This is a genomic window from Corynebacterium sp. ACRPF (assembly GCF_022347395.1).
Taxonomy (GTDB): domain Bacteria; phylum Actinomycetota; class Actinomycetes; order Mycobacteriales; family Mycobacteriaceae; genus Corynebacterium; species Corynebacterium tuberculostearicum_D.
The window spans coordinates 57,672-151,367 of sequence record NZ_JAKRNB010000003.1; the positions used below are offsets into that span (position 1 = coordinate 57,672).

The 93,696-nt window shown below is 59.3% G+C and carries 87 protein-coding genes and 7 tRNA genes (1 of these 94 cut by a window edge); 24 read left to right on the forward strand and 70 right to left on the reverse strand.

Features of this window, described 5'->3' with window-relative positions:
- The 15 genes from MHX61_RS02045 to pyrR form a co-directional block, all read right to left on the reverse strand.
- Positions 1-1,487, reverse strand: the 5' portion of a protein-coding gene (locus MHX61_RS02045; RefSeq protein WP_239191987.1) for an RsmB/NOP family class I SAM-dependent RNA methyltransferase. The gene continues 64 nt to the left of window position 1, outside the view; 1,487 of the gene's 1,551 nt are visible here — the first part of the coding sequence; it begins with the start codon at positions 1,485-1,487; its stop codon lies beyond the left edge, outside the window.
- Positions 1,484-2,431: a methionyl-tRNA formyltransferase gene (gene fmt, locus MHX61_RS02050; protein WP_204608952.1), complete on the reverse strand. Its 948-nt coding sequence runs from the start codon at positions 2,429-2,431 to the stop codon at positions 1,484-1,486. Before fmt ends, MHX61_RS02045 begins: the two co-directional genes overlap by 4 nt.
- Positions 2,432-2,507: 76 nt before the next feature.
- Entirely contained in the window at positions 2,508-3,020 is a 513-nt protein-coding gene (gene def, locus MHX61_RS02055) for a peptide deformylase (protein ID WP_204608950.1), read from the reverse strand.
- Between the two features lie 99 nt (positions 3,021-3,119).
- Positions 3,120-5,159: a primosomal protein N' gene (locus MHX61_RS02060; protein WP_239192007.1), complete on the reverse strand. Its 2,040-nt coding sequence runs from the start codon at positions 5,157-5,159 to the stop codon at positions 3,120-3,122.
- Between the two features lie 11 nt (positions 5,160-5,170).
- Complete coding sequence (gene metK / locus MHX61_RS02065; RefSeq protein ID WP_049360757.1) at positions 5,171-6,403, reverse strand: methionine adenosyltransferase; 1,233 nt, start codon at positions 6,401-6,403, stop codon at positions 5,171-5,173.
- Between the two features lie 109 nt (positions 6,404-6,512).
- On the reverse strand, positions 6,513-7,760 hold the full coding sequence (gene coaBC / locus MHX61_RS02070; protein WP_239192012.1) for a bifunctional phosphopantothenoylcysteine decarboxylase/phosphopantothenate--cysteine ligase CoaBC: 1,248 nt from the start codon (positions 7,758-7,760) through the stop codon (positions 6,513-6,515).
- A 130-nt stretch (positions 7,761-7,890) separates the two neighbouring features.
- On the reverse strand, positions 7,891-8,193 hold the full coding sequence (rpoZ, locus tag MHX61_RS02075) for a DNA-directed RNA polymerase subunit omega (RefSeq protein WP_005324891.1): 303 nt from the start codon (positions 8,191-8,193) through the stop codon (positions 7,891-7,893).
- Between the two features lie 40 nt (positions 8,194-8,233).
- Positions 8,234-8,803: a guanylate kinase gene (gene gmk / locus MHX61_RS02080; RefSeq protein WP_005324892.1), complete on the reverse strand. Its 570-nt coding sequence runs from the start codon at positions 8,801-8,803 to the stop codon at positions 8,234-8,236.
- Between the two features lie 8 nt (positions 8,804-8,811).
- Positions 8,812-9,132, reverse strand: a complete 321-nt coding sequence (mihF, locus tag MHX61_RS02085) for an integration host factor, actinobacterial type (protein ID WP_005328460.1) — start codon at positions 9,130-9,132, stop codon at positions 8,812-8,814.
- A 259-nt stretch (positions 9,133-9,391) separates the two neighbouring features.
- On the reverse strand, positions 9,392-10,231 hold the full coding sequence (pyrF, locus tag MHX61_RS02090; RefSeq protein ID WP_005324894.1) for an orotidine-5'-phosphate decarboxylase: 840 nt from the start codon (positions 10,229-10,231) through the stop codon (positions 9,392-9,394).
- Complete coding sequence (gene carB, locus MHX61_RS02095) at positions 10,215-13,556, reverse strand: carbamoyl-phosphate synthase large subunit (protein ID WP_239192034.1); 3,342 nt, start codon at positions 13,554-13,556, stop codon at positions 10,215-10,217. The genes pyrF and carB overlap by 17 nt, the downstream gene beginning before the upstream one ends.
- A 25-nt stretch (positions 13,557-13,581) precedes the next feature.
- Positions 13,582-14,763, reverse strand: coding sequence for a glutamine-hydrolyzing carbamoyl-phosphate synthase small subunit (gene carA, locus MHX61_RS02100; RefSeq protein WP_239192195.1), 1,182 nt, complete (start codon positions 14,761-14,763; stop codon positions 13,582-13,584).
- Positions 14,764-14,786: 23 nt separating this feature from the next.
- Positions 14,787-16,124 carry a dihydroorotase gene (locus MHX61_RS02105; RefSeq protein ID WP_239192038.1) on the reverse strand — a complete coding sequence of 446 codons (1,338 nt, stop codon included), beginning with the start codon at positions 16,122-16,124 and terminating at the stop codon, positions 14,787-14,789.
- A 34-nt stretch (positions 16,125-16,158) separates the two neighbouring features.
- On the reverse strand, positions 16,159-17,115 hold the full coding sequence (locus tag MHX61_RS02110; protein WP_239192041.1) for an aspartate carbamoyltransferase catalytic subunit: 957 nt from the start codon (positions 17,113-17,115) through the stop codon (positions 16,159-16,161).
- Between the two features lie 2 nt (positions 17,116-17,117).
- On the reverse strand, positions 17,118-17,726 hold the full coding sequence (gene pyrR, locus MHX61_RS02115) for a bifunctional pyr operon transcriptional regulator/uracil phosphoribosyltransferase PyrR (protein WP_239192044.1): 609 nt from the start codon (positions 17,724-17,726) through the stop codon (positions 17,118-17,120).
- 145 nt (positions 17,727-17,871) lie between these two features.
- Between pyrR and MHX61_RS02120 the strand changes: the two genes are divergently transcribed.
- The 3 genes from MHX61_RS02120 (at position 17,872) to MHX61_RS02130 (ending at position 20,291) form a co-directional block, all read left to right on the forward strand.
- On the forward strand, positions 17,872-19,227 hold the full coding sequence (locus MHX61_RS02120) for a TIGR01777 family oxidoreductase (RefSeq protein WP_239192047.1): 1,356 nt from the start codon (positions 17,872-17,874) through the stop codon (positions 19,225-19,227).
- Between the two features lie 70 nt (positions 19,228-19,297).
- Positions 19,298-19,789, forward strand: a complete 492-nt coding sequence (locus MHX61_RS02125) for a YbjN domain-containing protein (RefSeq protein WP_239192050.1) — start codon at positions 19,298-19,300, stop codon at positions 19,787-19,789.
- Positions 19,782-20,291, forward strand: a complete 510-nt coding sequence (locus MHX61_RS02130) for a YbjN domain-containing protein (protein WP_239192053.1) — start codon at positions 19,782-19,784, stop codon at positions 20,289-20,291. The genes MHX61_RS02125 and MHX61_RS02130 overlap by 8 nt, the downstream gene beginning before the upstream one ends.
- A 219-nt stretch (positions 20,292-20,510) precedes the next feature.
- On the opposite strand, the gene nusB is transcribed toward MHX61_RS02130, so the two are convergent.
- Together nusB and efp are read right to left on the reverse strand one after the other, a co-directional pair.
- The gene (nusB, locus tag MHX61_RS02135) at positions 20,511-21,176 is read right to left on the reverse strand and encodes a transcription antitermination factor NusB (RefSeq protein ID WP_239192056.1); all 666 of its coding nucleotides are present in this window, start codon (positions 21,174-21,176) and stop codon (positions 20,511-20,513) included.
- 11 nt (positions 21,177-21,187) lie between these two features.
- The gene (gene efp / locus MHX61_RS02140; protein WP_005324919.1) at positions 21,188-21,751 is read right to left on the reverse strand and encodes an elongation factor P; all 564 of its coding nucleotides are present in this window, start codon (positions 21,749-21,751) and stop codon (positions 21,188-21,190) included.
- Positions 21,752-22,004: 253 nt separating this feature from the next.
- Here efp and MHX61_RS02145 point away from each other — a divergent pair, with 253 nt between their 5' ends.
- Entirely contained in the window at positions 22,005-22,901 is an 897-nt protein-coding gene (locus MHX61_RS02145) for a GDSL-type esterase/lipase family protein (protein WP_239192059.1), read from the forward strand.
- On the opposite strand, the gene MHX61_RS02150 is transcribed toward MHX61_RS02145, so the two are convergent.
- The 13 genes from MHX61_RS02150 to aspS form a co-directional block, all read right to left on the reverse strand.
- On the reverse strand, positions 22,898-24,004 hold the full coding sequence (locus MHX61_RS02150) for an aminopeptidase P family protein (RefSeq protein ID WP_239192061.1): 1,107 nt from the start codon (positions 24,002-24,004) through the stop codon (positions 22,898-22,900). The genes MHX61_RS02145 and MHX61_RS02150 overlap by 4 nt on opposite strands.
- Before the next feature lie 121 nt (positions 24,005-24,125).
- On the reverse strand, positions 24,126-24,554 hold the full coding sequence (gene aroQ, locus MHX61_RS02155; RefSeq protein WP_204608909.1) for a type II 3-dehydroquinate dehydratase: 429 nt from the start codon (positions 24,552-24,554) through the stop codon (positions 24,126-24,128).
- A 3-nt stretch (positions 24,555-24,557) separates the two neighbouring features.
- Positions 24,558-25,628, reverse strand: coding sequence for a 3-dehydroquinate synthase (gene aroB / locus MHX61_RS02160; RefSeq protein WP_239192064.1), 1,071 nt, complete (start codon positions 25,626-25,628; stop codon positions 24,558-24,560).
- A gap of 65 nt (positions 25,629-25,693) precedes the next feature.
- Positions 25,694-26,230, reverse strand: a complete 537-nt coding sequence (locus MHX61_RS02165; protein WP_239192067.1) for a shikimate kinase — start codon at positions 26,228-26,230, stop codon at positions 25,694-25,696.
- 3 nt (positions 26,231-26,233) lie between these two features.
- A complete protein-coding gene (gene aroC / locus MHX61_RS02170) occupies positions 26,234-27,445 on the reverse strand; it encodes a chorismate synthase (protein WP_239192070.1) in 1,212 nt (403 codons plus the stop codon).
- Between the two features lie 68 nt (positions 27,446-27,513).
- The gene (locus MHX61_RS02175) at positions 27,514-27,915 is read right to left on the reverse strand and encodes an A24 family peptidase (RefSeq protein WP_316985669.1); all 402 of its coding nucleotides are present in this window, start codon (positions 27,913-27,915) and stop codon (positions 27,514-27,516) included.
- A gap of 104 nt (positions 27,916-28,019) precedes the next feature.
- Positions 28,020-28,847 carry a shikimate dehydrogenase gene (locus MHX61_RS02180; protein WP_239192076.1) on the reverse strand — a complete coding sequence of 276 codons (828 nt, stop codon included), beginning with the start codon at positions 28,845-28,847 and terminating at the stop codon, positions 28,020-28,022.
- A 31-nt stretch (positions 28,848-28,878) separates the two neighbouring features.
- Positions 28,879-30,072 carry an endolytic transglycosylase MltG gene (mltG, locus tag MHX61_RS02185; protein ID WP_204611433.1) on the reverse strand — a complete coding sequence of 398 codons (1,194 nt, stop codon included), beginning with the start codon at positions 30,070-30,072 and terminating at the stop codon, positions 28,879-28,881.
- A 38-nt stretch (positions 30,073-30,110) separates the two neighbouring features.
- Positions 30,111-30,662 carry a Holliday junction resolvase RuvX gene (gene ruvX, locus MHX61_RS02190; RefSeq protein WP_204608884.1) on the reverse strand — a complete coding sequence of 184 codons (552 nt, stop codon included), beginning with the start codon at positions 30,660-30,662 and terminating at the stop codon, positions 30,111-30,113.
- Positions 30,663-30,672: 10 nt separating this feature from the next.
- Positions 30,673-33,357, reverse strand: a complete 2,685-nt coding sequence (gene alaS, locus MHX61_RS02195; RefSeq protein ID WP_239192079.1) for an alanine--tRNA ligase — start codon at positions 33,355-33,357, stop codon at positions 30,673-30,675.
- 101 nt (positions 33,358-33,458) lie between these two features.
- Complete coding sequence (locus MHX61_RS02200) at positions 33,459-34,850, reverse strand: replication-associated recombination protein A (protein WP_204608879.1); 1,392 nt, start codon at positions 34,848-34,850, stop codon at positions 33,459-33,461.
- A 43-nt stretch (positions 34,851-34,893) separates the two neighbouring features.
- The gene (locus MHX61_RS02205) at positions 34,894-36,108 is read right to left on the reverse strand and encodes a phosphotransferase (RefSeq protein ID WP_204608877.1); all 1,215 of its coding nucleotides are present in this window, start codon (positions 36,106-36,108) and stop codon (positions 34,894-34,896) included.
- A gap of 123 nt (positions 36,109-36,231) precedes the next feature.
- Positions 36,232-38,064 carry an aspartate--tRNA ligase gene (gene aspS / locus MHX61_RS02210; RefSeq protein WP_239192083.1) on the reverse strand — a complete coding sequence of 611 codons (1,833 nt, stop codon included), beginning with the start codon at positions 38,062-38,064 and terminating at the stop codon, positions 36,232-36,234.
- Positions 38,065-38,308: 244 nt separating this feature from the next.
- Between aspS and MHX61_RS02215 the strand changes: the two genes are divergently transcribed.
- From MHX61_RS02215 to MHX61_RS02245, 7 genes are all read left to right on the forward strand, one after another.
- The gene (locus MHX61_RS02215; RefSeq protein ID WP_239192086.1) at positions 38,309-39,187 is read left to right on the forward strand and encodes a neutral zinc metallopeptidase; all 879 of its coding nucleotides are present in this window, start codon (positions 38,309-38,311) and stop codon (positions 39,185-39,187) included.
- A 240-nt stretch (positions 39,188-39,427) separates the two neighbouring features.
- Positions 39,428-41,014, forward strand: coding sequence for an inorganic phosphate transporter (locus MHX61_RS02220; RefSeq protein ID WP_152687338.1), 1,587 nt, complete (start codon positions 39,428-39,430; stop codon positions 41,012-41,014).
- Positions 41,015-41,158: 144 nt separating this feature from the next.
- Positions 41,159-41,881, forward strand: a complete 723-nt coding sequence (locus MHX61_RS02225) for a CBS domain-containing protein (protein ID WP_239192089.1) — start codon at positions 41,159-41,161, stop codon at positions 41,879-41,881.
- A gap of 75 nt (positions 41,882-41,956) precedes the next feature.
- Entirely contained in the window at positions 41,957-43,069 is a 1,113-nt protein-coding gene (locus MHX61_RS02230) for an LLM class flavin-dependent oxidoreductase (protein ID WP_204608869.1), read from the forward strand.
- A 2-nt stretch (positions 43,070-43,071) separates the two neighbouring features.
- Positions 43,072-43,731 (forward strand): FMN reductase, encoded by a 660-nt coding sequence (locus MHX61_RS02235; RefSeq protein ID WP_239192092.1) that lies wholly within the window; start codon positions 43,072-43,074, stop codon positions 43,729-43,731.
- 171 nt (positions 43,732-43,902) lie between these two features.
- Entirely contained in the window at positions 43,903-45,312 is a 1,410-nt protein-coding gene (locus tag MHX61_RS02240) for an L-serine ammonia-lyase (RefSeq protein ID WP_204608865.1), read from the forward strand.
- A 10-nt stretch (positions 45,313-45,322) separates the two neighbouring features.
- The gene (locus tag MHX61_RS02245) at positions 45,323-45,898 is read left to right on the forward strand and encodes a TetR/AcrR family transcriptional regulator (RefSeq protein ID WP_239192095.1); all 576 of its coding nucleotides are present in this window, start codon (positions 45,323-45,325) and stop codon (positions 45,896-45,898) included.
- Between the two features lie 26 nt (positions 45,899-45,924).
- On the opposite strand, the gene hisS is transcribed toward MHX61_RS02245, so the two are convergent.
- From hisS to tpx, 3 genes are all read right to left on the reverse strand, one after another.
- Complete coding sequence (hisS, locus tag MHX61_RS02250; protein WP_204608860.1) at positions 45,925-47,214, reverse strand: histidine--tRNA ligase; 1,290 nt, start codon at positions 47,212-47,214, stop codon at positions 45,925-45,927.
- A gap of 5 nt (positions 47,215-47,219) precedes the next feature.
- Positions 47,220-47,855 (reverse strand): MBL fold metallo-hydrolase, encoded by a 636-nt coding sequence (locus MHX61_RS02255; protein ID WP_239192098.1) that lies wholly within the window; start codon positions 47,853-47,855, stop codon positions 47,220-47,222.
- Positions 47,856-47,939: 84 nt separating this feature from the next.
- A complete protein-coding gene (gene tpx, locus MHX61_RS02260) occupies positions 47,940-48,437 on the reverse strand; it encodes a thiol peroxidase (protein WP_204608856.1) in 498 nt (165 codons plus the stop codon).
- 143 nt (positions 48,438-48,580) lie between these two features.
- Between tpx and MHX61_RS02265 the strand changes: the two genes are divergently transcribed.
- Both MHX61_RS02265 and MHX61_RS02270 read left to right on the forward strand, forming a co-directional pair.
- Positions 48,581-49,441 (forward strand): peptidylprolyl isomerase, encoded by an 861-nt coding sequence (locus tag MHX61_RS02265; protein WP_239192100.1) that lies wholly within the window; start codon positions 48,581-48,583, stop codon positions 49,439-49,441.
- Positions 49,442-49,799: 358 nt separating this feature from the next.
- The gene (locus MHX61_RS02270) at positions 49,800-50,135 is read left to right on the forward strand and encodes a hypothetical protein (protein ID WP_239192103.1); all 336 of its coding nucleotides are present in this window, start codon (positions 49,800-49,802) and stop codon (positions 50,133-50,135) included.
- Positions 50,136-50,265: 130 nt separating this feature from the next.
- Here the strand turns inward: MHX61_RS02270 and MHX61_RS02275 are convergent, their stop codons facing one another.
- The 13 genes from MHX61_RS02275 to MHX61_RS02335 all read right to left on the reverse strand — a co-directional run bounded on the left by MHX61_RS02275 (position 50,266) and on the right by MHX61_RS02335 (position 65,838).
- A complete protein-coding gene (locus MHX61_RS02275) occupies positions 50,266-50,838 on the reverse strand; it encodes a YetF domain-containing protein (RefSeq protein WP_239192106.1) in 573 nt (190 codons plus the stop codon).
- Positions 50,839-50,935: 97 nt separating this feature from the next.
- The gene (locus tag MHX61_RS02280) at positions 50,936-53,008 is read right to left on the reverse strand and encodes a bifunctional UDP-sugar hydrolase/5'-nucleotidase (RefSeq protein ID WP_204608848.1); all 2,073 of its coding nucleotides are present in this window, start codon (positions 53,006-53,008) and stop codon (positions 50,936-50,938) included.
- A 187-nt stretch (positions 53,009-53,195) separates the two neighbouring features.
- Positions 53,196-55,484 carry a bifunctional (p)ppGpp synthetase/guanosine-3',5'-bis(diphosphate) 3'-pyrophosphohydrolase gene (locus tag MHX61_RS02285; protein ID WP_239192109.1) on the reverse strand — a complete coding sequence of 763 codons (2,289 nt, stop codon included), beginning with the start codon at positions 55,482-55,484 and terminating at the stop codon, positions 53,196-53,198.
- Between the two features lie 86 nt (positions 55,485-55,570).
- Positions 55,571-56,116 (reverse strand): adenine phosphoribosyltransferase, encoded by a 546-nt coding sequence (locus MHX61_RS02290; protein WP_204608842.1) that lies wholly within the window; start codon positions 56,114-56,116, stop codon positions 55,571-55,573.
- Between the two features lie 53 nt (positions 56,117-56,169).
- A complete protein-coding gene (locus MHX61_RS02295; protein WP_239192112.1) occupies positions 56,170-57,654 on the reverse strand; it encodes an ABC transporter substrate-binding protein in 1,485 nt (494 codons plus the stop codon).
- A 236-nt stretch (positions 57,655-57,890) separates the two neighbouring features.
- The gene (secF, locus tag MHX61_RS02300) at positions 57,891-59,051 is read right to left on the reverse strand and encodes a protein translocase subunit SecF (protein WP_239192115.1); all 1,161 of its coding nucleotides are present in this window, start codon (positions 59,049-59,051) and stop codon (positions 57,891-57,893) included.
- 2 nt (positions 59,052-59,053) lie between these two features.
- Positions 59,054-60,946: a protein translocase subunit SecD gene (gene secD / locus MHX61_RS02305; RefSeq protein ID WP_239192118.1), complete on the reverse strand. Its 1,893-nt coding sequence runs from the start codon at positions 60,944-60,946 to the stop codon at positions 59,054-59,056.
- Between the two features lie 238 nt (positions 60,947-61,184).
- Positions 61,185-61,544, reverse strand: coding sequence for a preprotein translocase subunit YajC (gene yajC / locus MHX61_RS02310; protein WP_239192121.1), 360 nt, complete (start codon positions 61,542-61,544; stop codon positions 61,185-61,187).
- Between the two features lie 74 nt (positions 61,545-61,618).
- Entirely contained in the window at positions 61,619-62,698 is a 1,080-nt protein-coding gene (gene ruvB / locus MHX61_RS02315; protein ID WP_204608830.1) for a Holliday junction branch migration DNA helicase RuvB, read from the reverse strand.
- A gap of 21 nt (positions 62,699-62,719) precedes the next feature.
- The gene (ruvA, locus tag MHX61_RS02320; RefSeq protein ID WP_239192125.1) at positions 62,720-63,337 is read right to left on the reverse strand and encodes a Holliday junction branch migration protein RuvA; all 618 of its coding nucleotides are present in this window, start codon (positions 63,335-63,337) and stop codon (positions 62,720-62,722) included.
- Between the two features lie 34 nt (positions 63,338-63,371).
- On the reverse strand, positions 63,372-63,938 hold the full coding sequence (ruvC, locus tag MHX61_RS02325; protein WP_040425252.1) for a crossover junction endodeoxyribonuclease RuvC: 567 nt from the start codon (positions 63,936-63,938) through the stop codon (positions 63,372-63,374).
- A 178-nt stretch (positions 63,939-64,116) separates the two neighbouring features.
- Positions 64,117-64,872, reverse strand: a complete 756-nt coding sequence (locus MHX61_RS02330; RefSeq protein WP_150851185.1) for a YebC/PmpR family DNA-binding transcriptional regulator — start codon at positions 64,870-64,872, stop codon at positions 64,117-64,119.
- 93 nt (positions 64,873-64,965) lie between these two features.
- Positions 64,966-65,838 (reverse strand): acyl-CoA thioesterase II, encoded by an 873-nt coding sequence (locus tag MHX61_RS02335; protein WP_239192128.1) that lies wholly within the window; start codon positions 65,836-65,838, stop codon positions 64,966-64,968.
- 182 nt (positions 65,839-66,020) lie between these two features.
- Between MHX61_RS02335 and MHX61_RS02340 the strand changes: the two genes are divergently transcribed.
- Complete coding sequence (locus MHX61_RS02340; protein ID WP_239192131.1) at positions 66,021-67,358, forward strand: DUF2029 domain-containing protein; 1,338 nt, start codon at positions 66,021-66,023, stop codon at positions 67,356-67,358.
- A 21-nt stretch (positions 67,359-67,379) separates the two neighbouring features.
- Here the strand turns inward: MHX61_RS02340 and MHX61_RS02345 are convergent, their stop codons facing one another.
- The 16 genes from MHX61_RS02345 to MHX61_RS02420 form a co-directional block, all read right to left on the reverse strand.
- Positions 67,380-67,841 (reverse strand): hypothetical protein, encoded by a 462-nt coding sequence (locus MHX61_RS02345; RefSeq protein WP_239192134.1) that lies wholly within the window; start codon positions 67,839-67,841, stop codon positions 67,380-67,382.
- Complete coding sequence (locus tag MHX61_RS02350) at positions 67,841-68,944, reverse strand: glycosyltransferase family 4 protein (RefSeq protein ID WP_204608821.1); 1,104 nt, start codon at positions 68,942-68,944, stop codon at positions 67,841-67,843. The genes MHX61_RS02345 and MHX61_RS02350 overlap by 1 nt, the downstream gene beginning before the upstream one ends.
- Positions 68,944-69,888: a phosphatidylinositol mannoside acyltransferase gene (locus tag MHX61_RS02355; RefSeq protein ID WP_239192137.1), complete on the reverse strand. Its 945-nt coding sequence runs from the start codon at positions 69,886-69,888 to the stop codon at positions 68,944-68,946. Before MHX61_RS02355 ends, MHX61_RS02350 begins: the two co-directional genes overlap by 1 nt.
- Before the next feature lie 39 nt (positions 69,889-69,927).
- A complete protein-coding gene (gene pgsA, locus MHX61_RS02360) occupies positions 69,928-70,533 on the reverse strand; it encodes a phosphatidylinositol phosphate synthase (protein ID WP_239192140.1) in 606 nt (201 codons plus the stop codon).
- Complete coding sequence (locus MHX61_RS02365; protein WP_370658397.1) at positions 70,526-71,125, reverse strand: HIT domain-containing protein; 600 nt, start codon at positions 71,123-71,125, stop codon at positions 70,526-70,528. The genes pgsA and MHX61_RS02365 overlap by 8 nt, the downstream gene beginning before the upstream one ends.
- Positions 71,112-73,175 carry a threonine--tRNA ligase gene (gene thrS / locus MHX61_RS02370; protein ID WP_239192143.1) on the reverse strand — a complete coding sequence of 688 codons (2,064 nt, stop codon included), beginning with the start codon at positions 73,173-73,175 and terminating at the stop codon, positions 71,112-71,114. Before thrS ends, MHX61_RS02365 begins: the two co-directional genes overlap by 14 nt.
- 77 nt (positions 73,176-73,252) lie before the next feature.
- Positions 73,253-74,479, reverse strand: coding sequence for a Dyp-type peroxidase (locus tag MHX61_RS02375; RefSeq protein WP_239192147.1), 1,227 nt, complete (start codon positions 74,477-74,479; stop codon positions 73,253-73,255).
- A gap of 2 nt (positions 74,480-74,481) precedes the next feature.
- Positions 74,482-75,084, reverse strand: coding sequence for a copper chaperone PCu(A)C (locus tag MHX61_RS02380; RefSeq protein WP_239192163.1), 603 nt, complete (start codon positions 75,082-75,084; stop codon positions 74,482-74,484).
- Complete coding sequence (locus MHX61_RS02385) at positions 75,084-75,650, reverse strand: copper resistance protein CopC (protein ID WP_239192165.1); 567 nt, start codon at positions 75,648-75,650, stop codon at positions 75,084-75,086. Before MHX61_RS02385 ends, MHX61_RS02380 begins: the two co-directional genes overlap by 1 nt.
- A 199-nt stretch (positions 75,651-75,849) precedes the next feature.
- On the reverse strand, positions 75,850-76,077 hold the full coding sequence (locus tag MHX61_RS02390; RefSeq protein ID WP_204608806.1) for a hypothetical protein: 228 nt from the start codon (positions 76,075-76,077) through the stop codon (positions 75,850-75,852).
- 103 nt (positions 76,078-76,180) lie between these two features.
- Positions 76,181-76,256 (reverse strand) — tRNA-Gly (locus MHX61_RS02395).
- A 44-nt stretch (positions 76,257-76,300) separates the two neighbouring features.
- Positions 76,301-76,372, reverse strand: a tRNA-Val gene (locus MHX61_RS02400).
- A gap of 27 nt (positions 76,373-76,399) precedes the next feature.
- Positions 76,400-76,470: transfer RNA gene (locus MHX61_RS02405), tRNA-Cys, on the reverse strand.
- 30 nt (positions 76,471-76,500) lie between these two features.
- Positions 76,501-76,576 (reverse strand) — tRNA-Gly (locus MHX61_RS02410).
- 38 nt (positions 76,577-76,614) lie between these two features.
- Positions 76,615-76,686: transfer RNA gene (locus MHX61_RS02415), tRNA-Val, on the reverse strand.
- Positions 76,687-76,733: 47 nt separating this feature from the next.
- Positions 76,734-76,809, reverse strand: a tRNA-Gly gene (locus MHX61_RS02420).
- A gap of 245 nt (positions 76,810-77,054) precedes the next feature.
- Between MHX61_RS02420 and MHX61_RS02425 the strand changes: the two genes are divergently transcribed.
- The 5 genes from MHX61_RS02425 to msrB all read left to right on the forward strand — a co-directional run bounded on the left by MHX61_RS02425 (position 77,055) and on the right by msrB (position 80,462).
- Positions 77,055-77,126 (forward strand) — tRNA-Val (locus tag MHX61_RS02425).
- Between the two features lie 73 nt (positions 77,127-77,199).
- On the forward strand, positions 77,200-78,102 hold the full coding sequence (locus MHX61_RS02430) for a DMT family transporter (protein WP_239192167.1): 903 nt from the start codon (positions 77,200-77,202) through the stop codon (positions 78,100-78,102).
- 71 nt (positions 78,103-78,173) lie between these two features.
- A complete protein-coding gene (locus tag MHX61_RS02435) occupies positions 78,174-78,860 on the forward strand; it encodes a pyrimidine reductase family protein (protein ID WP_204608800.1) in 687 nt (228 codons plus the stop codon).
- 18 nt (positions 78,861-78,878) lie between these two features.
- A complete protein-coding gene (locus MHX61_RS02440; RefSeq protein ID WP_239192169.1) occupies positions 78,879-80,030 on the forward strand; it encodes a glycosyltransferase family 87 protein in 1,152 nt (383 codons plus the stop codon).
- Positions 80,031-80,039: 9 nt separating this feature from the next.
- Positions 80,040-80,462, forward strand: coding sequence for a peptide-methionine (R)-S-oxide reductase MsrB (gene msrB / locus MHX61_RS02445; RefSeq protein WP_239192172.1), 423 nt, complete (start codon positions 80,040-80,042; stop codon positions 80,460-80,462).
- A 113-nt stretch (positions 80,463-80,575) separates the two neighbouring features.
- Here the strand turns inward: msrB and hemQ are convergent, their stop codons facing one another.
- Entirely contained in the window at positions 80,576-81,277 is a 702-nt protein-coding gene (gene hemQ / locus MHX61_RS02450; RefSeq protein WP_200435690.1) for a hydrogen peroxide-dependent heme synthase, read from the reverse strand.
- Between the two features lie 146 nt (positions 81,278-81,423).
- Between hemQ and MHX61_RS02455 the strand changes: the two genes are divergently transcribed.
- The gene (locus MHX61_RS02455) at positions 81,424-82,083 is read left to right on the forward strand and encodes a DUF3000 domain-containing protein (RefSeq protein ID WP_370658398.1); all 660 of its coding nucleotides are present in this window, start codon (positions 81,424-81,426) and stop codon (positions 82,081-82,083) included.
- Between the two features lies 1 nt (position 82,084).
- Positions 82,085-83,329: an HRDC domain-containing protein gene (locus MHX61_RS02460; protein ID WP_239192176.1), complete on the forward strand. Its 1,245-nt coding sequence runs from the start codon at positions 82,085-82,087 to the stop codon at positions 83,327-83,329.
- 20 nt (positions 83,330-83,349) lie between these two features.
- Here the strand turns inward: MHX61_RS02460 and dxs are convergent, their stop codons facing one another.
- From dxs to dut, 5 genes are all read right to left on the reverse strand, one after another.
- Positions 83,350-85,275 carry a 1-deoxy-D-xylulose-5-phosphate synthase gene (gene dxs / locus MHX61_RS02465; RefSeq protein ID WP_239192180.1) on the reverse strand — a complete coding sequence of 642 codons (1,926 nt, stop codon included), beginning with the start codon at positions 85,273-85,275 and terminating at the stop codon, positions 83,350-83,352.
- A 138-nt stretch (positions 85,276-85,413) separates the two neighbouring features.
- Positions 85,414-86,637: a class I SAM-dependent RNA methyltransferase gene (locus tag MHX61_RS02470; RefSeq protein ID WP_239192182.1), complete on the reverse strand. Its 1,224-nt coding sequence runs from the start codon at positions 86,635-86,637 to the stop codon at positions 85,414-85,416.
- The gene (locus tag MHX61_RS02475; RefSeq protein ID WP_204608779.1) at positions 86,630-87,352 is read right to left on the reverse strand and encodes a DUF3159 domain-containing protein; all 723 of its coding nucleotides are present in this window, start codon (positions 87,350-87,352) and stop codon (positions 86,630-86,632) included. Before MHX61_RS02475 ends, MHX61_RS02470 begins: the two co-directional genes overlap by 8 nt.
- Before the next feature lie 17 nt (positions 87,353-87,369).
- On the reverse strand, positions 87,370-88,317 hold the full coding sequence (locus MHX61_RS02480) for a DUF3710 domain-containing protein (protein WP_204608777.1): 948 nt from the start codon (positions 88,315-88,317) through the stop codon (positions 87,370-87,372).
- 48 nt (positions 88,318-88,365) lie between these two features.
- The gene (dut, locus tag MHX61_RS02485) at positions 88,366-88,839 is read right to left on the reverse strand and encodes a dUTP diphosphatase (protein WP_204608775.1); all 474 of its coding nucleotides are present in this window, start codon (positions 88,837-88,839) and stop codon (positions 88,366-88,368) included.
- A 64-nt stretch (positions 88,840-88,903) separates the two neighbouring features.
- On the opposite strand from dut, the gene MHX61_RS02490 reads away from it, so the two are divergent.
- Positions 88,904-89,440 carry a DUF3093 domain-containing protein gene (locus MHX61_RS02490; RefSeq protein WP_370658399.1) on the forward strand — a complete coding sequence of 179 codons (537 nt, stop codon included), beginning with the start codon at positions 88,904-88,906 and terminating at the stop codon, positions 89,438-89,440.
- A 110-nt stretch (positions 89,441-89,550) separates the two neighbouring features.
- Here MHX61_RS02490 and MHX61_RS02495 read toward each other — a convergent pair whose 3' ends face one another.
- Positions 89,551-89,841 (reverse strand): DUF4193 domain-containing protein, encoded by a 291-nt coding sequence (locus MHX61_RS02495; protein ID WP_005325023.1) that lies wholly within the window; start codon positions 89,839-89,841, stop codon positions 89,551-89,553.
- A gap of 112 nt (positions 89,842-89,953) precedes the next feature.
- The gene (locus MHX61_RS02500; protein WP_239192184.1) at positions 89,954-90,841 is read right to left on the reverse strand and encodes an inositol monophosphatase family protein; all 888 of its coding nucleotides are present in this window, start codon (positions 90,839-90,841) and stop codon (positions 89,954-89,956) included.
- Here MHX61_RS02500 and ppgK point away from each other — a divergent pair.
- Complete coding sequence (ppgK, locus tag MHX61_RS02505; protein ID WP_239192186.1) at positions 90,840-91,598, forward strand: polyphosphate--glucose phosphotransferase; 759 nt, start codon at positions 90,840-90,842, stop codon at positions 91,596-91,598. The genes MHX61_RS02500 and ppgK overlap by 2 nt on opposite strands.
- A 200-nt stretch (positions 91,599-91,798) precedes the next feature.
- Positions 91,799-93,256, forward strand: a complete 1,458-nt coding sequence (locus MHX61_RS02510) for an RNA polymerase sigma factor (RefSeq protein WP_049377392.1) — start codon at positions 91,799-91,801, stop codon at positions 93,254-93,256.
- The last annotated feature ends 440 nt before the right edge of the window (positions 93,257-93,696 follow it).

The window sequence follows — 93,696 nt, forward strand, 5'->3', positions numbered from 1 at the left end:
ATCTGCACGGATTTCTCGTGGCCTACATCGCCCATATCAGGAATGAGAGCATGTGCGTCGAGTTCTTCGGCGCCGAGTTCGCGCACGGCGCGGTCAACTATGCCTCGGGTTTCGCGCAGATCTGGCGAACACGTGGAGTAGATGACCACGCCACCTGGGCGCACCAGGTGTAATGCGGAAGACAAGAGCTCGAATTGCAGCTGGTTAAGCTCGGTGATGTCAGACTCGGCCTTGCGCCACCGCGCCTCGGGGCGGCGACGGAGCGCGCCGAGGCCGGAACAGGGGGCATCGACAAGCACGCGGTCAAAGCCCTCTCCCACGCCGGGATTGCGGCCATCTGCCACATGAACGTCCACGGGCAAATCGCTCACCGTCTTTTCAATCAGCGCCGCTCGGTGCGGGGATACCTCCACTGCATCAACGTGCGCGGAGTCGATGCGGGCAAGCGCACCCATGAGGGCCGCCTTACCGCCGGGACCGGCGCAGAGATCGAGCCACCGGCCGGTGTCCTCGCCCTCGAGGGTTGCCTCGCATACCGCCCGGGCAATCAGCTGCGAGCCCTCGTCCTGCACGGCCGCCAATCCTTGGCGCACGGGTTCCAATTGGCCGGGGTCACCGGAGTCCATGTACACCGCATAAGGGGAATAACGCCCCTCCTCATTGCCGGTCATCAGGGCCAATTCCTCGGCCGAGATTTCACCTGGGCGCGCCACTAGATGCACCGAAGGTCGATCTGAATCCGCCGCCAGGGCAGCCTCCAACTCCCCTAGGCCCAACACGCGGCTAAACGACTCCGCAATCCAGGTCGGGTGGGCATGCTTAAAGGCGATGCCGGCGATTTCCCCCTGCGGGGCGAGCTTGTCCAGCCAGGCCTTAGCTGGCGTCCGGGTAATGGTGCGCATGATGCCGTTAGCAAAGCCCTTGGCCTTGACTTCACCGGCGGCTTCTACCAAACGGACGGTGGTATCAACCGCCGCGTGTGGCTCCACGCGGGTATAAAGAACTTGATAGGCGCCCAGGCGCAAGGCATCAACCACGGCTGGGGAAATGGCCTCGAGGCCGCGCGAAGAACACTCTGCGATGACGGCATCAACTACGCCAAGGGTGCGCAGCGTGCCGTAGGTGATTTCGGTGGCGAAGGCGGCATCGCGCCCCTTGAGCTTTTGTTTGCGCAGCGCCTTGGGCAAAATGAGGTTGGCGAAGGCATCATCATCGCTTACCCTGCGCACCACGTCGAAGGCGACCGAACGCGGCGCATCCACGCCCGCGGCCAGCGCGGCCTGAATCAGACCGCCTTCCTGGCGCTTGCCGGGACGCTGGCCCTTAGCAGCCTGCCGGCCCCTATGCTGCCCACCGCGGCTGCCACGCTGCTGCCGTTGCGGGCGGCCATCTCGGCCCTTCGCACCAGCGGATTTGTGGGAGTCCTTCGGCTTGCCCGCCGGGGACTTATCCCCGGACTTGCTGCGGGAACGGAAACCACCACTCATTGAAACTTCACCTCGGCATCCTTGCCTAGTCCGCGGGCCCAATCGGCCGCATTCATCATCTTCTTTCCCGGAGGCTGGATTCTACCCAGCTGGACTGGCTGCGTACCGGTACCGATGAATACGGCATTCTTAGCAATGTACAGCTGCCCTGGTTCTAGTTCCTGTGGAACCGCCGCCTCTTCTATGAGGCTGACCGGTCCAATCTTCACGCGGGCCTCGTCCCACATCGTCCATGCACCCGGCCCAGGCGTGTATGCGCGAATGTGCCGATCGATGGCAAAGTCCGGTTGGGTCCACTCCACGCGGGCCTGCGCGGTAGAGATTTTCGGCGCATAGGTAGCCTCCCCCTGCTGCGGTTGCGCCTCCAGCTGCCCCGCCGCTAAGCCATCCATGGTGGCCACGAGCAAATCGCCGCCGGAATAGGCAAGACGCGTCAACAGGTCATCGGCAGTATCGGTGCCTTTAATCTCCTCCGTCACGGTGCCGAGCACTGGGCCGGTATCAAGGCCCTCCTCAATGCGGAAGGTGGATGCGCCGGTCACGTCATCGCCTGCAGCAATGGCAGCCTGCACTGGTGCAGCACCGCGCCATGCCGGAAGCAAGGAAAAGTGCAGGTTTACCCAGCCATGCTTCGGTAGTTCCAGCAAGTCCTTGGTCACCAGATTGCCGTAGGCCACCACCGGAATCGCCTCTGGTTGCAAATCCTTTAAGCGGGCACGCAGCGCCTGCCCATCCTCCGAGTCAGGGCGCAGGGTGGTCGGGGTCAATACTTCGATGCCATGTTCTTGGGCGAGCGCCTTCACTGGGCTCGGGTGAAGAGTGCGACCGCGGCCCTTCCTCGCGTCTGGGCGAGTGATTACCGCCACCACCTCGTGCGACGAGGCAAGCAGCTTTTCCAAGGCTACAACGGCTGGCTCAGGGGTACCGGCAAAAATGATCCGCATGCGGGGAAACTCTCCTCTTAATGTCGTTCAAAATACTAGGCTACAACGCCGCAACTCTGCCGCCACAGCGAGTGGGCTACGAGGCGTTAAACCACTCGGATTCACGGATGGCGCGCATGGCCTCCTTGCGCACTGGCGCCTCTAGGCGTTGTAGGAAGAGCACCCCATCGAGGTGGTCGGTCTCATGCTGGATGCACCGAGCCATCAGTCCTGAGGCCACCATGGACACAGGGCGCCCCTCAATATCCTGTCCGGACACAAAGACCTGGTTAAACCGCGTGGTTTCCGCGCTAATTCCCGGAATGGATAGACAGCCTTCCGGGCCTGTTTGCTGCTGCTCTCCCACCGGAGTCCAGATCGGGTTAACAATCGCCCCGCGCAGCCCAGATTGGGTGTGCGAGCAGTCATAGACGAAGATGCGCTGCAAAATCCCCACCTGATTAGCCGCGAGCCCTACTCCCCCGGCGTTATCCATGGTCTCGAGCATATCGCTCGCCAGAGCACGCAGACCGGCATCAAATTTACTAATTTCCTCCGCGCGGCTGCCCAAGACTGGGTCGCCGTAGATACGCAGCTCTCGAAGGGACATGGCAATCACACCTTTCTCATGGCACCGAGACCAAGCCGGCCGGCGGTGGCGGCTTCCTCCGTCGAGATTAGCGCATGAGCGCCTATGACCCCGATATGGCTAACCCACGTGGATAGGGTCAACCACAATGCGCAAAGGCAGCTCATCCTTGCGGGCGCTGCGCGCGGCGTTGGCGCTGCGCAATGCCCGCCCCAATTGGGAACGCGGCCCCAGCGGGGTGCGCACGACCAACCGCTGGGGTGGGCCAAAGCGCTGGCTATCGTAGTCACCAGGCAGGCTTTGCCCCGGCGGAAGGGGAACTGGTCCTAAAACCTCCGCGTGGTCTGGAAGATCCACAAGCTCGGCAAAGCCATCCAAGGATGCATCCGCACCGTCGATGGCAGCAAAATGCACCGCGGGTGGGAAGCGCACTTCGCGCCGGGCAGCAAGCTCTGCGGCGGCCGCGCCCACCATATCCCAGCGTAGGAAATGCTGGACTACGGTGAGCGAGTCATCGGCCGCCAGGATTACTCGACCACCCTTGAAATGCGGCTGCACCAAGGTAGCCGCCTGCGCCCACTTCGCTAGGGTATCCTCCGTGGCGCGCAGGTCTTGCCGGTTGAGCAATGCTCCGGCATCCAAGAGCAACGCCGCGCCATAGGCTCCATCGTTTACTTTCGGTTCGGCGCCAGGGGTGGCAATGACCAGCGCCGGCGCATTATCCACCGCATCGAGCACCTTGTTTCCGCCCGAGACCACCACCCGCGTATTGGGAAAGGCCCGGCCCATTTCTTCCGCAGTGCGCTCCGAGCCCAACACGATGGCCCGCAGGCGCGGAGACCCGCATTCGGTGCACCGATGCCGTGCCTCGATTCGGCCACACCAGCGGCAGGTAGGCATTCCCGCCTCTTCCGAGCCCGCGCTTGCCGACGCCCCCTTGGGCGGCAGCCCCAACGGCCCATTGCAATGCCGGCAGCGAGCCGGCGCTCGGCACTGGCCACAGGCCAAAATGGGTGCATACCCCTTGCGCGGTACCTGCACCAGCACCGGCTCTCCCCTATCCAGCGCCTGGTGGGCAGCTTGGAAGGCCTGTGCTTGCACTTTTGTGGTACCGCCCTGGAGGTCGCGCGCGATAGAAAGACCGAACGACCCCACCGCCTCGATAGCCGGGCAACGCGCCGTTATGGTTTGCTCTTTGGCCACCACGTCGTGCGCCCATCCTGATTCCACGAGGAGCTGTGTCTCCGCTGTTCGCGAATGGTTGGCCAAAACCATGCTGCAGCCTTCGAAGGCTGAGCGGGTGGTGAGTACTTCCCTCGCATGGACATAGGGCTTGAGGTTGTCGACCAAATTATCATTGCCATCATCGAGGATCACCGCCAATTGCAAGTCTTTGACCGGGGCAAAGGCGGCGGACCTGGTGCCAATAACCACGCGGGCTTGGCCCACAAGCGCGGAGAGATAACGGCGATAGCGCGCCTGCGGGCCCATGCTATTAGTCAGCACCGTTATCTGCTTTGCCCCAAGTACCTGACGAAGCGCGGCGTCTAAAGCATCGACGCTCTTCTGGTCCGGGGCGACGAGGAGAACTCCGCCACCGCCAAGCGCCACTTTGGCAGCGAGTGCAGCCAGCGCGTGTGCCCAATCATCGCCCGGGGCGATTTGCCAGGCAGCACGGGCGAGCTTGCCGGTCAGAATCGAATCTACGAAAGCCTCGCCATGCTGGTACGCCGACCATCCTGATAGGTCGGGCTCGCTCGTGGTGCCAAGCTCCTCCCACGGGGTCTCTAAATCGGATTCTTCCGCCTTGGCGTGCCGCGGCGGGATAGCGGAGCGAATAATGTCGGAGCGCACGCCGCCGTAGCGGTCTGCCAGGGCGTCGACAAGCCGGGCCAGCTGCGGCGGATAAACCTGGAAGGGTGAGATAATGCGCTCGATAAAGCGCAGGTTGCCGCCAAATTCAGAATCATGCCGGCGTTCTAAAACAATCGCGTCCACCAAGCGCCCGTTGAAGCGGATGCGCACCTTCATCCCCGGTTGGACTTCCTCCGAGTCTGCCTCTTCGACGAGGTAATCAAATCCTCGGTCTAGGTGCGCAACCCCCAAAAGAGGCAACACCCGCGCAACCGGCTTCCGGGTGGCGGGTGTTTTCTTAGGCATAGGCCTCGATTCTACAGACCAGCGGCAGCACGCAATGCTTCCACTCGGTTCAACTGCTCCCACGGCAGCTCAACGTCGGTGCGGCCAAAGTGGCCGTAGGCCGCAGTTTGCGCATAGATGGGGCGCAATAGGTCGAGTTCGCGGATGATAGCGGCCGGGCGCAGGTCAAATACCTGATTTACCGCAGCCTGGATATTCGCATCGCTCAGGCCTTCCTTGGCGGTACCGAAGGTCTCTACGTACAGACCCACCGGCTTGGCGCGGCCGATTGCATAAGCCACCTGAACTTCAGCGCGATCTGCCAAGCCCGCAGCCACGATATTCTTAGCCACCCAGCGCATGGCATAAGCCGCGGAACGGTCCACCTTGCTCGGGTCCTTGCCAGAGAACGCGCCGCCGCCGTGGCGAGCCATGCCGCCGTAGGTATCGACGATGATCTTGCGGCCGGTAAGTCCGGCATCGCCCATCGGTCCACCAAGAATGAAGGAACCGGAAGGGTTGACCAACAAGGTCGTGTCTTCGGTGTAGTACTTCTCCAAGCCGGCGTCCTTGATAACCCATTCAAGGACCTCACTGCGCAAGGGGCCTTCCAACCAAGCGCTATCAACCTCGGCATCGTGCTGCGTGGAAATCACCACGGTATCCAGGTGGGACGGCTCATTGTCGTCGGTGTAGGCAAAGGTCACCTGGGTCTTGCCATCCGGGCGGAGGTGATCGACGATTCCATCCTTACGTACCTGCGTCAGGCGGCGGGACAGGCGATGCGCCAAAGCGATGGGCAGTGGCATGTACTCAGCGGTCTCATTAGAGGCATAGCCGAACATCAGACCCTGGTCGCCGGCACCTGCGGTATCGTTTTCGGCGTCATAATCCTCGTCATGGGCGCGGGCTTCAGTGGAGTTGTCCACTCCGGCGCCAATTTCCTGGGACTGCTCGCCAATGGCAATATTCACGCCACAGGTGTTGCCATCAAAGCCGACTTCCGAAGAAGTAAAGCCGATGGACTTAAGGGTGTCGCGCACCAGCGCCGGGATTTCTACGTATGCCTCGGTGCGAACCTCGCCCACCACGTGGACCTGGCCGGTGGTTACCAACGTCTCAACGGCGACGCGGGATGCTGGATCCTTTTCCAGCAGGGCATCAAGGATGGCGTCAGAAATGGCGTCACAAATCTTATCGGGATGGCCTTCTGTCACGGACTCGCTGGTAAAAAGACGAGTTGCCACTGCAGCGTTATCAGTCACAAAAACTTCCTTTGTTCTCACTGTTGATTCGATGCTGTGGGTTTTCTACGCCCAAGCCTAATACCTCGCAATCCTAGACCAAGCGGTCTATAAATGCAATTTTAGTTGTCTACACCTGAAACATTTCATTCACGGCCAAAAGAATCTGAGCGGCGACAACCTGCTTCGAGCCATGCTCCACGCGTTGCGGCGCACAATCCGGACGCAAAATCCATCCCTCATTGGACTTTTGACCAAAGGTCTTTCCGCGCCCGACCTCATTGGCCATGAGCACATCGCAGCCTTTACGCGCAAACTTTTCCTGGGCATAGTCCAAGGCGGACTTCTGGGCATCGCCGGTTTCGGCGGCGAACCCCACAATTACGCACTCGGCAGGGACCTCCGAGCGCTCGCGCGCAGCGACGAGCCCTTTGAGCACATCCGGGTTTTCCACCAGATGGAGCGTCGAGAGTGCATCGTCTGCCTGGCCCTTCTTCATCTTTGATTCGGCGACCTCCGCGGGACGGAAGTCAGAGACTGCAGCGGCCATGATCACCACGTCCGCATCGCGGGACTCCTCGCGCATGGCATCCTCCAACTCACGGGTGGAGACAATGTGCCGTAGCTTCGCGCCGCTTGGCACAGGAAGCTGGGCGGTATTACCCGCAACGAGGGTGACCTCGGCCCCCATCTGGGCGGCCCATTCCGCGAGTGCAAATCCCTGCCTGCCGGAAGATCGATTGCCCAAGTATCGGACCGGGTCCAGCTCTTCCTGGGTACCGCCGGCCGATATGACGACCTTCTTGCCCTGCCAGGTGTGCTGGATTCGGTAGCCTGCCAGTTCAGTACGGACAATCTCCGCAATCTGTTCCGGCTCCGGCAAACGACCCGGGCCAGAATCTTTGCCGGTTAGGCGGCCGTGGGCGGGCTCGATGACGGTGATACCGCGACGTCGCAAAGTAGCCACGTTGTCCTGCGTAGCAGGGTTATGCCACATCTCAGTGTGCATGGCCGGGGCCACAATAACCGGGCACGTCGCGACCAATACGGTGGCCGTGAGCAAATCGTCTGCACGGCCTGCAGCCAAGCGCGCGATAAGATCCGCGGTGGCGGGCGCAATGACCACTGCATCCGCATGCTGGCCTACGTTGACGTGCTGCACCTCATCTACGGACTCAAACACGCTAGTGGTAACTGGGTGGCCGGATAGGGCCTCAAACGTAGCCGCGCCCACGAAGTTCAGTGCACTTTCCGTGGGGACAACGCGGACATCATCGCCCGCTTCCTTGAGATTGCGCACGAGGTGGCACGCCTTGTAGGCAGCGATGCCACCTGCGACGCCCAGAACAATATTGCGAGAGGTATCTTTATCAGTCACACCGCACGATGGTACCTGCCGACATAGAGAAAGGCCCCACCCGCCGCGACCAAGAGGTGCACCCCCAATTCGGAGATACACGTCTGTGGCGGCGCGTGGAGCCTTAAAGCTATTACACGCTTAGTGCTAGCTACTTGCCTTCCTCGTGGTCAAGCAGGCCAGCATCAATCTCGCGCAATGCGATGGACAAAGGCTTTTCGCCTGGCTCTGGGGTAACCAGCGGGCCTACGAACTCGAAGACACCTTCATCCTGCTCTTGGTAGTAGCTATTGATCTGACGTGCGCGCTTAGCGGCAAAGATGACCAAAGCGTACTTAGAGGAAACCTTGTCCAAAAGCTCATCGATCGGGGGATCAGTAATGCCGATCGGATCATCAAATACTGGTTCCGCCTTTGCGGCTTCAGTGTTAGAAGGGGTGGTCACGTTAGTCACATGCACCTTTACATTGATTGAAGATGGTCAAAAAGGAGGTCTATGCCCGCAGGATATCACTAATGGCAGATACTGCCTCGTCCAGATCCTCGTTCACAACGACGTGATCGAACTCGTCCTGTGCGGCTAGTTCCTCATGCGCAGTTTGCAACCTACGGTCAATGACGTCTTGCGGCTCGGTACCGCGGCCGGTGAGCCGCTCCACAAGTACCTCCCATGACGGGGGCGCCAAAAAGACCAGGTCTGCCTCCGGCAGCGCTTTCTTAACACTCCGGGCACCCGCGAGATCCACCTCAACGAGTACCGGGCGGCCAGCGGCCAAAGCTTCCTCTACCGGCTGGGCGGGCGTTCCAGAGCGCTGCAATCCGCCGTGGATATCAGCCCATTCGAGCATCTCCCCGGCATCAATTCGCTCCTGGAAGGTTTCTGGGGTGACGAAGAAATAATCGACACCGTCCTGCTCCCCGGGGCGGGGCTGGCGCGTGGTCATAGACACGCTGAAGTACAGCCCCTCGACGTCACTGCGCAGACGCGAAACTACGGTGGATTTTCCCACTGCGGAAGGCCCCGCCAGAACGACGAGGCGCCCGCGTGCAGTTGCGTCAGCCATGGTTGTGACTATTCGCCGTAACCGAAACGCTCGAGGAGAGCACGACGCTGACGCTCACCCAGGCCGCGCAGACGACGGGTCTGAGCAATCTCCAGATCCTCCATGATTTCCTTAGCCTTGACCTTGCCAACCTTCGGCAGAGCCTCGAGGAGCGCAGAAACCTTGGTCTTGCCGATGATCTCATCGGTCTCAGCCTTTTCGAGCACGTCCTTCAGGTCGGTCTCGCCGCGCTTGAGCGCAGCCTTGAGCTCGGCGCGAGCCTTGCGGGCCTCAGCGGCCTTTGCGAGAGCTTCCTTGCGCTGCTCATCAGTCAACTTTGGAAGGGCCACGGGTTTCCTCCGATTCATTAGATTGATTCTGTTACGTCTAGTACTTGGTACCAGATTACGGTTGCCTAACGCAGTTAATACACCGCGGAAAGTTATTAATAACCTTCGAGCAAACCGACTTCTGGTAATCCTAGCACTGCTCATTGAACGGTGACGATTAGCGGGTCCAAAAGCACGCCTATTTTAGCACGTCACCGCACATACCTTAAACAAAGTACCAGGTAAACGGCGCGGCTGTTAATCAGCCACGCCGCCCCTTTTAGTCCCGGAACTCCGCTGCCACCTGAGCAACTGCTTTGCGCAGGTCAGCGATGTCAGGACCTTGCTCCAGCACTGCTCGGGACACATTGGCGAATCCCAGCGATGGTCGAGCAGAAACAATGCCGTGCACCTGCTCTGGGCCGGCGCCCTGGGCACCGACGCCTGGCAGAAGAACTGGGCCATTGAGCGCATCGAGGCGCGGCGGATTGTCCAACGTAGCGCCGACGACTACGCCGACATCGCCAGGCTTGCCCGCCTTGTGCGCCTCGACATTGAACGCGGCGCACTCATCGACGACGCCCTGGGCGATAGTGCTCTCCTCGCCCACCGGGACCGACTGGATGGCACGCGCCTCCGGATTGGATGTAGCCGCCAGGACGAATACACCGCGGCCAGTTTCTTCAGCCTTGGTGAATACCGGCCCCAGGGCGCCAACGCCTAGATAGGGCGACACGGTCACAGAGTCCGCGCGCAGCAGCGAGCTATCGCCGAGCCATGCGTCTGCGTAGCCGGCCATGGTGGAGCCAATATCGCCGCGCTTGGCATCGGCAACAGTCAGGCACCCCGCTTCCCGCAGGGCAGCCAAGACGTCTTCGAGGACCGCAAAGCCCTGGGAGCCAAAGCGCTCAAAGAAAGCAACCTGTGGCTTTACCAAGGCGGCGGTATCGCTAAAGGCTTCAACGCAGCGCAGGCTAAAGGTCCGCAGACCGTCAGCGGTGGGCTCCAGCCCCCACTTGTCCAAGAGATACGGATGGGGGTCGATGCCAACGCACAGGCGCCCGCGTTCCTGGCCGGCTTCTTCTAGGCGCTCGCCAAATCCTTTAGTGCTGTGGGCCATGCTCAAGCTCCTGGAGTGCGCGTACCTGCAGGTTGCCAATGCGCATCGCTTCGATGCCCTGGACAGCCGCGGTTACACCCTGCACGGTGGTCACCAGCGGGATTTCCATGTGCACGGCGGCGGCGCGGATATCGTAGCCGTCGTGGCGGGCACCGGCGGAGCCGGCCGGGGTATTGAGAATCCAGTCGATCTCGCCGTTGAAAATCTTATCCACGATGGACTCTTCGCCTTCCTTGGCCTCAGAGACCTTGGCGGCAACCTCGCACTCGATACCGTTGCGGCGCAGCATCTGGGCGGTGCCGGCGGTAGCGACGATGTTGTAGCCCATGTGGGCCAAGCGCTGGATCGGGAAGATCAGCGTACGCTTGTCGCGGTTGGCCACAGATACGAAGATAGTGCCCTCCGTGGGCGGAACGGCGAAGGCAGCAATTTCGCCCTTGGCGTAGGCCGCACCGAAGTTGGTAGCCAAGCCCATAACCTCACCGGTGGACTTCATCTCTGGCGAGAGCAGCGTATCGAGCAGGCTGCCATCGGTTCGGCGGAAGCGGTTGAATGGCAAGACTGCTTCCTTGACGGCAATCGGGTGCTCGAGTGGCAAAGAACCACCGTCGTATTCGGAAGGAATCATGCCCTCGGCGCGCAAGTCCGCAATGCTAGAGCCCATCATAACGCGAGAAGCCGCCTTAGCCAGTGGTACTCCGGTGGCCTTGGAGACGAACGGCACGGTACGGGAAGCACGTGGGTTGGTCTCAATGACGTAGAGGATGTCATCCTTCAAGGCGAACTGGACGTTCATCAGGCCCTTGACGCCAATGCCCTCGGCGAGCAAGCGGGTGGACGTGCGGACCTTTTCAATGTCCTCTGGTCCGAGCGTCATCGGTGGCAGCGCACAGGAGGAGTCACCGGAGTGAATGCCGGCCTCCTCAATGTGCTCCATGACGCCACCCAGGTAGACCTCGTTGCCGTCGCACAGGGCATCCACGTCAATCTCGATGGCGGAATCCAGGAAGCGGTCCACCAGAACCGGGTGGTCCGGAGACAGCTCGGTGGCACGCTCGATGTAGTCTTCCAGCGCCTTTTCGTCGTAGACGATTTCCATACCGCGGCCGCCCAGCACGTAGGACGGACGAACCAGCACTGGGTAACCGATGGAGGAAGCAACCTCGCGGGCCTCCGCGAAGGAGGTGGCGGTGCCGTACTCCGGAGCTGCCAATTCTGCCTCATCGAGGACCTTGCCGAATTCGCCGCGGTCCTCGGCGGAATCGATTGCTGCAGGGCTGGTGCCCACAACAGGAACGCCTGCCTCCTCCAGGCGGGCAGCGAGGCCCAGCGGAGTCTGGCCACCTAGCTGGACAATCACACCGGCAACGTCACCGGAAGCGGCCTCCGCGTGGTAGACCTCCATAACGTCCTCGAAGGTCAGCGGCTCGAAGTAGAGGCGGTCTGCGGTGTCATAGTCGGTGGAGACGGTCTCCGGGTTGCAGTTGACCATGACGGTCTCATAGCCCTGCTCCGAAAGCTCAAGGGCCGCGTGAACACAGGAGTAGTCAAACTCGATACCTTGACCAATGCGGTTCGGTCCGGAGCCCAAAATGATGACCTTGCCCTTGGAGCCTTCCGGTGCCGGGCGGACCTCGGTCTCGGCATCCGGGTCGAGCTCATAGGAGCTGTAGTGGTACGGGGTCTGGGCCTCGAACTCGCCGGCACAGGTATCTACCGTCTTGTACACGGGGCGGATGCCCATGCGCCAGCGCAGGCTGCGGACGCCATCCTCGCCGTTGAATTCTGGGCGAAGGGCGGCAATCTGGGCGTCGGAAAGCCCAAAGACCTTGGCCTCGCGCAGCAGCTCCTCGGTGAGCACTGGGGCGTCGATAAGCTCCTGGCGGAAGGCCACCAACGTGGCCAGCTCAGCGATGAACCAGGGGTCAACGCCGGAAGCCTCGTGGACCTCGTCGACAGAAGCGCCAAGGCGAAGGGCCAGCTCGATGTCGTACATGCGGCCCTCGGTCGGGCGCTCCAGATCCTTGAGCACGGCCTGCAGGTCAGCAGCGCGCTCGCCCGCGAAGTACTCATCCGGCTTGGTCCAGAAGCCATTGGGCTTGTTCTCCAAAGAACGCATGACCTTGTTCAGGCCCGCGATGTAGTTACGGCCGATGCCCATGGCCTCGCCCACGGACTTCATGGTGGTAGTCAAGGTGTCATCGGCACCCGGGAACTTCTCAAAAGCAAAGCGTGGGGCCTTGACAATAACGTAGTCCAGGGTCGGCTCGAAGGCCGCCTTGGTCTCGCCGGTGATGTCGTTTTGAACCTCGTCCAAGGTGTAGCCAATGGCGAGCTTGGCCGCCAGCTTAGCAATCGGGAAACCGGTGGCCTTGGATGCCAGCGCGGAGGAACGGGACACGCGCGGGTTCATCTCGATGACGATGATGCGGCCGTTTTCCGGGTTGACCGCGAACTGGATATTGCAGCCGCCAGTATCGACGCCGACCTCGCGGATGATGGCAATGCCCAAGTCACGCATCTTCTGGAACTCACGGTCAGTAAGCGTCAGCGCTGGGGCGACGGTGACGGAATCGCCGGTGTGCACGCCCAGGGCATCGACGTTTTCGATGGAGGCAACAACCACGACGTTGTCATCGCCATCGCGCATAAGCTCGAGCTCGTATTCCTTCCAGCCCAGGATGGATTCCTCAATGAGCACGTTGGCCTCAGGGGATGCAGCCAAGCCGCCGCCGGCGATGCGGTCCAAGTCCTCATTATTGAAGGCCAGACCGGAGCCCAAACCACCCATGGTGAAGGAAGGACGGACAACGACGGGCAGGCCGAGCTTGTCGACGGTCTCGTGGACCTCATCCATGTTGTGGCACACGGCGGAGCGGGCGGACTCGCCGCCGATGGAGGCGACGATGTCCTTGAACTTCTGGCGGTCCTCGCCGCGCTCGATGGCGTCAATATCGGCGCCGATGAGCTCGATGCCGTACTTGTCCAGAATTCCTTGGCGGTCAAGCTGAACTGCGGCGTTCAACGCGGTCTGGCCGCCCAGGGTAGCCAGCACGGCGTCGATGGGGTTGCCCTCTTCGCGTTCCTTGACCAGAATCTTTTCGATGTATTCCGGCTCGATAGGCTCCACGTAGGTGTGATCCGCAAACTCAGGGTCGGTCATGATGGTGGCCGGGTTGGAGTTGACCAGCGTTACGCGCAGGCCCTCCTCCTTGAGCACGCGGCAGGCCTGGGTGCCGGAGTAGTCGAACTCGCAAGCCTGGCCGATGACGATCGGGCCGGAGCCGATGACCAGGACGTGGTTGATGTCGTTGCGCTTTGGCATAGTTATTCTTCCTTTTCCTGGTTGTCTATTTATTTGGGGTGTGGTTAGCCATCAGTTCTTCAAACTGATCGAATAGCGGGTTGGCATCGTGCGGGCCAGCAGCGGATTCCGGGTGGTACTGCACGGAGTAGGCCATGCCGTTGCGCAATGCCACGCCCTCGACGGTGTCGTCGTTCAGGCAGATGTGGGTAACCTGCGCGGGGCCGAAATCGGTGGCGAACTCGGCGTCGTTGCTGTTGAGGTCATAGCCTTCCGGCGCCTTCAGCGCGAAGCCGTGGTTCTGGGAGGTGATATCAATCTTGCCGGTCACGTTATTGCGCACCGGCACGTTGATGCCACGGTGGCCGAACTTCATCTTGTAGGTGTCTAGGCCAAGCGCGCGGCCCAGGAGCTGGTTGCCAAAGCAGATGCCGAAGAACGGAATCTTGGCTTCGAGCACCTGCTTGATGATGCCCACCATTTCGTCGGCGGTAGCCGGGTCGCCCGGGCCGTTGGAGACGAAGACGCCATCCGGGTTATAGGACTTCACCTTGTCAAAAGAGGTATTTGCGGGCACGACGACGGTTTCGATGCCGCGCTGGGAAAAGTGGCGCGGGGTTGCGGTTTTAACGCCCATGTCGAAGGCAACGACGGTGTACTTCTTCTCCCCTACGGCCTCAACCGTGTACGGCTCGTCGGTAGATACCTCCGCAGCGAGATCGGCGCCTTCCATAGAGTCCTGGGACTTAACTTCCTTGAGCAACTCCTCGACCGGGCGCTTTGCATCTTCGCCGGAGAACAGGCCGGCAGCAATGGAGCCGTAGTTGCGCAGGTGGCGAACCAAGGTGCGGGTATCAATGCCGCGGATGCCAATGACACCCTGCTTTTCCATCTCTTCGCTCAGGCTGCGCTCTGCGCGCCAGTTGGATACGCGCTGCGCGAGGTCGCGGATGACGAGGCCCGCAACCCAGATGTGGTTGCCGTGGGACTCATTGTCCTCGTCGTTCCAACCGGTATTGCCAATGTGCGGCGCTGCGGAAACCACGATCTGGCGGTGGTAAGACGGGTCCGTCATGGTCTCCTGGTAGCCGGTCATCGCCGTGGTGAATACGGCCTCGCCCAAGGTGGTGCCGGTGGCGCCAAAGCCATAACCGCGGAAGGTACGCCCGTCCGCGAGAACGAGGATTGCTGGGGTTCTATCAGTCACGTCGTGGCCTTTCTCTGCCATATAGGTGGTCTCAGTGTGCAAGGTTAGTCTTCTTCGGAGGCTGCCAAGTCAAAAGTGACGGCACCTCGCAAAATGGTGTGGGTAACGCGGGCGCCAAATTCTTCGCCAGCGTACGGGTTGTTTTCGGACTTGGAGGCCAGCTTGGCGGAATCAGAAACCCAGTGGTGGTCTGGGTCCACGATGGTCAAGTTAGCTGGCTCGCCCTCCGCGATGGGGCGGCCATGGCCCGGCAGGCGGGTGATTTCTGCGGGGCGCTCGGACATCACGCGGGCGACAAAGCGCCAATCGGCCAGGCCGGTCTCGACGAAAATCTTGGCGATGACAGCCAAGGAAGATTCCAGTCCCAACATGCCAGGGCGGGCGTTTTCAAACTCCACGCACTTGTCTTCGGAGCCGTGCGGGGCGTGGTCGGTGGCAACGCAGTCGATGGTGCCGTTGAGCAGCGCCTCGCGCAGCGCCTCGGTATCGCGCTGTTCGCGCAGCGGCGGGTTGACGCGGAAGAGACCATCGTAGGTGCGCAGCTTGTCATCGGTCATCAATAGGTGGTGCGGGGTTACCTCGGCGGTGAGAGGAATATCCTGCTCCTTCGCCCACTTCAGCAGCTCCACGGTGCCCTGGGTCGAGGCGTGGCAGATGTGCACGCGGTTGCCGTAGTCGCGCGCCAATAGGGCGTCGCGGGCCACGATGGATTCCTCGGCCACGCGCGGCCAGCCGCGCAGGCCGAGCCTGGCCGCGGTCTCGCCTTCATGGGCGGAAGCGCCGCCGGTCATGCGATCATCCTCGGCGTGCTGCGCAAGCAGAACGTCCATGCCCTTGGCGTATTCCAGAGCACGACGCATTAGCTGCGGATCCTGGACGCACTTGCCGTCATCGGAGAACATACGCACCTTGGCGTCCGAGCGGGCCATCATGCCGAACTCAGTGAGGGTCTTGCCTTCCAGGCCCTTGGTAATGGAGCCCACCGGGTGGACATCGCACAGCGCCAGTGCTTGGGACTTGGCCCATACGGACTCAGCGATGATCGGCTGGTCGGTCACCGGGTTGGTATTAGCCATGGTGAACACTGCGGTGAAACCGCCCTTGGCGGCAGCCTTGGAGCCGGTCTCGATGGTCTCGGTATCTTCGCGGCCGGGCTCGCGCAGGTGCACGTGCATATCCACTAGGCCTGGCAAGAGCACGTTGCCCTGGCCGTCGATAACCTGTGCATCCTCGGCTTCTGCCGTGGCGCCGATGGCAGCGATGATGCCGTCCTTGACCACGACATCGGTGGGCTCGCCTTCGCCGTACAGGCGCACATTCTTAATCACAAGTGGGGTTTCCGCCGGCGCGGAAAGGCGACCGGTTTCCGGGTAAGTAGTCATTGTCTCTCCCTAAATTTGAGTGTGGGTCGCGGTTTTAAATGCCGGCGTTTTCGCCATTGCTCAGCAGGGTAAACAGCACCGCCATGCGGGCGTGTACACCGTTGTGCACCTGCTGTAGGACCGCAGTTTTGTCCAAATCTGCGACGCCGTAGTTAATCTCCATGCCGCGCAGCATCGGGCCTGGGTGCATGACGATGGCGTCCTTCTGCATGGCCGCCGCGCGATCCTTGGACAGGCCAAAGAGGTTGGCGTATTCGCGGTGGGAGGGGAAGAAGCCGCCGTTCATGCGCTCCTGCTGCACGCGCAGCATCATGATGACATCAGCGTCTGCGATTTCCGCATCAAAGTCATAGGACACGCGCACCGGCCAATTCTCCACCCCAAAGGGCATGAGGGTGGCTGGGCCTACGAGGGTTACCTCAGCACCAAGAGTGGTGAGCAGATCTACGTTGGAGCGCACGACGCGCGAGTGCAGGCAATCGCCCACAATCTTTACCTTCAGGCCGGCAAAGCCTTCGTCGCTGTGCAGTCCAAGGCGCTGGCGCATCGTGACGGCGTCGAGAAGCGCCTGCGTTGGGTGCTGGTGAGCGCCGTCGCCCGCGTTGATCACTGAAGGTCCCTTGCCATTAGGGGCAACCCACTGGGCCAGCTGCTGCGGCGCACCAGAGGAAGGGTGGCGCATGATGATCGCATCAGCGCCAATAGCGGCCAAGGTAAGGCCCGTATCCTTCAGGGACTCGCCCTTCTTTACCGAGGACGAAGAGGCGGACAGGTTAATGACATCCGCGGACATCCACTTGCCGGCCGTTTCAAAGGAAGAGCGGGTGCGGGTGGAGTTTTCATAAAAGAGGGTATAGATGGTCCGGCCCCGCAGTGTCGGCAGCTTCTTTACCTCGCGGCCTTCGAGGGCTTCGCGGAAGCGATCCGCTTCATCCATCAGACCGACAATTTCGCTTCGGTCCAGCTCTGCCATATCGATGAGGTGCTTCATGGTTATGCCTCCCCCGTTTCGGAGCCACCTGCATCGGTTGCAGCAGCGGCTCGGGTCAATACGACCGCGTCCCGGCCGTCAATCTCGCTGTTGTATACGGTGACATCTTCTTCTCGCGCGGTGGGGAGATTCTTTCCCACATAATCGGCGCGAATAGGAACCTCGCGGTGGCCGCGATCTACGAGGACGGCCAGCTGAATAATGTCCGGACGGCCCACGTCACTCAACGCATCCAAGGCGGCGCGGATAGTGCGGCCGGAATACAGCACATCGTCGACCAAAATAACAGTGGCGCTATCGATGCCACCGGTGGGAATGGTCGTCGGTTGGAGTGCGCGATGCGGCTTTCCTAGCAGGTCATCGCGGTAGAGGGTGATATCGAGGGAGCCCCATGGGACTGCAACCCCGGAAAATTCTTCAATCTTGTGCGCTAGGCGCTGTGCAAGCGGCACGCCACCAGAGGGAATGCCAAGCAAAATGACCCGCGGTGCGTTCGCGGAATCGAGCGCCGTTTTTTCAATGATCTGGTGCGCGATGCGTGCAACGGTACGCGAAACATCATCGGAGCTTAAAAGCTCTAGCTGCTTCGCGGTAGCGTCTGTTCCACTCATCGTGACCTCCTTCCCCGCCTCACGGTGCGGTCTTTAAAGGATGCCGGTTGATGGTCTCAAAAATGTCTATGCTGTTAGACACAAGATACTCTAGCACCTTCCCCACCATTTGGGTGAGGGCGAAAAGAAGGAGGCACTCCACACAGTGAGTTTTTCCGCCGAACACATAGTCCCCGCCCCGCGCGAGCAGGTCTGGCAATGGCATACCCGCCAAGGCGCTTTAACCCGTCTGAACGCCCCCTTTGCCTTCATGAAGCCCATCCAGCAGGCAGAGAGCCTCGGCGATGGCGCCTCCATCCTGGGCCTTCCGGGCGGCCTGCGCTGGACCGCTCAGCATAAGCTTTCCCAGTACCGCGAGGGCTATGAGTTCACCGATGTGTGCGTAAACTCCCCCATTCGCAAATTTGCCAAATGGCAACACCACCACACCTTTGCGGACCACCCGGACGGCACGCTCGTTCGCGATGAAGTTACTACCCGCATCCCTTCGGCGGCGCTGGAATCGGTCTTTGCTTATCGGCAGCACCAGCTCATTGAGGATTTTTCCTTTCTCCAGCGGCTTGCCGACGCCTCCTTAAACACCCAACCACTAACCATCGCCATGACCGGCTCCCGTGGCAGCGTGGGTGCAGCGCTTACCGCACAACTGCGCACCGCTGGGCACACGGTGATTCAACTCGTGCGCGGCACGGCTTCCAAGGGCCAGCGCACCTGGCGCCCGGAGCAGCCTGATCCCGACCTCCTGCGCGGCGTCGACGTCCTCGTCCACCTGGCAGGCGAGCCCATCTTCGGCCGCTTCAATGACGAGCACAAGGCCGCCATCCGCGATTCCCGCGTTGGCCCCACCGAGCGCCTAGCCCGTCTAGCGGGCTCCACGGATTCCGTCCGCACCATGGTTTGCGCCTCTGCCGTGGGCTACTACGGATCCGACCGCGGCGATGAGGTTCTCACCGAAGACTCTGCACCGGGCGAGGGCTTCTTGGCAGACGTCGTAGTCGACTGGGAGCGCGCCTGCGAACCCGCCCGCGCCGCGGGCACCCGCGTGGTCAATATTCGTACCGGCATTGCCATGTCGGGCGGTTCCGGCCTCCTGCCGCTGCTGCGCGCCCTCTTCTCTACCGGCCTGGGCGGCCCTTTCGGCGACGGTGAGTTCTGGTTCAGCTGGGTTGCCCTCGATGACCTGACGGATGCCTACTTCCGCGCCATCGTGGACGATTCGCTAGAAGGCCCGGTCAATGCGGCCTCGCCTAACCTGGTGCTCAACAAGGACTTCGTCAAAGCCCTTGGCGCCGAGTTGCACCGCCCAGCCCTGCTCCCCGTTCCGCCCTTCGGTCCCGCAATCTTGCTGGGCAAGGAAGGCGCCCAAGAACTGGCCTTGGCGCAACAACGCGTAAGCCCCACGGTTCTACAAAGCATCGGGCATACGTTTCGCTACCCCACGATCGATACTGCTCTCGCCCACGAACTTGGCGGCGAGCGCCTATGGAGTCCCAGTAACTAGATAAGAACTTAGGTAAACTGGCAAAGGTTGACCTTTATCCCCGATTAGTACATGGATTGAGACTACTTAAGTGTCTGAAGAACCAACCCTGTATCCCGATACGCCGGTAGAGCCCGTAACTCTCGAGCGCATCGGCGAGATCTTTGCATCTGAGAACCTGGAATACCGCCTCGAAGAGCAACCAGTAAGCGAGGAAGAGACCGTGCAGATCCTGCGCACGGGATTCTCCAACGTCGCCATCGCCATGCAAGTGCGCGATGATGTGCTCGTGGCGGATTCCGTGTGGCGCGGCAACGTGCCTTCTTCTGAGGGCCCAAGCCTGTTGACGGTGCTCAACCAGTGGAACCAGCAGCACTTCGCGCCAACCCTGCGCTTCTTTGAGTCAGCCGAGAACAACCTCGCCGTCTCCGGCGTGCGCGAGATCAACATTGCCCACGGTTTGTCCCGCAATCAGATCGGCGCCTTCGTGATGTCCACGCTGGATTCTATGCTGCAGTCCTTCGCCTTCGTGGAAGAACACTACCCACAGCTCGTGACTTGGGAGGAGCACAAGCATGACTAATGCCTCTACCGAAAACAATTTGCCGGAGATCACCCTGGACCGCGTTGTCGCGGCCATGCGTACCTTCGACATCGAATTGACCAAGATGGACAGCGATATTGAGGCAGCTACCGCTAACCTCAACGGCCTGCCCACCATGTTCGCGGTTCTCGATTCCGTGGTTATTGTCCGCTGCGATGTGCCTACCGACGCCGCCTACTCCAAGGCCGACGCCGGCCTCTTCCTCGCGGCTAACCAGATCAACTCCGTAGCCTTCGGCGCCCGCGCAGTTATCTCGGAGCACGATGACATGCTCGTGGTGCGCACCGAGCGCGATATCCCTGCCGCCGCCGGCATGACCGATGAGCAGCTGCAGGCTGCCCTGAAGTCCGCCGTGGATGGCGTCATCCGAGGCCAGGACGCCATGGTTTCTGCCGCCGAAGAGATGGCCAAGCTTGGCTCCGAGACCGCAGCCAACGCCGGCTCTGACGACGCCGCCGCAAGCAACGCCCCGCAGAGCTAAGCCGCTCTAGAATTCACTGCTCTCCCCCTCTCCTTCTGCCCTAACAACGGCGCAAGGGTAACGGGGAGAGTTCTTTTTGCTTTTGGCCATACTGGGCACACGGAGACGCGAGGATGAGCGTCGATTGGCACGGTCTTGGGCATGAAAATACCGCCCGCCACAGCTCTTCACCATCGAGCTGGGCGGGCGGTTTAAGTATGCGGGCCAGTCTAAACCTGACTATTCCGCAGTGGGGTCCTGCTGCGCAGAACCGTCTGCTACAGCCGAGTCGTCGGCTCCTGCAGCAGCGTCCGAAGCGGTGGATGCGGAGGTATCCTCGGCCGCATCATCCGCGTTCTCGGAGCCTACCGGCTCCTCGTCGGTCGAATCTTCGCCATCCGCGTCCCCATCGCTGCCTTGGTGTTCTGCGGACATCGGGTTTTCCGCAGAACGGGATTGTGCAACGTCATCCAACACAGCGTGAATGTATGGCGCCGCTTGATCGTTGGAATACTGGGAGGCAATCTCCACGCCTTCCACGACCGCAGTAGCGGTGGGAATATCCGGGTTGAACAGCAGCTCCCATACCGACAGGCGCAGGATCGCACGGTCAACGGCCGGAATGCGGTGCAGTTCCCAGTCCTCGGCAAGGAAGCGAGAGATGGTGTCATCGATGGCATCCAACTCTTCGGCTACGCCCTTGACAATCACCTGCGTGTATTCGGCGACAGGTGCTACCGCGTTGCGATCCTCACGTGCCAAGGCGATGCGATCCTCCACGATGGCAACGGGGTCAACGTCCCTATTTTCTGCTTCGTAGAGGATATCGGCGGCACGACGACGTGCGCGGTACCGCGCGGTGTGCCGCTTGTAGTTGATATCGCGCTTAGGGGTGTTATCAGACACGGTCAGATGCCCTAGTTGTTAACGCGAGAGAGGTACTCGCCGGTACGGGTATCAATCTTGAGAACGTTGCCGATCTCGATGAACAGCGGAACCTGGATCTCAGCGCCGGTTTCCAGGGTGGCGGGCTTGGTGCCGCCGGAAGAACGGTCACCCTGCAGGCCAGGCTCGGTGTGCTCGACCTTAAGGTCTACGGAGATAGGCAGTTCTGCAAAGAGTGCCTCATCCTCATAGAAGGAAACCTGAACGCGCATGTTTTCCAGCAGGAAGCGAGCGGCATCGCCGAACTTCTCCGGCGGGAGCTCGTACTGCTCGAAGGTCTTTTCATCCATAACAACGTAGCTGGTGCCATCGTTGTACAGGTAGGTCATATCGCGGCGGTCCACGGTAGCGGTCTCTACCTTAACGCCGGCGTTCCAGGTCTTGTCCACGGTCTTACCGGAGACAACATCCTTGAGCTTGGTACGCACGAAGGCTGGGCCCTTGCCCGGCTTCACGTGCTGGAACTCAACGATCTGCATCAGTTTGTTGTCGATCTTCAGAACGAGGCCGTTCTTGAAATCAGTAGTATCAGCCATTGCGGTTAAACTCCCGAAAATTGTGGACTAAAGGTTGAAAACAATGTTTAAGCCTACCGGACAACTGCCCCTTGGGGTATTACCGGTCCCCCATTTCTTCCCCACAGTTACCAGCGGAGTGACTTTCGGGGCCCGTCGCCTGCCCTAAACCATCAGACACGCGAACAATCAAAGGTATTTATCCAGCAATAACTGGCTGTACGATAAGGCTTTGCTTTATTGATTTTTCACATATCTACCAAGGATTTTTGCGATGCCTCTCAAGAAGTTTTACGCTGCGGCCACCGCTACTGGCGCAGCCGTAGCGGCACTGTCCGCTCCGCAGGCCATGGCAGCAGACGCCCAGACCGTGATGTTCGGCGATTCTGTTTTTGCCAACCCAACCTATGGCCAAATTGGCACGACCTCGAGCCTGTCCCCTTCGGCGGGCACTACGCTCTCGTCTGCTACCCACGGCATCGAAGACGCCCCGGGCGCGCCGTCCCCGCAGGGCTGCCCGCAGGGTCAGAGTAATGTTGGCCGCGAATTGGGGCGTGTTTCTGGTCAGCACGTAGCCAACTACGCCTGCTCTGCGGCGAAGGCCGCCGGCCACTCGCACCGCAAGGACTTCACTGAGCAGATCAACGGAGCCATTGCTAATAATGATCTCAATGGCCAAACAAAGAACGTTTTGATTCAGTTCGGTGCCAATGATTTACAGGAAATCCTGCGCCCATCCCTTTCTTCTTCTAACCCTTACTACGACGGCATGAAGAATTCGATCCAGCGGGTCCGCCACGCTGCCCCGAATGCCCACATCACCGTTGTAGGCTATCCCGCCATCTCCGCCCGCAATGGCGCGGTTTGCCCGCTGCGCACCTCCGCACCGGGATCCTCTGAAGCCGGGTTCAACATGGACTACGCGGGCTTGGTTCGCACCGGCGAGGACCAGGTCAATAGCGCCATGTACAAGGCAGCCCGCGCAAACGGCGTGCAGTACTATGACCTACGCGCCGACTCCATTGATCACGGCATGTGCGCGCCGGACAGCACCCGCTGGATTTCCGGCAAGTGGGAGTACTCCGTACCGCACAACCTCTTCAATCACCTCACGCACCTGGGCAACCGTAATGTCGCCCAGCTGCTCAACTCCAAGGTGCTGGCCCACTAGGCGGGCAGTTCAGTAAATTCCTTCGTCGCGGCGGTAATGATCTTCGGCGCACCATCGGTGATGATGAGGGTATCTTCGATGCGCACGCCGCCCTTGCCCGGAACATAGATGCCCGGCTCAATGGTCAGGGTCATGCCGGCGGCGAGCTCACCCTTACCGGTCCGTGCCGCGAACGGGGCTTCGTGGACGTCTAGGCCCACGCCGTGGCCCGTCGAATGCACAAAGTAGTCGCCATAGCCGGCGGCGGAGATGACATCGCGGCAGGCGGCGTCGACGTCGGCAAGCTTAGCGCCCGGCACCGACGCTGCCACGCCTGCCTTTTGGGCGCGGAGCACCACATCATAGATTTCCTTGGCAAAGTCATTCGCCGTGCCCACGACGTAGGTGCGGGTGCAGTCGGAATTAAACCCGCGCAGGTACGCACCGAAATCGATGGTCACAAGGTCGCCATCCTCGATGACCCGGTCATCAGCGCCATGGTGCGGCATCGCCGAGTTCGGGCCGGAAGCCACGATGGTATCGAAGCTCACTCGCTCCGAGCCAAGCATGCGCATCCGATATTCCAAATCGGCAGCCACCTGGCGCTCGGTGCGGCCGGCACGCAACTCACCAGCGGCGAGCAACTCCTCCAGTGCCTGATTAGCCAGCGCGGCAATCTCTTCCAGCTTTTCTAACTCGAGCGAATCTTTGACCAAGCGAATTTTCTCAATGACCCCGGCGATAGGAACCAAGGTAACCGACTCCGGGGCGGACTCTTCGAGGTCCTTCAGTTCAAAGACCGAGAGGTAGTCGGCTTCAAAACCGACTCGAACCGGCCCCTCGACATCGGCAAATTGCTGCAGCAGCACCTTTCCTACCGCGCGGCCTTGGATAGCCTCCAGATCGGGAACTTCGCGGGCGATTTGCGTGGTGTACCGGCCGTCGGTAGCAACCTGCGCGGTAAGGTCCTTACGCAAGAGTAGCCCGCCATTCGAGCCGGAGAATCCCGAAAGGTAGCGCACGTGCGTGAGGTGGGTGACCAGAACGGCATCGATGCGCTGGCCGGCCAGTTCCGCGGCAAGCTTGCGGCGCCGGTCACTAAAACGGGTATCTGCCAAAGCCATGATTTCATCCTTCTGGGTCGACTGCGGTGTAGAAAGTATCCACCCAGTATATCGACCCTGCCACCGCAGTTGGGCGGATTTCTTTCTTTGCCGGCTGCCGCCCAGCCCGTTCGTGGGGTGCCTATTGGCAGAGGTAGTCCACTGCCGCCACGTAGCCAAAGACCCCCAACCCGGCGATGACGCCGCGGGCGATAGGGCTGAGATAGGAGTGATGGCGGAAGGGCTCGCGCGCATGCACATTAGAAATATGCACCTCTACGAATCCGGCGCCATCGGCTACCTCTGCCAGGGCATCCCGCAGGGCCACTGAGGTATGGGTAAAACCGCCGGGGTTGATAATCACTGGGAGGCCCGCATCCGCGGCGGCATGCACCTTCTCAATGAGCTCGCCCTCATGGTTGGACTGAAAGCACTCTACTTCTGCACCGTGCGAGGCAGCGCGCGAGGCAATCATTTGCTCTACGTCAGCCAAGGTGGTGGAGCCGTAGACATCCGGCTGGCGTTTTCCCAAGCGGTTCAAGTTCGGGCCGTTGAGGACAATAATCTTCATTTTCTACTCCGAAATCGCGGCGTAGGCCGCCTCTAGCTCTTCCGTACTGGGGCCTTCGAGACGGGTGGTCTCGCCTACCCCGGTCAAGGCTACAAACCGAATCCTTCCGTCGCGGTTTTTCTTATCGTGGGTCATTGCCTCATGCAGGTCCGCGAACTGACCTGGCCTATACGTGGTCGGCAGCCCAATGCTGTCAAGGATCCGGCGGTGCTTTTCCACCAGTTCCGCGTCAATGAGGCCACGCGCATGCGCCAGGTGGGCGATAAACATCATGCCCACCGCCACCGCGTTGCCATGGCGCCACTGATACTGTTCATGGCGCTCCACCGCATGGCCAAAGGTGTGGCCGTAGTTGAGCGTTTCCCGCAGGCCCGATTCTTTGAGGTCCTCGCCCACCACCGCGGCCTTGACCGCGATGGAGCGCGCAATAAGTTCTGGAAGGAAGCCCTGCGGGTCCACGCATGCGCCGGGGTCACTGTCATAGCGTTCAAGGATCACCGGGTCATGGATGAATCCGGTTTTGATGATTTCTGCCGAGCCAGCAATGATCTCTGCCGCGGGCAGGGTATCCAGGCGCTCGAGATCCACAAACACAGAATCTGGCTCATGAAAGGCGCCAACGAGGTTCTTGCCGGCTGCGGTATTGATACCGGTTTTGCCGCCGACGGCCGCATCAACCATGGCCAATAGCGTGGTGGGCACCTGAATGACCTTGATGCCGCGCATCCACCCGGCCGCGGCAAACCCAGCCAAATCGGTGGTAGCGCCACCGCCGAGGCCGATGATGACGTCACGGCGATTAAAGCCCTTCTCCCCTAGCTGATCCCACACGCCGCCGATGACGTTGAGCTGCTTGGCGGCCTCGGCATCGGGGACGTCGATAAGCGTAGGCTCCACCCCCTCAGCGGCAATGAGTTCCGCTAAGCGCTCGGCCGCGGCACGCAGCGGCGGCTGGCAGATAATGCCGACCTGGCCTGCACCAATCTGCGCACAGCGCTGCGCGATGTCCCGGTTGAGATCGGCGCCAATGCGAACTTCATAGGGCTGTGGTCCATTAACGGCAATGCTGGGCATGGTGGTCCTTTCCGTTCGCCGCCGAGGCAATGGGGCGAGGAACTAGTGTTAGCGCGGCGGGGAATCTACAGGGTATCGAGGAAGCCGAGGATATCGCCCACCACCTGCTGTGGGGTCCGGGCGTCAGTGCGTACCCGGTAATCGGCCACCTCCTGGTAATACGGGCGCCGCGCTTCGACGAGGTTGCGGTAGTGCTCGAGTGGATTGTCGGACGCAAGCACCGGCCGATTGCTATCCCCAGACGTCCGCCGTGCGCCTTCTTCGGGGGAGATATCCAAAAAGATGACGGTATGGCGCTCCAGCAGCTCACGGGTGGAGTCCGTCAGCACTGCCCCGCCGCCGAGGCTAACGACTCCACCAGTGCGCAGTGCCGCAGCAACGTGCTCGGCTTCAAGCACGCGAAAGTCTGGTTCACCCAGCTCGCTAAAGATTTCCCCGCACGGCTTATTCTTAGCCTGCTCAATAAGGTGATCCGAATCCACCAGTTCGCAGCTCAAGGCGTGGGAAAGGCGGCGGCCAATGGTGGATTTACCCGCACCTGGCGGGCCAACCAAAACAACACGTGGACGGGGCAGGCCCGTAACGGCGGTTGGGGTGGTCATAACTTACTCCTGGTCAAAAGCAAGGCGGTCCGAAACGTATTTATCATACGCGGCGATGGCCGCGGAGGTTTCTTCGAGGCTATCGCCACCGAATTTTTCTAGCACGGCGCGCGCAAGAACGAGGGCAACCATTGCTTCTGCAACGACGCCCGCCGCCGGAACCGCGCACACATCGGAGCGCTGGTGAATGGCAGTAGCTTCAGCGCCGGATTCCATATCAATAGTGCGCAAGGCACGCGGAACGGTAGAAATCGGCTTCATCGCCGCCCGCACGCGCAGCTGCTGACCGTTCGTCATGCCGCCTTCGAGTCCGCCTGCACGGTTGCTAAGGCGGGATACGCCTTCTTCGGTTCGCACCATCTCATCGTGGGCAGCGGAACCGCGACGACGGGCCTCGGCAAAACCATCGCCAATTTCCACGCCCTTGATAGCCTGAATACCCATCAACGCGCTGGCCAATTGGGCATCCAAGCGGTCATCGCCGGAAATATGCGAGCCCAGGCCGATAGGCAGGCCATCGACCACAACCTCAACGATGCCGCCCAAGGTATCGCCCTGCTTCTTTGCGGCCTCAATCTCCGCGATCATGGAGGCTTCAGCCGCCTTATCGCAGGCGCGGACCGGCGAGGCATCGATAGCCTCAATGTCCGCGAACGCTGGCGCAGGCCCCTCATAAGGCTCGGAAGCGCCAATGGAAATCACGTGGGAAAGAACCTCGACGCCCAAGGTCTCGCGCAGGAAATTGCGCGCAACGGTAGCTGCGGCCACTCGCGCCGCCGTCTCACGCGCAGAGGATCGCTCCAGGATGGGGCGCGCTTCACTGTGGCGATATTTCACCATTCCGGCAAAATCCGCGTGCCCGGGGCGCGGCCGCGTCAAGGCGGCACCACGGCCGGAGTTCATCGCTTTAATAGTGTCTTCATCGTCCATATCCAGCGGATCGGCCGACATGATGGTGGTCCACTTGGGCCACTCCGTATTGCCAATCATGATGGCGATGGGACTACCCAAGGTAAGCCCGTGGCGGACTCCACCCAGCACGGTGACCTCATCAGCCTCAAACTTCATACGGGCACCGCGGCCATAGCCTAGGCGGCGCCGGGAAAGCTGATGAGAGATATCGGCGCGGGTAATGGGGACCCCAGCGGGCATGTGCTCCAGCATTGAAATTAGAGCTTGGCCGTGCGATTCACCTGCAGTAGTCCAACGAAGCATGCGGGTATTATCGCACGGCCTGGCCAATCCAGTACCAACTTGGCCCCGCAAAATATTCTTCCACCCCCTCAAAGAGGGTGTGCACATGCGATTACGACCGTTGCCGCTAGCAACATTGCAGGGCCGTGCGGGCTCTTCTTCTGTCCGACACACGCAGACCAGACCAAAGTCAGAAGGGACGCACAGCCGCTTGCCGCTACCACACCCATAAACCCGGCCACTTGCCCCACCAGCATTCCCAGGGGCCAAGCGAGTTTTATGTCGCCTCCACCGACTCCTGCACGGGCTAGCCCTAGCACCAGGTACAACCCCGGCCACCACAGCCCACTCCAATTGACAACGGCGAGCGAGAGCACCGCAGCTGGAAGCGTCAGCCAGTCTGGCAATCGGCGCTGCCGAATATCCCACCAAGACAAGGCTGCTGCCCATAAACAATAGATAATTCCCCCGACTATTAGCACGGGGTTCACTCTAAGGCACGCTGTGAGGAAGCGCTGGGCGTCAATGTCTACATGGCGAAGTCTGCAGTTCCTACGGCACAAGGGTTGCCGGCCCCGCTTGCCGACGTCCCCTTCTACTTAGTCGTCTGCGACCGCCGCTGCAGCTCCTGGTGCAATGCCTTGAGCATCTCTTCCCGCGGGGCGGCCACCCCGGTAAATTGCTCGAACTGGCTAAATGCTTGATACGCGAGCATGACATGCCCGCCGACGGTCTTGTACCCATTGGCCGCCGCGCACGTGGTCAGCGGTGTAGGCCAGGGATCATAAATGACGTCCAGCACCGGTGCGTGGGCGAGGTCAAAGACATAGTCTTTCACCGCCGCGGCTGGAACCGTGGACACAATGACATCGACGGCGCGAGCCAGCGCGGATAAGTCCCCGTCGAAACTGACAAAGGAAAGTTCCAGCCCTAGGTTCTGCGCGAGCGGCAACAGTTCGGCGCTACGGTCGGAACGGTTGAGGACCGTAACCTTTTTCACCCCGCGCTCGGAAAGCGCCCACAACGCGGGACGAGCGGTGCCCCCAGCACCAATAAGCAGCGCATGAGCTACTGGGCTATCCCCCAGGAGTTCGGCGAGCGCGCCGCGTACGCCCTCGGTATCGGTATTGTCCGCATACCAACCATCAGCCCTGCGCACCAAGGTATTTGCTGAGCCAATCAGTTGGGCCCGGTCACTTACGGTGTCCGCAAAGCGGAGGGCGGCAAACTTGCCGGGCATGGTCACGGAGAAACCAACAAACTCTGAGTCGCTTGCCGCCACCAATTCCGGCAGCCCCTCCGCCGATGTTTCACAGCGGGTGTAGTCCCAACCGGCCAGTCCGGCGGCCTCGTAGCCAGCATTGTGAAGCACCGGAGACAAGGAGTGCTTGATGGGGCTACCAAGGACCGCCGCACGTGGCATGGTGTTCTACCTCTTTGTGGTTGTCGCGACTCTACTGGGCGGGCTGCTCGGCAGCGGCGTCGCCGTTGCCGGAACCAGCGCCCTCACCTTCGCGCTTGGAGTCAAGCACGCCGGAGCGGATGGCGTCATCGACGCGGCCCAAGTGCTCATCGTAGCTATCGGAGAAGACGGTAGTGCCCTCCTGGTCCACGGTGACGAAGAACTTCCAGTTGCCCTCGGCCGGCTCTTCCATGGCCTTGATTGCATCGTCCGAAGGAGAAGCAATCGGGGTATCCGGTAGGCCCTCCTTCGCATAGGTATTCCACGGGGTCTTCTCCTCACGGGCCTCATCGGTGGTGGCCAGCTCTACGTCTTCCAAGCCGTAGTTCACGGTGGAGTCAAACTCCAGGCGCATTGGCTCGTCCAAGCGGTTGAGGATAACGCGGGCAACCTTGTCGAACTCGCCTGCCGGCGCCTCGCGCTCCACCAAGGAAGCGGAGGTGAGTAGCTCATAAGGGCTCAAGCCGATAGCCTGGGCGCGTTCCTCAATATTGGTCTCGTTGTAGCGCTCGGTGGAACGGGTGATGAGGTCCTTGAGGATATCCTTGGCCTCCATATTGGGGTCCAAGACGTACTGGCCTGGGGCGATAAGGCCCTCAATGCGCTTGGGGTCATTACCGCGCTTGTTGATAGCGTCCAAGGCCCACTCCGGTGCGCCCAGCTCGGATGGGTCGGTTTCCGCCGCAACCTTTTCCAGGTCCTCCTTCTTCAGGCAGTTGCCATCGTTACAGCTGACCTCAGAAATCAGGGAGTAAATGCCGTAGCGAACGTCTCCGCCCACAACCTTGACGTCCTCCAAGGTGGCGCCACCTTGGACCTCGAGCATGTCCACGCGGTTATTCTCATCCAGCAGTGCCTCGACTGCTGCATCCGCGCTCATTTCTTCCTGCAGTCGATAGAAGCCCGGCTGGATTTGGCTTGCGCTGTGGTTCATCGACGCAGCAGAATCGAAAGCGTCTTGCGTCTTCACCACATTCTTCTCTACCAATGCAGGTCCGAGCTCGGACATGGACGAGCCTTCCGGCACTTCCACCAGCTGGGTGGTACCGTTGCCGGTTCCTTCATAATCGGCGGAGGTATTGCCGAGGCGGAATCCGATGTAGATAAGGGCGCCAAGGATAACGATGATCGACGCAATGACAACGGCAATGCCGCGCTGGCGGCGCTTGACGTATTTCGGCTCCATCGATCGGCCGAGGCGTTCTTGGTTACGGCTCACGTGTTTTAGTCTCCTGAGTCTGAAGGCTGGTCTATTGCATCATGGGAACGTAGCGCGCTCACACGCCCATCCAACCAAGTCTGCAATATCTCCACCGCTGCTGCTTGGTCGATGACTTTACGGCCCTTCTTCTCGGACACGCCGGACGCGCGCAGCGCGCTGGTTGCTGCCACGGTAGTCAGACGCTCATCAGCCAAACGTACTGGTGGTGGAACCTTATCTATACTTGCATCTCGATTCAACCGACGGCGGATCCGAAACGCAATTTCCTTAGCATGTTTTACGCTTTTTGAGCCATTTCCCTGCAGGTCCCGTGGCAGACCTACGATGACCTCAACTGCGTCGTAGGAATCAATGAGTTCCAGGATGCGGTCAATATCGCCCTTATCGCGGTCCTTGAACCCAGTTTCCCGGTGCACGGTCTCCACTGGGGTGGCAAGCGTGGCTTCCCTATTGGACACTGCCACGCCAATGCGCACGGTGCCGACATCGAGTGCGAGCCGGCGGCCCTGCCCCGGGTCATCAACTCCGGGGGTATCTGGTTCCACTTTTGCCACGGTCGAACTCCTACAGGGACTCGAGCATGTCCTTGACGGCTGCAAAGCCGCGCTCAGCACCGGCCGCAGTAGAACCAGAGCCCTGAGCCATATCCGGCTTACCGCCGCCACGACCGTCGACGTACTGGCCAAACTGCTTGACGATGTCCCCGGACTTCACGCCGCGCCCAACGGCCTTGTCCGTGGCCGCCGCGATGAACGGGAACTTGCCCTTATCCTCGGCACCCAGGACGATAACAGCTTCTTCCTCGCGCAGGCGATTGCGCAGATCCGTAGCAACGGTGCGCAGGTCCCCACCTGTGGTGCCTTCCGGCAAGGTCAGCGCAATGACCTTGAATCCATTGATGTCCTTGGCCGCGCTGACGAACTCGGAGGCACGTGCAGCCAGCTGTTGCTTGCGCAGGGTTTCAATTTCCTTCTCCGCTGCCTTGAGCTTTTCAGACAGCTGCGCGATGCGCTCCGGCAAATCCTCGGTCTGCACCTTGAGCTCGCGGGAAACGCCTTCTACCAAGGCGGTCTCCTTGGAGTAGTAACGGAAAGCATCCAAACCGGAGTAGGCCTCGATGCGGCGAGCACCAGAGCCAACGGAGGACTCACCCAGCACAGAGACCGGTCCGATTTCAGCGGAGGACCCAACGTGGGTACCGCCGCAGAGCTCGATGGAGAACGGTCCGCCGATTTCTACTACGCGGACCTCCTTGCCGTAGTTCTCACCGAATAGTGCCATAGCGCCCATGGCCTTGGCCTCCTCCAGGGAGGTCTCGATGGTGTTGACGGCAAAGTTGGAGTCGATCGCCTGGTTGGTAATCAAAGCGATCTCCTCCAGCTGCGCCTGGCTGAGCTGCTCGGTGTAGTTGAAGTCAAAGCGCAGGTAGCCCGGGCGGTTCATGGAGCCGGCCTGCACGGCGGTGGGGCCAAGCACCTGGCGCAGTGCGGCGTGAATGAGGTGGGTGGCGGAGTGCGCCTGGGTGGCACCATGGCGCCACTGCTCGTCGACGGCCGCCTCAACGGACATGCCCAAGTCAAGACCGCCGGCGGTAACCGTAGCCTTGTGTACCCACAGCTTCTTACCGATCTTTTGAACGTCGTTGACCTCCAGCAGTGATTCGCCGGCCATGATGCGGCCGCGGTCTGCCATCTGGCCGCCAGCTTCGGCGTATAGCGGGGTGTGGTCCAAGATGACCTCAACCTGCTCGCCCTCGTGCACCTGGTCGACCTTCTCGCCGCCGCGGACGAGGCCGATCACTCGGGCGTCGGAAGTAAGCTCCTCAAAGCCAGTGAAGACGGTGGGGTTATTGTCCACCCAGTCGCGGTAGAGGGAAAGGTCAGTGTGGCCGTGCTTCTTGGCCTGATTATCGGCCTTGGCGCGGCGGCGCTGCTCGCCCATGGCATCGTTAAAGCCATCCATGTCGACCTCAAGGCCGGCCTCCTGGGCCATCTCCAAGGTCAAGTCGATGGGGAAACCGTAGGTATCGTGCAGCTCAAAGGCCTTCTCGCCCGGCAGGACCTTTGCGGTTTTCGCGCGGGAAGTGGACTTGAGCTCCTGGACGGCATCATCGAAGAGCCGGGTGCCGGACTCGAGGGTCTTCAGGAAGGCCTTTTCCTCACTAACCGCAACGCGCAGGATGCGCTCGCGGTTGTCCGCAATCTCCGGGTAGGACGGGGTCATGGTATCCATGACCGTATTCATGAAGCGCTCCATGGTGGCGCCCTTAGCACCCAGCAGCTTGGCGGAACGGATAATGCGACGCAGCAGGCGGCGCAGGATGTATCCGCGGCCCTCGTTGCCCGGGGTCACGCCATCCAGGATGAGCATCATGCCGGTACGGGAGTGGTCAGCTACCACGCGGAAGCGGATATTGTCCTCGTGGGAGGCCTTGTCACCATAGGTGGCGCCGGTAAGCTCCTCGGCTACGTCAATAACTGGGCGCAGCAGGTCCGTTTCATAGACGTTGTCTACGTCCTGCAAAATGCAGGCCACGCGCTCGATGCCCAGGCCGGTATCGATATTCTTCTTGGGCAGCTCGCCGACGATCTCAAAGTTGCCCTTGCCAATGCCCTCGCCGCGCTCATTTTGCATGAAGACCAGGTTCCAAATCTCCATGTAGCGGTTGTCATCGGCAATCGGGCCGCCGTCCTTGCCGTACTCAGGACCGCGGTCATAATAAATCTCAGAGCACGGGCCACAGGGTCCAGGGATACCCATGGACCAGTAGTTGTCCTCCATGCCGAGTCGCTGAATGCGCTCTTCTGGAACACCGATCTTGTCGCGCCAAATTTCGGCGGCCTCATCATCATCCAGGTAAACGGTGACCCACAAGCGCTCTGGGTCTAGGCCAAAGCCGCCCTCCTCAACGGAGCCGGTAAGCAAGGTCCACGCATTGGTGATGGCGCCTTCCTTGAAGTACTGGCCAAAGGAGAAGTTGCCGGCCATCTGGAAGAAGGTGTTGTGGCGGGTGGTAATGCCCACCTCATCAATGTCCAAGGTACGTACGCACTTTTGGATGGAAGTGGCAAGGCCCTTGGCAAAGGGCGGGTTCTGCTGGCCTAGGAAGTAGGGCTTAAACGGAACCATGCCGGCATTAACGAAAAGCAGGTTAGGGTCATCCAGGATCAGCGAGGCGCTTGGTACTGCCTCGTGACCAGAATTGACGAAGTGCTGGGTAAACCGTTCCCGGATCTCATGAGTCTTCACGAGCAACAATCCTAACTGTCTGAGCTTTCATCTTCTATCAAGAAGTTTCTAACCCGCCCAACTCTACCCTTCGCTGCACAGCGATTTCCCATCGGTGGGGATCAGCGCGGCCGGCGAGCGTTTTTGCCTGGGCCGTGATTGCCCCGAATAATGCTGCGCAAGCGGCCAATATAGTCATAAACACGCTTCTCAGCCCCATGATCGGTCGGCTCATAGTAAACGGAGCCTTCCAGCTCATCGGGCAGGTACTGCTGCTCTACAACGCCGCGGGGATCATCGTGGGGGTAGACATAGCCCACGGCATTTCCCATCCGCTTGGCGCCCTCATAGTGCCCATCGCGCAGGTGCGGTGGCACGTGGCCCACCTTGCCGGCGGCTACATCGGCTTGCGCCTGCGTGATGGCAGAAATAACCGAGGGCGACTTAGGCGCGGTGGCCAGGTGGATGGTGGCCTGCGCGAGCGGGATTCGCGCTTCTGGCATGCCAATGAGCTGAGCGGCCTCGGCCGCCGCCACGGCCACCTGGAGCGCGGTCGGATCGGCCATGCCGATGTCCTCGGATGCGTGCACAATGAGCCGCCGGGCAATAAAGCGCGGGTCCTCCCCGGCTTCTACCATGCGGGCGAGATAATGCAGCGCAGCGTCGACATCGGAGCCGCGAATGGACTTAATAAACGCGGAAACCACGTCGTAGTGTTGGTCGCCGTCGCGGTCATAGCGAACCACTGCCTTATTGACGTTGTCCGTGACCGTCTGTGGGGTAATCTCCCCGCCATCGTCGACCGCCTCGGCCGCGGCCTCGAGATAGGTCAGCGTGCGCCGCGCATCGCCACCGGCGAGGAGCACCAACTGATCCAAGGCTTCATCGGTAATCCGAATCTTGCGCTCGCCCAGGCCACGGTCGCTTTCGAGCGCGCGCTTGGCGACGCCCCTTAAGTCATCATCGCTTAGCGAATGCAACTGCAACAGCAGCGAGCGAGACAAAAGCGGCGCGACGACGGAGAAGGAAGGGTTTTCCGTGGTTGCCGCAACGAGCAGTACCGTGCGGTTTTCCACGGCTGCGAGGAGCGCGTCCTGCTGGGTTTTGGAAAATCGGTGCACCTCATCAATAAAGAGCACGGTCCGCCGGCCGTGAATGAGCTCTTGCCGGGCATGGGTGATGACCTCGCGAACCTGCTTCACACCCGAATCGAGGGCCGAGAGGCCCACGAAGTTCTGCCCCATTTGGCTGGCGATGAGCGAGGCAATGGTGGTCTTGCCGGTGCCCGGCGGCCCGTACAAGATGACGGAGGCCTCCCCTGAGCCTTCCACGAGGCGTCGCAATGGCTTGCCGGGGGCCAGAAGGTGGTCTTGTCCGACCACTTCATCGAGGTTTTGGGGACGCATGCGCGCCGCCAGTGGGGACCCAGCGTGGGTGGCGAAGAGGTTCTTGCCGGGCAGCGGCGAGGCGCTGCGGTCCGGAGTGGGCCCGCCAAATAATGAGTCTTGAGACACTGGAAAGCTACCTCCTATAAGGGTGCGGGCACATCGTGATTGTCTATTCGTCATCCAAGCGGCGCGCAATGGCGCTGCCAAATTCCGCGATGGGCGCGCAGGCGGGGCCATCGCAACGCGCGGCATATCGGGATAGCGCCTCAAAGGTTTCATAGAGGTCGCGGCGCACGAGCAATTCATCTTCCGTGAACGGACCGTGGTTAGCAGGGCGCAAGATGGAGCGCTGCGGATCGTGGACCACTTCGGCTTCACCCCTGGCTAGGGCAACCAGCCCTTCGATACCGCCGGCGTGCATCGTGGTCACGCTCGATAGCGCCCAACCAATGAGCGAGGCCACGATAAGGCCGTGGATTTCTTCCGCATTGGAAAATAGCGGCCACACCTCAGATACGGCACGAGACCAAGCAGAGATGAAAATATCTGCCTCTTCGTCCGTAATCGGCTTGGAGAAGAGGAACTGCGGGAAGCCGGCGATAACGCAGGCTACGTCGAAGCCAACATTGCGGAATCCTGCCCATTCATAGTCCAAGAAGTGCAGGCGCTGGGACACAATGATGTTATCCGGTGAAAGGTCGAAGGGAGTAAAGGCCCGGTCCTTGCCGGATGCCAGGGAGCGTGCGGCTTGACCCGCTAGCTCTCGGAAGCTCGCCGGTGCTTCAAGCCCGGCTTTATCCAGCAAGTCGAGGCCGATGCCAATGGAGCGCTCCAGCGCCTCATCGCGCACGGACTGGTGCGGGGCCAAATCGGGATTCTTGCGCAGCATCCTATTGAGCAAGGTTTCATAATCTTGCTCATGGCCTGCGGTTCCAGCGTGCATGTGCCCCAACGCACTGCCCAGCGAGCGCAGCACCCGCACGCGGTCATCATCGGTGGACTGTACGAGGACGTCGGCAAGCGTTTCGCCCTCGCCCAAGTCCGTCAACACAATAATGCGCTGCTCCAGATCGTGGGCCAGAAGTACGGGTCCCGGGCGCACGTCCTCAGATAACGCGGTGGTGAACTGATAAGCCACCACCTCGCGCAGCATCGCGGCATCATCGACACCATAGCCGGTGACTGGGTTGTACTTAATAACTACCGAGCGGTGCGGCAAAAAGGCTCCAGGGGCAATCCTGGCGCGTAGGACCATTGCATTGCCGGAACCGTCCAAGCGCTCCACGCTCGACATCTCCGGGCTACCACCAAAACGGCGCGACAGCATCTCCGAGGCGGCCTTGATGACATCCTCGGGTGATAGCACAGCTTCGTTATCAACCATAGTTCTATCCAGTATGCCCCCTCACACCAAAGCGGGGTCACAAGTTCGCCCGCAGCGAAATTGCAGCGGACTACGATGTGCCCCGCACGGTGCGCCTTAAAGGCTGAGGTTTAAGCCTTCTGCTTACTTCTCCTCAGCGGTTTCACCCGCAGTGGAACCAGACTTTTCCTGTTCCTTCTTCTTTTCCGGCTTGTAGTCTACGCCGGTCTCCTTACGCTGTGCAGCAGGGATAGCCGCAGGGGCGTCGGTAAGCGGATCCACGCCGCCACCGGACTTCGGGAACGCAATGACGTCGCGGATGGAGTCAAAGCCGCCCAACAGGGAGACGATGCGGTCCCAGCCGAAGGCGATACCGCCGTGTGGTGGGGCGCCGTACTGGAATGCATCGAGCAGGAAGCCGAACTTCTCCTGGGCTTCCTCGTCACCGATTCCCATGACGTCGAAGACGCGCTTCTGCACGTCCTGCTGGTGGATACGAATGGAGCCGCCGCCAATCTCGTTGCCGTTGCAGACAATGTCATAGGCGTACGCCAGCGCCTCGCCCGGGTTCTGGTCAAAGTTGTCCAGGTACTCCGGCTTCGGGGAGGTAAAGGCGTGGTGAACCGCGGTCCACTTGGAGTGACCCAGTGCGACGTCGCCAGAAGCGGTCGCGTCAGCGGAAGGCTCAAAGAGCGGAGCATCTACAACCCAGGTAAAGGCCCAGTCGCCTTCCTTGATAAGGTCCAGCTTCTTGGCAATCTCGCCACGTGCAGCGCCCAAGAGGGCACGGGAAGACTTAGTGTCACCAGCGGCAAAGAAGATGGCGTCGCCCGGCTTAGCGCCGACGTGCTCTGCAATGCCCTCGCGCTCGGCGTCGGTAATGTTCTTAGCTACCGGACCGCCCAGGGCGCCGTCCTCGCCCACGGTGATGTAGGCCAGGCCCTTGGCTCCACGCTGCTTTGCCCACTCCTGCCAAGCATCGAACTGGCGGCGCGGCTGGGAGGCGCCGCCTTCCATGACCACGGCGCCGACGTATTCGTTCTGGAAGACGCGGAAAGTGGTGTCCTTGAAGAACTCGGTGCACTCTACAATCTTGATGTCAAAGCGCAGGTCCGGCTTATCGGAACCGTAGTACTTCATCGCATCCGCATAGGTCATGCGCGGGATCGGAGTCTTGATCTCGTAGCCGATGAGCTTCCACAGCTCGGTGACGATCTCTTCCGCCAAGGCGATGACATCGTCCTGGTCTACAAAGGACATCTCCACGTCCAGCTGGGTAAACTCCGGCTGGCGGTCAGCGCGGAAGTCTTCATCGCGGTAGCAACGCGCGATCTGGTAGTAGCGCTCCATGCCGGAGACCATGAGCAGCTGCTTGAAAAGCTGCGGGGACTGCGGCAGTGCATACCAGGTGCCTGGTTTCAAGCGTGCTGGAACCAGGAAGTCGCGCGCACCCTCCGGGGTGGACCGGGTCAGGGTTGGAGTCTCGATCTCAGCAAAGTCATGCGAATCCAGCACCTTGCGGGCCGCGCGGTTGGCTGCAGAACGCAGGCGCAGTGCCTGTGCCTGGCGCTCGCGGCGCAGGTCCAGGTAGCGGTATTTCAGGCGAGTCTCCTCGCCTACCTCACCCGAGGTGGAAGGATCATCAATTTGAAACGGCAGCGCTGCGGACTTATTCAAAACCTCAAGATCCGCGACGTTAACCTCAATCTCACCGGACGGCAGGTTGGGGTTTTCCGAGCCTTCTGGGCGAGGCTCCACGGTACCGGTGACCTTAACGCAGTATTCGGAACGCAGGTCATGGGCGCGCTCCGCCACGTCAGATTCGCGGAAGACGACCTGGGCGATGCCGGAGCGATCGCGCAGGTCAATGAAGATCACACCACCGTGATCGCGGCGGCGGGAAACCCAACCGGTTAGGGTGACGGTCTCTCCTGCGAGTTCTTTGCGGAGCTCACCTGCTAAGTGGGTACGCAGCACTGTTGTTCAATCCCTTCTGAAAATTGTGTCACTTGCGGGTCCCGCCACGCGTAAACAGCGCGCGCCAAACCAAGCACAAGACTAGGAACGCGCACAATTCTACATCCCTACCGGTACGCGGAGCGCAGTTAGGTGGACGCAAGCTAACCCCGAAGGCCGCAGAAGAGCCACCGTTTCCCTCCTTCGGCCTCTTTGCAACAATCTCCATCCAGTGTATGAGGGGACCATGTGGCACTATTTAGGCATGACTTTTAGATCAGGTGCCGATTTCGGCGGCAAAGAAGCGCGTTCGGGTGGTGGCGGCGGTGGTATCGCCATTGGTGGTGGCGTCGGCTCGATTGTTCTAGTAGGCCTCTTCCTCCTTCTGGGCGGCAATCCCTCAGACTTGGGTTCAATCCTGGGCAGCGAGCAGACCCAATCCGACGGCGCTGCACAAGGCGAAAGCCCCGAATGCGAAACTGCAGAAGATGGCAACACCAAGGATGAATGCCTCGTAGAGTTCACCGGGCGCAGCGTGGATAACGTCTGGTCCAAGGTCTTGCAGGAACAGGCCGATATCCAATACACCGAGCCGGAGCGCGTGGTCTTCCACGGCGGCGTTAATACCGGTTGCGGCGCGGCCTCTTCTTCTACCGGCCCCTTCTACTGCCCACGCGATGAGTCCGCTTATTTCGACACCGCGTTCTTTGATTCCCTGCGCAACTTCGGCGCGGAAAATGCTCCTTTGGCCCGCATGTACATCGTGGCGCACGAGTTCGGCCACCACATTCAAAACCTTGAGGGCACCCTCGGCCTGTCGGACTATGACGACCCAGGCGCCGATTCCAACGCGGTGAAGATCGAGCTCCAGGCTGACTGCTACGCAGGCCTGTGGGCTTCCTACGCCGACAAGGGCGATAACCCCTTGCTCGAGCCGATTACTAAGGAACAGGTCTCAGACGCTGTCGCGGCTGCCCAGGCGGTGGGCGATGACAATATCCAGCGCCGATCCGGCGGCCAGGTCCAGCCTGATTCCTGGACGCACGGTTCCTCCGAGCAGCGTGAGAAGGCATTCCTCGCCGGATATAACTCTGGCAAGATGTCCCAGTGCGACACCCTGGAGCGCGGCGCCTACCGCGGCTAAAACCCTCAACGTGGCCGTCGCCGAGAGCGGCGGCCATTATGTTCACAAATAGCCACATTGCTTTCACGAACTCCACATCTTGAGTTCACTTTCCCGACACCTAGGGCCTTTAGTCTGAGCGTGCATTCTCTACATAAGAATTTCCTTTGAGAATCCCCTTAACCACGCTGACAAGCGCGGCCATACCCCTCGTGCACGCTTTCCTGAAAGGTTCTTCCTGTGTCTACCCCTACCACCCAGATGACGGACATTGAGGCCGTCAATGGCAAGGGCAACGACTGGATTTGGCACGCCATCTTTGGCGGCCTTACCGCCGTTACCCTCATCGGTTTTATGATCTGGGGCCACGACTACGTCGATGGCTCTAAGCCCATTCTCCTTGGCACTGCCATTCTCTTCGCCCTTTTCATGGCCTTCAATATTGGCGGCAATGACGTTGCCAACTCCTTCGGCACCTCCGTGGGTGCCGGAACGCTATCCATGAAGCAGGCCCTCGTTGTCGCCGCCATCTTCGAGGTCTCTGGCGCCATCCTCGCCGGCGGCGAGGTTACCGATACCGTGCGTTCTGGCATCGTCGACCTTGACGCCATTGATGGTCTCGACCCCATGGAGTTCGTCTACATCATGATGTCGTCCCTTTTGGGTGCGGCCATCTGGCTCCTCGTTGCCACCCGTATGGGTTGGCCGGTGTCTACCACCCACTCCATCGTTGGCGGCATCGTCGGCGCCGCGCTCACCGTCGGCTTCGTCACCGGCAAGGGCGGCCTGGACATGGTGCAGTGGGGCGGGATTGGCACTATTGCCATCTCGTGGGTGCTCTCCCCTGTCCTCGGCGGTCTCGCCGCTTTCATCCTGTTTAAGTGGATTAAGACCTCCATCTTGGTCTACAACGAGGAAGCAGACCAGAAGCTGCGCGAAATCAAGACCCGTCGTGCGGAGCTACGCCAAGAGCACAAATCTCGCTTTGCTCGCCTCAATGAAATCCAGCAGATCAGCTACACCAACGCCATGGCCCGGGACGCCGCTTTGGTGGCAGAAGAGGACTTCGATCCGGATCAGCTGGAATCTGAGTATTACCGCGATCTGTATAACCTCAACAAGGACATGGATGATGTCAAGGCTCACCGCGCCCTGGAGAGCTGGGTACCGGTACTAGCCGCCATTGGTGCCATCATCATCTCCGCCATGGTGATGTTCAAGGGTCTGAAGCACACCGGACTCGATTTCAGCGTCCTCCAGAACCTCTTGGTCATGGGCATGGTCGGCGCAGTGGTGTGGATGGCCGTCTTCATTTTCGCCCGCTCCCTGAAGAAGAAGTCGCTGGCTAAGTCCACCTTCCTTCTCTTTTCTTGGATGCAGGTCTTTACCGCTTCCGCCTTCGCCTTCTCCCACGGTTCCAACGACATTGCCAATGCCATTGGCCCTTTCGCTGCGGTTATTGACGTCCTCAAGACCGACCAAGTCAGCGACGAAGCTGCCGTGCCCGTTGCCGTCATGATTGCCATGGGTGTCGCCCTGATTTCTGGCCTGTGGTTCATCGGCCGCTTCGTGATTCAGACTGTGGGCTCGGGCCTAACCCAAATGCACCCCTCCTCCGGCTTCGCTGCTGAGCTTGCCGCCGCCGCTGTGGTGATGGGTTCATCGATCTTGGGCCTTCCGGTTTCTTCCACCCACATCCTCATCGGCGCCGTGTTGGGCGTGGGCATTGTCAACAAGGCAGCTAATTGGAACCTGATGAAGCCTATCGCTTTGGCGTGGGTCATCACCCTGCCCGCCGCGGCAGTCATCGCTGCTATTACTGTGTCTGTGCTGCGCGTAGTCTTCTAGGGATAGCTCAGCGCCGCTTATCCTCGGCACCCCATTTCATCCGCTAGCCGCACCGGCCATTGTGCCGGGGCTAGCGGATTTTCCATTGGGTAGCGTGGACTAATGCCCTGCTTGGCGACGCCCCCCTTCTCTACACTGGCCCATATGACCGCGCATCGAGCTACTGCATTCCTGGCCGCATTCAACGACATAGAACAACACTTGCGCTCGGCTCTCAACGCTGAGAACTCAGATTCCTTCTGGTGGATAGTAGACAGGGCACGAGACAAGCACGTGCTTTCCAGTAAACAAGCCGAAGCGCTTAAAGATTTTTCTAACCTTCGCAATGCCATTGCCCACGGGCGCTACTACAAATCAGAGCCCATAGCTGAACCGCACGAAGCAGTGGTCAAGCAGATCTCCGCTCTCCGAGACATTGTGGTATCCCCGCCCGCCACCCTCCAGGTTTTGCAGCCGCAAAAGGTATTTACCTTGACGTCTGCCACATCAATCATGGAAGCATTTGACGTCATAAAGGATAAGGACTTCTCTCAAATCCCCATCTACGATGAGGGCCGCTTCACCGCTTTGCTAACCACCAACACCATTGCGCGATGGGTAGCCGGGGACCTCAGCGATAATCACGTGCTCGATGCTGCGGACATCGCGGACATTGTGGAGTATCAAGAACCCAGTGATCGCGCTATCTTTCTTGCCCGCACAGTAAGCGTGCAGGAAACGGTGGACGCCCTTTCAGAAACCGACAACCAAGGACATCGCCCGTGCGCAGCGGTCATCACGGAACACGGCAAGGTCACTGAGAGGCCCCTGCGCCTCGTTGCACCGGCCGATCTACCGGCACTTTTTGATGCTCTAGAATGGGAATAATTCTCCCGCAGTCGGCTTTCCCGCAGTCGACACTGCGTCTATCTTTACTCCTGTGCACCGCATTGAAAGGCAAGCATGCAATTCGGCATCTTCACTATCGGGGATCTAACTACTGACCCCATCTCAGGGAAGACACCCACTGAGGCTGAGCGCATCCGCAACTTGACGGAGATTGCGTTGAAAACCGAAGAGGTTGGCCTTGATGTCTTTGCTACCGGCGAGCACCACAACCCACCCTTCGTTCCGTCCTCTCCTACAACGCACTTGGCGTATATCGCCGCGCAGACGGAGCGCTTGCTGCTATCTACTGCGACCACGCTCATTACTACCAATGACCCGGTGAAGATCGCAGAGGACTATGCCTTTCTGCAGCACCTTGCTGACGGCCGCGTAGACCTCATGCTCGGCCGCGGAAATACCGGCCCAGTCTATCCCTGGTTTGGCAAAGACATCCAGCAGGGCATTCCTTTGGCTATTGAGAATTATCACCTGCTGCGCAGGCTGTGGCGTGAGCCCGTTGTTAACTGGCAAGGAAAGTTCCGCGCGGGTTTGGAAGGATTTACCGCTACTCCGGCACCACTAGATGGAATTCCGCCCTTTGTCTGGCACGGCTCCATTCGTTCGCCGCAAATCGCTGAGCAAGCGGCATACTACGGCGATGGCTTCTTCCACAACAATATCTTCTGGAATAAGGAGCACACCGCCCAGTTGGTGGACCTCTACCGCCGTCACTTTGAAAGCTATGGCCATGGTCAAGCGGACCAAGCAATCGTCGGACTTGGCGGCCAAGTCTTCATTGGTGAAACCGAACAGGAAGCTAAAGACTTCTTCCGCCCCTACTTCGACAACGCCCCAGTCTATGGCCACGGGCCAAGCCTCGAGGACTTCACGGCACAGACTCCACTGACCGTCGGCACCGTGGAACAGGTAATTGAAAAGACCCTCAGCTTCGCTGACTGGGCCGGTGACTACCAACGCCAGCTATTCCTCATCGACCACGCCGGACTACCCCAAGAGGTAGTTCTCCAACAGATAGAAATCCTGGGCACACAAGTAGTCCCCGAGCTGCGACGCCGCTTTGAGCAGCGCCGCCCGAGCCACGTGCCTTCTGACCCGCCGACGCACGCAAGCTTGCTCTCTGCGCCTCATCCTTCGCACCTTCAGGTCAGCCCAGGAAAGGAGAACTAGTTATGCGCTCCCTCCTCGTTATCTCAGCTGGTCTTTCCCAGCCGTCTTCCTCTCGCAGGTTGGCGGACATGCTCGCTGAAGCCACCCGGGCCAAAATCGCCGCGCGCGGTGAAGGGGCCGAAATCGACGTCATTGAGGTCCGCGATCTCGCCTTCGAACTAGCTACCGCCATGACCGATCAGACTGCGCAAACACCCCTTTTGGCTAGAGCCAAGCAGCAGGTTGCCGAGGCCGATGGACTCATCGCCGTCACCCCTGTATTCCAAGGCAGCTATTCGGGCCTTTTCAAGATGTTCTTTGACACCTTGGAGCCCCATGCCCTCGACAACCTTCCCACCATCATCGCAGCTACGGCCGGTTCTTCGCGCCACGCCCTCATTTTGGACTACGCACTTCGCCCGCTATTTAACCAACTCCACGCAAACATCGTGCCGACGGGTGTTTTTCAGGCCACAGAAGACTTAGGCACTCCGGAAGGAGAGCGCATTGCCGCCCGAATTGAGCGCTCTGCCATCCAGCTGGCTGACCAAATAGTTGCCCCGCGGGACAGGGTGGCCGGAATTGCCGGTGACCTGACCGGACTGGGAGGCCGCTCCACCGTCCGGCTAGCAAAGGAGAACTTCATCCCCCTTGACAAGCTCCTGAATGGGTACGGCAAATAAACCACAACGCTAGCCGTGCTACGCATAGACGGCGATTGATAGAAGGTGTGACTTTCGCTACCCTGGTCACATAAAATCTGCCTCTACTCTTTGGGTCCAGCTCTGACCGAAATAGCGGCACAGCAAGCACCCGATAGCTATCCCTTCAGAAAGGTTCGGCACAGCTTAACTATGACAATTAGCGTCACGGACATCTTCTCCATCGGCATTGGCCCTTCTTCTTCGCACACCGTCGGGCCCATGCGCGCGGCTAAGCAATTCCTCGATTCCCTAGAGAAGCACCCAGCTAAGGTATATACGGAGTTGCGCGGCTCGCTTTCCGCCACTGGCCGTGGCCACGCTTCCGATCGCGCCGTCATCCTTGGGCTCGCCGGCTGGGATCCGCTAAGCGTGCCTATCGACGCCGAACCTCACGCAGGCGGCTTTATCCCCAGCGAGGGAACTATTTCTGGCCCCCGGGGCACGGTGGACTATGAGATTGTCTTTGATAATGAACCGCTGCCCCAGCACCCGAATGGCATGATTTTTAGCGCCTGGGATGACAGCGGCAACCTCCTCGCAGAAAAGGAAGAGTACTTCTCTGTGGGCGGCGGTTTTATCCTCTCCCGCGCCGAGCTCGATGCGGAAGTAGCCGAAAGCAATGAGGTTCCCGCCGGCGTAGCCGCCGCCCAGGTAGATGATTCCGTTCCCTATAAGTTCACCACGGGCGAAGAATTGCTCAACCTGTGCGAGGCGCATGACAAAGCAATTTGGGAGCTCGTCCTTGCCAACGAGGAGGCCTTGCACCGCGATGAAGGCGGAGCGGAATACGTTTTGCGCCACCTTGATTTGGTCTGGGACATCATGCGTGAGTGCGTAACCGAAGGTATTTCCACCAAGGGCCTTCTTCCAGGTGGCCTGCGTGTGGCACGCCGTGCCCCGAAGATGTACGCCCAGTTGCTAGAAAATCAGGACGACACCAGCTGCGGTTTCTCCGCCATGGAGTGGGTTAACCTGTACGCCCTAGCGGTTAATGAGCAAAACGCTGCCGGTGGCCGCGTCATTACTGCTCCTACCAACGGTGCATGCGGCATCATTCCAGCAGTACTGCATTATGCGCGCGATTTCCGTGCAGACTTCACCCGTTCCACTGCCCGTCGGTACCTATTGACCGCCGGTGCCATCGGCATGATTATCAAGGAAAACGCGTCCATCTCCGGAGCCGAGGTTGGCTGCCAAGGCGAAGTGGGTTCTGCCTCCGCTATGGCCGCCGCAGGAATGGCAGAGCTGCTGGGTGCAGCCCCAGCGCAGGTGGAAAACGCCGCGGAAATCGCTTTGGAGCATAATTTGGGCCTTACCTGCGACCCAGTGGGCGGATTGGTGCAAATTCCGTGCATCGAGCGCAATGCCATTGGCGCGGTAAAGTCCATCAACGCCGCACGTATGGCCAAAATGGGCGAAGGCACTCACCACGTGACCTTGGACAATGCTGTGCAAACCATGGCTGAAACCGGCCGCGATATGCTCTCCAAATACAAGGAGACCTCCCTGGGCGGATTGGCCAAGACCATGGGCTTTAGCGTTTCGCAGGTGGAGTGCTAAAAAGGATTCCATGCGCGCAGATGCCCTTCACCGCCGCACCGCCATTATTGCCGCGGCGTGCCAGCTTTTTCGTACCCACGGCGATGATGTCGCTTTGGAAAAGGTGGCTACGCAGGCAGGGGTGAGCGTGGCCACGGTCTATCGCAATTTCCCCAACCGCGCGAGCCTCATCCGCGCGTGCGCGGAATATATGGGTGATGCCTTTGCCAAGTTTCAACAGCGCCTCATCGCAGACTTTGAGAACTCCACCCACTCTGGGAAAGACTACGTCCGGACCTACGCCACTCATATCCTGACCATGGGACTGAACACCCTCATTCCTGCGTTCGTCCCTCAGGATTTGGACTCTCTGAGCCCCGAGTTAACCGCCCAGCGCGACCTCCTCGAGCGCAACGGGCGACGGTTTATTGAGCTTGGCCAAGAGCAAGGCGAGATTGGCCCCGGCGTCACCCACCTCGAATTCATTGTGGGACTGTTGAGCCTGGCACGACCCCGCGAGGTTGATATCGAGGCCTACCAGCCGGATATTCAGGAAAAGATCATTGATCTCTTTCTAGCGGGCATAAAAAGTGGGCACCGCGCCTAAACGCAATGCCCACCGCCCAAAGAAATCTAGGCCTCGCCGTTGATTTCCCGAGCAAGTACGGACACTAGGTCAGAAACCTTTACGTCGTGCTGCTCATGGGCGGCAAGGTCCTTGAGCGCAACCGTGCCATTTTCTAGCTCCTGCTCGCCCAAGACCAGCGCGAAGCGTGCACCGGCGCGGTCGGCGCCCTTCATCGCGCCCTTCAAGCCGCGGTCTCCAAAGGACATATCCGCAGAGATTCCAGCCTTGCGGAGATCATTGATCAGGGTGGTCATCGTGCGCTTGGCGGTGCTACCCAGTGCAACGCCAAAGACGTCCACGCGGGACTCCACGCCTTCGAGGGTGATGCCCTCAGCCTCCAGCGCCAGCAGGGCGCGGTCGACACCCAGACCGTAGCCGATACCGGATAGGTCTTGACCGCCTAGCTGGGCCATCAGCCCGTCGTAGCGGCCACCGCCACCGATGCCGGACTGCGCGCCGAGTCCGTCATGAACGAACTCGAAGCAGGTCTTGGTGTAGTAGTCCAAGCCGCGGACCATGCGCGGATTAATCTCGTAGGCTACGCCCATATCATCCAGCATGCCGGTGACAGTTTCGAAGTGCTCGCGGCATTCGTCATTGAGGTGGTCGAGCATCAAGGGGGCGTCGGCAAGCTGCTCCTGGATCTCCGGGCGCTTGTCATCCAGCACGCGCAAAGGGTTGATCTCTGCACGGTGACGGGTCTCTTCATCCAAGTCGAGCTTAAAGAGGAATTCCTGCAGCTTCTCGCGGTAAGCCGGGCGGCAATTGCGATCGCCCAAGCTGGTGAGCTCGAGGCGGAAGCCGCTAAGCCCCAGCGCGCGGAAGGAACGATCCGCCAAGGCGATGACCTCGGCGTCTAGCGCAGGGTCGTCCACGCCAATAGCCTCTACACCGACCTGCTGTAGCTGGCGGTAGCGGCCAGCCTGGGGGCGCTCATAGCGGAAGAACGGACCAAAATAGTTGAGCTTCACGGGCAGCTGGCCGCGGTCCAGGTTGTGCTCAATGACCGAGCGCATCACGCCAGCGGTACCCTCTGGGCGCAAAGTAACGGAACGGTCGCCGCGATCAGCAAAGGTGTACATCTCCTTAGACACCACGTCGGTGGACTCGCCCACGCCACGGGCGAAAAGCGCGGTGTCTTCGAAAATGGGCAGCTCAATGTGCTGGAAGCCGGAGAGATGTGCCTGCTCCACCATGGTCTGGCGCACCTTATAGAATGCGGCCGACTGCGGTGGGAAATAGTCTGGGACACCTTTGGGGGCGGACAGGGCTTGGAACTGCTTCTTTTTACTCACGGGTATTACAGTACCTCCCTCAATGTTGCGAAGAAGGGATTGGTCGCCCTCTCCTTACGCATCGTGGTGGTAGGCCCGTGGCCGGGCAGAATGTCGAGGTTATCGGGCAGACTCCACACTGGGCCAGCAAGCGACTTCTGCATGGCATTGGGGTCCGAGTGAGGTAAGTCGGTGCGTCCAATGGCCCCGGCGAAGAGCACGTCACCGGTGAGAGCAAACTCTTCGGAAACAATCATCACGCATCCCGGCGAATGCCCGGGCGCGTGTTTGAGAGCAAAGGTATGACCGATAAGCTCCAGGGTTTCGCCATCATGGAGCTCGCGGAGGTCGGAGATGGGAGTCATATGGGCGGCGTCGAAAAGCTCTTGGGCCTGGGGCGACACTCCTTCACCGCTGTCGAGCATAAATCTGTCAGCAGGGTGGATATAAACAGGGATGTCGAGCTTTTCTGCCAAAGACCCGGCATCCCGAGTGTGGTCAATATGGCCGTGTGTGAGCACGATAGCCTCATAGTCCAAGTCATGCTCGAGGACCTTTTCCATCGCATCCATGCCCGGGTCCACTATGAAGGCGCGGCGGCCTTCCGCAATCACGTAGGTATTGGTCTGAAACGGACCGGCAGTAAAACCGTAGATTTCCATGCCCACTACCCTAGCTGCCCGAAACAAAAAAGAGCCGGCCTCCCCCATTTTCAGGATGAGTAGAGGCCGACAGCGCCGAACGGCTTAACGCAAAATATCCCAGACCTTGTCATAATCAAGCTGGGTGACCACGCCAGGAACCATTTGAGTGTGGATGACCTTGTGGTTTTCATCAGCCACCACCACGGAGCGGGCAAGCAAGCCTTCCAAGACGGAATCGCGCACAGTCACGCCGAACTTCTCACCAAAGTCAGAGCGAAATGCGGAGGCGGCGATGACATCATCAATGCCGTCAGCCGCGCAAAAGCGCTTGAGGGTAAAGGGCAAATCGAGAGAAACGGAGAGAAGCTTAGTGTTATCTAGCTGAGAAACCTGCTCATGAAAACGGCGCAGCTGCTCCTGACAGGCAGGGGTTTCAATAGAGGGCAAGATGGAAATAATAAGGCGCGTGCCCGCAAAGGTCTCATTGGTAATCTGACGCAGGTCGGTACCGATGAGTTCAAACTCGGGCAGCGGGTCTCCCACTGGGGGAAGTTCACCAACGGTGGGCGTTGGCGGATCGGTAAAATCTGGTTCAACCATAGAAACCAGCGTACTTATTATTGGGCTTTAGAGCTATTAACTTGCTCAGTTTTCCATGCCAACGCTTTCTCAGCTGTCGGGAACCGCTAGACTCAGTCAGGTTGAATCATGCCACCGATAATCGCTAGAAAGGTTGACTCCCGGTGCCAAATAATCAAAAGCGCGGCGAAGAGGCGCTGAGCAAGCTCGAGCGCGAGCTGAAATCCCGCGAACGCAAGCAGAAGGCACGCCCGCTAGGCGTTGTTGCCGCCTCCCTCGTAGTAATTCTCGCCCTCGTCGGCGGCATCTACTTCTTGTCCACCCGCGAAGGCGACGATGAAAACGTACAGGCTGAGGAGTCTTCCGCAGCTGAGACCTCGCAAGAAACGCCACAGGCGCAGCCCATCGCTGACAAGCGGGCCAAGGCCCTGCCGGATACCGTGACCTGTAAGTACGAGGACAACGGGCAAGAGTCCAACGGCGCGAAGAAGCCCAACGGCAAGGATATTTCCACCAAGGGCACCGTCACCGTTTCCTTTGAAACCAACCAGGGCACTATTGAGATGGAAATGGACCGCGCCAAGGCGCCGTGTACCACCAATGCTATTTCTGAGCTGGCCAAGTCGGGCTACTACGACGACACCGTTTGCCACCGCATGACCTCAAGCGGGATCAACGTACTGCAGTGCGGCGACCCAACCGGTTCCGGTTCCGGCGGCCCCGGCTTTAGCTTCGCTGATGAGTACCCCACCGACGAAGTGGAGGAGAAGGACGCACAGAGCCCCGTTGTCTACCCGCGCGGCTCCGTCGCCATGGCCAACAGCGGCCCAGACACCAATGGTTCCCAGTTCTTCCTCAACTACGACGATTCTGAGCTGGCCCCTAACTACACCTACTTCGCCACCATCACCGACAAGGGCATGAAGACGATGGATAAGATTGCCAAGAACGGCGTCGAAGGCGGCCAGCCAGATGGCAAGCCGGCAAAGGAAGTCAAGATTAAGAAGGCAACCGTCAAGGCTTAGGCGGCAGAAAAGCCCTGCTTGGCGACGCCCCCCTCTTAGCCCCACCGGACCACACCCCCTAACGGGGGCGGGTACAAAGCCCCGGCCATTGACCACACATACCGTGGATGAATGCGCCGGGGCTTATCCTTTCCTTAATTTAAGCTGAGCTCTATTTTGAGGGTTAAGCTGCAGAAACAGGAGAACACTAAAATTCCCCCAGATCACAAGAATCACAGTAGTAAACACACAGCACACAGCAGACTTTCAGTTAGTTCAGCCAGTCAACTAAAACCTGCCAATACTGTTGCGGAAGGCTGTCAGCCTGTCTAGTATTTAAAACGTCTTTGAACACACCAAGCTTGTTAGGAATCAAAAAATGAAGCTTTTCTCCCGCAAGGCACTCGTTGCTGGCGCTACCGCTCTGTCCGTCGCCTTCGCAGGCACCACCGTCGCTAACGCTGAGGACACCACCTCCGGCTCTTCCTCCGAGGTCGCCGGCGTAGCTAAGGAACTGTTCAACTCCTCCGAGGACACCAACTACGCAGCTGACAAGTCCGATGACTCTAAGAAGAAGGAAGATGACCGTACTTCCAAGGAGAAGGCAGAGGATATCAAGGCTTGGATCGGCGTTGTCACCGCTGTTATCGGCGCTCTGGGCACCCTGTTCGCTTTCGCTAACAAGTACTTCGACCTGCCTTTCGGCAACAAGTAAGGTCACCGCTTCATAGCGATTCTTAAGCCGCTGCTTCCCTTAGTGGAATGCAGCGGCTTTTTCATGTGCTCTTGAGCAAAGGGAGCGCAGGGAAGCGCTTTGCGTTCCCTGCCTAGCTTTGGCGTGTGTCCTAAGCGTCTTTAGCGTCTTCGATGTATTCGGACCCTACGAGGTCCCTGAAAAGCTCCAGGTCGATGGCCTGACCGACCTTGATGACGGAGATATGGCCTGTAGGCTCCAGGATCATTATTTGAACGTCTTCCATGCGGCTAATGCCGGCCCTACGGGCCGCCGAGTAGATATCCGACTCCGTAATGTGTGCGAGCGCCAAGTTATCTTCAACCATCTCGCCACTAAAGACTAAGAGGATGGGACGACGGTCTAGAAAGCGCGTCCACTTCACTACCTTGCGAATGGTACCGAAGGCAGCTTCGAGTGCCATCAGCGTAGTCAGACCGATGACGCCGGCAGCAAGTGTCGGTGGATTGCCCACGATGACGCGGCCTGCGACCGCGCCAAACATGATAATGATGATGGCATCTGAGGCCGTCATGGACGTAAGAACGCGAGAGCCAAATAGTTTCACCAGCACCATGAAGGACAAGTAGATACCCAAAGTCGCCAGCACGACAACGGGAATACGGTGCCATTCAATACCCAGTTGATAGGTAATCTCGCGCAGGAAGAGTTCTAGAGTATCCACGACTGCTTAGGTTACCCGGCAGCCGCGAGACGTACAGAAAAGGCGGAGCGTCACTCCCCCGTTCAGGAAGAGCCGCTCCGCCTAGTGCTGTGCTGTCTTAGATGTGGAACTGCTTGCGCAGGTCCTCAATCATCTTGCGAGCTGGGGCAGGAAGAATCTGCGGGTTCATGCCCACAACCGCAACGCCAGCTACCAGTGCTGCAACGATGGCGAATACTGCGCCGCCCACGGAAGAGCCGTTGGAGGACAAGGAAGAGCCCTTTGGCGCAGGCTTAGCTCCCGGCTCTCCGGAGCCCTCGCCGCTTACCTCGAGAGGCAGAGTTGCCTTAGTGCCGGCGTCGGTGGTGATTTCCAGGTTCTGGGTACCGCTCAGGTTCTCCGGAACGGTGAGCTTTACCGTTGCGCGACCTCGCTCACCGAATTGCGCATCGCCTTCTTGCGCAGCGTTGTCGATATCGACGGTCTGCTCAGCGTCGCCCAACTTGACGGTTGCCTTCTTGGCCATCGGCTCACCGTCGGTGGAGTAATTGAGGCTGGACAGGTTCACCGTGATTTCCTCGCCCGGCTTCACGTCCCCCTCGATGTTGGCGCCAATCTGGCCCTGGCCCGTGCGGACCTCCGATTCACCCGACTTGATGTAGTCGATCATGGCCTGAGTGTCCATGTAGCCCACATCGTTCTTGTCCTTGATGGAACCAGCGTTGAAGTAGCCGTCGCCGCCTGCCTCTTCATCACTGGAAGCAAGGAAGGAAGACAGCGCAATGGAGTAATCCTTCTTCGGATCGATTTTCTCGCCGTTGATGGTCACAGACTGTACGCGCTCGCCCTTGTCGGCCTTCTGGTCGTAGACTACTTGGACGTTATTGGAAAGCCCCATGGCCAGGCGTGGTCGGCTGCCTTCCTGCCACTGGTTTTCCAAGGCATTAATGAACTCCTCGCCGGAAATCTTGGCGGTAATTACAGAGTTGCCAAAGGGCTGTACCTCAAAAATGTCCTTGTAGGTAACGTCGCCGCCCTTCAAGTCAGCACGAACACCGCCAGCGTTCATCACACCGATCTCGATGTCCTCGCCTACCTGCTTGCTCATGGCGTAACGCTGGCCGTCAGCAATGAAGTTATTGAGGGTAGATTCGACACCACGGTTAGAACCCGAATCAGCATTCTCATCAGATCCGCGGAACAGGGCCCGTTCCACAGTACCGGCGGTCTTGGCACCCTCGATGTCAGCCTCTTGCTGGGCCTTTTTTACAATAGCTGCGATTTCAGCATCTGGTTCAACCTTTGCTGCAGCGGTCGCGTCGTACTGCTTCAAACTGATGTCGGTAATCTTTTTAGCAGTCTTATCAAAGGTAATATCAACGTCGTTGAGCAGTTTGCCGTACTCGTGTCCCTGTGCCCACTGCAGTGGCAAGGCGCCCTCGCGCTCAATTTCGCCCTTAGTGGCAACGTGGGTGTCGCCGCCAAAAGCTACGTCGACGTCTTTGTTAAAGTCCTCTGCAAAGCCTTGGGCATCTTCGTGCATGAGCGCAACAACAACATCGGCCTCACCAGATTCTTTCAAACGAGTAGCTTCCTTATTGGTAGCCTCGGCTGGATTAGTAAAAGTGATCCCTGGGATCTTGGCAGCAGACACCTTATACTTGGTATTTTCCGTTACCGTGCCAACATAGCCGACTTTTACGCCATCAATTTCTTCGACGTGGGAAGCCTCCAGAAGAGGCTTCCCATCCTTGAACACGTTGGCACCCAAGATTGGGTAATCAGAGCTATCAGCGATACGCCCTGTAAGGTCTTCGGTACCCTTATCAAACTCATGGTTACCTACAGCAGTCACCTTCATACCCATCTCGTTGAGGGCTTCAAGGGTGTACTTGTCATCAGAAATTGCAGAGACAAAGGCAGAGCCGCCCACGTTATCGCCCGAGGAGGTCAGGTTGAATTCCTGTCCTTCATTTACCTGCTTGATAAGGGACTGCAAGCGAGCCACGCCGATTTCATCGCCGGCCTTGGCTGGGTCACCAATCTTGTCTTCCAAGTGACCGTGAATATCGGTGATATTGGTGACGGAGATGGTGGTCTTGTTTTCCTGTGCCACCGCCTGCGCGCCGGAGAGAGCAACAGCGGAAACGGTAGTGGCGGCCACAAGCTGGCCGATGCGACGGAACTGCATTGAAGTACTCCTAGATAGTAGAAAGCGACAGGATAATTTATATCGCTTCGCTAACTACTTGGCAGGAGAATTTAAGCTTGCTTGCTGGAGTTTTACCTTGCAGCAGTCAAGAATTCACATACAGGTAACCTCCCCGATGCCTTTGCGTTGCTTGCCCCGCCCCTCCTTGAGGGTGGGGCACAGCGCCTTAGGCGGTTACGCGGTAAACGTCAAAGACGCCTTCGGTATTGCGCAGTGTGGTCATCAAGGTTCCCAATTGCTTGGTATCCGAAACGGAGAATGTGAACCTTACCGTCGCAATATGGTCATCGCCACGATTAGAGTTCATGGTCAAAACGTTGATGTTCTCATCGCTCATTACCCGAGTGAGCTCTGAAAGGAGGCCCTGACGGTCGAGGGCTTCCAATTGCAGCGTCGCCGAGAAAGCGCCCGTTGCGGAGGTACCAGAAGACCAGGCCACCTCCAACATGCGCTCTGGTTCTGCCTTGAGCTTTTCCGCATTAGTGCAGTCGGCTCGGTGCACGGAGACTCCCCCACCGCGGGTAACGAAACCGAAAATGGCGTCGCCCGGCACGGGCTGGCAACACTTGGCAAGCTTTGCCATCACATCGGGGCTGCCTTCCACCAAGATGCCAGTGCCCGATGCCGAGTCTTCAGTGTGTTGGGCGCGGGAGTGCTCAATCTCAGACAGTGGCGTGCGCGAGGCCAGGGTGTCAATGGCATCGTCTTGGTCGCCGAACATGGCAACCAATTGGTTGGCCACGTGTTGAGCAGATACGTGGCCCGCGCCGATGGCGGTATACAGCGAATCGACGTCGGTATAGTGCAGCTGCTCCGCTACCTGCTTCATGGAGCTGGCAGTAAAGAGGCGGTGCATGGGCAAGCCACCACGTTGGACCTCGGTAGCCAGGGCATCGCGGCCGGCTTCCAAGTGTTCTTCGCGGCGTTCCTTAGCAAACCACTGCCGCACCTTGGTCTTGGCTCGAGCAGACACGAGGAAGTCTTGCCAATCGCGGGACGGACCGGCGTTGGGATCCTTTGAGGTAAAGATTTCCACCTTGTCGCCGGACTTTAGCTTCGATTCGAGCGCGACGAGCTTGCCATTGACCTTGGCACCGATACACCTGTGCCCCACCTCAGTATGTACTGCGTAGGCAAAGTCCACCGGTGTAGAACCGGCAGGCAGGTTTACCACATCGCCCTTCGGGGTAAAGGCGAAGATTTGCTTGGCGGTCAGGTCGTAGCGCAGCGAGTCGAGGAACTCATTGGGATCGGCGGCTTCCTTCTGCCAGTCCAGAAGTTGGCGCATCCACGCCATCTGGTCTACTTCTTCCTGGTGGCCCGAGTTCTTGCCCTTGGTTTCTTTGTAGCGCCAGTGAGCAGCCACACCGAACTCGGCGTTGTAGTGCATCTCGTGGGTACGTACCTGGACTTCCAAGGTAGCGCCGCCATTTGCCAGCACCGTGGTGTGCAGCGACTGATACACGCCGAATCGCGGCGAGGAAATATAGTCCTTAAAGCGCCCCGGCAATGCCTGGTAGATCGAGTGGACCACGCCGATCGCGGCATAACAGTTATTGACGTCCTCGACCAAGATGCGGATTCCTACGAGGTCGAAGATCTCCGCGAAGTCGCGGCCGCGCACAATCATCTTTTGGTAAATGGACCAGTAATGCTTTGGTCGGCCCATAACCTCGGCTTCAATGCCGTTTTCCTTCAGCGCCCCGCTGACCTGGCTAATGATCTCTTTCAGCGCGCGATCGCGCGAGGGGGCACGATCTGCCACCATCCGTACGATCTCGTCGTACTTCTTCGGATACAAGATGGCAAAGGACAGGTCTTCCAACTCCCACTTCACGCTGGCCATGCCGAGGCGGTGAGCTAGCGGAGCAATCACCTCGAGGGTCTGCCGCGCCTTCTTAGCCTGCTTTTCGGGCGGGAGGAAGCGCATGGTACGCATATTGTGCAGGCGGTCGCTGACCTTGATGACCAGGACTCGGGGGTCGGTGGCCATGGCGACAATCATTTTACGAATGGTCTCGGCCTCTGCGGCCGAGCCCAGTGCCACCTTGTCCAGCTTGGTCACGCCATCGACCAAGCGAGCCACCTCCGGACCGAAGTCTCGGGTGAGGTCCTCTAGGGAGTAGTCAGTATCCTCCACGGTGTCGTGCAACAGTGCTGCGACGATAGTGGTGGTGTCCATACCGATCTCCGCCGCGATCGTCGCCACGGCGAGCGGGTGGGTGATATACGGTTCTCCGGATTTGCGAAAGACACCCTCATGGAGCCTCTCCGCGGTGTCATAGGCGCGATTGAGTAGATCAGCATCGGCCTTGGGGTGAAACTTGCGGTGGATGGACATCAACGGGTCCAGCACCGGATTTACCTTCACTCGGCCGCCGGTAAGCGAACGAGCTAGGCGAGCCGACATGCTGCGCATTCCGCCGCCGGACTGGCGCTTTACGGGTTTGTCCATGGCCAAATCTACCGCCCTTCACAGTGCCACGGGCCTTGTGGCCTCATGTCCAACTAGATCGTTCGATCTAGCTTAGGCATCCCATCCTAGTCTGTGGCATTCAACACAATGAGCGGTGGGCCGGATAAACGCTCACGACCGTTGAGCCCCTTGACTTCCAGCACCACCACATTGCCAGCGACTTCGGCACCTGCTGACTCAAGCAAAAGCTTGGCACCGTGGAGGGTGCCACCGGTGGCCAGGACGTCGTCGACAAGCACCACGCGCTTGCCCTTGATGTCAACGCCGCTGGCTGGAATCTCCAGCGCCGCGGAGCCATACTCCAGCTCATATTCTTCGGTATATACCGGTGGGGGAAGCTTGCCCTTCTTGCGGATGGCCAAGATGCCTAGGCCCAACTTGTAGGCGACGGCCGAGCCGAGGAGGAATCCACGGGCGTCGAGGCCGCCAATCATATCTGCGCCCAATTCCTCGCAGGCGGCCGCCAAGCCGTCCACTACGGTGCGAAATGCCTCTGGATCCGCCAAGACCGGGGTGAGGTCCTCAAAGAGGATGCCCTCCTCGGGGAAGTCTTGAACGAGGCGAACCTTGTCCTTGAGTGCTTGTGCTGCTGATTCGTAGTGCGAACTCATAATCTTCCTTGAGAAATATTTGCGAGAGGTCGTAATCGCCCGCTATGAGGGGCCTATTCCTTGTCCGTTGGGGCGGTACTGTGCCAGCGATCCATATTCCAACCGATGCCCGAGACGCCAGTGTACGGCAGGACACCTTCCACGTCGCGGCGGACGAGGAAGACCCGCGGCTGCGCTGAGAGAGGAATGGATGGAACATCCTTCCACAGAGCCTCTTCTGTCTTCTTCAGCTCCGCAGAGTTCTTCATGCTCGACTCCACAGTGGAATACTCCGTCTGGGGATCGACTGGGCCGAGAAAGGCATCGACGGTAGGCGCCCAGGTTTCCGGATCCATTTCCAAGTAGTGCTGGGACATGAACTCCGCAGACGCGTCCTCGATGGTGATACCGGCCGGCTCACAGGATGCACGAAGTTGTTCCACCATGGCAGCGTAGCGTTTGTCTGGCCCCAAGTAGCCCACCTTGATAGTGGTCCCGTTGAGATCGCCGGCCTTGGCTAAATCGGTGCCCTGGTGATCCTTCCCCACCTTTTCTAGGCTGCCGGCAACTGGGTTGGTCGCGGAAACGGTACGCAGGTAAGCCGGTGGCACCTCCACACCGGAGGCCGCAGAGCTTGCTTGCGCAACCGCCTGCTGATCGACGCAGGCCGCGAAGCTCTCGCGCGCCCACGGCTCCGCGAATACTCCAGCTTCAGATAGCGTGAGCGTATCCGTTAGCTCGCCGACCATTGGAGTGACCTCGTAGGGGGACTCCCCTGCCTCATCCTTCGTGCTGTCCAGCCAGTCAGGATTTTCGCTTGCGGCATCGACTACGCGCAACGCGCCTTTATCTGCGAGCTTCTGTGCATCAGCCTCCGAAGGCCAGACCACAACATGCTCCTCGGCTGGGGCGTCTCCGAAGTACTTTTCGTTTGCTTTGAGAATGATCTCCCCTTCGTCGCCTACCTTGTCAATGACATAGGGTCCAAAGGAGACCTGCAGCTCGGGATCTAGTTGATCCTTGGCCACGGAGAAGCCATAGCGCCATTCCTTAGCAACCGGCGCAAGCGCCTGCATGTCTTCTACTGTCAGGGCGGCGTTGAGTTCCTCAATGCTCAACTCGGACTTCTTGGCCAGCGCATGGGCCGGCATGACCGTGCCGGCGCCAAACATGTGGCGCCAGCGCTGCCCCTGATCCTTGTTAAAAGTCAGGGTGAACGTTTTGCTTTGGGGCTCACAGCTAAAATCCGCAATGTCATTCATCAACGGCATATGGGAGGCAAATTCAGCTGGATGAGTACCGGCCACATACGCCAAAAAGTAGTCGTCACAGGTAACGGGGGTGCCATCGGAAAAGACGGCATCCTCCTCCAAAGTGAGCTGGACGCTGCGCTGGTCGCTGCCGGCAACGGGCGGAAGCTCTTCAGTTTCAACCAGATCCGCATTGGGAATTAATTCGCCAGAAGGGCCGGGCACAAAAAGGCCTGGATAAAGCCGCGTAGACAACAAACCGGCGGAGGTAGCATCACCAAAGGAGGTGCCAGCATTAGCGGTGGCCAAGCGGGAATTTACCTGGTAGCCAAAGTATCCATAGGATTCTGGCTCCTGGGGAACACTAGGCGAGTCCTCTTCGCCGCCCTGCCCGCTACAGGCAGAAGCAGCTAGAGCTAGAGCTGAAACGCACGAGGCAATGGCCTTCCTTCCCCAGTGACGTTCGCTAGAACTGCTCTTTGATTTAAGCACCGTTATTTGCCCTCACTTCAGCTACAATTCCGCCAAAATCTTACTACCGGAGGTTACCGGCCCGGGCGCCAGGTTGCGCCAGGGTGCCCAGTGGACTCGGACGGATTATCGTCGTTCTCAGCCGGGGCGGCCTTTGCGCTCACCGGTGAGACCACGGTGCGATCGGCGGTAGCTGCGCCAGATTCAGCCTCGGCATTCTCGTCCTCGCCAGCGCGGTAGTCCGCGACCCGCTTGTTGTGACGCTTGATCTTCTTGGACATGTTGGCGAGGGTCACGACCAGCGGCGTAGCGAAGAAGATGGAGGAGAAAATGCCCTCGACCACGCCGATGAGCTGAATGAGCGCCAGATCGCGGAGAGTACCGATACCCATGAGCCACACGGCCACCACGAAGAGTGCGATGATAGGCAGCGCAGAAATCACCGAGGTAGAAATCGAGCGCATGACCGTCTGGTTAATAGCCAAGTTTGTCAGCTCAGCAAATGTCTTCTTGCGCTGGCCCTCGAGGCCTTCCGTGTTCTCGTTGATCTTGTCAAAGACGATGACCGAGTCATACATGGAGAAGGTCAGGACGGTAAGCAGACCAATGATGACGGCCGGGGAAACTTCGAAGCCAAACAGGGCGTAAATACCGGCGATGATCACGCCGTCTGCAATCAGCGCGATAATTGCGGCAAAAGCCATGGTCTTCTGCAAGCGAATGGCCACGTAGACGGTCGCGGCTACCAGGAAGACCAGCATGGCAATGAGCATGCGCTGGGTAATAGAAGAACCCCAAGATTCGGAAACCGTGGACGAGCCAATGGCATCCGGGGTGGCCTTGCCGTTTTCATCCTTCGGCTGGAAGTTGTCATAGATAGCCGCGCGGGCCGCATTCACGTCCTCTTGGCTCAAGCGCTCAGAAACGATTTCCAAGGTCTCGGAATCGCCAGCGCCCACAATGTGAACCTGCTCGGGTTCTACACCGGTGGAGTCTTCGAAGACCTGGCTTACCTCATCTTCCTTGAGGTCGCCTGCCGGCATCGACAACGTGGTGCCACCTTCGAAGTCAATCGAGAGCGAGAAACCACGAATGAGGATCGCGGCCACTGCTGCCACGATTAGTGCTGCAGTGATGCCGTACCACAGCTTGGTGCGGCCAATGAAGTCATAACCGCGCTCGTCCTCGTAGAGGCGGTCCATCCGGGAAATCTTGTGCTTAGTCGAAACAGCCATGCTTATTTCTCCTCATCTTCCGCAGCATCTACGGGACGTGCGGTTCCTGCGGTAGAATCTCCTGCCGTTTCCTTGGTGGCTGGCTCCTTTGCACTCGCGGATTCAGCAGCGTTCGCTTGACGACGTCCCGAGCCAAAGTAGCCGCGTTCACGGCGCTCTTCCACCAGTGCGTAGATACCGCCGAGGCCATTCATCGAAGGTTTAGCGGCAGCCGGACGTCGGCCGACCATCTGCATCAGCGGCGCCATGACCAAGAAGGATACGATCAGGTCGAAGACGGTGGTCAGGCCCATGGTAAAGGCGAAGCCCTTCACCTCACCGATGGCGAGGAAGTAGACCACAACAGAGCCAATCAGGGTCACCGCGTTACCGGTCACAATGGTGGCACGAGCGCGCTCCCACGCCTTTTGCGTAGCGGAGCGGAAGGTGCGTCCCTCGAGGAGCTCGTCCTTGATGCGCTCGTAGTAGACCACGAAGGAGTCAGCGGTTGCGCCCACACCGATGACCAGACCGGCGATGCCGGAAAGGTCCAGCGAGTAACCGATCCAGCGGCCCAGCAGAACCAGGGAGCCATAGGTCAGGAGGCCAGAGGCAATGAGGAAGATAAGGGATACGCCGGCCAGCGCGCGGAAGTAGTACAGCGAGTACGCCATCACGAGTACCAGGCCAACAAGGCCTGCAATGAGGCCGGCCTGCAGAGCAGCCTTACCCAGTGTTGGCGGAATGGACTCTACGGTGCCACCCGGCTCGCCATTTTCACCGGCGAAGGACAACGGCAGTGCGCCATACTTTAGGTTATTTGCCAGGCTCTGTGCCTCTTCCTGGCTAAAGTCACCAGTAATGGAGGTAGCAGAACCAACTGGGGTTGCGCCCTGAATGAACGGTGCGGAAATAACCCCAGAGTCAAGGGTGATGGCTACCTGGTCCTTTAAGTGTTCCTGGGTCAGGTCCGCCCAGGTCTGAGAACCGTTCGGGCCATCACCAGTCTTGAAGGAGAAGTTGATCTCCATCTGACCGGATTGACCGTTCAGGCCGCCTTCGATCGGAGAATTGGTATCGATCTCGTTACCGGTGAGGCGGGTGCCGTTTTCGTCCTTGATGCCATTGAGAAGCGGTGCTGGCTCCAGAACGTACGGATTGCCGTTGGAGTAGTCACAAGTAACAAATGGCTTGGCAGGATCATCGGCGCCGGCCAGTGGGTCGCTGCTGCCCTGGCAGGTCATCAGCGCGGAGGCTGCTGCCTGGGTGGTCGGGTCCTCGGACTGACGGTCCTTCAGGAGCATCTCCGTGACTTCATCACGGCGCTTAGTCTGCTCAATGGAGTTGCTTGGCTCCTCAAGCGGCTTGGCGCTGACCTTAGGAGCCTTCTGTTTCTTTGGCTCCTTGCCAGTCATCTGTGCTTCTTGCTGAGCGATGGACTGGGTCATCTGTTCCATCTGCTTATTGGCCTCGTCTGCGCTGAGTACGTCGTACTTCACCCAGCGATTGGCCATATCTTCCAGCACCTTATTGAGCTTTTCCATATCCGGCATGGAGGGCTTAGCCACCGGACGGAAGAACAGCTGCGAGGTCTGGCCCACGGCCTGTGCCTGGGAGGCGTCTTCACCTGGCACGGTAATGACCAGGGTATTGCCGTTGATGACAACCTCAGAACCAGAAACACCCATGCCGTTAACACGCTGTTCCAAAATGTTGCGTGCTTGCTTGAGCTGGTCTTGGGTGGGTTCCTCGCCTTGCGGCGCCAGCGTTACGCGGGTACCGCCCTGCAAGTCGATGCCAAGCTTTGGGGTGCTTTGACGGCTACCAGTTAAAAAGATAAGCGCATAGATAACAACCACAATGAGCACGAAGAGCGCGAGCGCGCGCTTCGGCCATTGGCGTTTGCTATTTTTCATAGCGCCACGGGTTTTTGCGGACAACGATAATCTCCTGTGCTGCTTATAACAGGGTGTTTAAACATTAAATACGGCCCCGCCACATGGCGCAGGCACGTCAACAACGCACAATCGTACGTCATCAGGCTGAGTTTTCCTTAACGAGGTCCGGAAAAGACTCAAAGTGTGATGGGGTCTACGCTCCGCGAAGGCCCCACCTATCTAGCAAACGTTAAGGCAACTCTTAGGAGATAGCCGGCTATTTCTTCTCCTGGCCGTCAAACGGAGGATATTTCTCATCTGGCAGGTTATCTGCCGCATCGTTCTTCTCTTCCCCAGCAGCGGGACGCGCCAGGTCATTGGCCTCTTGTTCGGTGCGAATCACGGCCATCTTGTCAAAAGTCACCACCACACCAGGGGCGATTTCTAGATCCACATCCTTGTCGCCAGTGCTGCGCACCACGCCGTGCGCGCCGCCTGCCGTAACGATGGCGTCGCCCGGCTGCAGGGAATTCTGGAGGGCCTGCATCTCATTTTGGCGCTGGCGCTGCTTTCGCATGGCCATAAACGAGGGAACGACGAAGAGGATGCCAATAATGATGAGAATGATGATTTCCATAGCACCCTAGTGTGCCAGACGGCGGTGTGCACAGAAACCCCAAGGGGGCATCGCCAAGCAGGCTAGCCCCTGAATTAAAACAGCCCGGCCGCGCCCTCCGGCGGGGTAAGCCCCAGGTGCCGCCATGCTGCAGCGGTAGCTACGCGGCCGCGTCCAGTGCGCGCAACCATCCCGGCACGCACCAGGTAAGGCTCACACACCTCCTCCACCGTCGAGGGCTCCTCGCCCACTGCGATGGCCAGTGTGCTCACGCCAACCGGTCCGCCGCCGTGCCCCTTAATCAAGGCATTGAGCACCGCCCGGTCGAGGCGGTCAAGTCCCATGTCATCTACGTCAAAGACTTCGAGCGCTCCTTGGGCCGCACTGAGATCAATCAGGCCGGTGCCATTGACCTCGGCATAGTCTCGAACGCGGCGCAGCAAACGGTTAGCAATACGCGGGGTTCCGCGCGACCGAGAGCCAATTTCTACCGCCGCATCGTGGTCAATTTCCACGTCCAAGATGTGGGCGGCGCGCTTGATCACTTGGGTGAGATCAGCCGTGTCGTAGTACTCCATCTGCGCGGTGAAACCGAAGCGGTCGCGCAATGGGCCGGTGAGCATGCCGGCGCGCGTAGTCGCGCCGACCAAGGTAAAAGGCGGGATCTCTAGCGGAATAGAAGTAGCACCAGGCCCCTTGCCCACAATGACGTCAATGCGGAAGTCCTCCATTGCCATGTACAGCATTTCTTCTGCTGGCCGGGCAATGCGGTGGATCTCATCGATGAACAGGACATCGCCTTCCATCAGGTTGGAAAGCATTGCGGCCAAATCACCGGCGCGCTCCAAAGCGGGCCCAGAAGTCATACGCAGCGAAGTGCCCAGCTCCTGGGAAATAATCATCGCCATAGTGGTCTTGCCCAGGCCCGGCGGCCCTGAAAGCAAAACGTGGTCGGGCGTCACCCCACGGTTCTTTGCCCCCTTAAGCACAAGGGAGAGCTGCTCGCGCACCTTGGGTTGGCCGATAAATTCCTCGAGCGACTTTGGACGCAAGGAGCGTTCAATATCATGCTCCTCGGAGTGTGCGGTGGCATCCACATCGCTATTGCGCTGGGAGGCGTGCGCCGCGTCGACGCCCTCAGGGAGATTGAACTCGGTGCGCTCAATATCGGACATATTTTTCAGCCTTCCTGCCGGTTATTTCTTCTTGCCCAGCTGCGCCAGCGCCGCGCGCAAGAGAGAGGACGTATCGGCATCGGGGTTGTCCGCGTAAGCGGATTCCACTACGGGACGCGCTCCCTTATCGGTAAACCCAAGGCCAATGAGTGCCTCAGTCACGCTTTCTACCTCGGCACCACCGGCCGGCGCGACGGCGGTATCAACGGAGCCTGCGGCGGCGGGCTCGCTTGGCGCAAAGGCCGCTACCTTATCTTTCAGCTCCAGCGCCAAGCGTTGGGCCATCCGCTTGCCGACGCCCGGGATAGACTGCAGCGCCTTCACATCTTCCGCGCCAATTGCCGCAGCAAGCTCCCCTGCCCCCATGACCGACAGCGCCGCCAAGGCAAGTTTAGGCCCTAGGCCGGACACGGATTGCAGCACGTGGAACATCTCGCGGTCTTCATCAGCGCTAAAGCCATAGAGAGTCAGAGAATCTTCTTTGACCACTAAGTTAGTCAGAACCGTAGCCTGTTCCCCGCGACGCAAGGTGCCCAGAGTTTTTGGGGTAGCTAGAAATTTGTACCCCACACCTGCACAGTCGATAACCCCATGGTCGAGTCCAATATGGATTACCTCTCCACGCAGTGCAGCAATCATTGGCTTCCTATCCTTCCACTCTCAGTAAAATTCCCTAGCGCTTCTTGCCCTGGCCGCGCACGCCGCTGGTCTTAGCACCAAGCCCGAGACCGGTATGGTCCATCCGCACAATGGCCGGGGCACGCCAACAGTGGCACACTGCCAACGCAAGAGCGTCGGCGGCGTCGGCAGGCTTGGGTGGTTCAGTCAACCCCAGAATACGGGTAATCATGGTGGTCATCTGCTTCTTATCTGCACGTCCGTTACCAGAGATGGCCTTTTTCACCTCGGACGGGGTGTACATGTACACCGGAATATCGCGTTCGGCGGCAGCTAGCACCAGCACGCCTACGACGTGGGCCGTTTGCATGACTGTGGACACCTGACCGCGTTCGAAGACGCGCTCGATCGCAACCACATCTGGCGAATAGTCATCCATCCACTCTTTCGCCGCCACCGAAAGGCGCAGGAGGCGCTCCGTCAAGTCCTTATCGCTAGGGGTGCGCACCACGCCGACAGAAACGGGAAGGATTGCTCGGCCACGACCAGCCTGAACCACGGAAAGTCCGCAGCGCGTCAAGCCTGGGTCAATCCCCATCACGCGCATTCCTTCTAGGTTCATCTCTCCCCCATTGTCATGTTGGCACCACTGAGCACCGCCTACTGCCCCATTATGGACTACACACAGGTGTTCTACAAGCGTAGCATCCAGCTTTCGCATAACGAAGCGCCGGCAACGTCTCCTGGGCTATACCCACGGAGCGCTACCGGCGCTAAGAGCCGTCCTTGCGGCGAGGTGGTTAGTCCTCGTTCAGCTCGGCTAGAACCTCATCGGAGAGATCCATATTGGTGTAGACGTTTTGCACATCGTCGGAGTCTTCCAAGGCGTCGATGAGGCGGAAAATCTTCTTGGCGTCATTGGCCTCCAGCGGTACCTCGACAGACGCACGGAAGTCATTGTCGGAGTCATCGACCTGAATATCGGCGTCCTTGAGCGCGTCCTTGACTGCCTGCACGTCCGTCGGCGCGCAAACAATCTCAAACTTCTCGCCCTGGTCCTTGACCTCTTCCGCGCCTGCTTCCAGCACGGCCATCAAGACGTCATCCTCCGTCAGCTCGCCCTTTTCTACCAAGACGTAGCCGGTACGGGTGAACATGTAGGCCACAGAGCCGGACTCACCCAGGTTGCCGCCGTTCTTGGACATCGCGGTACGCACGTCGGTTGCCGCACGGTTGCGGTTATCCGTAAGGCACTCAATGAGCATGGCTACGCCGTTGGGGCCGTAGCCCTCGTACATGATGGTTTCCCAGTCAGCGCCGCCGGCTTCTTCACCGGAACCGCGCTTGCGAGCACGCTCAATGTTGTCATTGGGGACGGAGGCCTTCTTGGCCTTCTTGATCATGTCATCAAGTGTTGGGTTAGCCGCTGGGTCACCACCGCCGGTACGAGCCGCCACTTCGATGTTCTTGATCAGCTTGGCAAATTCCTTGCCACGCTTGGCATCGTTGGCAGCCTTCTTATGCTTGGTAGTTGCCCATTTCGAGTGGCCTGACATGTAGTCCCTTTCTAATCGGGTGCTGAAACTGGTGGCAATTATACGTGTGCTGCACGAATGCGTGAAAGCGACCCCCTTATAAGCGGGACGTTCTTATACGTTGTGCCAATTGCCATGGGCAGAGCCGCTGCCCAAATTTTCATCTAAGTAACGTGTAAGCCCCTCTTGATTCACCAACGCCACCAATTCACCCTGCTCGGTAAAAATCTTGCCACGCGCAACCGCCGTTGCATTCGACGCCGTGGGTGATACCTGCTCATATAGCAACCACTCATCCACGCGGAATGGGCGCAGGAACCATATCGCATGGTCAAGGCTAGCCAATTGCACCTTTTCTCCCTGATGCGGAATAAGGGCCGAGCGAATCAGCGTCATATCAGACATATAGGTCAGCGCCGCACGGTGAAAGGCAGAATCCGCTGGGAGGTGACCTGTGTTGCGGAACCAGATATGCCGATAGCCGGCACCGGTGTGCTCTGCAGCCACCGGATCGCGGCCCTCTTCCGACACGAGGCGAATATCCCACTCCTCCCACTCTTTGAGGATAATCCTGGTGGAGTACGGGACTCCGCCGCCAATCCGAGCTACTTCCTCGGGCCCTGGCACCTCTGGCGCAGGATCCTGATGCTGCGGGCCGCGATCCCCGTCGCGATGGAAACTAGCCATAAGAGTAAAAAGGAGCACATGTCCCTGGTAGACGCGTACCTGCCGGTTGGCGAATGATTTCCCCTCCCGAATGCGTTCGACCCGGATTTCAATTGGCCGGCTCACATCGCCAGGGCCTACAAAGTAACCATGCAGGGAGTGGATGTCTTTGCCAGACACAGTGCGCTGGGCTGCGGCCACTGCTTGAGCAGCAATCTGTCCGCCGAAGGTACGCTCAATCCGCGACTCCACAGCAGGGCCTCTAAACACATCGGCCAAATTCGTTTCCTCGACGGCCAGAATCTCGCGAATGGATGCCATCTGCACACTCCCTATGTCTGACGTCACTTCTCCCAGCGTTTGCCGTCCACACTACTCACTGGACGAGCCGTCAGTTTCCTTTTCAAATCCGTCCCCCACTTCTGGGCGCAAAAGTGGAGGAATTTTCTAGAAGAAACTATGTCCGCTACCGAAGTAGGCGCGCATTGAATAAAGTCTTTCGAGTGAAACGCATCGCTTCTGTTCCAGCAGTATGGATTGGGTGGGTCATCGCCCGCCTTGTCCTTATTTACCTACTCAAGATTAACCACAATCCCAGGGGCGATGTCGCATATTATTTTGCTGGACGCTTTGGCGATGACCCGACAAAGATGACCGAATACCCTCACGCGGGCACGTGGCCCACGGTGCTTTTGGGGTGGCTCACCGGTGAGAATATCACCGCATTCTATATCGGCTTCACCATCATGACCCTGCTAGTGGACGCCGCCTTTTTAGCCCTCCTTCTGCGTCACCACGCGACTCAACCGCGCAGTTTCCAGGCCGCCTGGTTCTGGGTCCTCTTTGGCACCGCAGCTGGCCACACCTTTGTGTGGCGTCTCGATTTATTCCCCGCCCTAGCCGTTGCCGGGGCGGCTGCCCTTCTAGCAACCCGCCCGCTCATCGCCTCGGCGGTACTGGGCTTTGCCACCACGATGAAGCTTTGGCCGGGAGTCCTCGCTGCCGGCTTAGTGGGCCGCTTCAACAGATCCGCAACCTGGCAGCGCCTCCTTGCCTTCTTCTGCACCATCGTCGCGGTCTGCACCGTCACGATTGCCGCCTCCGGTACCGACCGCCTGCTTTCACCGCTGAGTTATCAGGGCGTGCGCGGTCTCCAGTTGGAGTCCATCCCGGCGACGTTCCTGTTGTTGCAGGCACATCGTACTCCAGGGCGCTGGCACCTGGGCTACGCCCCGTCCAAGAGCTTTGAGATTTCCGGGCCTGGCGTAGATACCGCAATGACCTGGAGCACGATTGCCACCATTGCCATGCTCGTTTTCGCAGTGGGCTGGGCGCTGTACCGGCTGTGTGCCGGCGGATGGACCACCCGCACAACCATGGCGTTTTTTACGGTCATGGTCCTACTGCTCATTGCGACCAATAAGGTTTTCTCCCCGCAATACATCGTCTGGCTGGGCCCCTTGCTTGCCGTGGTGATCCGCCAGCGCCTGCCGCAAGGATTCGCCTCCGTGCGGATATTCCAAGCCTTGTTAGCGTCCTACACCATTATCGCCGCCGTGCTGGGCACCTTGGTCTACCCATTCAACTATGACTACATCTGGAACCACGTGGGCGAGAACATGTTCGCCGTCTACCTATTGGTAGCCCGCAATATCCTCATCGTTGTCATGGCCATCATCGCACTTGTCTGGTTCGCAATCGAGGTGGCTCTGGCTTCGAAGATCGAGCAGGCGCAGGCGCAGCAGCAAGCGCCTAACGCCCCGGAGGAAGACCCGGCCGCTAGCGCCGAGGCGAAGCCGGTATTCCGCCGCCGACGCGGCCGGCACGCACTTGCGTCCTAAATCTTGAGGTAGAACTGCTGCCTACTCGGCCAGCATATAATCAAAATATTCCGGCAATTTTGCGGTGCCGCCCAGATGAAAGAGCCGTACCGCAGGACGCAGGCGCAGCGCGCGAGTGTCGCTGACCGCTTCGTTGTAGAAGCGGTGGGCAAGTTGGATGCGGCCCTCGGCGTCGGCAAGCGCGGCCGGGCGACGGTCCGCGGGAAACTCCCTCACTATGGCGGCAGATAGTTCCCGCTCGACCATCGTGCGCGGTTCAAAGTGGCCTTGATAGAGCTCGGTAGACTCTGCTCGCTGAGCTAGCGCCGCAAGCGATGGTGCGACCGCCGCTGTCACCGCTGCCCTGCGGTCAAGTGCCGCCTGCAGCTGGGCCAGCGAGGCATCAGTGCGGATGTGCAGCGAGTTAAGCCGCTGGGCGGTAAAAAGCGCCCACAAACCTACGATGATAAGTAGGAAGAGGACTAGGGCGATTTCAATGGTCATCAACGCTTTACCCTCACCTTGGTGCCGTCTTGGACAGTCTCGTAGACCTGCATCACGGCCGCCGCTACATGGTCCCAGTCATAGGTGCTGGCGCGTTGGACGCCATTGCGCACCAACTGGGCCCGATACTCGGCGTCATCAAGCACCTCGTTGAGGACACGAGCCAGATCCTCGCTGTCTTCGTTGCGGAACAGCGCGCCGGCAACCTCGTCGGAATCGGCATTGCACACCGCACGGAAAGCCTCGAGGTCAGAGGCAACAACAGCCGCGCCGGCCGCCATAGCCTCTACCAGCACGATGCCGAAGCTTTCGCCGCCGGTATTTGGGGCCACGTAGACATCTGCACGGCCCAGGATTTCTGCCTTTTCGGCGTCGCTGACCCGGCCTACAAAATCCACGCCCTCGACCTCACGGGCGCGGCCGCCGCCCATGATGGTCACGCGGATATCGTGGTGTACTTGGCGCAGCGCGCTCAGCAGGATATCGAGGCCCTTGCGTGGTTCATCCAACCGTCCCAAGAAGACAACTTCCAGAGGATCGCCGGGGGCCTTAGCCGGGCTGCGGCGCCGAGCCTGAGCGTAGACCGACGTATCCACGCCGTTGGGAATGAGCACCGGGTCGCCGCCCAATTGCTCCACCTGCCACCGCCGCGCCATATCGGATACCGCGATGCCACCCCGGATCTTTTCCAAGAAGGGAACGAGGAAAGGTTTGGCCAGGGTCAGCACCAGGGAGCTAGACGCGGAAGCGTGATACGTCGCCACCAGCGGGCCTTGGGCGACGGCCAACGCGGTCATGGAAAAGCTCGGGGAATTGGGCTCATGGATGTGCAAGACATCGAAGTCGCCCTCCTTGATGAATTGCTTTACCTTGCGTGTGACGTGGGGTCCCACGGACAGGCGCGCCACCGAACCGTTATACGCAATGGGGAAAGCCGGCCCTCCCTTGATTACGAAATCCGGCAACTGGGTGGATTCCGCAGCGGGGCCAATGACCTGTACGTGGTGCCCTTGCTCAATGAAAACTGTGGCTAGATCAAGGATATGGGCTTGAACTCCGCCTGGTTCATCGAAGGAGTAGGGGCATACGATTCCTATGCGCACTAGCTCTCCCCTTCCTGCGATGGCCCAGTGTGGCGAGCATTGCGGGCTTCTTTGCCCGCCCGCGCTTGCCGACGCCGCTCAATGTCCACATTCCACTGCGGCTGCAGCATATGCCAATCCTCTGGGTGGCGGCGGATATTGGCAGCGAAGCCATCGGCCATGCGCTGAGCTGTCTCCTGCAGGTCCGTTACCTCGAGCTCAGGAGACACAGAGAGCCCCCAGCCCTCGCCTTCAAACCACGAGTGCACCACGTGCAGGGCGGCGCCGGTCTCTATAGCAAGCTGCGCGGGGCCTGCGGCCATATTAGCCTCTTCCCCCATGAAATCCACGGTAACGCCGCTTCGGGTCAGGTCGCGCTCAGCCAACAGGCATACCACGCCACCGGCTTCCAGCACCTCTTTGAGGCGAGCAAAAGGCGAGGCTTCGCCGCCGGTGAGGGGAAGAACCTCAAAGCCAAGGGTTTCGCGGTAGTCCACAAAGGCGTCGAAAAGCACTGCGGGCTTAAGGCGCTCCGCAACGGTGGTGAACTGCCCATAATGGCCAACGAGGAAGACACCCGCCATGTCCCAATTGCCGGAATGCGGCAACGCCAAAATGGTGCCGCGCCCGGATTGAGCCGAAGCATCAAAATGCTCGAGGCCTTCCAAGCCGCTGAGCAAGCGCTCATGCAACCCGGCATCGCCGTGGATGGCTGGCAGGCGGAACGCCTCCATCCAATAGCGCATATAGGAGCGCACGGAATCGCGCACCAACCCGCGGGTAACGTTTTCCGGGCCCACCACTCGCGCTAGGTTGCGGCGCAAGCCTTCCATTCCGCGACCGTTGCTGCTTGCGTAGTCCGCACCCCAGCGAAAAAGCGTACGCGCTATGGGCTCGGGCAGACGGCGCACCACCTTCCACCCCGCGAGGTACCCCGCCGCGGAGAGGTCTTCTTTGTCCCACATGGTGTCACAACCTCCTGGTTTTAGGTGGTGCAGTATGAGCTACTGCTGCTCCTGGCGGGCAGCGATAACCATCCGCTGGCACACGGTAAAGATGGAGCCAACGGCCAAGATCCACAGCGCTACCTCAATGGCATGCGGTACACCGAGGCCCTCGAGGCCGATGCCGCCCAAGCCCAAAATGAGCCGCTCGGGACGCTCGATCAGGCCGCCGACCATCTTGAATCCGGACGCTTCTCCCCTAGCCTTGATATAGGAAATGACCTGGGAGCATACCAAGGTGACGAAGCACGCAATAACCGTGATGCGGGAAGAATCCGCAGAATAAATCAGCCACCATGCAATGGCGCTAAATAGTGCGCCATCGGTAATGCGATCGCAGGAGGCATCTAGGGTCGCGCCGAAGGCGGTGGCTTTGCCGGTCAGGCGGGCCATGGTGCCATCGAGCATGTCGAAAGCGGCGAAGAGGCCGGACAAAACGGCAGCGGAAAAAAGGTGGCCGGTAGGAATGAGAATCACCGAAATCGCAATGGTGACTATGGTACCCACAACCGTGACCACATTCGGGGTCAGGCCCAGCTTCAAAAAGGCTTTGGCTATAGGTTCCACCACCACGGCGGCGGGCTTTCGCCCATGCACGCTAAGCACGCGAATCCTCCTCTTCCATCTCGCGCCATCCTTCTGCCAGCACGCGGCGCGTTTCCTGCAGAAGCTGCGGTAATACCTTAGTCCCATCGAGGACAGTCATAAAGTTACTATCCCCGGGCCACCTTGGCACCACATGCAGGTGCAGGTGATCTCCCACAGAGCCGCCCGAAGCGCGACCCAGGTTCAGGCCCACATTGATGGCTTCTGGGTGTGAAACCCGCTTGAGCACCCGGACGGCCTTTTGTGCGAAGGCCATCAACTCCTGAGATTCCTCTTGCGTGAGGTTCTCCAGCTGCGATTCCTTGCGATACGGCACCACCATGAGGTGCCCGGCGTTGTACGGAAATAGGTTCAGCAATGCATAGACGGACTTGCCTCGAGCAATGATGAGCCCATCTTCGTCGCTACCCTGTGGGGCTTCTACGAAGGGATCTTTAGAACGCTTGGCAATATAGGCCATGCGATAAGGCGCCCATAACCGCTCTAGGCGGTCCGGCTCGCCAGCGCCTGAGTCAACGAAGGTTTCCTCCGCAGCGTGGTTTTCAGCGATGGCGGAGCTGTCGGTTTCGTGTGTCTCTTTAGCGTCGGGCACTGATGAGCTCTTCGGTCGGCTGCTCGTTGTTGCGCTCTGCTACCCATGCGGCGATGAGCTCCACAGCTTCCTTTACCGGCACACCATTGACCTGGGTGCCGTCCAAGAAGCGGAAGGACACGGCATCAGCTTCTACGTCGCGCGCGCCAGCCACCAGCATGAACGGAACCTTACCGGTGGTGTGGTTGCGAATCTTCTTCTGCATGCGGTCATCAGAGGTATCCACATCGGCGCGGATACCCTTCTGACGCAGCTGGGCGGCAACCTCTTCGAGGTGCGGGGAGAATTCGTCAGCCACCGGAATGCCCACCACCTGGTGCGGTGCCAGCCATGCTGGGAAGGCGCCGGCGTAGTGCTCCAGCAAGACGCCAAAGAATCGCTCGATGGAGCCGAAGAGCGCACGGTGAATCATGATTGGGCGCTTCTTCGTTCCGTCAGACGCGGTGTATTCCAGTTCGAAGCGCTCCGGCAGGTTGAAGTCCAACTGCACGGTAGACATCTGCCAGGTACGGCCGATGGCGTCGCGAGCCTGCACCGAAATCTTCGGGCCGTAGAAGGCTGCACCTGCGGGATCCGGAACCAGCTCCAAGCCGGACTTTTCTGCGACCGACTGCAAGATAGAAGTGGAGCGCTCCCAGATCTCATCAGAACCGACGAACTTATTCGGGTCCTTGGTAGAAAGCTCCAGGTAGAAGTCAGACAGGCCGTAGTCCTTCAGCAAGGAAATGATGAAGTCGAGGACCTTGGTCAGCTCTTCTTCCAGCTGCTCTTCGGTGCAGTAGATGTGGGCATCGTCCTGGGTAAAGCCGCGGGCACGGGTCAGACCGTGGACCACGCCAGACTTTTCGTAACGGTAGACGGTACCGAACTCAAATAGACGCAGCGGGAGCTCGCGGTAGGAACGGCCACGGGATGCAAAAATTAGGTTGTGCATCGGGCAGTTCATGGGCTTGGCGTAGTAGTCCTGCGGCTCCTTGACGGTATTGCCCTCTTCGTCATACTCGCCATCGAGCTGCATCGGCGGAAACATGCCGTCGGCGTAGAAGTCCAGGTGGCCAGACTTCTTGAATAGGTCACCCTTGGTGATATGCGGGGTATTAACAAAGGAGTACCCAGCCTGGACGTGGCGGTTGCGGGAGTGGTTTTCCATCTCCATGCGCACGGTCGCGCCATTCGGGTGGAATACCGGGAAGCCGGAGCCAATCTCATCCGGGAAGGAGAAGAGATCTAGTTCCTGACCCAGGCGGCGGTGGTCGCGCTTTTCAGCCTCTTCCACCATGGTCTGGTAGGCCTCCAGCGCCTCCTTGGACTCAAAAGCGGTGCCGTAAATGCGCTGCAGGCCAGCCTTGGACTGGTCGCCGCGCCAGTAGGCGGCAGAAGAACGGGTCAGCGTGAAGGCCGGGATGTACTTGGTGGTTGGCACGTGCGGTCCGCGGCAGAGATCGAACCACTCTACTTCCCCGGTGCGCGGGTTGACGTTGTCATAGTGGGTGAGATCGCCGGAACCGACTTCTGCGGCCTCGTCGGAGTCAGGGTCAACGTTGCCCTTGTCTTGGACCAGCTCGAGCTTGAAAGGTTCCTCGGCGAGGGCCTTTTCCGCTTCCTCAGCAGATTCGTAGACGTGGCGCTCGAAACGCTGGCCGCCCTTGATGATCTTCTTCATGCGCTTTTCAATCGCCTTGAGATCTTCCGGCGTGAAAGGCTCGGCGGTTTGGAAATCGAAGTAGAAGCCATTCTCAATGGCCGGACCAATGCCCAGCTTGGTGCCGGGGAATTCGGCCTGCACAGCCTGGGCCATAACGTGGCCGCAGGAGTGGCGGATGACGGCGCGGCCGTCTTCCTCGCTGGCGGCAACCGGGGTGAAGGTGGACTCCGTGTCTGGGGTGTGCGACAAATCGAAGAGAGTGCCGTCCTCACCGCGAACGACTACGACAGCCTCAGGGCCCTTATTGGGAAGGTTGAGCTCTCGCATTGCTGCGCCCACGGCCTGGCCGGCGGGCACGGTGAAGGAATCGTAATTGACCGGTACTGCGGGGATGAGTTCCGCCATAATCGCGCTCCTTTATGCGCTCGTGCGTCGGCGGCATACCTGGCCGCGTCCGCTATTTAAATTTACGGATAGCTATTCTACAACCCCGCATGCTCACAGAGCGATTTTGCCCACCATGATTCACGTCCATCGGCGGCAAGGGTGCCCGGCGGACAGAAATACATAGCGGAGCCAATATGGGTGAGCCATTCATTCATTAGGTCGGATTCATCCAAGCGGGCCTGGATAGGCTCAAATTGCTGGGTTGGATCCTGCTGGTAGCAGATGAAAACCTGGCCAATATTGGAAAGCTGCCCATCCTTGCCATCGGGAGCCAGCTCATAGTTATACGGCCGGCGCAGGATGCGCTGCTCTGGATGATCGGCCGGCGGGGCGGCTACCGCCATGTGCGAGTTCTTATCGATAACCGGCAGTCCATAGTCATCTACCGCGTCAAAATCCACGGCGTCGAATTCGTCCTCGCCGGTGAGCGGGGCACCAGTATCGAGCTTGCGGCCGATAGCATTCTCGCGGGAAGAGCGATCCAGCTTTTCCCAAGTATCCACGTTCATGCGGATGCGGCGCACCACCATCGCCGTTCCCCCATTGGCCCACTGCGGGCCCTTATCAATCCACACCTGGGCTGCGAAGTCCTCCTCGCTGCGTGGGTTTACAGTGCCGTCCTTTTGCCCAAACATATTGCGCGCGGTGGCGCCCTTTTCCTGGCTGCCATAGGCGTTAATAAAGCCCTGCTGCAACCACTTCACGCTGGCATAGTGCTCGCCTGCGCGCACCATGTGCCGCAGGGCGTAGGTATTCATCAGTGGGTCATCGCAGCAGATTTGCAGGACGAGATCGCTTTGACCCCAATTATCTTCCAGCTCATCGCGCTCATAGGGGCGTACATCTCCCAGCCACCGTGGCTTGTCCACTCCGAGCAGGTTAAAAACCTCTTCGCCTAGACCGCAGGTGATAGTCAGGTTGGCAGGCTGTTGCACCATTTCTGGCTCCAGCGTGCCCAGCGGCGCCTCCCCCGTGCACAGCGCGCGGGCATCCTCGGTCCACAGCTTCATGAGGCTGGCAAACCCCCGCTTGTCGACGCCCCTTTTAAGGTCAAACCCCACCAAATTCAGGTGGGCCTGCGCTGCGGTAGCGATACCCGCTTGATGGTCGCCGTCGAATGCCACGAGGGCGTCGGCAAGCGCCGGCCGATCCGTTGCCTGAGCATCCGGGGAAGAACCCTGGTCATTACAGCTAGCCAACGCGAAGGCGCTGGTCGATACCGCAGCGCCGGTAAGAAATCCCCTTCTGCTGAATCCAGACATAACTAGTGGTCGTGGCCTTCCTTATTGTGGGACATATCTCCGTGCTCCATGTGGGACATTTCGTGGCCCTTCATATCGCCGTAATCCTCATTCCCAGCAGGCATGCTACGCGTTTGGATCTCGCCCAGATCGAACTCTTCGCCGCCCTCTAGTTCCACTTTGAGGTCAAGGGATTCGCCGGGAGCGATGTGGTTTTCCATGTCCATGAGCATGAAGTGGTCACCACCAGGTGCCAGCTCGTGGGACTCGTCGGCTTTGACTACTAGTGGGCTCGACATTTCCTGCATCTTGCCATCGACAGTCTCATGCATCTGGTTCACCTTGGCATTGAGGCTGGTGGAAAAACCGGTGATAGCGATGTCCTTATCGGTATGGTTCACCAAGGTGCCAAAAATAGCAGTCATGTCCTTGTCCTCATTGGCGCGCACGACAGCATCCTCAAAGGTCAGTTCTTTAGATTCCGCAGCGGAGGATGTTTCCCCGACACTAGTGGAAGCATCCACCTTCGACTCGGTGGAATCATTTTGGTTTTGCGGTGAGCAACCTGCCAGGGCGAGGCCGGCCACAGTGAAGCCCACAAGGGCGATGCTAGAAATCTTGGACATTATTTTTCACCTTCCGAATCAATGCGACGAGACTTGGCAATAAATAGGGCAGCTACTGCGGCAATTGCCAAAACGCCGCCCACACCCAGGATGATTTTCAGCGCGGTCGGCAGGCCCTTATCCTCATCCTGGGACGATGATTCAGCAGCAGCTGCCTCGGTGCTCTCGGTAGGGTCACCTTTGACAGAAAATTCCACACCGCCGCGGGTAGCGTGTCCGTCCGAAGACGTGATCTGGAAACCCACCTGGTAATTACCCGGCCCAGGATGGACATCCGCAGGGGTCTCAATGGTGAGATCCCGCTCATGGAGCTTTGGTTCCTGGCTAAAAAGTTTCTCACCAGTATCCGCGTTGGTCACGGCAAAGGTATTGAAGTCTTCTTTGGGGATGCCAGAAAACTCGAGGGTGATTTCCTTAGGGAACTCATCGAGTTGGTCGCCGTCTTTGACCGAACCGCCAATAACGGAGTCGTGCGCGAATGCGGCCGGCATCGACCCGCCCAGAACCAGTGCTGCAGTGCCGACTGCTGCCGCCGTGCGGCGCAGCCAAGGTACGCGGTAGCCCATAGATAGCTCCTTTTGTGTTGAAAATGCACAAGTTGAATTGTCAGACATACTAGCCCCGCGACTTGCCAGAGCGGCAATCACAAAAGCAGAGCGTCGAGACATATGTCGGCTTGAACTGGGATCGAGTTCCACCTTCGCAATAAAAAGAGGTATTTATCACTATGTAAGGCAAGTTGACTCAATTCGAACGGGCCCCACCTTAGGAGCTCTCCATTTGTCGGGCATTAAAAAACGGACCAGAAGCCATCAGGGCAAAAATAACCAAGGTGGTGCCTACGCCGATAAGCGCCAAAGGCCACGCCGCGTTGCCGCTGCCGTCACCCGCATCTGCCGCATTAAGGCCCGCAAAGAAAAGAACAGTCCCAGAAACAAAAGACGCGAAGCCGCAAGCTCCAAGCAATAGCGGTACCACTAATGCGCGTAACATCTTTCCTCCTCCGCTGAGGGTTTTGACCGTGCAAAGGCAAGCGTATCGCACAAAGCGCAGAAGAAAACATAGAAAAAGCCACCCCGTTACAGGGGTGGCTATATGGAGCGGATGACGAGACTCGAACTCGCGACCCTCACCTTGGCAAGGTGATGCGCTACCAACTGCGCTACATCCGCACAACAAACCGGAGTTTGCTACAGAGTCCCAAAAGGGACCCTCGTGCGCGATACTGGGATTGAACCAGTGACCTCTTCCGTGTCAGGGAAGCGCTCTCCCACTGAGCTAATCGCGCTTAATGCCCGAAGGCATTAAGAAGTTGAGGTGGAAACGGGAATCGAACCCGTGTGCACGGTTTTGCAGACCGTTGCCTCACCACTCGGCCATTCCACCGTGGCGATACCGCCTCACACAATACAGTGCTGGAGCGGATGACGAGACTCGAACTCGCGACCCTCACCTTGGCAAGGTGATGCGCTACCAACTGCGCTACATCCGCATGCGAAACCAGGCCCGGTTTCTAGGACAAAGTCCTTGTGCGCGATACTGGGATTGAACCAGTGACCTCTTCCGTGTCAGGGAAGCGCTCTCCCACTGAGCTAATCGCGCGTTATTCATTTAGAACCACTCTTCACGGGAGAACCCTTAGAAAAGCGTGGAGCGGATGACGAGACTCGAACTCGCGACCCTCACCTTGGCAAGGTGATGCGCTACCAACTGCGCTACATCCGCATTGCTCCGCGAACTTTGTACCGTTGCGGTGCGAGAAGAAACATTATCGTGCTCCGCGCCAGTTTCCAAATCCCCAGCCCAGCGGCATTCTTTCCGGCGCCGATTTTTTACATTCGGACCATCCCAAAACACACTGATGTGATTCTCCGAAGACAGTGAACCACAGTTCACCTCCCTCTGATGTGCACTCCTGCCCAGGCAATTAGGTGTTTGAATTTAGTGCGGTGTAGATTTAGCCACCGCAAGGTCCTATAGCTCAGTGGGAGAGCGTTCCGTTCACACCGGAAAGGTCACTGGTTCAATCCCAGTTAGGACCACAATTTCCCGCCCATCGCTCCACTCCATGGGAGCTTGGGCGGGTTTCTTTATATGCCTGTAAAGTGTCCCGACGTGTTGTGGATTCTCTTAGGCATTATCGCCGGACTCGTTCTGCCCGTTCAGACCTTGGTTAATACGCGCCTTCGCGCGTCTACTGGCACGCCGTTTTCCTCTTCGCTCATCTCGTTTGCCGTGGGCACGATGACTTTGCTTGTCATCGCGACAGCCGTCACCGGCGGCGAATTCGGCATTTCCCGTGCCTTTGGGGAACCGCTGTGGATTTGGTTCGGTGGCCTGCTCGGCGTGGTTGCGCTTACTGGAAATATCCTTTTGTTTCCTCATCTGGGCGCGGTCCAAACCGTTGTCCTTCCCATCGCGGGCCAGATCATGATGGGCCTTGTCGTCGACCACTTTGGACTATTTGACTCCCCCACTTCCCCACTATCCCTAGTTCGCACCCTAGGGGCACTAATTGTCCTCGGTGGAGTGATTTCTATTGTAGCCAGCCCCGGCGCGCCGACGAAGCAAGAAGACAGTGTTATGGCGTTATGGCTTTGGCGCCTCGCCGGCTTTGTCTTTGGTTGCTTTACCGCAAGCCAATCCGCCATTAACGGCCACCTTGGTCAGATCACCGGGTCGCCCGTTAGTGCGGCTTTGGTGTCTTTTAGCATTGGCGTTTCCGCGCTGGTAGTGCTCAATATTGCTTTGCGCTGGCGCCCTCGCATTGAGCGTCCCGAGGGAAAGGCTAACCCGTGGTGGATGTGGGCAGGCGGCGCCTTGGGAGCCTTGTTTGTCTTTGGCAACGCGGCCTTAGTACCGCAGATTGGTACTGGGCTTACTGTGGTGGCAACCCTTCTTGGTTCCATGGTGGGCTCCGTACTGATCGATCGCCTGCGGGGCGCCCCCGTAGCAATGCGCCAGGTAGCCGGCATTGCAGTAATTTTGGTTGGCGTAATACTCATCCGCTTGGTGTAGGCCCATCGTCTGGGGTGCGCCCTGCGCTTTACCGTTCTGGGCATCTGGTGCCTTGACTAGACTGGGAAGGCATGGATATCTCTTCGCTATTGGGCCCTGATTCCGGTGATGTATTCACCGTCCGCACGAATATGGTTAGCACGTTAACCGGCTCGGCAACCATGAACCACGTTTCCAAGGACATGGGAAACGACACTGACGGGCAGCTTTTTACTGCTCTACGTAACTGGGCAGACGTCGTGTTGGTGGGTGCGCAAACGGTGCGCGCAGAGGACTACTCCGGAGTAAAACCTAACGGGGTTGGTTCGCGGCCGGCTCCTATTGCCGTACCTTCCCGCAGCCTTGATTTCGATATCACCTCGGACTTCTTCACGGATTTTACTACCCCGCCCATCCTCCTAGTCCCCCATAGCAGCCGGGACGATCAAGAGCTCGCAAAGCGCATCGCGACCATCGAATCCACAGGCGCGGAAGTCTGCGATGCTGGCGAAGGAACCGTGCAGGACTACATATCTGTCTTAAAGGACCGCGGGTTTAAGCGCGTGCTGTGTGAGGGCGGGCCAGGAATGATTGGGCAGTTGGTAGATGTCGATGCCATCGACCAAATGTATTTGACCCTGGACCCACATCTATCTACCGGCGTGGAAACTCCCATGGCGACGTTTAAGGGCGAGCATTCCCATCGCCGCATGCAGTTAGAAAATGTCGCGGCCGATCACGATGGCACGGTGTTTCTGCGGTATTCCCGCGCCCGCTAGGCCGTAGACTAAGGGGCCGTGAATTCCCGAATCAATGCCGCCGCCTGGCCCGTGGCCATCCTGCTTGTTGTGCATCGCGTCTTCATCATCGCGCGCAATGGCACGCCGACGGATGATTTCACCACCGTGTATAACGCTGTGGCACGCATGTCCACTGGCCAGCCGGTCTATGAGCAGGCTTATAACCACGTTGACCCGCTGTACCTGTATACGCCGGGGGCGACGCTGCTGCTCGCGCCGCTAGCGCACATCGATTTTTCGGCGGCACGGGGACTATTCATCGTCGCCAACGCGGCTGCAATCGTGGCAGCGCTAGCGGTACTCACCCTTGCGGTAGACCGCACACTTACTTCGGCGGTGTGGCCAGTATCTATCGCTTTGGCCTTTGTCACGGAATCGGTGACCAATACGCTCGCATTTACCAATATCAACGGCATTCTCTTGCTATGCATGGCCGTGTTCTTGTGGGCTTTCGTGCGCGCCGAGCGCACCCCATGGCTGGGCTGGGTGGCAGGCGTGGTCATTGGCTTGGCCATCGTCATTAAGCCGCAATTTGCGCCGTTGCTCTTCCTGCCCTTGGTCAAGCTGCAATGGCGCAGCCTCGTGACTGGCATTGGCGTACCGGTAGTTCTCAACCTTCTAGCGTGGCCGCTGGTGCCGGGCGCTAGCGGCTTTGTGGATAACCTCCTGCCCTACCTCTCAGAAACCCGTGACTATGCCAATTCTTCCTGGGCAGGCTTCCACGCCTACGTTGACTTTGGCGCGGGACTGTATTGGACCGTGTGGTTGATTTTTGCCGCGCTTTCGGCCGCAGCGATTCTCGGGCTTTTGCGCTGGCGCAACTCCGACCCGACTTTGTGGGCACTGACGACGAGCGGGGCGATCATGGTGGGTATCTTCTTCCTGTCTTCCCTTGGCCAGCAGTATTACTCCATGTGGCTATTCCCATTGATGTTTACCGTGGTGCTCAAGCGTTCGGTTTTCCATTCCGCGGGCGCGTGGTTTGCGGCCTTTCTCTATTTGGCTCCCGTTTCCTGGGCTTCCACAACACACCCGGATGCTGGTCGGTGGATGAATTTTTTCACGGCCACGGCGGGATGGGCGCTGCTTATCGTCGCAATCTTCGCTACGGTTGCCGGCTGGTGGCGTGCCGCGCGCAGCACGGTTTAGACTCGGCCCATGACCGATTTCAAGCTCATTGCCGATACCGAATGGCGCCAGCGCTTAAGCCCCGAGGAATACTACGTCCTGCGCGAAGCCGGCACCGAGCCGCCCCACGTAGGCGAGTACACCAATACCACCACCGAGGGGGTCTATTCTTGCCGCGCGTGTGGAACGGAGCTTTTCCGCTCTACAGAGAAGTTTGAGTCCCACTGCGGCTGGCCTTCCTTTTTCTCCCCACTCGCAGGGGACAAAATCATTGAGCGCGAAGACAATTCGCTCGGCATGCGCCGCGTAGAGGTTCTGTGTGCCAACTGCGAATCTCACCTGGGGCACGTCTTTGAGGGCGAGGGCTACGATACCCCCACCGACTTGCGCTATTGCATCAACTCCATCTGCCTGGACTTGGAGGAAAAGCCGGTAGAAGGTGACACCGCCTAAGGTGGCATGCAGAAGAAAGCGCGCCCCGTCAGCAGCCTAACGTGCAGGCTAGTGACGGGGCGCGGCTAAGTGGGGACGTCGCCAAGCAGGGCTACTGCTGGGCGGCGTTACTTTTAGGGCAGAACTGCGATGAGCTCTGCTACGTCCTTGACGCGGCGGCCGGTGTGAAAGGGAATCTCCTCGCGCACGTGGTGGCGGGCCTCGGTGTAGCGCATCAGGTACATCAGGTCGACGATGCGGTGGAGCTCATCCGCCTCGAAGGCCAAAATCCACTCATAGTCACCCAGGGCAAAGGCTGGGACGGTATTTGCACGCACATCGGGGTAGTCGCGCGCCTGCATACCGTGCTCCATGAGGATGCGGCGGCGCTTTTCATCCTCCATGGTGTACCAGTCATAGGAGCGCACAAAGGGGTACACCGAGATCCACTCCTTGGGCTCCTCACCCATGATGAAGGAGGGCAGGTGGGACTTATTGAACTCTGCTGGACGGTGCAAGGCATTGCCCACCCAGGTCACTTCGCTTACCTGGCCCAGGGTGGTCTCGCGGCGGAAGTCCCCGAAGACCTTTTGCAGGTCAGAGAATTCCTCGGCGTGCCACCAGATCATGAAGTCGGCGGAATCGCGCATAGCCGTGAGGTCGTAAATGCCGCGCACGGTTACCTTTCCGGCTTTTTCCACGCCGGCAAAGAACTCCTGCGCTTGGGCGATGATCTCCGCTCGCTCGGTGCCGAGCGCGCCCGGAATCACCTTAAAAACTGCGTGCTGGGAATATTGCTGAACCGCGTTGAGTTCCTTGTAATCAAGCTTCGCCATTGCGTTCTCCTTTGCAGAAGCCTTTGGGTTAACGAACACATCCATCATAAGTTGGATATGAAACCTTGTCACTTCTCGACCATAAGGAGGACGACACGCCTCCGCATCGGCGCGCCTCCCCCAGCTAGAGGACGCGAAACTATAGCTTGAACGTCGTGAGCAATTCCGAATCGACCACCCCACGCAGCGCCGAGGCCTCCGCCCCCACCCCTTTGCACGGGCAGGCGGAAAGCCACGAGCCAGCTACCCCCGCCGCTTTCACCCAAGCAGTGGAGTCCATGCACGCGGCCGACCTGCGCCCTGAGATCACCCTAGGCTCCATTCGCCCACCGCAACGCCTTGCGCCGTTTAGCCACGCAATCGGCCTCGAAGTGGGAAACGAAGACGACCCAGATATCGTGCCCACCGATGCAGAGGGCGACGCCTTTGGCCGCCTCATCCTGCTCCACGATCCGGGCGCTGAGGAAGCTTGGGAGGGCGCCATGCGCCTTGTGGCCTATATCCAGGCGGATATGGACGATGCCGTAGCAGGCGACCCGCTCTTGCCTGATGTGGCGTGGCAATGGCTCAATGAAGGCCTGGAAAAGGAAGGAGCCGACCACACCAATTTGGGCGGCACCGTCACCTCCACCGCGTCCGTGCGTTTTGGCGAGATTGGCGGCCCACCGCGCGCCTACCAGATCGAAATGCGCGCTTCGTGGACTGCCGAAGGCCTCGATCTCGCACCCCACGTGCAGGCCTTTGCCCAGGTATTGGCCAACGTTGCCGGACTACCCCCTGAGGGCGTCACCGAGCTCGGCCGCTAATATGCCGAAATTGCGCAGCCGGCCGCTCGAGGGCATCCCGCCGGTTCTTGCCACCCCGGAGGAATTCACCGCTGCCGCAGCCCGCCTCGCCGCGGGTACGGGCCCCTTTGCCATCGATACCGAGCGCGCCTCCGGCTATCGCTACGATGATCGAGCCTTCGTAGTGCAAATTCGCCGCCGCGGCGCGGGCACGATGCTTTTTGCCCCTGAGGGCCACCGCGAGGAGCTCACGGCCGCCCTTGCTCCAGTGCTCAACGGCGCGGAATGGATTATTCACGCCGCCCATTCGGATTTTCCTTGTCTCGGGTGGCTCGGTCTCTTTCCCGGCTCCATCTTTGACACGGAACTGGCGGCACGGCTCGCGGGATTTGAACGGCCCAATCTGGGCACTATGGTCGCAGAGCTTTTTGACGTCGAATTGGAAAAGGGCTACGGCGACGCCGACTGGTCCACCCCGCAGCTCAGCGAGGAGCTCAAGGCATACGCCGCGCTCGATGTGGAACTGCTCCTCGAGCTAGCCGACGCCCTGCGCGATATTTTGGCCGAACAAGACAAGATGGACTGGGCTTTAGAGGAATTTTCCGCCATAGTCCAGGAACATTCCGGAGACTTCGCTCCCCAGCCGCACACGTGGCGCGATCTGAAGGGCATCTCCAGTTTGCGCAGCGGCCGTCAGCTCGCTGCTGCTCGAGAGTTGTGGTTTAAGCGCGACGCTATCGCTCGGCGCACGGACACTGCACCCGGGCGGGTATTAGCAAATAAGACGCTGGTAGAAATTGCGCGCACCCTTCCCACCTCCGCCGGCGAGCTTGCCCGTGTCAAGGGATTTCCCCGCCGGCGCAAGGGCGCGACCGCCCGGTGGATGGCCGTGCTTAACCAAGCGCGCACCGTTCCCCCGCAGCAGCGGCCTCGCGTCCATCGCGCCCCACAACCGGTTCCTTCCAAAACCATCTGGGCCAAGGACTACCCGGACCTATGGGAGATATACCAAACTATCCGCGCGGACATCGCCGATCTCGCTACTGAACTCGGCATGCCATCCGAGCTTCTTATCCGCCCTGCCACTGTGCGTGCAGCGGTATGGGCGAAGGTAGGTGTGCGCGCCAATAAGCGCCACCGCGGACCTGATTCTGTCGCCGGCGCCATCCGGCAGCCTGGCGACGTCGCTGCCTTCCTGCGCGCGGAGGGCGCGCGCGAATGGCAAATAGAAATGACCGCCCCGATTATCGTGGACGGTCTTTTCTAGGAATATTTAGTGGGCTAGGTTTAGTCCTCTTCTCCTCGCGCGTTGGCATCAGCAGTGAGGTTTTCTAGCCACTCGCTTATCGACGCCGCCATAAGCTCAGGCGTCAACCCGAACTCTTCCAAAACCTCGCCGCGGGACCCGTGCTTAGGGAAGTATCCCGGAACGCCGAGTCGGCGCACAGGAGTATCGACCTCGGCTGCGCTGAGGGCCTCCGAAATCATGGAGCCAATACCGCCGCGGACAAGGCCGTCTTCTGCAGTAACCACCAAGTCGTGGTCAGCCGCGAGAGCCACCACAGAGCTTGCCACCGGCGCTACCCAACGCGGGTCAACAACGGTAACGTTCACGCCTTGCTCGCCGAGCAGCTTCGCAGCCTCGATGCTGCGCGCGGACATGGCACCGATGGAAACGATGAGTACCTCAGGGGTGTCCTCCCCGGCATCGGCTTCGCCATAGTGCAGGATGTCTACGCCATCGCCCAACGTATCCACCGCTTCCATATCCGGCAGCAAATTGCCCTTAGGGAAGCGCACCACGGACGGGCCAGATTCAATCTCTAGCGACTCACGGAAGAGCTCCCGCAGGCGCGCGCCATCGCGCGGGGCGGCAATATGCATTCCCGGCACGATGCTCATGAGCGCCATATCCCACACGCCATTGTGCGAAGCGCCATCGGAACCGGTAACTCCGGAGCGGTCAAGCACGATGGTTACCGGCAGCTTTAGCAGCGCAATATCCATAATGACCTGATCCACGGCGCGGTTTAAGAAGGTGGAATATACCGCCACGACGGGATGCATCCCGCCGAGCGCCAAACCAGAGGCAGAGGTCATTGCGTGCTGCTCGGCAATTCCCACATCAAAGAACCGCTCTGGGAAGCGCTCTTGGAAGGGAGTGAGCCCAGTAGGACCTGCCATTGCGGCGGTAATGGCTACGATGTCATCGCGCTTCTCGGCAGCGGCTACCAGTTCCTCTGAGAAGGCGGCCGTCCAGCCAGGCTGCTTGGTGCCCTTAGCCACACCGGTGACCGGATCGATAGCACCGGTAGAGTGCATCTGGTCCTTCGGCTCATTGACGGCCGGGGCAAATCCGTGGCCCTTTTCGGTAACCACGTGCACGATGATGGGCCCGTCATAATCGCGGGCATAAGTCAGGGCATGTACCAAACTATCGATATCGTGGCCATTGATGGGACCGATGTACTTCATGCCCAGTTCCGGGAACATTTCGGTAGGCAAGACGGTGGACTTGACGCCTTCCTTCACGGCGTGCAAGGCATCAAAGGCACGCTCGCCTACCCATCCCATTTGCTTCAGGCGGCGCTTACCCTGTTCCATGAGCTCGTCATAACCATGCTGGGAGCGGATGCGGCCGAGGTTTTCGGAAATGCCACCGATAGTGGGCGAATAGCTACGGCCGTTGTCATTGACCACGATGACCGCATTGCGGCCCTTGTCCTCCGAGATATTATTTAACGCCTCCCAGCACATGCCGCCGGTGAGGGCGCCATCGCCGACAACACCGATGACATTGCGGTGACCGTCGCCGCGAATCTTGAAGGCCTTAGACAAGCCATCAACCGTAGACAGCGACGCCGAAGCGTGGGAGGACTCGGTCCAGTCATGCTCGGACTCGCCGCGGTCCGTATACCCCGAAAGGCCGTCCTTTTGCCGCAAGGTATCGAATTGATCCGTGCGCCCAGTTAACATCTTATGCACATAGGACTGGTGCGAAGTGTCAAAAATAATGGGCTCGCGCGGAGAATCAAATACGCGGTGCAACGCAATGGTCAGTTCCACCACGCCCAAGTTGGGCCCCAGATGTCCGCCCGTGACGGAGACCTTGTCAATGAGGCGCTGCCGAATCTCTGCCGCCAGCTCCTCAAGCTTGTCTGCAGACAGTGCCTTGAGGTCCTGCGGCGAGTTAATGGTATCCAAGATAGTCATGGAGCGGCCTTCAACTCCTTCTGTGCTTAGTTCTTCTTTTCTACCGTACCCGCGGCGGGCGGTGAATATTATATCGGTCAATGTTCCGAGAACGGCGCGGCAACGTGCCGCACCCCGCCTCGGAGCCATAAAGGCTCATTAGGCGGGGGTAATGAGAGCAATCGTTTCAAAGTGGTGCGTTCCGGGGAACGCGTTAATGAGTGCCATCTTTTCTATTCCGTATCCGTGCTGGTTCCAGTATCCCAAGTCGCGTGCGAAGGTGGCGGGGTCACATCCCACGTGAACGACCGCCTGGGGTGCAGCGGCCGCCACGGAACGAATCACGTCCTCCCCTGCTCCGGTGCGCGGCGGATCAAGGACTACAGCGCCAGGCTTGGGAAGCTGGGCGGCGACCTGCTCCACCTTCGCGGACTTTACTTCCACATCGCAGTCCGCAAGGGCGGCCTGTTCCCCGGCCGTAGCCGCCGGTGAGTAATCCACGGAGATAACCTTGCCCTGCACGGCATGGGCCAGTGAGGGAACGAATAGGCCTACGCCGCCGTAGAGATCCCAGGCGGTGTGCTCTTGGTACTCGCGGCCCCCGAGCCACTCCGCTATCAGATCGGTATACGCGGCCGGTGCGTGGCTGTGGGCCTGCCAGAAGGCGGTAGCAGGAAAGCTAAACGTCCGCCCGTCGACATGCTCGTGCACCTTGCCGCTGCCTTCTACCACCTCACGGATGGTCTCCACGCGGCGCCCGCGCGGGGCCTTGCGGGATTCTACCACGTGGCGGTTGCCATCGCCATCGAGAACGGCGATGACCTCAGCGCCTGGGGTAAATCGGCGCGCGCCCTCTCCAACGAGCCCCTCTGCCAATCCCGGAGCCAGCTGCGTACAGGCAGCGCCCGTAATAAGCTCATTGGACCGACGTTGACGGGTTCCGGCGTGCCCTTGCTTGTCGACGCCCCACCTCACCCGCGTGCGCCATCCCCGAACCGGCTCTAGGGTGTGCTGCTCAATGTTCAGTTCCTCGCCAGTGACAACGCCGGTGCGGCGCAGCTGCTCCGACAAGATCTCTGCCTTGATTCCGGTTTCGGCCGAGGGATCCAGCTCGGCGAAATCACAGCAGCCAGCTCCTTGCGCGGCCGCAGGACAAGACGAGGGAACGCGCAACGACCCAGGGCTTAGTACGCTTTCCAGCTCTGCCTTAATGAACGACTTCTTTACACGGCCGGCCGTAGCTTTTACGACGTCGCCGGGAAAAGCGCGAGGAACGAATACCACTCGCCCATCCGGCGCCTGGCCAATTCCTTCCCCGCCGTGCGCCATGCGGTCAATGGTGACCTCAAGACTATCGCCACGGCTCATCGTTGATTCAGTCATTTTCTGCCTCAGACTTTTGTTCTCGTTCTGCGTTAGTGTGCTCACCTGTGCCCGCCGCTGCGTCCACGGCTGCATCCGCGCGGCGCACCATCCACACGGTCAGCGCCGTAACTAGAAGCGTCAATGGCCACCCCATCAAGATTCGGGTCACCCCTAAGGCAGTGGTTGCATCCGCATCATAAATGGCGCGCTGAATAACAAAGCGGGCCAGGAAGATGACCGCCCACCCGCCGGTAGCGATGGCATAAGCCCGGCGCGCCTGAGCAACCTTTTGCCACTGCATTTCCTCGCCGTTAATTCCTTTCCAGATGACACCCACAGCGGGCCACCGGAAGAGGATTGATAGTACAGCGGCAATGCACAGTGCCAACGACATCCAGATGCCGTACAAGAAATACCCTTTGGCATCACCCGTAAACCAGGCGATGGCAGCGCATAGTGCGACTCCCAGCAGACCCGATATGGCTGGCTGCAGGGTCTCTTTCCGGATTACCCTCCAGAGTGCAATAACAACGGCCACGCCGAGCGCCGCTGCCAAGGCTGGGCCCAGCCCAAAGAAGTTATTGACTGGAATCAGCACAATGACTGGCAAGGTGGCCGACACGAGCCCTGACAAGCCTCCCATCTGCTCCAGCAGCGTGGGTTCGGCAGCAGACTCCTCAGAGTCCAGGTTCTTAGCGTCCGGGGAAGGGTGCGGCGAGGAAGAATGTGTCACGTGGTTTACTGCTTTGCCTAGTTCTTGGAATTAGGTGCAGAGCCCTCATCGGGATTCTGCGGGGACGATCCATTCTCACCCTGTTGTGGGGTACCGCCCAAATCGCGCAGGTGTTGCTCCGCCTCTGCTTCTGCCGCAGGGTCGGGGCCGCCCACGCCGTTTTCTGGGTGGTCTTGAGCATTAGCGGCTGCCTGCTGTTCTTGCTGGCGCTGGTCCATGGCCTGCTTGACCTGCTCTACCAGCTGCTCAGGCATGATGACCGGCAAGGCATTTCCCGCCAGTATGGGGTCTTCCCCGCGGTAGACGAAGGTACGGGCAGCAACCTCGCGGGCCATGTCTGCGAGGTCTGCTTCCATACCGGCCGGCGCGGCCAAGGTCATGCGCAGCATCCAGCGCGGACCGTCTGCACCGATGACGCGAATCTGACCGTTGTCGTTCTTGCCCACGACCTCAGCACCCCAAGGGCCTGGCTCGGTAGTAACGGTAAGACCGTCGCGGCTCATGCCCTCCTTGATTTCCTCCACAGATTCTGCCCACTGGCCTGGCTTACGTGGGGCGGCAAAGGCTACGGGAGTAATTCGGCCTACCTTGGTCACTATGTGCAGCATTCGTGGGCCTTGTTCGCCCATTTCCACCTGTACCTGGGATTCCTTTGGCAGTGGGATGCGCAGGGACCCCAGATCTAATACGCCAATGGAAAAGTCGCTGAAATCAAAGGTCTCGATATCGACAGAGTCTCCATCAAAGGGGCCGGTCTGGCCATTGATGGCATCATGTGCAAATTCGCGGGGTTCATTGCCAGAAGCCGCCGCGGCATCTGCTGCGGTGTCGCCTACTGGAGCATAGGTCTCCTGCGCCTCTGCATCCGCGGACGTGGGGTCCGCCGGCTTTTCGCTTTGTGCTGCAGGCTTTTCCTGAGCCTTCTCTTCTTCGTCTTTCTTCTTGCCAAAGGGCCAGATTCCCATGGGTGCTACGTCCTTTCTAAAAGTCTCGTTGAGTCTCTACTGCTTTAACTACACACCGGTAGAGCCATAGCCGCCGGCTCCGCGGACGGTGTCATCCAACTCTTCAACCTCAGCAAACCCCACCAGCTCTACGCGCTGGACCACGAGCTGAGCGATGCGCATTCCGCGTTCGATCTCAATGGGAGCGTGCCGGTCGTGGTTGATGAGGCAGACCTTGATCTCCCCGCGGTAATCGGCATCCACCGTGCCCGGGGTATTGACAACGGAAAGCCCTTGCTTGGCGGCTAGTCCGGAGCGCGGGTGAATTAAACCAACCGTTCCTAGTGGCAGCGCAATGGCAATCCCGGTGCCGACGAGGGCGCGCTCGCCGGGTTGCAGGGTAAGAGATTCTGCTGCATAGAGGTCCGCACCGGCGTCACCACGGTGGGCGCGGTGCGGCAGTGGAAGCTCCTTATCCAGGCGCTTGACTTTAATGTCCCCAAAGGGGCTTTCTGATTGAGAATGCGGAATCGAGTCAGTCACCTGGCCAATCCTACCTGCCTTGGGAGGTTCATTCTGCGGCGCGTGTGGACTAGACTGACTAAACGTGTCTGATACATCTGCTACTTCCGCAACTCCGGCACCGTCAAGCGCCGCTTCGGCACAGGGCACGGTGGACTCTCAAGTGCTCTACCGCGAACGCCAGTGGGTCCCTTGGTACTTTTGGCTATTCGCCGCCGCCATCGTGGCACTTACTTCCGCTACTGCCGGCCTTAACCGCTCCATGTGGTGGACCATTATTCCCGCGATCCTCCTTGGCGCTATCGCAGTGTGGGTACTTATTACCTGGTCCAATACGGTCATCAAGGTAGAGCGTGACCCGGATGGAACGCGTTGGCTCACGGTCAAAGATGCCCAGTTGCCCAACGACGTCGTGTCGCGGTCTATCACCGTTCCCAAATCTGCGCGGCGCAATGCGCTGGGTCCACAATTCGATCCCGCAGCGTTTTTGGTCTCCCACGCTTGGGTGGATGAGCACGCCATGATGGTGCTCAATGATCCAGAGGACGATACTCCTTATTGGCTCATCGCCTCGAAGGATCCGGAGGCTTTGCTCCACGCTTTCGTTCCGGAACAGCACTAATCTTTAATAGCTTTGCACACCACCGAAAGTTTGGTGGCTGCAATAGCAAACCCCGCATTCGGCAGGTGAAAAGTTGCCGAGTGCGGGGTTCGTTTCTGCTGTGTATTCCTCTAGGCGCAATCCTTGCAGATTGGCTGGCCGTCCTCTTCGTGGGAGTAACGCTTATTGGACTGCACTAGGAAACACGAACCGCAAGTAAACTCATTTTCCTGACGTGGAACTACCTCAACATTAAGCTCCTCGCCCGTGAGGTCTACTGATGGCGGCTGGAAGGCTTCGACGATTTCTCCGTCATCGTCCATGCCGTTGTTATCGCTCTCAGCGGCTTTGAGTCCTTCTAGGGAGTCAGTTTCGAGTTCATCTTCCGCGCGCCGGCGCGGTGCGTCATAATCGGTGGCCATAATGCACGCCCCTAATGGTCAAGTTGCTTTAAGGAATGGGTATTTATCGATCGCGCATAGTAAAGCACAAATGGCTAGATGTCATCTCACCGCTCGCCGGCGTGGGAAACTATTACCCCCGCAGCGCGTCCGTGGCCCCGTGCGCTGCTAAAAGCTTTTCGAATGCGGGGGCCAAATCTGCCCCCGCGGCCCAGGTAAGTTCACCGTCAGCGGAGCCTTTATCAAAGCCTGGATGGCGCACCACTGCACCTGCCTCGCGGGCAATGATTGCCCCAGCAGCGAAGTCCCACGCGTTGATGCCGTGCTCAAAGTAGGCATCAACGGTTCCCTCTGCCACCCTGCATAGGTCGAGCGCGGCAGCGCCGATGCGGCGAATATCACGCACATTAGGCAGGAGCTTGGTAAGAAGCTCCGCTTGGGCTGCTCGCCGGTCAGCTTCGTAACCAAAGCCGGTGGCTACTAAGGCCAACGCAGGATCTTGTGTCTGGCCACACCGCAGTGCGTGCTCAATTCCGTCTGGGCCGGTTACCGTGGCACCCTGGCCGGCTGCGGCAGCATAGGTGCGCCCGCGCGCCACGTTGACCACTGCGCCAGCTACGAGGTGCCCTTGGTACTCTGCACCGATGGATACGGCGTAGTCCGGCACCCCGTAGAGGAAATTCACGGTGCCGTCAATCGGATCGACAATCCAGGTAACGCCACTGGTCGATTCCACATTGGCGCCTTCTTCGCCAAAGATTCCATCCCCGGGGCGCTGGGTGCGAATGGTGGTGGCAATGAACTCCTCTGTAGCGGTATCGACCTCCGTTACGGGATCTACGTCGCTGGACTTGGTGTGGGTATGCGCCGCGATGCCGTCACCGGCTACGAGTTCTGCACGCCGCGCAGTAATTAATTCCGCAGCCCGCGTGGCGGTAGAAACGGCAAAATCCCGCAATTGGAGAAAATCGATCTGCTCAGTCATGCCAACTATTGTGCCTTCTTCTAGACTGTCGGGCATGACTACTCTTTCTGGCCATTCCTTTGGCATCGATATCGGAGGCTCCGGCATTAAAGGCGCTGAGGTGGACCTTGCCACCGGCGAATTCGTGGGCGAGCGTTTGAAGATCGCCACCCCACAGCCGTCTACGCCGCATGATGTTGCCAAGGTGGTAGCCCACATCGTGCAGGAAAAGCAGTGGGACGGCCCCGTTGGCATCACCCTGCCGTCCGTGGTTCGCAACCAGGAAGTCGAGACTGCGGCAAATATTTCCAAGGACTGGATTGGGGTCAACGCCACAGAACTCTTTGCGGACTACCTGGATTCGGATTTTGCCGTGCTTAACGACGCCGACGCGGCGGGACTAGCCGAGGTTGCCTACGGAGAGGACATCGCCAAGCAAGGCTCCGTAATCTTCCTAACCCTGGGCACCGGTATCGGTTCGGCCTTCTTCCTAGACGGCCAGTTGTTCCCGAATACCGAATTGGGGCACCTCACGGTGGGCGGTGACGAGGCTGAGAAGATTGCGTCCTCGGCTGTAAAGGACCGCGAGGAACTCAAATACAAGCAGTGGACGAAGCGACTCAACAAGGTCCTCGCGGAATATGAAAAGCTTTTTAACCCGCAGGCCTTCCTCATCGGGGGTGGGATTTCCCGCAAGTTTGAAAAATGGGGCCCACACCTTGATATTGAAACCCCCGTCATGCCTGCACAACTGCGCAATCGCGCAGGAATTGTCGGAGCTGCGATGGCGGCGGTAGACGGTTTGAAACCGTAGTATTCACGCACTGCAGGTGACCCTATCCACCGGCAGATTGGAAAGATCCTCTATACTGGGCGGTCGATCCTAAGTTAAATAGCTCTAGGGCGTGTCTGGCCTGCATAAGGCCACAACGCGTTAACATCACACTGATACACGAGCGCCCGACTAGGGCGCACTGAGCTGTTTCAATCAAGAAGTTAGTCGAAAGGGCGTACGTGGCAGCCACTGAATCTTCAGACCAGGCACTCGGCGAGGGCGAAAACGCCGCTGAGGCATCTACTCCTGCAAAGAAGACCGCCAAGAAGACGGCAAAGAAAACCGCGAAAAAGACGGCTAAGAAGACGGCCAAAAAGACCGCTAAGAAAACAGCCAAGAAAACCGCGAAGAAGACCGCCAAAAAGTCGGCCAAGAAGACCACTAAGAAGTCTGCCAAAAAGGCCACTAAGAAGACGGTCCGCAAATCCGCGGCAAAGAAGCAGGAATCCCCAGCCGAGTCCGAAAAGCAGGCACAGCCGGAAGCAGAAGAGGAGCTCGAGGAGGACGAGCACGACGAGGACGTCGACTTCGATCCCACAAATGCGGACATCGAAGACGATGATGACTTCGACGCCGGCGAAGACCTCGAAGAGGACTTGGACGATGACGATGAGGAAGAAGAGGAAGACTCCTCTTCCGTCTGGGATGAGGAAGAGTCAGCTGCGCTGCGTCAAGCACGCAAGGATGCGCAGTTAACCGCTTCTGCTGACTCTGTCCGTGCCTACCTCAAGCAGATTGGTAAGGTAGCCCTGCTCAACGCCGAGCAAGAGGTTTCCCTGGCCAAGCGCATCGAGGCTGGCCTGTACGCACAGCACCGCATGGATGAGATGGAAAAAGCCCGCGCCGAAGGCGATAAGGCTGCCAAGCTCTCCCCCATGGAAAAGCGCGACCTGCGCAGCATCGCCCGTGATGGCCGCAAGGCCAAGAACCACTTGCTGGAGGCCAACCTGCGCCTGGTGGTTTCCTTGGCCAAGCGCTACACCGGCCGTGGCATGGCTTTCTTGGACCTCATTCAGGAAGGCAACTTGGGTCTTATCCGCGCGGTGGAGAAGTTCGACTACACCAAGGGCTATAAGTTCTCCACCTACGCCACGTGGTGGATCCGCCAGGCCATTACCCGCGCCATGGCTGACCAGGCTCGTACCATCCGCATCCCAGTGCACATGGTGGAGGTCATCAACAAGCTGGGCCGCATCCAGCGCGAGCTCTTGCAGGACTTGGGCCGCGAGCCTACCCCGCAGGAGCTGGCGAAGGAGATGGATATCACCGAGGAAAAGGTGCTCGAAATCCAGCAGTACGCCCGCGAGCCCATTTCCTTGGATCAGACCATCGGTGACGAAGGCGATTCCCAGTTGGGTGACTTCATCGAGGACTCCGAGGCCGTCATTGCGGTCGACGCCGTATCCTTCACCTTGCTGCAGGACCAGCTCCAAGACGTTCTGACTACACTGTCCGAGCGTGAGGCCGGCGTGGTTCGCCTCCGCTTTGGCTTGACCGACGGTATGCCGCGCACTTTAGACGAGATCGGCCAGGTCTACGGAGTTACCCGCGAGCGCATTCGCCAGATCGAGTCCAAGACGATGTCGAAGCTGCGCCACCCCTCTCGTTCCCAGGTACTGCGCGATTACCTCGACTAAGAGGCCAAGCTTGCCAAGGCAAGCGACAAGACGCACACGCTTGCCGACGCCGCCCTCGCCTCCCCCGTTAGCTCTAAGGTGCGGAGGGACGCGAGGGCATTTTGCATCTGTGGCACAAGCTTGAGTTCAGAGGGTCGTTGCAACACTTTCCCTTAGGAGGGTGTTGTTGTGTCTGGGGTTGTTGGCCCGTTTCATTCGTTGTCTGAATCGGATCGTCGTGGCTTAGTTGCCTTGGTTGGCAGTGGGCGTAGTGTCCGTTCGGCGGCTGGTGAGCTTGGCTGTCATTACGGGCATGCTTTGAATTTTTGCCATGCCTTTAGATTGCCAGTCGTGTATAAAGCCAAACGAGTTGATCGCCGCGGCAGCCAGGCTGTCCAGCTTGTAGAGCTAGTCCGAAGCGGACTGTCGGTACGCCAAGCTGCTAAAAGATGTGGGATGCA

Excerpts from the sequence above, each read along its gene's own strand:
- MHX61_RS02145 (WP_239192059.1), top strand. The coding sequence starts at position 22,005 with ATGCCTCTCAAGAAGTTTTACGCTGCGGCCACCGCTACTGGCGCAGCC.
- MHX61_RS02205 (WP_204608877.1), bottom strand. The coding sequence starts at position 36,108 with ATGGTTGATAACGAAGCTGTGCTATCACCCGAGGATGTCATCAAGGCC.
- pyrF (WP_005324894.1), bottom strand. The coding sequence starts at position 10,231 with ATGGCCCACAGCACTAAAGGATTTGGCGAGCGCCTAGAAGAAGCCGGC.
- MHX61_RS02225 (WP_239192089.1), top strand. The coding sequence starts at position 41,159 with ATGACCGCGCATCGAGCTACTGCATTCCTGGCCGCATTCAACGACATA.
- MHX61_RS02345 (WP_239192134.1), bottom strand. The coding sequence starts at position 67,841 with ATGACCATTGAAATCGCCCTAGTCCTCTTCCTACTTATCATCGTAGGT.
- MHX61_RS02235 (WP_239192092.1), top strand. The coding sequence starts at position 43,072 with ATGCGCTCCCTCCTCGTTATCTCAGCTGGTCTTTCCCAGCCGTCTTCC.
- efp (WP_005324919.1), bottom strand. The coding sequence starts at position 21,751 with ATGGCTGATACTACTGATTTCAAGAACGGCCTCGTTCTGAAGATCGAC.
- MHX61_RS02180 (WP_239192076.1), bottom strand. The coding sequence starts at position 28,847 with ATGCCACGTGCGGCGGTCCTTGGTAGCCCCATCAAGCACTCCTTGTCT.
- MHX61_RS02105 (WP_239192038.1), bottom strand. The coding sequence starts at position 16,124 with ATGACTACTTACCCGGAAACCGGTCGCCTTTCCGCGCCGGCGGAAACC.
- MHX61_RS02390 (WP_204608806.1), bottom strand. The coding sequence starts at position 76,077 with ATGTTACGCGCATTAGTGGTACCGCTATTGCTTGGAGCTTGCGGCTTC.
- MHX61_RS02255 (WP_239192098.1), bottom strand. The coding sequence starts at position 47,855 with ATGGAAATCTACGGTTTTACTGCCGGTCCGTTTCAGACCAATACCTAC.
- ruvB (WP_204608830.1), bottom strand. The coding sequence starts at position 62,698 with ATGTCCGATATTGAGCGCACCGAGTTCAATCTCCCTGAGGGCGTCGAC.
- secD (WP_239192118.1), bottom strand. The coding sequence starts at position 60,946 with ATGAAAAATAGCAAACGCCAATGGCCGAAGCGCGCGCTCGCGCTCTTC.
- MHX61_RS02280 (WP_204608848.1), bottom strand. The coding sequence starts at position 53,008 with ATGCAGTTCCGTCGCATCGGCCAGCTTGTGGCCGCCACTACCGTTTCC.
- MHX61_RS02245 (WP_239192095.1), top strand. The coding sequence starts at position 45,323 with ATGCGCGCAGATGCCCTTCACCGCCGCACCGCCATTATTGCCGCGGCG.
- MHX61_RS02110 (WP_239192041.1), bottom strand. The coding sequence starts at position 17,115 with ATGAAGCACCTCATCGATATGGCAGAGCTGGACCGAAGCGAAATTGTC.
- mltG (WP_204611433.1), bottom strand. The coding sequence starts at position 30,072 with ATGGAGCCGAAATACGTCAAGCGCCGCCAGCGCGGCATTGCCGTTGTC.
- carA (WP_239192195.1), bottom strand. The coding sequence starts at position 14,763 with ATGGCAGAGAAAGGCCACGACGTGACTGATAGAACCCCAGCAATCCTC.
- gmk (WP_005324892.1), bottom strand. The coding sequence starts at position 8,803 with ATGGCTGACGCAACTGCACGCGGGCGCCTCGTCGTTCTGGCGGGGCCT.
- secF (WP_239192115.1), bottom strand. The coding sequence starts at position 59,051 with ATGGCTGTTTCGACTAAGCACAAGATTTCCCGGATGGACCGCCTCTAC.
- MHX61_RS02355 (WP_239192137.1), bottom strand. The coding sequence starts at position 69,888 with ATGTGGGACAAAGAAGACCTCTCCGCGGCGGGGTACCTCGCGGGGTGG.
- MHX61_RS02495 (WP_005325023.1), bottom strand. The coding sequence starts at position 89,841 with ATGGCCACCGATTATGACGCACCGCGCCGGCGCGCGGAAGATGAACTC.
- MHX61_RS02150 (WP_239192061.1), bottom strand. The coding sequence starts at position 24,004 with ATGGCTTTGGCAGATACCCGTTTTAGTGACCGGCGCCGCAAGCTTGCC.
- MHX61_RS02435 (WP_204608800.1), top strand. The coding sequence starts at position 78,174 with ATGGATATCTCTTCGCTATTGGGCCCTGATTCCGGTGATGTATTCACC.
- pyrR (WP_239192044.1), bottom strand. The coding sequence starts at position 17,726 with ATGAGTGGAACAGACGCTACCGCGAAGCAGCTAGAGCTTTTAAGCTCC.
- msrB (WP_239192172.1), top strand. The coding sequence starts at position 80,040 with ATGACCGATTTCAAGCTCATTGCCGATACCGAATGGCGCCAGCGCTTA.
- MHX61_RS02500 (WP_239192184.1), bottom strand. The coding sequence starts at position 90,841 with ATGCCCGACAGTCTAGAAGAAGGCACAATAGTTGGCATGACTGAGCAG.
- MHX61_RS02240 (WP_204608865.1), top strand. The coding sequence starts at position 43,903 with ATGACAATTAGCGTCACGGACATCTTCTCCATCGGCATTGGCCCTTCT.
- MHX61_RS02215 (WP_239192086.1), top strand. The coding sequence starts at position 38,309 with ATGACTTTTAGATCAGGTGCCGATTTCGGCGGCAAAGAAGCGCGTTCG.
- carB (WP_239192034.1), bottom strand. The coding sequence starts at position 13,556 with ATGCCAAAGCGCAACGACATCAACCACGTCCTGGTCATCGGCTCCGGC.
- MHX61_RS02330 (WP_150851185.1), bottom strand. The coding sequence starts at position 64,872 with ATGTCAGGCCACTCGAAATGGGCAACTACCAAGCATAAGAAGGCTGCC.
- aroB (WP_239192064.1), bottom strand. The coding sequence starts at position 25,628 with ATGCCCAGCATTGCCGTTAATGGACCACAGCCCTATGAAGTTCGCATT.
- MHX61_RS02290 (WP_204608842.1), bottom strand. The coding sequence starts at position 56,116 with ATGAGTTCGCACTACGAATCAGCAGCACAAGCACTCAAGGACAAGGTT.
- ruvC (WP_040425252.1), bottom strand. The coding sequence starts at position 63,938 with ATGAACCTAGAAGGAATGCGCGTGATGGGGATTGACCCAGGCTTGACG.
- MHX61_RS02285 (WP_239192109.1), bottom strand. The coding sequence starts at position 55,484 with ATGGACAAACCCGTAAAGCGCCAGTCCGGCGGCGGAATGCGCAGCATG.
- dxs (WP_239192180.1), bottom strand. The coding sequence starts at position 85,275 with ATGACTATCTTGGATACCATTAACTCGCCGCAGGACCTCAAGGCACTG.
- MHX61_RS02385 (WP_239192165.1), bottom strand. The coding sequence starts at position 75,650 with ATGGGCTACCGCGTACCTTGGCTGCGCCGCACGGCGGCAGCAGTCGGC.
- fmt (WP_204608952.1), bottom strand. The coding sequence starts at position 2,431 with ATGCGGATCATTTTTGCCGGTACCCCTGAGCCAGCCGTTGTAGCCTTG.
- MHX61_RS02220 (WP_152687338.1), top strand. The coding sequence starts at position 39,428 with ATGACGGACATTGAGGCCGTCAATGGCAAGGGCAACGACTGGATTTGG.
- MHX61_RS02130 (WP_239192053.1), top strand. The coding sequence starts at position 19,782 with ATGACTAATGCCTCTACCGAAAACAATTTGCCGGAGATCACCCTGGAC.
- MHX61_RS02060 (WP_239192007.1), bottom strand. The coding sequence starts at position 5,159 with ATGCCTAAGAAAACACCCGCCACCCGGAAGCCGGTTGCGCGGGTGTTG.
- thrS (WP_239192143.1), bottom strand. The coding sequence starts at position 73,175 with ATGGCGGAACTCATCCCCGCAGTACCGGTCAATTACGATTCCTTCACC.
- aroQ (WP_204608909.1), bottom strand. The coding sequence starts at position 24,554 with ATGAAGATTATTGTCCTCAACGGCCCGAACTTGAACCGCTTGGGAAAA.
- hemQ (WP_200435690.1), bottom strand. The coding sequence starts at position 81,277 with ATGGCGAAGCTTGATTACAAGGAACTCAACGCGGTTCAGCAATATTCC.
- MHX61_RS02230 (WP_204608869.1), top strand. The coding sequence starts at position 41,957 with ATGCAATTCGGCATCTTCACTATCGGGGATCTAACTACTGACCCCATC.
- tpx (WP_204608856.1), bottom strand. The coding sequence starts at position 48,437 with ATGGTTGAACCAGATTTTACCGATCCGCCAACGCCCACCGTTGGTGAA.
- MHX61_RS02380 (WP_239192163.1), bottom strand. The coding sequence starts at position 75,084 with ATGTCCAAGATTTCTAGCATCGCCCTTGTGGGCTTCACTGTGGCCGGC.
- MHX61_RS02375 (WP_239192147.1), bottom strand. The coding sequence starts at position 74,479 with ATGTCTGGATTCAGCAGAAGGGGATTTCTTACCGGCGCTGCGGTATCG.
- def (WP_204608950.1), bottom strand. The coding sequence starts at position 3,020 with ATGTCCCTTCGAGAGCTGCGTATCTACGGCGACCCAGTCTTGGGCAGC.
- MHX61_RS02270 (WP_239192103.1), top strand. The coding sequence starts at position 49,800 with ATGAAGCTTTTCTCCCGCAAGGCACTCGTTGCTGGCGCTACCGCTCTG.
- ppgK (WP_239192186.1), top strand. The coding sequence starts at position 90,840 with ATGACTACTCTTTCTGGCCATTCCTTTGGCATCGATATCGGAGGCTCC.
- MHX61_RS02470 (WP_239192182.1), bottom strand. The coding sequence starts at position 86,637 with ATGACTGAATCAACGATGAGCCGTGGCGATAGTCTTGAGGTCACCATT.
- MHX61_RS02460 (WP_239192176.1), top strand. The coding sequence starts at position 82,085 with ATGCCGAAATTGCGCAGCCGGCCGCTCGAGGGCATCCCGCCGGTTCTT.
- yajC (WP_239192121.1), bottom strand. The coding sequence starts at position 61,544 with ATGGAAATCATCATTCTCATCATTATTGGCATCCTCTTCGTCGTTCCC.
- aroC (WP_239192070.1), bottom strand. The coding sequence starts at position 27,445 with ATGCTTCGTTGGACTACTGCAGGTGAATCGCACGGCCAAGCTCTAATT.
- MHX61_RS02165 (WP_239192067.1), bottom strand. The coding sequence starts at position 26,230 with ATGACCACCCCAACCGCCGTTACGGGCCTGCCCCGTCCACGTGTTGTT.
- MHX61_RS02335 (WP_239192128.1), bottom strand. The coding sequence starts at position 65,838 with ATGGCATCCATTCGCGAGATTCTGGCCGTCGAGGAAACGAATTTGGCC.
- MHX61_RS02480 (WP_204608777.1), bottom strand. The coding sequence starts at position 88,317 with ATGGGAATCTGGCCCTTTGGCAAGAAGAAAGACGAAGAAGAGAAGGCT.
- ruvA (WP_239192125.1), bottom strand. The coding sequence starts at position 63,337 with ATGATTGCTGCACTGCGTGGAGAGGTAATCCATATTGGACTCGACCAT.